Annotated in this window: 113 protein-coding genes, 3 tRNA genes and 1 other annotated feature (2 of these 117 cut by a window edge); of the genes, 80 read left to right on the top strand and 36 right to left on the bottom strand. The window is 54.6% G+C overall.

What is annotated here, in order from left to right; genetic code table 11:
* The 3 genes from N2M06_RS08445 to N2M06_RS08435 form a co-directional block, all read left to right on the top strand.
* Nucleotides 1-874 carry the 3' portion of a LysR family transcriptional regulator gene (locus N2M06_RS08445; protein WP_317075572.1) on the top strand. It extends 11 nt beyond the left edge of the window, so only the last 874 of its 885 coding nucleotides appear in the window; the start codon falls outside the window, past its left edge; the stop codon is at nt 872-874.
* Nucleotides 875-1,033: 159 nt separating this feature from the next.
* The gene (locus tag N2M06_RS08440; protein WP_346350530.1) at nt 1,034-2,008 is read left to right on the top strand and encodes a DUF1852 domain-containing protein; all 975 of its coding nucleotides are present in this window, start codon (nt 1,034-1,036) and stop codon (nt 2,006-2,008) included.
* A 59-nt stretch (nt 2,009-2,067) separates the two neighbouring features.
* Nucleotides 2,068-3,102, top strand: a complete 1,035-nt coding sequence (locus tag N2M06_RS08435; protein WP_346350529.1) for a methionine synthase — start codon at nt 2,068-2,070, stop codon at nt 3,100-3,102.
* A 17-nt stretch (nt 3,103-3,119) separates the two neighbouring features.
* Here the strand turns inward: N2M06_RS08435 and N2M06_RS08430 are convergent, their stop codons facing one another.
* Complete coding sequence (locus N2M06_RS08430; protein WP_346350528.1) at nt 3,120-3,803, bottom strand: heavy metal response regulator transcription factor; 684 nt, start codon at nt 3,801-3,803, stop codon at nt 3,120-3,122.
* A 183-nt stretch (nt 3,804-3,986) separates the two neighbouring features.
* On the opposite strand from N2M06_RS08430, the gene N2M06_RS08425 reads away from it, so the two are divergent.
* Genes N2M06_RS08425 through N2M06_RS08410 form a run of 4 tightly spaced genes read left to right on the top strand, consistent with a single transcriptional unit; the run spans nt 3,987 to nt 7,578 of the window.
* Nucleotides 3,987-5,777 (top strand): copper resistance system multicopper oxidase, encoded by a 1,791-nt coding sequence (locus N2M06_RS08425; RefSeq protein WP_346350527.1) that lies wholly within the window; start codon nt 3,987-3,989, stop codon nt 5,775-5,777.
* Complete coding sequence (locus N2M06_RS08420; RefSeq protein ID WP_346350526.1) at nt 5,774-6,607, top strand: copper resistance protein B; 834 nt, start codon at nt 5,774-5,776, stop codon at nt 6,605-6,607. The genes N2M06_RS08425 and N2M06_RS08420 overlap by 4 nt, the downstream gene beginning before the upstream one ends.
* 39 nt (nt 6,608-6,646) lie before the next feature.
* Entirely contained in the window at nt 6,647-7,138 is a 492-nt protein-coding gene (locus tag N2M06_RS08415) for a cupredoxin family protein (protein ID WP_317075576.1), read from the top strand.
* A gap of 26 nt (nt 7,139-7,164) precedes the next feature.
* Nucleotides 7,165-7,578, top strand: coding sequence for a cytochrome c (locus N2M06_RS08410; RefSeq protein WP_346350525.1), 414 nt, complete (start codon nt 7,165-7,167; stop codon nt 7,576-7,578).
* Here N2M06_RS08410 and N2M06_RS08405 read toward each other — a convergent pair.
* Nucleotides 7,575-8,972: a heavy metal sensor histidine kinase gene (locus N2M06_RS08405; protein WP_346350524.1), complete on the bottom strand. Its 1,398-nt coding sequence runs from the start codon at nt 8,970-8,972 to the stop codon at nt 7,575-7,577. The genes N2M06_RS08410 and N2M06_RS08405 overlap by 4 nt on opposite strands.
* A gap of 178 nt (nt 8,973-9,150) precedes the next feature.
* Here N2M06_RS08405 and N2M06_RS08400 point away from each other — a divergent pair, with 178 nt between their 5' ends.
* The 9 genes from N2M06_RS08400 to N2M06_RS08360 all read left to right on the top strand — a co-directional run bounded on the left by N2M06_RS08400 (nt 9,151) and on the right by N2M06_RS08360 (nt 24,045).
* On the top strand, nt 9,151-11,583 hold the full coding sequence (locus N2M06_RS08400; RefSeq protein ID WP_346350523.1) for a type I restriction-modification system subunit M: 2,433 nt from the start codon (nt 9,151-9,153) through the stop codon (nt 11,581-11,583).
* Nucleotides 11,580-12,632 carry a PDDEXK nuclease domain-containing protein gene (locus tag N2M06_RS08395; RefSeq protein WP_346350522.1) on the top strand — a complete coding sequence of 351 codons (1,053 nt, stop codon included), beginning with the start codon at nt 11,580-11,582 and terminating at the stop codon, nt 12,630-12,632. The genes N2M06_RS08400 and N2M06_RS08395 overlap by 4 nt, the downstream gene beginning before the upstream one ends.
* A complete protein-coding gene (locus N2M06_RS08390; RefSeq protein WP_346350521.1) occupies nt 12,625-14,004 on the top strand; it encodes a restriction endonuclease subunit S in 1,380 nt (459 codons plus the stop codon). Before N2M06_RS08395 ends, N2M06_RS08390 begins: the two co-directional genes overlap by 8 nt.
* Entirely contained in the window at nt 13,994-15,466 is a 1,473-nt protein-coding gene (locus tag N2M06_RS08385; RefSeq protein ID WP_346350520.1) for an RNA-binding domain-containing protein, read from the top strand. Before N2M06_RS08390 ends, N2M06_RS08385 begins: the two co-directional genes overlap by 11 nt.
* 222 nt (nt 15,467-15,688) lie before the next feature.
* Nucleotides 15,689-15,913: a hypothetical protein gene (locus tag N2M06_RS08380; protein ID WP_346350519.1), complete on the top strand. Its 225-nt coding sequence runs from the start codon at nt 15,689-15,691 to the stop codon at nt 15,911-15,913.
* Nucleotides 15,892-17,724: a DUF262 domain-containing protein gene (locus N2M06_RS08375; protein WP_346350518.1), complete on the top strand. Its 1,833-nt coding sequence runs from the start codon at nt 15,892-15,894 to the stop codon at nt 17,722-17,724. The genes N2M06_RS08380 and N2M06_RS08375 overlap by 22 nt, the downstream gene beginning before the upstream one ends.
* Complete coding sequence (locus tag N2M06_RS08370) at nt 17,721-20,228, top strand: DUF262 domain-containing protein (protein ID WP_346350517.1); 2,508 nt, start codon at nt 17,721-17,723, stop codon at nt 20,226-20,228. Before N2M06_RS08375 ends, N2M06_RS08370 begins: the two co-directional genes overlap by 4 nt.
* A gap of 2 nt (nt 20,229-20,230) precedes the next feature.
* Nucleotides 20,231-23,329, top strand: a complete 3,099-nt coding sequence (locus N2M06_RS08365; RefSeq protein WP_346350516.1) for an HsdR family type I site-specific deoxyribonuclease — start codon at nt 20,231-20,233, stop codon at nt 23,327-23,329.
* Nucleotides 23,329-24,045, top strand: a complete 717-nt coding sequence (locus N2M06_RS08360) for a SprT family zinc-dependent metalloprotease (RefSeq protein WP_346350515.1) — start codon at nt 23,329-23,331, stop codon at nt 24,043-24,045. Before N2M06_RS08365 ends, N2M06_RS08360 begins: the two co-directional genes overlap by 1 nt.
* A 68-nt stretch (nt 24,046-24,113) precedes the next feature.
* On the opposite strand, the gene tnpA is transcribed toward N2M06_RS08360, so the two are convergent.
* Nucleotides 24,114-24,542, bottom strand: a complete 429-nt coding sequence (gene tnpA / locus N2M06_RS08355) for an IS200/IS605 family transposase (RefSeq protein ID WP_317075584.1) — start codon at nt 24,540-24,542, stop codon at nt 24,114-24,116.
* Nucleotides 24,543-24,599: 57 nt separating this feature from the next.
* On the opposite strand from tnpA, the gene N2M06_RS08350 reads away from it, so the two are divergent.
* The 3 genes from N2M06_RS08350 to N2M06_RS08340 all read left to right on the top strand — a co-directional run bounded on the left by N2M06_RS08350 (nt 24,600) and on the right by N2M06_RS08340 (nt 26,657).
* The gene (locus N2M06_RS08350; RefSeq protein WP_317075585.1) at nt 24,600-24,941 is read left to right on the top strand and encodes a hypothetical protein; all 342 of its coding nucleotides are present in this window, start codon (nt 24,600-24,602) and stop codon (nt 24,939-24,941) included.
* Nucleotides 24,941-26,110 (top strand): RNA-guided endonuclease TnpB family protein, encoded by a 1,170-nt coding sequence (locus N2M06_RS08345; RefSeq protein WP_317075586.1) that lies wholly within the window; start codon nt 24,941-24,943, stop codon nt 26,108-26,110. Before N2M06_RS08350 ends, N2M06_RS08345 begins: the two co-directional genes overlap by 1 nt.
* Nucleotides 26,111-26,171: 61 nt before the next feature.
* Nucleotides 26,172-26,657 carry a low molecular weight protein-tyrosine-phosphatase gene (locus tag N2M06_RS08340; RefSeq protein WP_346350514.1) on the top strand — a complete coding sequence of 162 codons (486 nt, stop codon included), beginning with the start codon at nt 26,172-26,174 and terminating at the stop codon, nt 26,655-26,657.
* A 170-nt stretch (nt 26,658-26,827) separates the two neighbouring features.
* On the opposite strand, the gene rne is transcribed toward N2M06_RS08340, so the two are convergent.
* Nucleotides 26,828-29,767 carry a ribonuclease E gene (gene rne / locus N2M06_RS08335; protein WP_346350513.1) on the bottom strand — a complete coding sequence of 980 codons (2,940 nt, stop codon included), beginning with the start codon at nt 29,765-29,767 and terminating at the stop codon, nt 26,828-26,830.
* Nucleotides 29,768-30,104: 337 nt separating this feature from the next.
* Here rne and rluC point away from each other — a divergent pair, with 337 nt between their 5' ends.
* Both rluC and N2M06_RS08325 read left to right on the top strand, forming a co-directional pair.
* Entirely contained in the window at nt 30,105-31,055 is a 951-nt protein-coding gene (gene rluC, locus N2M06_RS08330; protein WP_346350512.1) for a 23S rRNA pseudouridine(955/2504/2580) synthase RluC, read from the top strand.
* Nucleotides 31,052-31,693 (top strand): HAD-IA family hydrolase, encoded by a 642-nt coding sequence (locus tag N2M06_RS08325; protein ID WP_019933742.1) that lies wholly within the window; start codon nt 31,052-31,054, stop codon nt 31,691-31,693. Before rluC ends, N2M06_RS08325 begins: the two co-directional genes overlap by 4 nt.
* A 73-nt stretch (nt 31,694-31,766) precedes the next feature.
* Here N2M06_RS08325 and N2M06_RS08320 read toward each other — a convergent pair whose 3' ends face one another.
* Nucleotides 31,767-32,345 carry a nucleoside triphosphate pyrophosphatase gene (locus tag N2M06_RS08320; protein WP_317075589.1) on the bottom strand — a complete coding sequence of 193 codons (579 nt, stop codon included), beginning with the start codon at nt 32,343-32,345 and terminating at the stop codon, nt 31,767-31,769.
* A 137-nt stretch (nt 32,346-32,482) separates the two neighbouring features.
* Here N2M06_RS08320 and yceD point away from each other — a divergent pair, with 137 nt between their 5' ends.
* From yceD to N2M06_RS08205, 23 genes are all read left to right on the top strand, one after another.
* Nucleotides 32,483-33,004, top strand: a complete 522-nt coding sequence (gene yceD, locus N2M06_RS08315; protein ID WP_019933740.1) for a 23S rRNA accumulation protein YceD — start codon at nt 32,483-32,485, stop codon at nt 33,002-33,004.
* 21 nt (nt 33,005-33,025) lie between these two features.
* On the top strand, nt 33,026-33,196 hold the full coding sequence (gene rpmF, locus N2M06_RS08310; RefSeq protein ID WP_019933739.1) for a 50S ribosomal protein L32: 171 nt from the start codon (nt 33,026-33,028) through the stop codon (nt 33,194-33,196).
* 11 nt (nt 33,197-33,207) lie between these two features.
* Nucleotides 33,208-34,218, top strand: a complete 1,011-nt coding sequence (plsX, locus tag N2M06_RS08305; RefSeq protein ID WP_346350511.1) for a phosphate acyltransferase PlsX — start codon at nt 33,208-33,210, stop codon at nt 34,216-34,218.
* Nucleotides 34,219-34,223: 5 nt separating this feature from the next.
* Nucleotides 34,224-35,183: a beta-ketoacyl-ACP synthase III gene (locus N2M06_RS08300; RefSeq protein WP_317075590.1), complete on the top strand. Its 960-nt coding sequence runs from the start codon at nt 34,224-34,226 to the stop codon at nt 35,181-35,183.
* An 11-nt stretch (nt 35,184-35,194) separates the two neighbouring features.
* Complete coding sequence (gene fabD / locus N2M06_RS08295; RefSeq protein ID WP_317075591.1) at nt 35,195-36,133, top strand: ACP S-malonyltransferase; 939 nt, start codon at nt 35,195-35,197, stop codon at nt 36,131-36,133.
* 100 nt (nt 36,134-36,233) lie between these two features.
* Nucleotides 36,234-36,968, top strand: a complete 735-nt coding sequence (gene fabG / locus N2M06_RS08290) for a 3-oxoacyl-ACP reductase FabG (protein ID WP_019933735.1) — start codon at nt 36,234-36,236, stop codon at nt 36,966-36,968.
* 158 nt (nt 36,969-37,126) lie between these two features.
* Nucleotides 37,127-37,363 (top strand): acyl carrier protein, encoded by a 237-nt coding sequence (acpP, locus tag N2M06_RS08285; RefSeq protein ID WP_014292450.1) that lies wholly within the window; start codon nt 37,127-37,129, stop codon nt 37,361-37,363.
* Between the two features lie 71 nt (nt 37,364-37,434).
* On the top strand, nt 37,435-38,676 hold the full coding sequence (gene fabF / locus N2M06_RS08280; protein WP_317075592.1) for a beta-ketoacyl-ACP synthase II: 1,242 nt from the start codon (nt 37,435-37,437) through the stop codon (nt 38,674-38,676).
* Between the two features lie 56 nt (nt 38,677-38,732).
* On the top strand, nt 38,733-39,521 hold the full coding sequence (gene pabC, locus N2M06_RS08275) for an aminodeoxychorismate lyase (protein WP_317075593.1): 789 nt from the start codon (nt 38,733-38,735) through the stop codon (nt 39,519-39,521).
* The gene (gene mltG, locus N2M06_RS08270; protein ID WP_019933732.1) at nt 39,505-40,509 is read left to right on the top strand and encodes an endolytic transglycosylase MltG; all 1,005 of its coding nucleotides are present in this window, start codon (nt 39,505-39,507) and stop codon (nt 40,507-40,509) included. The genes pabC and mltG overlap by 17 nt, the downstream gene beginning before the upstream one ends.
* A gap of 3 nt (nt 40,510-40,512) precedes the next feature.
* On the top strand, nt 40,513-41,136 hold the full coding sequence (tmk, locus tag N2M06_RS08265; protein WP_346350510.1) for a dTMP kinase: 624 nt from the start codon (nt 40,513-40,515) through the stop codon (nt 41,134-41,136).
* A complete protein-coding gene (gene holB / locus N2M06_RS08260) occupies nt 41,121-42,080 on the top strand; it encodes a DNA polymerase III subunit delta' (RefSeq protein WP_346350509.1) in 960 nt (319 codons plus the stop codon). Before tmk ends, holB begins: the two co-directional genes overlap by 16 nt.
* Before the next feature lie 25 nt (nt 42,081-42,105).
* Nucleotides 42,106-42,900 (top strand): TatD family hydrolase, encoded by a 795-nt coding sequence (locus tag N2M06_RS08255; RefSeq protein WP_346352166.1) that lies wholly within the window; start codon nt 42,106-42,108, stop codon nt 42,898-42,900.
* Between the two features lie 216 nt (nt 42,901-43,116).
* A complete protein-coding gene (locus N2M06_RS08250) occupies nt 43,117-43,263 on the top strand; it encodes a hypothetical protein (RefSeq protein WP_346350508.1) in 147 nt (48 codons plus the stop codon).
* Nucleotides 43,264-43,278: 15 nt separating this feature from the next.
* Nucleotides 43,279-43,539, top strand: a complete 261-nt coding sequence (locus tag N2M06_RS08245; RefSeq protein WP_346352165.1) for an NfeD family protein — start codon at nt 43,279-43,281, stop codon at nt 43,537-43,539.
* A gap of 32 nt (nt 43,540-43,571) precedes the next feature.
* Nucleotides 43,572-44,522, top strand: a complete 951-nt coding sequence (locus N2M06_RS08240) for an SPFH domain-containing protein (RefSeq protein ID WP_019933725.1) — start codon at nt 43,572-43,574, stop codon at nt 44,520-44,522.
* Nucleotides 44,523-44,797: 275 nt separating this feature from the next.
* Nucleotides 44,798-45,517, top strand: coding sequence for a GntR family transcriptional regulator (locus N2M06_RS08235; RefSeq protein WP_346350507.1), 720 nt, complete (start codon nt 44,798-44,800; stop codon nt 45,515-45,517).
* Nucleotides 45,514-46,392, top strand: a complete 879-nt coding sequence (gene prpB, locus N2M06_RS08230; RefSeq protein WP_346350506.1) for a methylisocitrate lyase — start codon at nt 45,514-45,516, stop codon at nt 46,390-46,392. The genes N2M06_RS08235 and prpB overlap by 4 nt, the downstream gene beginning before the upstream one ends.
* Nucleotides 46,393-46,439: 47 nt before the next feature.
* Nucleotides 46,440-47,594, top strand: a complete 1,155-nt coding sequence (gene prpC, locus N2M06_RS08225; RefSeq protein ID WP_346350505.1) for a 2-methylcitrate synthase — start codon at nt 46,440-46,442, stop codon at nt 47,592-47,594.
* Between the two features lie 8 nt (nt 47,595-47,602).
* Entirely contained in the window at nt 47,603-50,182 is a 2,580-nt protein-coding gene (gene acnD, locus N2M06_RS08220; RefSeq protein WP_346350504.1) for a Fe/S-dependent 2-methylisocitrate dehydratase AcnD, read from the top strand.
* Between the two features lie 12 nt (nt 50,183-50,194).
* Nucleotides 50,195-51,361, top strand: coding sequence for a 2-methylaconitate cis-trans isomerase PrpF (gene prpF, locus N2M06_RS08215; protein WP_346350503.1), 1,167 nt, complete (start codon nt 50,195-50,197; stop codon nt 51,359-51,361).
* A 52-nt stretch (nt 51,362-51,413) separates the two neighbouring features.
* Complete coding sequence (locus N2M06_RS08210) at nt 51,414-53,288, top strand: propionyl-CoA synthetase (protein ID WP_346350502.1); 1,875 nt, start codon at nt 51,414-51,416, stop codon at nt 53,286-53,288.
* Nucleotides 53,289-53,358: 70 nt separating this feature from the next.
* Nucleotides 53,359-54,465: a Fic family protein gene (locus N2M06_RS08205; RefSeq protein ID WP_346350501.1), complete on the top strand. Its 1,107-nt coding sequence runs from the start codon at nt 53,359-53,361 to the stop codon at nt 54,463-54,465.
* Between the two features lie 230 nt (nt 54,466-54,695).
* Here N2M06_RS08205 and N2M06_RS08200 read toward each other — a convergent pair whose 3' ends face one another.
* Nucleotides 54,696-55,673, bottom strand: a complete 978-nt coding sequence (locus N2M06_RS08200) for an integron integrase (RefSeq protein ID WP_346350500.1) — start codon at nt 55,671-55,673, stop codon at nt 54,696-54,698.
* Nucleotides 55,674-56,007: 334 nt separating this feature from the next.
* Here N2M06_RS08200 and N2M06_RS08195 point away from each other — a divergent pair, with 334 nt between their 5' ends.
* The 13 genes from N2M06_RS08195 to N2M06_RS08135 all read left to right on the top strand — a co-directional run bounded on the left by N2M06_RS08195 (nt 56,008) and on the right by N2M06_RS08135 (nt 64,991).
* Nucleotides 56,008-56,838, top strand: coding sequence for an abortive infection family protein (locus tag N2M06_RS08195; protein WP_346350499.1), 831 nt, complete (start codon nt 56,008-56,010; stop codon nt 56,836-56,838).
* Nucleotides 56,839-56,984: 146 nt separating this feature from the next.
* Complete coding sequence (locus tag N2M06_RS08190) at nt 56,985-57,851, top strand: PSE family carbenicillin-hydrolyzing class A beta-lactamase CARB-2 (protein ID WP_001931474.1); 867 nt, start codon at nt 56,985-56,987, stop codon at nt 57,849-57,851.
* Nucleotides 57,852-57,989: 138 nt separating this feature from the next.
* The gene (gene estX, locus N2M06_RS08185; protein WP_001456218.1) at nt 57,990-58,832 is read left to right on the top strand and encodes an alpha/beta fold putative hydrolase EstX; all 843 of its coding nucleotides are present in this window, start codon (nt 57,990-57,992) and stop codon (nt 58,830-58,832) included.
* A gap of 99 nt (nt 58,833-58,931) precedes the next feature.
* Nucleotides 58,932-59,405, top strand: coding sequence for a trimethoprim-resistant dihydrofolate reductase DfrA1 (dfrA1, locus tag N2M06_RS08180; RefSeq protein ID WP_000777554.1), 474 nt, complete (start codon nt 58,932-58,934; stop codon nt 59,403-59,405).
* 115 nt (nt 59,406-59,520) lie between these two features.
* Nucleotides 59,521-60,357, top strand: a complete 837-nt coding sequence (locus N2M06_RS08175; RefSeq protein ID WP_346350498.1) for a DUF2971 domain-containing protein — start codon at nt 59,521-59,523, stop codon at nt 60,355-60,357.
* 84 nt (nt 60,358-60,441) lie between these two features.
* Nucleotides 60,442-61,149 (top strand): hypothetical protein, encoded by a 708-nt coding sequence (locus tag N2M06_RS08170; protein ID WP_346350497.1) that lies wholly within the window; start codon nt 60,442-60,444, stop codon nt 61,147-61,149.
* Between the two features lie 397 nt (nt 61,150-61,546).
* Nucleotides 61,547-61,840: a transposase gene (locus tag N2M06_RS08165; protein ID WP_346350496.1), complete on the top strand. Its 294-nt coding sequence runs from the start codon at nt 61,547-61,549 to the stop codon at nt 61,838-61,840.
* A gap of 134 nt (nt 61,841-61,974) precedes the next feature.
* Nucleotides 61,975-62,145: an IS3 family transposase gene (locus N2M06_RS08160; RefSeq protein ID WP_346350495.1), complete on the top strand. Its 171-nt coding sequence runs from the start codon at nt 61,975-61,977 to the stop codon at nt 62,143-62,145.
* Nucleotides 62,115-62,306, top strand: coding sequence for a hypothetical protein (locus tag N2M06_RS08155; RefSeq protein ID WP_346350494.1), 192 nt, complete (start codon nt 62,115-62,117; stop codon nt 62,304-62,306). The genes N2M06_RS08160 and N2M06_RS08155 overlap by 31 nt, the downstream gene beginning before the upstream one ends.
* Before the next feature lie 191 nt (nt 62,307-62,497).
* Complete coding sequence (locus N2M06_RS08150; RefSeq protein WP_346350493.1) at nt 62,498-63,340, top strand: hypothetical protein; 843 nt, start codon at nt 62,498-62,500, stop codon at nt 63,338-63,340.
* 97 nt (nt 63,341-63,437) lie between these two features.
* Complete coding sequence (locus N2M06_RS08145) at nt 63,438-63,791, top strand: hypothetical protein (RefSeq protein WP_346350492.1); 354 nt, start codon at nt 63,438-63,440, stop codon at nt 63,789-63,791.
* 133 nt (nt 63,792-63,924) lie between these two features.
* Nucleotides 63,925-64,434, top strand: coding sequence for a transposase (locus N2M06_RS08140; protein WP_346350491.1), 510 nt, complete (start codon nt 63,925-63,927; stop codon nt 64,432-64,434).
* Nucleotides 64,435-64,520: 86 nt separating this feature from the next.
* Nucleotides 64,521-64,991, top strand: coding sequence for a helix-turn-helix domain-containing protein (locus tag N2M06_RS08135; protein ID WP_346350490.1), 471 nt, complete (start codon nt 64,521-64,523; stop codon nt 64,989-64,991).
* Between the two features lie 30 nt (nt 64,992-65,021).
* Here N2M06_RS08135 and N2M06_RS08130 read toward each other — a convergent pair whose 3' ends face one another.
* From N2M06_RS08130 to N2M06_RS08110, 5 genes are all read right to left on the bottom strand, one after another.
* Nucleotides 65,022-65,522 (bottom strand): GNAT family N-acetyltransferase, encoded by a 501-nt coding sequence (locus N2M06_RS08130; protein ID WP_346352164.1) that lies wholly within the window; start codon nt 65,520-65,522, stop codon nt 65,022-65,024.
* Nucleotides 65,519-65,791, bottom strand: coding sequence for a DUF1778 domain-containing protein (locus tag N2M06_RS08125; RefSeq protein ID WP_228212957.1), 273 nt, complete (start codon nt 65,789-65,791; stop codon nt 65,519-65,521). Before N2M06_RS08125 ends, N2M06_RS08130 begins: the two co-directional genes overlap by 4 nt.
* A gap of 363 nt (nt 65,792-66,154) precedes the next feature.
* Nucleotides 66,155-66,988 (bottom strand): hypothetical protein, encoded by an 834-nt coding sequence (locus N2M06_RS08120; protein WP_346350489.1) that lies wholly within the window; start codon nt 66,986-66,988, stop codon nt 66,155-66,157.
* A 27-nt stretch (nt 66,989-67,015) separates the two neighbouring features.
* Nucleotides 67,016-68,533, bottom strand: a complete 1,518-nt coding sequence (locus N2M06_RS08115) for a molybdopterin-dependent oxidoreductase (protein ID WP_346350488.1) — start codon at nt 68,531-68,533, stop codon at nt 67,016-67,018.
* Between the two features lie 13 nt (nt 68,534-68,546).
* On the bottom strand, nt 68,547-69,080 hold the full coding sequence (locus tag N2M06_RS08110) for a hypothetical protein (protein ID WP_346350487.1): 534 nt from the start codon (nt 69,078-69,080) through the stop codon (nt 68,547-68,549).
* A 91-nt stretch (nt 69,081-69,171) separates the two neighbouring features.
* Between N2M06_RS08110 and N2M06_RS08105 the strand changes: the two genes are divergently transcribed.
* Genes N2M06_RS08105 through N2M06_RS08095 form a run of 3 tightly spaced genes read left to right on the top strand, consistent with a single transcriptional unit; the run spans nt 69,172 to nt 71,908 of the window.
* Entirely contained in the window at nt 69,172-70,461 is a 1,290-nt protein-coding gene (locus tag N2M06_RS08105; RefSeq protein ID WP_346350486.1) for a DKNYY domain-containing protein, read from the top strand.
* A 56-nt stretch (nt 70,462-70,517) separates the two neighbouring features.
* Nucleotides 70,518-71,420, top strand: coding sequence for a M14 family metallocarboxypeptidase (locus N2M06_RS08100; protein ID WP_346350485.1), 903 nt, complete (start codon nt 70,518-70,520; stop codon nt 71,418-71,420).
* The gene (locus N2M06_RS08095) at nt 71,417-71,908 is read left to right on the top strand and encodes a GNAT family N-acetyltransferase (RefSeq protein WP_346350484.1); all 492 of its coding nucleotides are present in this window, start codon (nt 71,417-71,419) and stop codon (nt 71,906-71,908) included. Before N2M06_RS08100 ends, N2M06_RS08095 begins: the two co-directional genes overlap by 4 nt.
* A 352-nt stretch (nt 71,909-72,260) precedes the next feature.
* Here the strand turns inward: N2M06_RS08095 and hisIE are convergent, their stop codons facing one another.
* The 8 genes from hisIE to hisG are packed head-to-tail and all read right to left on the bottom strand — an operon-like array spanning nt 72,261 to nt 79,258.
* Nucleotides 72,261-72,869: a bifunctional phosphoribosyl-AMP cyclohydrolase/phosphoribosyl-ATP diphosphatase HisIE gene (gene hisIE / locus N2M06_RS08090; protein WP_346350483.1), complete on the bottom strand. Its 609-nt coding sequence runs from the start codon at nt 72,867-72,869 to the stop codon at nt 72,261-72,263.
* Nucleotides 72,862-73,635 carry an imidazole glycerol phosphate synthase subunit HisF gene (gene hisF, locus N2M06_RS08085; RefSeq protein WP_346350482.1) on the bottom strand — a complete coding sequence of 258 codons (774 nt, stop codon included), beginning with the start codon at nt 73,633-73,635 and terminating at the stop codon, nt 72,862-72,864. The genes hisIE and hisF overlap by 8 nt, the downstream gene beginning before the upstream one ends.
* Complete coding sequence (hisA, locus tag N2M06_RS08080; RefSeq protein WP_317074382.1) at nt 73,617-74,354, bottom strand: 1-(5-phosphoribosyl)-5-[(5-phosphoribosylamino)methylideneamino]imidazole-4-carboxamide isomerase; 738 nt, start codon at nt 74,352-74,354, stop codon at nt 73,617-73,619. The genes hisF and hisA overlap by 19 nt, the downstream gene beginning before the upstream one ends.
* A complete protein-coding gene (hisH, locus tag N2M06_RS08075) occupies nt 74,354-74,944 on the bottom strand; it encodes an imidazole glycerol phosphate synthase subunit HisH (protein WP_346350481.1) in 591 nt (196 codons plus the stop codon). Before hisH ends, hisA begins: the two co-directional genes overlap by 1 nt.
* Nucleotides 74,941-76,011: a bifunctional histidinol-phosphatase/imidazoleglycerol-phosphate dehydratase HisB gene (gene hisB / locus N2M06_RS08070; RefSeq protein WP_346350480.1), complete on the bottom strand. Its 1,071-nt coding sequence runs from the start codon at nt 76,009-76,011 to the stop codon at nt 74,941-74,943. The genes hisH and hisB overlap by 4 nt, the downstream gene beginning before the upstream one ends.
* The gene (gene hisC, locus N2M06_RS08065) at nt 76,012-77,070 is read right to left on the bottom strand and encodes a histidinol-phosphate transaminase (protein WP_346350479.1); all 1,059 of its coding nucleotides are present in this window, start codon (nt 77,068-77,070) and stop codon (nt 76,012-76,014) included.
* Nucleotides 77,067-78,359 carry a histidinol dehydrogenase gene (gene hisD, locus N2M06_RS08060; protein ID WP_346350478.1) on the bottom strand — a complete coding sequence of 431 codons (1,293 nt, stop codon included), beginning with the start codon at nt 78,357-78,359 and terminating at the stop codon, nt 77,067-77,069. The genes hisC and hisD overlap by 4 nt, the downstream gene beginning before the upstream one ends.
* 2 nt (nt 78,360-78,361) lie before the next feature.
* Complete coding sequence (gene hisG / locus N2M06_RS08055; protein ID WP_346352163.1) at nt 78,362-79,258, bottom strand: ATP phosphoribosyltransferase; 897 nt, start codon at nt 79,256-79,258, stop codon at nt 78,362-78,364.
* A 41-nt stretch (nt 79,259-79,299) separates the two neighbouring features.
* Nucleotides 79,300-79,422 (bottom strand) — a sequence feature (His leader region).
* Nucleotides 79,423-79,813: 391 nt separating this feature from the next.
* Between hisG and N2M06_RS08050 the strand changes: the two genes are divergently transcribed.
* From N2M06_RS08050 to N2M06_RS08040, 3 genes are read left to right on the top strand one after another with little or no spacing between them, the layout of a single operon-like run.
* Nucleotides 79,814-80,764, top strand: a complete 951-nt coding sequence (locus N2M06_RS08050) for an ABC transporter substrate-binding protein (RefSeq protein ID WP_346350477.1) — start codon at nt 79,814-79,816, stop codon at nt 80,762-80,764.
* Nucleotides 80,761-83,448, top strand: a complete 2,688-nt coding sequence (locus N2M06_RS08045) for a diguanylate cyclase (protein WP_346350476.1) — start codon at nt 80,761-80,763, stop codon at nt 83,446-83,448. Before N2M06_RS08050 ends, N2M06_RS08045 begins: the two co-directional genes overlap by 4 nt.
* Before the next feature lie 24 nt (nt 83,449-83,472).
* Nucleotides 83,473-84,204, top strand: a complete 732-nt coding sequence (locus N2M06_RS08040; protein WP_019933681.1) for a divalent cation transporter — start codon at nt 83,473-83,475, stop codon at nt 84,202-84,204.
* Here the strand turns inward: N2M06_RS08040 and N2M06_RS08035 are convergent.
* Entirely contained in the window at nt 84,201-86,018 is a 1,818-nt protein-coding gene (locus N2M06_RS08035) for a monovalent cation:proton antiporter-2 (CPA2) family protein (protein ID WP_317074371.1), read from the bottom strand. The two genes, N2M06_RS08040 and N2M06_RS08035, sit on opposite strands and share 4 nt — an antisense overlap.
* A 139-nt stretch (nt 86,019-86,157) precedes the next feature.
* Here N2M06_RS08035 and N2M06_RS08030 point away from each other — a divergent pair, with 139 nt between their 5' ends.
* The 4 genes from N2M06_RS08030 to rnd are packed head-to-tail and all read left to right on the top strand — an operon-like array spanning nt 86,158 to nt 90,035.
* Nucleotides 86,158-88,077, top strand: a complete 1,920-nt coding sequence (locus N2M06_RS08030; RefSeq protein ID WP_019933679.1) for an ATP-dependent DNA helicase — start codon at nt 86,158-86,160, stop codon at nt 88,075-88,077.
* A gap of 4 nt (nt 88,078-88,081) precedes the next feature.
* Nucleotides 88,082-88,759: a tRNA (adenosine(37)-N6)-threonylcarbamoyltransferase complex dimerization subunit type 1 TsaB gene (tsaB, locus tag N2M06_RS08025; RefSeq protein WP_346350475.1), complete on the top strand. Its 678-nt coding sequence runs from the start codon at nt 88,082-88,084 to the stop codon at nt 88,757-88,759.
* A gap of 9 nt (nt 88,760-88,768) precedes the next feature.
* Nucleotides 88,769-88,915: a hypothetical protein gene (locus N2M06_RS08020; RefSeq protein WP_019933677.1), complete on the top strand. Its 147-nt coding sequence runs from the start codon at nt 88,769-88,771 to the stop codon at nt 88,913-88,915.
* Nucleotides 88,916-88,940: 25 nt separating this feature from the next.
* Nucleotides 88,941-90,035, top strand: coding sequence for a ribonuclease D (gene rnd / locus N2M06_RS08015; protein ID WP_019933676.1), 1,095 nt, complete (start codon nt 88,941-88,943; stop codon nt 90,033-90,035).
* A 95-nt stretch (nt 90,036-90,130) separates the two neighbouring features.
* On the opposite strand, the gene minE is transcribed toward rnd, so the two are convergent.
* From minE to minC, 3 genes are read right to left on the bottom strand one after another with little or no spacing between them, the layout of a single operon-like run.
* Nucleotides 90,131-90,409 carry a cell division topological specificity factor MinE gene (minE, locus tag N2M06_RS08010; RefSeq protein WP_019933675.1) on the bottom strand — a complete coding sequence of 93 codons (279 nt, stop codon included), beginning with the start codon at nt 90,407-90,409 and terminating at the stop codon, nt 90,131-90,133.
* A 3-nt stretch (nt 90,410-90,412) separates the two neighbouring features.
* On the bottom strand, nt 90,413-91,225 hold the full coding sequence (minD, locus tag N2M06_RS08005) for a septum site-determining protein MinD (RefSeq protein WP_026344650.1): 813 nt from the start codon (nt 91,223-91,225) through the stop codon (nt 90,413-90,415).
* 28 nt (nt 91,226-91,253) lie between these two features.
* Nucleotides 91,254-91,934 carry a septum site-determining protein MinC gene (gene minC, locus N2M06_RS08000; protein ID WP_019933673.1) on the bottom strand — a complete coding sequence of 227 codons (681 nt, stop codon included), beginning with the start codon at nt 91,932-91,934 and terminating at the stop codon, nt 91,254-91,256.
* Nucleotides 91,935-92,039: 105 nt separating this feature from the next.
* Between minC and N2M06_RS07995 the strand changes: the two genes are divergently transcribed.
* From N2M06_RS07995 to N2M06_RS07985, 3 genes are read left to right on the top strand one after another with little or no spacing between them, the layout of a single operon-like run.
* Nucleotides 92,040-92,327, top strand: a complete 288-nt coding sequence (locus N2M06_RS07995) for a YcgL domain-containing protein (RefSeq protein WP_019933672.1) — start codon at nt 92,040-92,042, stop codon at nt 92,325-92,327.
* A 9-nt stretch (nt 92,328-92,336) separates the two neighbouring features.
* On the top strand, nt 92,337-92,999 hold the full coding sequence (locus N2M06_RS07990; protein ID WP_346350474.1) for a fumarylacetoacetate hydrolase family protein: 663 nt from the start codon (nt 92,337-92,339) through the stop codon (nt 92,997-92,999).
* Nucleotides 93,000-93,434, top strand: a complete 435-nt coding sequence (locus N2M06_RS07985) for a YcgN family cysteine cluster protein (RefSeq protein WP_019933670.1) — start codon at nt 93,000-93,002, stop codon at nt 93,432-93,434. It begins immediately after the preceding gene.
* A 45-nt stretch (nt 93,435-93,479) separates the two neighbouring features.
* On the opposite strand, the gene dsbB is transcribed toward N2M06_RS07985, so the two are convergent.
* The gene (gene dsbB / locus N2M06_RS07980) at nt 93,480-94,040 is read right to left on the bottom strand and encodes a disulfide bond formation protein DsbB (protein WP_317074369.1); all 561 of its coding nucleotides are present in this window, start codon (nt 94,038-94,040) and stop codon (nt 93,480-93,482) included.
* A 29-nt stretch (nt 94,041-94,069) separates the two neighbouring features.
* Here dsbB and fadR point away from each other — a divergent pair, with 29 nt between their 5' ends.
* Nucleotides 94,070-94,765: a fatty acid metabolism transcriptional regulator FadR gene (gene fadR, locus N2M06_RS07975; RefSeq protein WP_346350473.1), complete on the top strand. Its 696-nt coding sequence runs from the start codon at nt 94,070-94,072 to the stop codon at nt 94,763-94,765.
* Between the two features lie 31 nt (nt 94,766-94,796).
* On the opposite strand, the gene N2M06_RS07970 is transcribed toward fadR, so the two are convergent.
* From N2M06_RS07970 to N2M06_RS07960, 3 genes are read right to left on the bottom strand one after another with little or no spacing between them, the layout of a single operon-like run.
* Complete coding sequence (locus tag N2M06_RS07970; RefSeq protein WP_019933667.1) at nt 94,797-96,317, bottom strand: SpoVR family protein; 1,521 nt, start codon at nt 96,315-96,317, stop codon at nt 94,797-94,799.
* A gap of 8 nt (nt 96,318-96,325) precedes the next feature.
* Entirely contained in the window at nt 96,326-97,594 is a 1,269-nt protein-coding gene (locus N2M06_RS07965) for a YeaH/YhbH family protein (RefSeq protein ID WP_346350472.1), read from the bottom strand.
* A gap of 21 nt (nt 97,595-97,615) precedes the next feature.
* A complete protein-coding gene (locus N2M06_RS07960) occupies nt 97,616-99,538 on the bottom strand; it encodes a PrkA family serine protein kinase (RefSeq protein WP_346350471.1) in 1,923 nt (640 codons plus the stop codon).
* 618 nt (nt 99,539-100,156) lie between these two features.
* Between N2M06_RS07960 and N2M06_RS07955 the strand changes: the two genes are divergently transcribed.
* Nucleotides 100,157-100,747 carry an FMN-dependent NADH-azoreductase gene (locus tag N2M06_RS07955; protein WP_346350470.1) on the top strand — a complete coding sequence of 197 codons (591 nt, stop codon included), beginning with the start codon at nt 100,157-100,159 and terminating at the stop codon, nt 100,745-100,747.
* A 34-nt stretch (nt 100,748-100,781) separates the two neighbouring features.
* Here the strand turns inward: N2M06_RS07955 and N2M06_RS07950 are convergent, their stop codons facing one another.
* Nucleotides 100,782-102,104 carry an aspartate aminotransferase family protein gene (locus N2M06_RS07950; RefSeq protein WP_317074364.1) on the bottom strand — a complete coding sequence of 441 codons (1,323 nt, stop codon included), beginning with the start codon at nt 102,102-102,104 and terminating at the stop codon, nt 100,782-100,784.
* Between the two features lie 185 nt (nt 102,105-102,289).
* On the opposite strand from N2M06_RS07950, the gene N2M06_RS07945 reads away from it, so the two are divergent.
* Nucleotides 102,290-103,501, top strand: a complete 1,212-nt coding sequence (locus N2M06_RS07945; protein ID WP_346350469.1) for a PcfJ domain-containing protein — start codon at nt 102,290-102,292, stop codon at nt 103,499-103,501.
* A 54-nt stretch (nt 103,502-103,555) separates the two neighbouring features.
* Here the strand turns inward: N2M06_RS07945 and N2M06_RS07940 are convergent.
* From N2M06_RS07940 to N2M06_RS07920, 5 genes are all read right to left on the bottom strand, one after another.
* Nucleotides 103,556-103,632 (bottom strand) — tRNA-Val (locus tag N2M06_RS07940).
* Nucleotides 103,633-103,645: 13 nt separating this feature from the next.
* Nucleotides 103,646-103,722, bottom strand: a tRNA-Val gene (locus tag N2M06_RS07935).
* A 19-nt stretch (nt 103,723-103,741) separates the two neighbouring features.
* Nucleotides 103,742-103,818, bottom strand: a tRNA-Val gene (locus N2M06_RS07930).
* A 91-nt stretch (nt 103,819-103,909) separates the two neighbouring features.
* Nucleotides 103,910-104,932, bottom strand: coding sequence for a DUF3080 domain-containing protein (locus N2M06_RS07925; RefSeq protein ID WP_346350468.1), 1,023 nt, complete (start codon nt 104,930-104,932; stop codon nt 103,910-103,912).
* Nucleotides 104,877-106,265 (bottom strand): MATE family efflux transporter, encoded by a 1,389-nt coding sequence (locus N2M06_RS07920; RefSeq protein ID WP_346350467.1) that lies wholly within the window; start codon nt 106,263-106,265, stop codon nt 104,877-104,879. Before N2M06_RS07920 ends, N2M06_RS07925 begins: the two co-directional genes overlap by 56 nt.
* Nucleotides 106,266-106,426: 161 nt before the next feature.
* On the opposite strand from N2M06_RS07920, the gene N2M06_RS07915 reads away from it, so the two are divergent.
* On the top strand, nt 106,427-107,035 hold the full coding sequence (locus tag N2M06_RS07915; RefSeq protein ID WP_346352140.1) for a riboflavin synthase subunit alpha: 609 nt from the start codon (nt 106,427-106,429) through the stop codon (nt 107,033-107,035).
* Between the two features lie 72 nt (nt 107,036-107,107).
* Here N2M06_RS07915 and N2M06_RS07910 read toward each other — a convergent pair whose 3' ends face one another.
* Genes N2M06_RS07910 through N2M06_RS07900 form a run of 3 tightly spaced genes read right to left on the bottom strand, consistent with a single transcriptional unit; the run spans nt 107,108 to nt 108,943 of the window.
* On the bottom strand, nt 107,108-107,311 hold the full coding sequence (locus N2M06_RS07910) for a CPXCG motif-containing cysteine-rich protein (RefSeq protein ID WP_019933658.1): 204 nt from the start codon (nt 107,309-107,311) through the stop codon (nt 107,108-107,110).
* A gap of 16 nt (nt 107,312-107,327) precedes the next feature.
* Complete coding sequence (locus N2M06_RS07905) at nt 107,328-108,071, bottom strand: pteridine reductase (RefSeq protein ID WP_019933657.1); 744 nt, start codon at nt 108,069-108,071, stop codon at nt 107,328-107,330.
* The gene (locus tag N2M06_RS07900) at nt 108,068-108,943 is read right to left on the bottom strand and encodes a fructosamine kinase family protein (protein ID WP_019933656.1); all 876 of its coding nucleotides are present in this window, start codon (nt 108,941-108,943) and stop codon (nt 108,068-108,070) included. The genes N2M06_RS07905 and N2M06_RS07900 overlap by 4 nt, the downstream gene beginning before the upstream one ends.
* 87 nt (nt 108,944-109,030) lie before the next feature.
* Here N2M06_RS07900 and N2M06_RS07895 point away from each other — a divergent pair, with 87 nt between their 5' ends.
* The 6 genes from N2M06_RS07895 to pheS all read left to right on the top strand — a co-directional run.
* Nucleotides 109,031-109,474 (top strand): TerB family tellurite resistance protein, encoded by a 444-nt coding sequence (locus N2M06_RS07895; RefSeq protein ID WP_019933655.1) that lies wholly within the window; start codon nt 109,031-109,033, stop codon nt 109,472-109,474.
* 190 nt (nt 109,475-109,664) lie between these two features.
* Entirely contained in the window at nt 109,665-111,599 is a 1,935-nt protein-coding gene (gene thrS, locus N2M06_RS07890) for a threonine--tRNA ligase (protein ID WP_346352139.1), read from the top strand.
* Nucleotides 111,596-112,138 carry a translation initiation factor IF-3 gene (infC, locus tag N2M06_RS07885; RefSeq protein ID WP_083928683.1) on the top strand — a complete coding sequence of 181 codons (543 nt, stop codon included), beginning with the start codon at nt 111,596-111,598 and terminating at the stop codon, nt 112,136-112,138. The genes thrS and infC overlap by 4 nt, the downstream gene beginning before the upstream one ends.
* Nucleotides 112,139-112,210: 72 nt before the next feature.
* The gene (gene rpmI / locus N2M06_RS07880) at nt 112,211-112,408 is read left to right on the top strand and encodes a 50S ribosomal protein L35 (protein ID WP_014292509.1); all 198 of its coding nucleotides are present in this window, start codon (nt 112,211-112,213) and stop codon (nt 112,406-112,408) included.
* A 14-nt stretch (nt 112,409-112,422) separates the two neighbouring features.
* Nucleotides 112,423-112,779 carry a 50S ribosomal protein L20 gene (rplT, locus tag N2M06_RS07875; RefSeq protein WP_014292510.1) on the top strand — a complete coding sequence of 119 codons (357 nt, stop codon included), beginning with the start codon at nt 112,423-112,425 and terminating at the stop codon, nt 112,777-112,779.
* A gap of 153 nt (nt 112,780-112,932) precedes the next feature.
* A protein-coding gene (gene pheS, locus N2M06_RS07870) for a phenylalanine--tRNA ligase subunit alpha (RefSeq protein ID WP_317074357.1) crosses the window boundary here: on the top strand, nt 112,933-113,733 show its 5' portion. Its footprint extends 183 nt past the window's final position; only the first 801 of its 984 coding nucleotides appear in the window; it begins with the start codon at nt 112,933-112,935; its stop codon lies beyond the right edge, outside the window.

Genomic DNA, 113,733 nt, shown 5'->3' with positions numbered 1-113,733 from the left:
TTTTCACCTTGAAGTGCTGGCGGCCATTAAAGAGCAGGGCACCCTGACTCAGGCTGCTGAGTCGTTAAACTTGTCGCAGTCGGCCCTCAGTCACAGCATAAAAAAGCTGGAAGGCCAGCTAAAAACGCCGGTGTGGCAAAAAGAGGGCCGAAGCCTGCGCCTGACCAATGCCGGCGAGCAAATTTTAACGCTCGCCAACCGCGTGCTGCCCCAGTTCAAACACACAGAGCATTTGCTGCGGCAAATTGCCACCGGCGAGATGGGCTCGCTGCGCATTGGTATGGAGTGCCACCCTTGCTACCAGTGGCTGCTGAAAGTGATTGAACCCTATCTGGAAAAGTGGCCCAACGTCGATATTGACGTTAAACAGGAGTTTCAGTTTGGTGGCCTGGGTGCGCTGCACAGTTTTGAAATTGATATTCTGGTCACGCCCGATCCTCTCTACAAACCCAGCCTGAGCTTTATTCCCGTATTTGATTATGAGCACCGGCTGGTGGTGGCATCAAGCCACCCGCTTGCCGCACAGGCTGCGGTGTTGCCCGAGCAACTGGCCGGCGAAGTGCTGTTTACCTATCCGGTAGAGCCCGAGCGGCTGGATATTTTCAGCCAGTTTTTAAATCCGGCTAAATGTACGGTAAAAAGGCACAAAACCATAGAAACCACAGAAATCATGCTGCAGATGGTGGCAGCGGGCCGGGGCGTCAGCGCGCTGCCGGGCTGGCTGGTAGACGAGTTTGCCCAAAAAATGCCCATTAAAAGCCTGCGTTTTGGTGAGCAGGGCATTAACAAGCAGATTTTTCTGGGCGTGCGCAAGGGTGAGGAGCACATCAGCTATTTGAGTGACTTTATCACTCAGGCTCAGGGTATAGCCTGAGCAACTCATGCAATAATTTCATTTATTGATGAAATTAAATCATTTTTGTTCATGTAATTGAGTCTGTATAACTTAACTCATCGCTTAGCTCTGGATGTCTGGACATCCGGTGCTGCACACAGAATACAAACTTCATTGCGGGACAAAGGGATAAAAATCATGAGTAACGATTTCAAATTTTCGGTGAACAGCATCGCCTTCGACGAAAACTACCAACCTGCAGACAGCACTCGTGCTACCACCAACTTTGCCAATCTGGCCCGGGGAGAGAGCCGTCAGCAGAACCTGCGCAACGCCCTCACCATGATCAACAACCGGTTTAATGCCATGGCAAGCTGGGACAATCCCAACGCCAATCGTTACTCTGTTGAGCTGGAAATTATCTCGGTTGATCTCGACATCAACACCGATGCCGAACGCTTTCCGACCATAGAGATCCTGAAAACCTACATTGTTGACCACAAGACCAAGCAGCGCATTGAAGGCATAGTGGGCAATAACTTTTCTTCTTATGTGCGTGATTATGATTTCAGCGTGTTGCTGCTGGAGCACAACAAGGGCAAGGCCGGCTTCAGCGTGCCGGAAAACTTTGGCGATCTGCACGGCAAGCTGTTCAAAAGCTTTGTGCAGTCTGACGCCTACAAACAGAACTTTGCCAAGCTGCCGGTGATCTGCCTGAGTGTGTCAGACAACAAGACCTATCATCAGACTGAAAACCAGCACCCCATTCTGGGCGTGGAATATCTGCCTAACGAGTCGTCACTCACCGAGCAGTATTTCAAGAAGATGGGCCTTAAGGTGCGCTACTTTATGCCGCCCGGCAGCGTGGCTCCGCTGGCCTTTTTCTTCTTTGGCGATTTGCTCAATGACTACACCAATCTGGAGCTGATCAGCACCATCAGTACCATGGAGTCATTCCAGAAAATCTACCGGCCGGAAATTTACAATGCCAATGCCAGCGCCGGTAAGTGCTATAAACCGGATCTGCAAAACGTCGATCACTCCGTCACTCACATTGTGTATGACAGAGAAGAGCGCAGCCAGCTGGCCAAAAAACAGGGCAAATTCGCTGAAGACGTGTTTATCAAGCCTTATCAGGACATTCTGGAACAGTGGTCTGCCAACTACGCCTGATAATAAAACAAGGCCCTGATAAAAGGGCCTGATAATTAACGAGAACAGAAACGGAATTTATGATGACCCAGTTATTATTACCTACTTCTACCGCCGGCAGCCTGCCCAAACCGTCCTGGCTGGCCCAGCCCGAGACTCTCTGGTCACCCTGGAAGCTGGAAGGGCAGGAGCTGATCGACGGCAAGCAGGATGCGCTGCGGGTATCGCTGCAGGAGCAGCAAACCGCCGGCATCGACATTGTGAGCGACGGCGAGCAGACCCGTCAGCACTTTGTCACCACCTTTATTGAACACCTCGACGGGGTGGATTTTGAACAGCGCAGAACCGTTAAAATCCGTGATCGCTACGACGCCAGTGTGCCGTCTGTGGTGGGTGCCGTCAGCCGCCAGAAGCCGGTGTTTGTGGAAGATGCCAAATTTCTGCGCACCCAGACCGACAAGCCCATTAAATGGGCGCTGCCCGGCCCCATGACCATGATCGACACGCTGTATGATGGTCATTACCAAAGCCGGGAAAAACTGGCCTGGGAATTTGCCAAAATTCTCAACCAGGAAGCCAGAGAGCTGGAAGCGGCGGGCGTGGACATTATTCAGTTTGACGAGCCGGCCTTTAACGTCTTCTTTGATGAAGTGAATGACTGGGGCATTGCTGCCCTGGAGCGTGCCATTGAAGGTTTGAAGTGTGAGACCGCCGTGCACATCTGCTACGGCTACGGCATTAAAGCCAACACCGACTGGAAAAAGACCCTTGGATCCGAGTGGCGGCAATATGAAGAAGTGTTCCCGCGGCTGCAGCAGTCCAATATCGACATAGTGTCGCTGGAATGCCAGAACTCCCATGTGCCCATGGAGCTGATTGAACTTATTCGCGGCAAAAAGGTGATGGTAGGGGCCATTGATGTGGCCACCAATGCCATTGAAACGCCGGAACAAGTGGCCGACACCCTGCGCAAGGCCCTGCAGTTTGTAGATGCCGATAAGCTCTACCCCAGCACCAACTGTGGTATGGCCCCCCTGGCCCGCGAGGTTGCCAGAGGCAAGCTCAATGCCCTGAGCGCCGGTGCCGCCATCGTGCGCAAGGAGTTGCTGGGTTAATGATCAAAGAGGATGCATCAGCATCCTCTTTCTGTATCCAGGGTGTAGCCCATGCCCCGCACAGTATGAATAAGCCGTGGCTCAAAACCGTCGTCAATCTTGCTGCGCAACCGGCGTATGGATACATCAATCACGTTGGTGTCGCTGTCGAAGTTCATGTCCCACACCAGAGAGGCGATCAACGAGCGGGGCAGTACTTCCCCCCGACGGCGTACTAGCAGCTCCAGCAGCGCAAATTCCTTATTGGTAAGGTGAATGGACGTGCCAGCGCGGCTAACCTGGCGGCGCGGTAAGTCCAGCACCAAATCTGCCACCTGCAGCTTGTGTTCATCCTGACGGGGAGCGCCCCGGCGCAGCAGGCTGCGCACCCGGGCCAGCAGCTCGGCAAAGGCAAAGGGCTTAACCAGATAATCATCGGCACCCAGCTCAAGACCTCGCACTCTGTCTTCTATGCTGTCTTTGGCGGTCAGAAATAAAATGGGCATTTTCTGCCCCTGTTCGCGCAGCGCCGCCACAATACGCCAGCCGTCAAGGTCCGGCAGCATCACATCCACCACCAGCAGATCATAAGGCTCGGCGCTGGCCTGATGCAGGCCATCCAGGCCGTTACGCACCAGATCCACCACCATGCCAGCTTCACGCAGGCCTTTTTGCAGATAGTCTCCTGTGCTTTGCTCATCTTCGATGATCAGCAGTTTCATACCGTGCTCCGTGACAAAGGAATAGGATCATAATGGCGCACGCGCAGAGACGGCTCAAGCGCGCCGGCCCTGGCTGATGGCTTTGTCACCATAAGATGACAATTTTGTCATTTGCCTGTCATGTTGGCTTCAGGTGTGCCTCTCTATGCTGTGAGCATAACAAGCAGCAAAGAGAAACAGGCGATGACACAGCCAAACAATCTGCCCCGGCGGCGTTTTGTGCAGGGGCTGGCAGCAGGTGGCGTGGTGCTGGGGCTGGCACCCATGCTAGCCTCGGCCCGATCCCCCGTGCCTACCACCATAACGGGCCATGTACCCGAGCTGTCCGGAACCGAATTCGATCTGGTGATCGACGAAACCCCGGTCAATTTCACCGGCAAAACCCGCATGGCCACCACCATTAACGGCTCCATTCCGGGCCCCACCTTGCGCATGCGCGAGGGTGATACGGTGACCATTCGCGTCACCAACCGGCTCAAGGAGCCTACCTCCATTCACTGGCACGGCATCATTCTGCCTTTTGACATGGACGGTGTGCCCGGCATCAGCTTTGCCGGCATTGCGCCCGGTGAAACCTTCACCTATCGCTATACCCTGGAGCAAAGCGGCACTTACTGGTACCACTCGCACTCGGGCATGCAGGAGCTGACCGGCATGTATGGTGCCCTGATTGTAGAGCCGGCCGATGCCGACACCATCAAGGCCGAGCGGGAGCATGTGGTGCTGTTGTCGGACTGGACCGATGAAAACCCCATGCGGGTGTTTGGCAAGCTCAAAAACCAGGGGGATTACTACAACTTTAATCAGCCCACAGTGGTGGATTTTTTTCAGGACATGGCCAGAGGCGGGCTGAATGTCGCACTGGAAAAGCGGCAAATGTGGAATGAAATGCGCATGAGCCCAAGCGATCTGGCGGATCTGTCTTCCGAAACCCTGACCTACCTGATGAACGGTACCACACCGGCAGGCAACTGGGCCGGACTGTTTCAACCCGGTGAACGGGTACGGTTGCGCTTTATCAACGGGGCCGGCAATACCTTTTACGACGTGCGCATTCCCGGCCTGAAGCTGACCGTTGTGCAGGCCGATGGCCTGAATGTAACGCCGGTGGAAGTGGATGAATTCCGCTTTGGTCCCGGTGAAACCTACGATGTACTGGTGGAGCCCACCGCTGAGGCCTATACCCTGTTTGCTCAGGCCATGGACAGAACCGGTTATGCGCGAGGCACCCTGGCCACCCGCGAAGGGTTGAGTGCGGCGGTGCCGCCACTGGATGAACCTCAGTCCCTGACCATGACCGACATGATGGGCACCATGGACCACGGTGCAATGAACGGAATGGCGGGTATGGATCATTCAGCCATGGGCCAGGGTGCCATGCAAAACATGGCCGGTATGGATCATGGAGCCATGGATCACGGTGCCATGGCCGGCGCTTTGGCCGCGGCCAGCAAGGAAGTGCGTCATGCCCGCACCGAATATGGCCCCAGCGTGGATATGCGGGTGGACATGCCCCGCACCAATCTCGATGACCCCGGCGTGGGCTTGCGCAACAACGGCCGGCGGGTGCTCACGCTGGCAGATTTGCACACGCCCGGTGGCCCCATGGACTCACGCCCGCCGGAGCGGGAAATTGAGCTGCATCTCACCGGCAACATGGAGCGTTACACCTGGTCGTTCGACGGCGTCGAGTTTGGCGGCTCCACGCCCATTCACCTGAGTTATGGCGAACGGGTGCGCATTATTCTGCACAACGACACCATGATGACCCATCCCATGCACCTGCACGGCATGTGGAGCGAGCTGGAAAGCCCCGACGGCGAGTTTTTGTGCCGCCGCCACACCATACCGGTGCAGCCGGCTCAGCGTGTCAGCTTTCTGGTCACCGCCGATGCGCTTGGCCGCTGGGCCTGGCATTGTCATCTGATGTTTCATATGGATGCGGGCATGTTCCGCATGGTGGTGGTGTCATGAGTAAATTCACAACAATAGCGAGCGCGGTTCTGGGCGTGCTGGCGCTGCCGGCCATGGCGCAAATGGATCATGGCGATATGCAAATGCAGGGCGGCCAGCCGCCGGTCGATGCCCGGGACCCTCATGCCTACTCCGGAGGCTTCACCCTGGACGAGGGCCCCTACGCGCTGCCCGGACCCCGCCAGCTGAAACTAGCGGACGAGCACTGGTTCTACGGTGTGCTGGCCGACCGGCTGGAGAGGGTGGATAACGGCGATGAACAGATATTGGCTTACGAGGTGGAAGCCTGGGCCGGCCGGGACTACAACCGGGCGGTAATAAAAGCAGAAGGCGATATTGAACATGGCCGTTTAACGGAAGCCAGCACCGAGCTGTTATGGCGCCATGCCCTGACCGGGTTCTGGAACAGCGATCTGGGGGTACGTTACGACACAGGGCACGGCCCGGATCAGGGCTGGCTGGCCGCCGGTGTGTCGGGGCTGGCGCCTTACTGGCTGGAGCTGGACGCCACCGCCTACCTGGGCGACGACGGCCAGACCGCGCTCGCTCTGGAAGCCGAATATGAATTGTTGCTGACGCAACGATGGGTACTGCAACCGGCCATTGAACTCACCGCTTATGGCAGCAACGACGTTGAGCGCGGCCAAGGTCGAGGGCTGTCGGATCTGGTGGCCGGTGCCCGGTTGCGCTATGAGATAAGTCGGCAGTTTGCGCCCTATGTGGGCTGGGAATGGCAGACCGCTCTTGGGAAGCGCGCTGATCAACTCAGAGAAGAAGACGAGGCCACGCAGGAAAATCGCTGGGTAGCCGGGGTCAGGTTCTGGTTTTAAGCTGCCGACATTATTTTTTATTTATCAGGAGCAATACCCATGAAAACCACATTGTCCGTTTTAATGCTGGCGCTGTTGCCCGGTCTGGCGCTGGCTGCCGGTGAGCATGGCGGTCATCATGATGGCCACAATGCCGCCGCCATGCAGCAGAACATGCATGGCGTGGGCCGCCCCGGCCAGCCGGCCGAGGTGAGTCGTACCATAGCGGTAGAGATGAGCGATGACATGCGTTTCACCCCGGCCACCATTGAGGTGAAGGCGGGCGAAACCGTGCGCTTTTTTGTGAAAAATGCCGGCAAACTCAATCACGAGCTGGTGCTGGGCAACCTGGCCATGTTGAAGGAGCACGCCGAGATGATGCGTGAAATGCCCCATATGCAGCACGCCGAGCCCAATATGCTGAGTCTGAAGCCGAGGCAGCGAGGCGGCCTTATCTGGCATTTTGACCAGGCCGGCACCGTGGACTTTGCCTGTCTGGTTCCGGGACACATGGAAGCGGGCATGACAGGGCAAGTTAAGGTCATGCAATAACAGGCTGGAACAAAAGGAGGCAGGACATGAGCAAGTCATCTGATTCCGCTCGTTGGATGCTTTGGCTTGGCGGTGCCCTGGCCCTGCTGTTGCTTGCCATGATCGCCGGTCATTTTCTGATGGGTGGCAGCCAAATGTGGGGGGACATGCCTCACGACCGGGCATTTTCGGTACAGGGCAAGGCAGTCTACGGCGAGTATTGCGCCAGCTGTCACGGCGCCGATCTCAGGGGCACCCCCAAGGGACCGCCCTTTATTCACAGGGTGTACGAGCCGTCACACCATGGTGACGAGGCCTTTTACCGGGCCGCCGCCAACGGTGTGCGCGCTCATCACTGGCGCTTTGGCGATATGCCGCCGGTAGCGGGTGTCAGCCGTGACGAGGTGAGCGCCATTATTGACTATGTGCGCGAGCAGCAGCGCCGGCATGGCATCGACTAGGCCTTGGCAAAGGACTGTGCGGGGAAACTCATGGTAAAACAGGTTTCCCGCTCGTCGGAGTGTACCGTCAGGGTACCGCCATGGCCGGTCACAATGGCCTTGGCGATGGCCAGCCCAAGCCCGGTGCCTTCGGTGGCCGGCTGGCGGGCACTGTCTGCCCGGTAAAAACGATCGAACAATCGTGACCATTGGGCCGGCGGGATCGGCGCCCCGGGGTTGGCCACGGCCACCGTTATGCCTTTGGCGTTATCGGTGAGGGTAATGAGAACCGTACCCTGGGCCGGGGTGTAGCGAATGGCATTGCTCAGCAAATTGCTGACGGCTCGCTGCACCATGGCTCTGTCTCCCCACAGGTGAGCATGGCCCAGGCGCTGTAGCGCTACCTGTTGCTCACTGGCCAGCGGCTCAAAAAAATCCATCAGCTCATCCACCTCTTGCGCCAGATCCAGGTGCATGCACTGCATGGCCAGCTGGCCTTGATCGGATTTGGCCAGAAACAGCATTTCATTGATCATTCTGCTTAACCGCTCGGCTGCGTTCAGGTTGGCATAGAGGGCTTCCCGGTAATCGTCTGCGGTGCGGGTCTGGCTCAGGGCAACCTGAGTCTGCATCATCAGGCTGTTAACCGGGGTACGCAGTTCGTGAGCAATGTCGGAAGAAAAGTCGGTAAGCCGCCGAAAGGAGTCTTCCAGCCGGTCCAGCATGCTGTTAAAGGCCTTGATGGGTTCAAGCAGCTCTGTTGGGGCGTTCTGCTCCGGCAGGCGGTGATCAAGCTGGCTGGCGCTAATGCGGGTAGACACCCGGGCCAGGGAATGCAATGGCTTGAGCCCGGTGCGTGAGGCAAACCAGCCCAGCAGGATGGAGGTCAGTGCAATGCCACCGGTCAGCCAGAGCAGACCGGTTTTGATGTGTTCAATAAAGTGCTGGTGATAACGGGTATCCATGACCACACGGATCAGCACCGGCCCGGGCAGTGTGGTGCTTGCGAACCGCTCGGTCACGCTGCGGTACTGAACACCACTTTCTGTCCAGCTTTCAAGCAGGGGTAGGGTACTGACCGGCGGCATAGCCCGGTGCCAGCTTGCCTGCTGCCGAGTATCTACCAGCAGGGCACCGTCGGGCGTGGTAATTTGCACACTATGGGCGCTGTATCCCGACAGCGCAGTACGCAGCCGAGCTTGTGTTTGTGCCCAGCCGGCGTGACCATCCTGCCACTGACTGACCAGCAGGTTTTTAACCAGCACTATCTTGCCCTTGAGATCGTCTTCATCCTGACGAGCAAAATGCTGCTCCAGAGACTGCATCAGCACCAGGCTGACCAACCCCCAGATAGCCAGCATGGTCAGGCTGAACAAGATGCTCAGGCGGGAAGTCAGTGAAAGGTAATAACCCATAATGCGGCGTTTAGCGTCAATGAATAACCAGGTGCCTACTGTATCGCTTGAGCGTTTGTACTGCCAGTAAGGCTGGTTTCAGCATTCCCCCTTGGGCATACTGTTTGGCCACATCTTATTTTCATCGGCTTGCCTGCTTTTTAGCCATCGCGAGCCTGTTTTGTATTCAAGGATCTCCATGGCCATTAAAAAAACGGCGCTTTACTCCTCCCTTTGGGCCAGCTGCGATCAGCTGCGCGGCGGTATGGATGCGTCCCAGTACAAGGACTATGTGCTCACCCTGTTGTTCATGAAATACGTGTCCGACAAAGCCAAAGACAACCCTTATTCCATGATTGAAGTGCCGCCGGGTGCCAGCTTTGACGACATGGTGGCGCTGAAGGGCGACAAGGAAATCGGCGATAAGATCAACAAGATCATCAGCGCTCTGGCACAAGAGAACGATCTCAAGGGCGTGATTGATGTGGCCGACTTCAACGACGAAGACAAGCTCGGCAAGGGCAAGGACATGATTGACCGGCTGTCCAAGCTCATCGGCATTTTTGAAGGCATTGATCTCTCGGCCAACCGGGCGGAAGGCGACGACCTGCTGGGGGATGCCTACGAATACCTGATGCGCCACTTCGCCACCGAGTCCGGCAAGAGCAAGGGCCAGTTTTATACGCCGTCGGAGGTATCGCGCATTCTGGCCAAGGTGGTGGGCATTAATAAGAACACCTCTCAGGAAGCCACGGTATACGACCCCACCTGCGGCTCCGGCTCTTTGTTGCTTAAAGCCAGCGACGAAGCCCCCCGAGGCTTGTCCATCTATGGTCAGGAAATGGACAACGCCACCAGCGCACTGGCCCGCATGAACATGATCCTTCACGACAACGCCACCGCCAAGATCTGGAAGGGCAACACCCTGAGTGCGCCCCAGTGGAAGGAAGACAACGGCCAGCTTAAAACCTTTGACTTTGCCGTGGCCAACCCGCCGTTCTCCAACAAAAACTGGACCAGCGGCCTGAACCCGGCGGACGATGAATTTGGCCGCTTTGAATGGGGCACGCCCCCGGAGAAAAACGGCGACTACGCCTTTTTGCTGCATATTCTCAAAAGCCTTAACAGCAACGGCAAGGGCGCGGTCATTTTGCCTCACGGCGTGCTGTTTCGCGGCAACGCCGAGGCCCGCATTCGGGAAAACCTGATCAAACAGGGCTACATCAAGGGCATTATCGGCCTGCCTGCCAACCTGTTTTATGGCACCGGCATTCCCGCCTGCATTATCGTGCTCGACAAAGCCCATGCCCGCAGCCGGGCCAACGACGAAGCAGAGCAGGGCATTTTTATGGTGGATGCCAGCAAGGGTTTTATTAAAGACGGCAACAAAAACCGGCTGCGTAGCCAGGACATTCATAAAATTGTGGATGTGTTCACCAAGGGCATTGAGCTGCCGCGCTTCAGCCGCAACGTGCCCTTCAGTGAAATTGTGGCCAACGACTATAACCTGAACATTCCCCGCTACATTGACGCAAGCGATCCGGAAGACTTGCACGACTTGTCTGCTCACCTGCAAGGGGGCATTCCCAACCGGGATATCGATGCCCTTGCCGACTACTGGCGAGTATTCCCCAGCCTGCGTGCTACCCTGTTCGCGCCGGCGCGGGATGGCTACAGCCAGGCACTGGTGAGTGCGTCCGAGGTGAAAAGCACCATTTTGGCTCACGACGAATTTAAGCGCTTTGCCGAGCGCAGCCTGGAGCCCTTTACCCAATGGGCCGAGGACGCCAAGCTTTCAGAAATCGCCAAAGGCGACAGCCCCAAGGAGCTGATTTTTGAACTGTCGGAAGACCTGCTCAGCCGCTACGCCAACCTGCCGCTGCTCAGCAAATATGATGTGTATCAGCTGCTGATGGACTACTGGGCCGAGGAAATGCAGGACGATGTGTATGTGCTGGTGCAGGACGGCTGGCCCGCGGGCAGAGTGCTGCGCAAACTGGTGGCCGCCAAGGGCGAAAAACTGAAGGAAACCCCGGATCTCGTCATCAACAAGGTGAAGTACAAGGCCGAGCTTATTCCGCCTGCGCTGATCACCGCCCGTTACTTTAAGGATGAGCAGCAGCAACTTGATGCGCTGCAAGCGGATCTCGACACTGCCACTCAGGCGCTGGAAAGCTTTATTGAAGAGAACAGCAATGAAGACGGCCTGCTCAGCGATGCCCTCAACGACAAGGATAAGGTCACCAAGGCCAGCGTCACCGCCCGCCAGAAGCTCGTCACCGATGCGGAAGAAAAAGCCGCGCTCAAGCAGGCCAAAAAACTGTTCGACGCCGAGGCCAGTGCCAGAAAGGCACTGAAAGACGCCCAGGACACGCTTGACCAGGCGGTATTCGAGCAATACGGCAAGCTGGATGAGAACGCCATTAAAACCCTGATGGTGCAGGACAAATGGCTGGCCCATCTGCAAGGTGCCATTACCAGTGAAGTGGAACGGGTCACCCAGCAATTGGCCAACCGGGTCAAGCAGCTGGAAGAACGCTACAGCCAGCCGCTGCCCAAGCTGACCCAAGCAGTCGAAGACTTAAGCGAGAAAGTCGCCGGCCACCTCAAGGCCATGGGGCTAGCGCTATGAGTACACCGCGTCACAATACGCTAGCCAGTTTGGTGGAGTCCATTGCGCTCATCATAGAGCAAGCGCGCGGACAAGTGCGCCAAGCCGTGAATAGCGCCATGGTTAACAGCTACTGGCATATCGGGCAAATGATTGTTGAGCACGAACAGCAAGGTGCTGCTCGTGCTCAATACGGCAAGCAGCAATTACAGCAGTTATCGGCAGAGCTCACCGAGCGATTGGGTAAAGGCTTTGATGTCACCAACTTGCGTAATATGCGCGCCTTTTATCAGGCGTTTCCAATTCGGGAGACGGTGTCTCTCGAATTGAGCTGGTCGCATTACAACGCCTTATCGCGTATTGAAAATGAGTCGGCACGCCGGTGGTATCAACAAGAAGCTCAGAAGCAAGCCTGGAGCGTGCGCGCTTTGGAGCGACAAATCAGCAAGCTCTACTACGAGCGCTTACTGGCCAGCCAAGACAAGACGCTGGTTGAAAACGAAGCCGCTCAGCACACCCAGCCGTTAGCGGAGTCGGTAAAAGAGTATTTGCGCGATCCCTACATTTTAGACTTTCTTAATCTGCAAGATAAAAGCTACCAGGAAAGCGAGCTGGAGCAGGCCATTATCAGCAATCTGCAGCAGTTTTTGCTGGAGCTGGGCAAAGGGTTTGCCTTTGTGGAGCGCCAGCAGCGCATTCGTTTTGATGACGAAGACTTCTTTATTGACCTTGTGTTTTACAACTTCAAGCTCAAGTGCTTTCTGCTGGTGGATCTGAAGCTGGGCAAACTCCGGCATCAGGACATTGGCCAGATGGACACCTATGTGCGCCTGTATGACGAGCAACGCAAGGGCGACGACGACAACCCTACCATTGGCCTAGTGCTGTGCAGTGAAAAGAGTGAAGCTGTGGTGAAATATTCCGTGCTGGCAGACAAAAAGCAGCTGTTTGCCGCCAAATATCTGCCCTATTTGCCCAGTGAAGAAGAGCTGAAACGGGAGCTGGAGCGCGAACGGGCCCGGGCCATGGCGCAACTGTCGCAATCAGGTAAGCAGGAAGACAATGAATAATCAGGTAGCGCAAGTGAGCGAAAAAGCAATGGCCGCAGCGGAGCCAATGGTGCCGGCAGGCTATAAGCAGACTGAGGTAGGAGTGATCCCGGAGGATTGGGAAGTATCAGCTATTGCTGACAAGCATACTATTGCAACCGGTTCAACCCCTCCTACAGCTAATCCTAAGAATTATGGTGAGGACTTCTTATTTGTTAGCCCAGCAGATTTGAGTGATAAGAAGTATATATTAACGACAGAAAAAAAACTTTCTAAACAAGGGTTTGCTTTATCTAAAAAGTACCCGTCGGGGAGCACGTTATTTACTTGTATTGGTTCCACTATTGGAAAAACAGGCTTTGCAACAGAGGAGTTAACTTCTAATCAACAAATTAATGCGGTTTTCCCAAGTGAAGATAGTGATACTGAATTTACTTATTATGCGATCACGTATATTGCACCTAAAGTTAAGGCGTTAGCCGGTCAACAAGCTGTACCGTTGGTTAATAAGAGCGAATTTGGTGAAACGATATTTGGCTTTCCACGAGAGAGAAAAGAACAAACCGCCATCGCCAATGCGCTATCCGATGTCGATGCGCTGATCGGCAGCCTGGAAGCCCTGATCGTCAAAAAACAGGCTATTAAGACCGCCACCATGCAGCAACTGCTCACTGGTCGCACCCGCCTGCCACAGTTCGCCAATCGCCCCGATGGCAGCCCCAAAGGCTATAAAACCAGCGAGCTGGGGGAGATACCGGAGGATTGGGAATTCTGTACTCTTGATGATGTCCTCGATACATGTACAAGTGGAGGAACTCCCTATCGAGGGAATCCCTCTTTTTATAAGGGGGCGGTTCGTTGGATTACTAGCGGTGAATTAAATTACTGCAAGATAAATGACACTTATGAAAAAATTAGCGAAGATGCTGTAGTTAAATCAAACCTTAAAATTCATCCTGAAGGCACATTCCTTATGGCCATAACAGGATTAGAAGCTGCTGGAACAAGAGGTGCATGTGGCATCGTGGGAGCACCAGCAACTACAAACCAATCTTGCATGGCCCTATACCCTAATAGCAGGCTTGAATCTCAGTACTTGTATCATTGGTATGTATACAATGGTGATAGTCTTGCATTTAAATATTGCCAAGGTACTAAGCAGCTAAGTTACACTGCGGGATTAGTACGAAAAATCTCTATATTCTTACCCGTGAGCGCACAAGAACAAACCGCCATCGCCACCATCCTCTCCGATATGGACGAAGAAATTCAGGCGCTTGAAGCACGGCTGACCAAAACCCGCGATCTCAAGCAGGGCATGATGCAGCAACTGCTCACCGGTAAAATCCGGCTGATAAAGCCATTAGCGGGAGATGAGCACCATGCCGGTTGAGGTAACCCTGGAGCAGTTGCGTTCATTGCTGAAAGAGCTATGTGGACTGCCAGCGGAAACCGAGTGGGTGGAGTTCAAACACAATGCAGATGTGGAAAAGATTGGTGAGTATATTTCAGCGCTTGCCAACTCTGCTGCCCTGCTTGGAAAACAAACCGCGTATCTGGTTTATGGCGTGGATGATGACACTCATGAGGTTGTAGGCACCAGGTTCAAACCTTCCCAGCAGAAACATAAACAGCAAGAGCTGGAAAACTGGCTGTTACAGAAGCTGTCGCCGAAAATCCATTTCCGTTTCCATGAGTTTCTGGCAGGAGCGGAAGATGACAAGCCGGTGGTGATCCTGGAAATTCAGCCCGCCGCCCATCATCCGGTGCAGTTCGATGGCGTGGAGTACATCCGCAGTGGCTCTTACAAGAAAAAGCTGAAAGACTTTCCGGAGAAAGAGCGTGAGCTGTGGCGGGTGTTCGACAAGACTCCGTTCGAGCAGCAACTGGCGGCAAATAACATTTCAGCAGATAAAGTGCTGCAATTATTGGAATATCCGGCCTATTTCGATCTGACCGGCCTGCCATTGCCGGATAACCGGGCCGGCATTCTGGACGCACTGAAAGCGGATCGGCTGATTGAGCAAGCCGTGGGCGGCAACTGGCACATCACCAACCTGGGCGCGATTTTGTTTGCCCGCAAACTGCAGAGCTTTCAGCACCTGGGGCGCAAAGCGGTACGGCTGATTTTGTACAAGGGGAACAGCCGTATTGAAACCGTCAGGGAAATCGAAGGCAACAAAGGTTACGCCGTTGGTTTTGAGGGGCTGATCGATTATCTCAAAACCTTGCTCCCTTCCAACGAAGAGATCGGCAAGGCCTTTCGCAAAGAAGTGCCCATGTATCCCGAGCTGGCCATCCGTGAGCTGGTGGCGAATGCCATCATTCATCAGGATTTTTCCATTACCGGCACAGGACCCATGATTGAAGTGTTTGCTACCCGCATGGAAATCACCAACCCCGGCGTGCCGTTGGTGGCAACAGAACGCTTTCTGGACTCGCCACCCCGCAGTCGCAATGAAGCCCTCGCATCCTTCTTGCGGCGCGTGAATATCTGCGAGGAAAGGGGGACGGGCATTGACAAGGTGGTATTTCAGACCGAGTTATATCAGCTGCCAGCGCCGGTGTTTGAAGTCACCGAACAACACACCCGAAGCATATTGTTCAGCTACAAAACCTTTGCAGATATGGACAAGGAAGAGCGTATTCGCGCTTGCTACCTGCACTGCTGTTTGAAATATGTGAATCGGGAGCCCATGAATAATCCAAGTTTACGTGAGCGTTTCGACATTGAGCCGAAGAGCAAATCCATGGTGACTCGTGTGATCAATGATGCCCTGGAAGCCAAAGTGATACGGCTTTACGATCCGGATGTCGGCCCCAAAGCGCGCCGCTACATCCCATTTTGGGCCTGATTTGGTTGACTGGTTGTTGACTGAAAGCAGTAATATGGCTTCCAAAAGCATCATAATCACTATAAGTAATTGATTTTATTGGATTAATTTGGTTGACTGATGGTTGACTGGCTAAGGGCGTCAACAACAGGGCAGCTTACGCAAGGAGCAGCTCTTCACTGTATAAACAAACATAATCCTGGCGGCACAGCCAGCCGCGAGAGCGACAGGGAGCACGGATAAATGGAAACAGTAGGGCTGTGTGATACACAAAACCGGCAAGTCAGTTTTTTTCAGACCGCCATCCTGTCCAATATGGACGAAGAAACTCTGGCGCTTGAAGAGCGGCTGGCCAAAACCCGCGATCTCAAGCAGGACATGATGCAGCAACTGTTCATCGGTAAAATCTGGTTGTGCAGCCAGGGAAAAATAACTAAGGAGCAGGGATGTCTCAACACGCTGAGCTGACACTTAAACCTATTAACGATCTGCTGCAACTGTCTTTTTTCATTCCATCGTATCAACGCGGTTACCGCTGGTCGTCTCGGCAAGTGATTGAGCTGCTAGAGGATGTTTACGAGTTCTGCGACCGCAAACAGCCCAAAGAATATGATTTTTACTGTTTGCAACCTGTGGTGGTTAAGAAAAAAATCGTTCGGTCCATACAGAACGTGCCAGAGGAACAAATGTGGGAGCTGGTCGATGGCCAGCAACGGCTGACCACTATTTTGCTCATTTTGGGCTATTTTAATAGTCGCTTTGCCGAGGACTTCAGAAAACAGCTATATGCATTGGAGTATGAAACCCGACCGCAAAGTCGTGAGTATTTGCAGGATCTGGATGAGAGCAAGAAAGAGAAGAATGTCGACTTTCATTTTATCCATCAGGCGTTTACTACCATCCGTGAGTGGTTTAAAAACAAGATTCATCGTATTAATGATATTGAATCGGTGTTTCTGAATAAGGTGAAGGTTATCTGGTATCAAGTGCCAGAATCTGAGAATGTGATTGATGTGTTCACTCGCCTTAATATGGGGAAGATTCCTCTAGTTAATGCTGAACTGGTGAAAGCTCTTTTTTTGCGCTCGGCTAATTTTTCCACAAAAGGATCTTCGGCCACACACTTACAACAGCTATCGATCTCCCAAGAATGGGATGCCATCGAAAAGCGTTTGCAAGACGATGCTTTTTGGTATTTTGTCAGTAATCGGGCGCTGACTTCTAATCGTATTGAGTTTGTGTTGGCATTAGCTGCCAGAACTCTGAGTAGTGAAGGTATCCTTGAAAACGATAAGCTGAAAGTATTTTTGCAATTTAATAAGCGCCTGAGTAAAAGCCAGAGGGAAGATGCGGTCGATGTGGCTAAAGAGTGGCTAAGGGTAAAGCAATGCTTTATGACGTTGGAAGAGTGGTACAACGATAAGGCACTGTTTCATTTAATTGGCTATCTGGTTTCTCAGGGCGATGCTATCGCCACGCTATTTGAACTAAGCGAAAGCTGTGCCAGTAAACACGAATTTCGCCAGTGCTTGCTTGAACGGATCGCTCAGTTGACCTTTTCAACCAAGGTACTGGATAAGTTGTCTTATTCGGTGATTGAGGCCCAGCTGGCTGAGTTGACTTATAACGGCGATGCAGCACGAATTCGCCGGCTGCTATTGTTATTTAATATTGCAAGCCTTTTGGCTAATCCGGTAACCAATGCGCGCTTTCAGTTTGATAAATACAAGCAAGATAACTGGGATATTGAGCACATCCGTTCAGTAGCATCGGATATGCCCGCTGATAAAAATAAACAGAAAAATTGGCTGGAACAGGTGATCGCTTATATTTCCGAAGATCATATTCGGTACGCAGAAAATTATAATAAAGAAGATGACAGTATTGCGATTGCAATAAAAAATGATGCTGATACCTTGCTTAATGCTACAGGTTTTAATGATAACCAATTCGAGGGGCTGTACCAACGAGTGTTAGCTCTGTATGACCCATCAAGCGACGACGAGACCGATCATTCGATCGGTAATTTAACTCTGCTCGACAGTGCTACCAACCGTAGTTATCAGAATGCCGTTTTCCCAATTAAGCGGGCCACCATCATTGCACTGGATAAGAAAGCAACCTTTGTGCCGCTATGTACGAAAAATGTGTTTTTAAAATACTACAGTAAGCAGGTGGATAAGATGCTGTATTGGGAAGCCAGAGACAGTGATGATCATCAGCAAGCAATGGTAGAAAGTATTTACGGCTTATTTTGCGGCAAAGGAGTGCATGCATGAGCGGTGAAAGTCTGAGTTTTTTTAGTTTGTTTAACCGCGTTGATCGCATCGAGATTCCGATTTTACAACGTGACTATGCACAAGGCAGGCCGGAAGAGTCTGAGGTGCGGTCACTTTTCTTGCGCTCCCTGTACCAGTCCCTGATTCAAAGCAACAGCGAAGGTAAACAAACGCTGGATCTGGATTTTGTTTATGGCAATTATCAAAGCAGTAGCGTTAGCGAGGATGATGCAGGCGTTAGCAAGGCGTTTTCGGTGCTCGATGGTCAACAACGTCTGACCACACTGTTTTTACTGCACTGGTATCTGGCATTGGCCGATGGTCGTATTGAGGCGTTCCGACAGCAGTTTGTACTACCAGATGGCCAGTCTCGATTTACCTATAAAACTCGTCCCAGCAGTAACGAGTTTTTCAATGCTTTGGTGGTCAGCGAATTAACATTAGGTGATGCGCTCATCAGCGAAACCATCTGTGATTGTCAGTGGTTTTATCTTTCCTGGCAGCAGGACCCAACCGTACAGGCTTGTCTGTGTATGCTTGATGCTATTCAGGAGCATTTTGCAGGTCATGAAGCGGGTTTGTTTGAGCGTCTTGCCGATGAGTGTAATCCGTGTATTACTTTCCAGTTTTTGGATCTGCATTCCTTTGGTTTATCGGATGAACTGTATATTAAAATGAATGCGCGTGGTAAGCCGCTCACGTTTTTTGAAAACTTTAAAGCTAAACTGGAGCAACATATCATTGCGTTTGATCAGCCTTGGCCGAAATATCGTTTATCTTTTCGTGAAGAGTTGGTGACAGGTTATGAGTATTTTATTCATAAAATCGACACCGACTGGGCTGACTTGTTCTGGCCTTATCGTAACACAAGCTCAGCAGATGATGCTTTTGACGATGAGTTTATGCACTTTTTCCGCTTTCTGATTGTGGTGCAGGCACTGTTAGAACGCAAGGAACAACCTGATCAGCTTTCTCAACTAACACAGGCTTTATTTGGCTCAGCTGGACGATTGAAAGAACCTTCGCTGTCAAGTTATGAAGCGTTAGGTTGTTTCAGCCAGGCAATGATTGAGCGTTTCATCGATACGATTGACCTTATTTATGCAAATGGGTTAGATGACAATAAGATTAAACCCTATTTACATAGTGACAGTTATTACTCTGAGCAGGATGTTTTTAAGCGTATTATAAGCAATAACGCCAATTATGACGATAAACTTCGCTTCTTTGCCTTTTATAATTATCTAGAAAAATTAAAAGATATGAGTAAGAGCGAAAGCCTTGCAGAGCTTAATAACTGGATGCGGGTAATCTACAATCTTGTTGAAAACACCATAACGGACTCTCCGACTGACTTCTACAATAGATTATTCTCCATTCATGATCTAATTCAGCTTGATATGCCGACTCTCGAGGTGTTAAAAAAGGACTGTAAAGTAGCTGCTTTTTCCTCAGCGCAGGTGCTGGAAGAAAAAATAAAAGCGCACTTGATATTGAAGTCCAAGCGCTGGCAAAAATCCATTCTTGAAGCAGAACGTCACGCTTTCTTTAATGGGCAAATTGGTTGTATTTTAAACTTCTCGGGTATATTAGATTACTACCGAGAACAGAACGACTGTAATTGGAGCGATGTTCAGGATAACCAGTATTTTGATCAGTTTGCTCACTATTTTGAAGTGCTGGCTGCTGTGTTCAATAAAATTAGCCAAAGCTCAGCGGAAATAAATTATGCTTGGGAGCGAGCCGTGCTCAGCAAGGGGGTTTACTTTACCCAAGCATCACGTAACCGGTTCAACTTGCTGCATAGTCGTGATACTCGTAACAACATTCCGCGAGACCACAGTTGGCGTCGTAGGTTGCGTATTGGCAATTTATTTGATGAGGCAAAGCAGATTTTTGTAAAAGCGGTATTGGACGATCCACTTTTCATAAAAGATGACTTACAGACTTCGCTTGAGGCGATCTGTGAACATGTGCTTAAAACCGACTCTTCAGAAGAGGGAGCTTTAGAGCCTTGGCGAGCCGCATTGATCAGGTACCCAGAGCTTTTCGATTACTGCACTCAAGGTTTTATTGCTCATAACCCTGATGAAACTGTCCTGCTGAGCCAGTCACAACGAAATCATTACCATTGTGAACTATTTACTAAGGTTTTAGAGCTTGAACTTAAAAAGCATAGAAATCAATTGCAGCCTTTTTCCTTGCTTAACTTGGAATCAGTAAAATCTCGTGATTATGGGGCAGTAATTAAAATAACTGGGTATAAGCTTCATGAACAGCATTATCAAATGACGATTAAAAAATTAAATTTGAGTTTTTTAATTGGATTTAAAGCACAAGGGGTCAATGATTATCCAGCTGGACTTGTTAATGTGTTGAAATATCATGGCTTTAGCCGGCTTGAAGATAGTGGTAAAGATGATGCGTGGTATTGTGAACAACCAGATATAGAGAAAATCAAACAGCAAACCTTTTACTTCTGCACTGCTTTAGGGGAGCTTTAATTATGAGTAACGTCGGCCAGCTCGAGCGCGAGACTCAAAATCGGGTAGTGCGGTTTTTTCAGAATGAATTGGGTTATGACTACCTGGGCAACTGGCAGGACAGGGAAGGCAACCGCAATATTGAGGCCGATGTGCTGGAAGCCTGGCTGCAACAACGGGGCGTGAGCCCGGCGCTTATTAACCGGGCGCTGCGCCAGCTGGATGCAGCAGCGGCGCTGGGCGAGGGCAAGCAGCTCTATTACGCCAACAAGGAGGTGTACCGGCTGCTGCGTTATGGCGTGAAAGACAAGGAAAGCGCCGGTGAGCAAAAGCAGACGGTATGGCTGATTGACTGGCAAAACCCGCAGGCCAACCACTTTGCTATTGCTGAAGAAGTGTCCATTAAAGGCGAGAACAAGAAACGCCCGGACATAGTGCTGTATGTGAATGGCATTGCCCTGGGCGTGCTGGAGCTCAAGCGTTCCTCGGTGTCGGTGAGTGAGGGCATTCGCCAGAACTTGGATAACCAGAAAAAGGACTTTATCCGCAACTTCTTCACCACCATGCAACTGGTGATGGCCGGCAACGACACTCAGGGTTTGCGCTACGGCACCATAGAAACGCCGGAGCGCTACTACCTGGAATGGAAAGAAGACGCGCCTAACCCTTATGGCAACCCGCTGGACTGGCACCTGGCCCGGCTGTGCGAAAAGTCGCGCTTTCTGGAAATCATCCATAACTTTATCGTGTTTGATGCCGGGGTAAAAAAGACCTGCCGTCACAACCAGTTCTTTGGCATTCAGGCCGCCAAAACGCACATTGCCAACAAGGAGGGCGGCATCATCTGGCACACTCAGGGGTCGGGCAAAAGCCTGACCATGGTGTGGCTGGCCAAGTGGATTCGGGAAAACGTGAAAGACGCCCGCGTGCTGATCGTGACCGATCGCACCGAGCTGGACGAGCAGATAGAAAAGGTGTTCAGCGGTGTAGAGGAAGAAATCTACCGCACCAAAAGTGGTGCCGATCTGCTGACCACTCTGAACCAGTCCACGCCCTGGCTGTTGTGCTCACTGGTACACAAGTTTGGCCGCCAGCAAGGCGAAGAAGAGGGTGAAGCCGCCACCGAGGACTTCATCAAAGAGCTGAAAGCGGCACTGGCCAGCGACTTTAGTGCCAAGGGTGAGCTGTTCGTGTTTGTGGATGAGTGCCACCGCACTCAGTCGGGCAAGCTGCATGAGGCGATGAAGGTCATACTGCCCGAGGCCATGTTTATCGGTTTTACTGGCACGCCGCTGATGAAAAAGGACAAGAAAAAGTCGGTGGAAGTGTTTGGCCCCTTTATTCACACCTACAAGTTTGACGAAGCCGTGAGTGACGGCGTGGTGCTAGATCTGCGCTACGAGGCGCGGGATATCGATCAACAACTGACTTCGCCAAAACGGGTGGATGAGTGGTTTGATGTCAATACGCAGGGGCTTTCCAACCTGGCCAGAACCCAGCTCAAGCAAAAATGGGGAACAATGCAGAAAGTTCTCTCCAGCAAGTCGCGGCTGGAGAAAATAGTGGCGGATATCTGGCTGGATATGAAAAAGCGGCCTCGCCTGGCAGCCGGGCAAGGTAATGCCATGTTGGTGTGTGCCAGCGTATATCAGGCCTGCAAGGCTTACGAAATGTTCAGCCAGACAGATCTGGCGGGCAAGGTGGCTATTGTGACCAGTTATCAGCCAACGGCCGCCAGCATCAAGGGAGAAGAAAGCGGTGAAGGGTTGACCGAAAAGCTGTTCAAGTACGACATTTATCGCAAGATGCTGGCAGAACACTTCGGCACCACCGAGCAGGAGGCGATGAGCAAGGCCGAGCTGTTTGAAAAGCAGGTGAAAAAGCGCTTTATCGAAGAGCCAGGCCAAATGCGCCTGCTGATAGTGGTAGACAAGCTGCTTACCGGCTTTGATGCGCCGTCAGCCACTTATTTATATATCGACAAGCAAATGGCCGATCACAACCTGTTTCAGGCCATTTGCCGGGTAAATCGTCTGGATGGTGACGACAAAGAATATGGCTACATCATCGACTACAAGGACTTGTTCAAATCCCTGGACAAGGCCATTACCGATTACACTGCCGGTGCCTTTGACGGCTACGACAAGGAAGATGTGGCCGGCCTGCTGAAAGACCGGCTGGTGCAAGCCAGAGAAGACCTGGAAACCGCGCTGGAGATGGTGCGCGCCCTGTGCGAGCCGGTGCGCTCCCCCCGTGGCACCGCCGATTATTTGCATTACTTTTGTGGCGTGTCGGGGCAGAATCAGGACGAGCTGACCGAGAAGGAAGCCCTGCGTCTGACCCTTTACCAGAGCGTGGCTAAGTTGCTGCGTGCCTTTGCCAATATCGCCAATGAAATGCCCGCTGCCGGTTACGCACTGAGTGATATCGAGGAGATCCGTGCCGAAGTGGCTCACTATGAAAAAGTGCGCGACGAGGTCAAGCAAGGCAGTGGTGATGCCCTGGACATGAAACGGTTTGAGCCGGCCATGCGTTACTTGCTGGATATGTATATCCGCGCCGACGACAGCGAAGTATTAATGGACTTTGAAGAGCTGGGCCTGATCGAGCTGGTGGTGCAAAAGCAGGGGGACGATCTGATCAAGGCGCTGCCGGAAGGGCTGGCCAACAACCAGGATGCGATGGCAGAAGCGATAGAGAATAACGTGCGCAAGACCATAGTGGATGAGAACCCGGTTAACCCCAAATATTACGAGCGCATGTCGGTGCTGCTGGATGAGCTGATAGAGCAACGGCGGCAACAGGCGCTGTCTTATCAGGAATATCTGGAGCAAATCCGGGCGCTGGCCAGCAAGGTGACCAAGCCGGAGCAGAGTGGCAGCCACTATCCCAGTGCCATGGACACCCTGGCCAAACGCGCCCTGTACGACAACCTGGGCCGGGATGAAGTGTTGATTACCAAAATTGACAGCGCCATCCGCTTTACCAAGAAGGCGGACTGGGTGGGTGATCGTTTCAAGGAGCGGGAAATTGCCAACGCCGTACGTGAAGAAACCAGCGGTTATGATGTGGACATCAAGCAGGTGATGGAGCTGGCCAAGGCCCAGAAGGATTATCACTGATGCCAGTGATGCATATTGGCAGCCTGGCAGTGCAGCTGAACCGCAAGGCCATCAAGCACCTGCATATCAGCGTGTTACCACCCGATGGCCGGGTGAGGGTATCCGCACCCGAGAAAATGACTGACACTGCCGTTCGCATGGCGGTGATCAGCCGCATTCCCTGGATTAAAAAGCAGCAGCAGGGCTTTATTGATCAACCCCGCCAGTCGGAACGGGAAATGGTAAGTGGCGAATCCCACTATCTGTGGGGCAGACGTTACCGGCTGGAACTGACCGAGCGCACCGGTCGCCACGAAATCACTCGTCAGAGCAACAGCAAGCTGCACCTTTGGGTTAATCCCGGCACCAGGCGGGATAACAAGGCTCGGGTGATGGATAGCTTTTATCGTGCCGAAATGAAGCGCCACATCAGTGAGCTGCTGGACTATTGGACGCCAGTACTGGGTGTAGAAGCCGCCGCCTGGGGCGTAAAGAAGATGAAAACCAAGTGGGGCAGTTGCAGTATTCAGAGCAAACGCATCTGGCTTAACCTGGAGCTTGCCAAGAAGCCCCCGGAATGCCTGGAATACATACTGGTGCATGAACTTGTTCACCTGCTGGAGCGCCACCATAACGAGCGTTTTCGGCAATTTATGGATCGTTACCTGCCCGACTGGCAGGAGCGCAAAGCCCTGTTGAACAAAGGACCGCTCAGCCATGAGCGGTGGGAATATTGATTTTAGCAAAACCCGCGTAAACCCTCGCCCAATCGGGCGGGGATACAAGCGGGAACCGCGCAGCGGTTCTATTCTGGTGTAGCCTGACTCTGCACGTATTCTCTCAGTGTTTCGATAGCCGCCCCGCCGGCGCTACAGGCAAAGTAGGAGCGTGACCAGAGCGCTGAATTTTTGCTTTGCCGAGGTATGTGTGTATTGAGAATCCGTATCCGGCGTGATGACACCGACTTCAGGTTGTTCACCATAACACTGACCGCCAGCTTTGGAGGGTATGCGACTAGCAAGTGTACGTGGTCTGCTTCGCCATCTATTTCCAGCAATTCACACTCCAGTTTTTCGCAAGCAGACTCAAACGCTTCACGCAGTTGTCCAATCATGTAACCGTCAAACAGCTTACGGCGGTACTTGGTGGTAAACACCAGATGTACTATCAGCTTGGTCACGCTGTGACGTTTACGTAGATAGTCGGCAAGCGGTTTTCTATTCTGTACACTCACTTGAAATATGTCCTAATAGGCTTATAGTGCAGGTAGTTTAAGCATGAGGGGTGAAATATGCTATACCAGTTCAAGATCAATGGAGTCTCCAACTCAGGCAAGCCCAAGGTTGATTTCTATTGTGCGCACTGTGGTCTCATTGATCTTTATATGGATGGCTACCTGTATGCGGCCAAACTATCGACTAACCCTCGTGAAGATGTTGAAGCTGCTTGTAAAGAGTTTCTCGACCGTATCAACTGTGGTGACATCAACCTATTCACAAATCCAAACACAGCAGTCAAGCTAAAGCGTGAACTGTGTCTCTGCGATCCGAATGTGGTTGCCCTTGAGCACGTAAGAGGCGTTAAACGAGCACAGGCTATCTTGCGGGCAGGATTGGAGCAGTCAGGGCGATAATGCTAAAAGCCACAAAAGTACGTATTTACCCAACGCCTGAGCAAGCTGATTTTTTAAATCAGCAGTTTGGTGCTGTCCGTTTTACGTACAACAAGGCTTTGCACATCATCAGTGCTCAGTACAAGCGCCACGGCTTAAAGCTGAAGGCCAAGAAAGACCTCAAGCCGCTGCTTGCAGTGGCTAAGAAGTCTCGCAAATACCACTGGCTCAAGGCCTTTGACTCGATTGCGCTACAGCAAGCGTGTATCAACCTCGACAAAGCCTTCCAGAATTTCTTCGATCCGAAGCTCCCGGCGCGTTACCCGAAGTTCAAGCGCAAGCACGGCAAGCAGTCGAGTTACCACTGCATGAGCGTCAGTGCGGGTGAAAACTGGATCAAGATCCCCAAGCTGGGTCGAATCAAAGCGCGAGTACACCGCGAACTGACCGGAAAGCTCAAAAGCATCACTCTGTCACGCACCGTGACAGGGAAATACTACGCCGCGCTGTTGGTCGAAGATGGGATGGGAGTACCCGCCCTATTGCACACCGTTGATACCGTGCTGGGCGTTGATATGGGACTTACCCATCTTGCTATCGACTCGGAGGGGAATAAGACAGCGAATCCCCGTTTCCTGAAACGCGCTCAGTCGAACTTGCGACGCAAACAGAAAGCCCTATCGCGCTGCCAGAAGGGTAGCAAAGGTCGTGCGCAGGCACGGCTTAAACTGGCTAAGGCGTGCGAGCGCCTTGCGAATACCCGTGCTGATTTCCAGCACAACCTGTCCCGACAACTCATTGACGAAAATCAAGCGGTGATAGTCGAGACACTGAAAGTAAAAAACCTGCTGAGGAACCGGAAATTGGCGAAGCATATTGCTGATGCCAGCTGGTTCAGCTTGATCCAGAAGCTGGAGTACAAGGCCAAGGCACAAGGCAAGCATCTGGTCAAAATAGACCAGTGGTTCGCCAGCTCCAAGACCTGCTCCTGCTGTGGGCACAAGGTAGACACCCTACCATTGTCGGTGCGTAACTGGTCGTGTCCAAATTGTGCAATAGAGCTTGACCGCGACGTAAATGCCGCGATCAATATCCGCCAGCAGGGTATAATCAAACTACGGGCCGAAGGACTGTCGGTTCCTGCCAATGGAGGCTTGCGTAAATCCAGCCACGCGCCGGTTGCAGCCTAAGAAGTTGGAAGCCTCGTCCGTCAGGACGGGGAGCAGTCACAAAAACGTAAAGGAATGCAGCATGTTTGAACAACAGTTAAAAAATAACCAAAAATACAAAGTGCTTACAGTGTGCATGGGCAACATATGCCGTTCGCCCACTGCCGAGGCGGTGTTGCGTCATAAGGCGCAACAGGCGGGGGTAGAGCTGGAGATTGATTCGGCGGGGACCATTGGTTTTCACGCCGGTAACGGGCCGGATGCACGCGCCAGAGCAGCGGGTGAGGCGAGGGGCTACGACTTTTCCGGTATGCGTGCCCGTCAGGTGACGGTGGATGATTTTGCCCGTTTTGATCTGGTGCTGGCGGCCGACAAGGAAAACCTGCGGGACTTACAGAAACTATGTCCGCCGGCGCATGCTCACAAGGTGAAGCTGTTGCTGAGCTTTGCCGATGGCCCCGAGCAGGAGGTGCCGGATCCGTATTATGGTGGAGATCAAGGGTTTGAGCAGGTGCTGGATCTGGTGGAAGCCGCCTGTGATGGGGTGCTTAGGCAGATTAAGGGCTAGCATGTAGCTGGCAGAGCCTGTGCAACAGGCTTCAAGAAAGATTGCAGGTTTGTCTGTTATTGTTGGGATTCGCCATGCTCATCCCAATCTACAAATGACGGGGTGTCGCAGATAAGCCACGGAATATAAAAAGGCTCCCGAGGGAGCCTTTTTCTGTCAGCGCACTGTGATCAGGGTTTGGCCATGGGGGCCGAGGCCTGATTGGTAGCGTTGATGCTGCCGCCCTGGCGGCCACTGGTGGCGATGGGCTCGCGTACCAGAGGCGGGTAGTCGGGCTTCACATAAGGTGCTGCTTCCACTACCGGGGGTTTGGCCATGGGTGCCGAGGCCTTGCGGGCAGCCAGGTAACGACCCAGTGCCACAGGAGCCGGCTTTGCCTCTTTGGCAGGCTGCGCAGCAGCGGGCTCTTCTGGCGCTGCAGCTGCTTTAGGCTCGGCCTTGGTTTCCTGTTCAGCTGTTGGCGCTGCTTCAGGCTCGGCCTTGGTTTGCTGTACAGCTTCTGCCACTGGCTCTGCAGTAACTGCAGGCTCTGTCGGTGCTTCCTGTACCGCTTTGGGCTCTTCTGCTTTCACTTGTGGCTGAGCTTTTTCGTCCTGAGCTACCACTTCCTGAACTACATCCGGCTTGGCTTCTTCGGCTTGCGGCTCAGGCTGTTGCTGCTCGGGCTCGGTTTTAACCGGTTCTTGCACAGGCTGCTCTGCCTTAGCCGGCTCTTGAGCCGGTTTAGGCTCGGGTTGCACAGGAGCTGGCTGTTGCTCGGCCTGAGTGGCTTCAGAAGCTACCCATTTTTCTTCACCTTCGCGCTCAATCAGGGCAGCAATGGTTTCTTCCCGGCGGCGACGACGGCTGTCTTCATTGATGCGCTTGCGCTTGGGTGCACGCTTGTGCGGCTGAGGCTGCTCGCTGGCAGGTGCAGCGGTTTGCTCGGGCTCACGGGTTTTCTCGGGTGCGGGCTTGGCGTCCTGAGTGCGGCCCTCACTGTCGAGACGTACCTGTTTGCGCAGCTGACGGCGCTCGCGGCGCTCGGCCACGGCCTGTTCACGTGCCTGCTCCTGTTGTGCTTCCTGCTGCGGGGCAGGGGCCTGAGTTTGTTGCGGCACGTTCTGAGCCGTTTGCTGCTCCTGCTGACGGGCGGCGCGCTCGGGCTGCTGCTCACGACGGGGCTTGCGACGTTCACGGCGCGGACGCTCGGCCTTCGGTTGCTGCTCGGTGTTGTCCTGCGCGGCGGCGACGGCCGGCTTTTGGTTGCGCTCTTCATCACGCGGCTTGCGGTTACGGTTGTTGTTGCGACGATCTCCGCGCTGACGACGGTCCTGGCGCTCACCGTTACGCTGGTTGCGGTTGTTACTGCGCTCGTTGCGGTCGGCAGAAGTCTGCTCCTGTGTGGCAGAGGCTTGCGGCTGTTCGCTGCTCTTGAACCAGCCGGCAATGGTACTGAACAGCCGGCTCAGAAGGCCGGGCTGGCTGGGCTGAGACGGTTTTACTGCCGCCGGGCTGGTCGCTGCCGGAGCCGGAGCGGGGGCAGTAAAGCCCTGCAGGACCGGCTGCTCAATTTTTTTGGCGGCTTCATGCTGGCGCGGCTGATAGGCAGTTTGCTCTACCTCTGTTTTCAGTTCAAAGCTGGTGACGTCTTCCACATCGCTGCTGCGCACCCGGGTTACGTCGAAGTGCGGGGTTTCCAGCTGCTCGTTAGGAATGATGAAAATATCAACCTTGTAGCGGTTTTCCAGATTGGCAATGGATTTGCGCTTTTCGTTGAGCAGATAGGCGGCTACGTCCACCGGTACCTGACCGTGGATCTGGCCGGTATTGTCTTTCAGCGCTTCTTCCTCGATCAGGCGCAGAATGGCCAGGGCGAGGGATTCGTTGTCGCGAATGGTACCCTGACCCAGACAGCGGGGGCACACATGGGTGCTGGACTCGCCCAAAGACGGACGCAGGCGCTGACGAGACATTTCCAGCAGACCAAAGCGGGAAATACGACCCAGCTGAATGCGGGCACGGTCTTGCCGCACGGCGTCGCGCAGGCGGTTTTCCACTTCACGCTGGTGGCGCACTGGTGTCATGTCGATAAAGTCGATCACCACCAGGCCGCCCAGATCGCGCAGGCGCAGCTGACGGGCAATTTCCTCTGCCGCTTCCAGGTTGGTCTGCAGCGCGGTTTCTTCAATATCGCCGCCCTTGGTGGCCCGGGACGAGTTGATATCGATGGAGGTGAGCGCTTCGGTGGGGTCAATAACGATGCTGCCGCCGGACGGCAGGCGCACTTCCCGCTGAAACGCGGATTCAATCTGGCTCTCAATCTGGTAGTGGCTGAACATGGGCACGTCGCCCTCATACAGCTTCACCCGGTTGACAAAATCGGGGCGCACCAGCTGAATGTGTTGCTTGGCACGTTCAAATACCACGGGGTTATCGATAAGAATTTCACCGATATCCCGGCGCAGGTAGTCGCGAATGGCGCGCACAATGACATTGCTTTCCTGATGGATAAGGAAAGGAGCGGTACGGCTGTCGGCGGCTTCCTGAATGGAAGCCCAGTGGGCTTTCAGTACATTCAGATCCCATTCCAGCTCTTCACCGGATTTACCCACACCGGCGGTGCGCACAATCAGGCCCATGCCGTCGGGCAACTTGAGGCGGGAGAGGGCTTCTTTCAGTTCAGTGCGCTCGTCGCCCTCGATGCGGCGTGAGATACCACCGGCACGGGGGTTGTTGGGCATCAGTACCAGGTAGGAGCCGGCCAGGCTGATAAAGGTGGTAAGCGCAGCCCCTTTGTTGCCACGTTCTTCCTTATCAATCTGAACAATAACTTCCTGACCTTCCTTGACCACTTCCTTGATGTTGGGGCGACCCTGATAGGTGTAGCCTTCAGGGAAATAGTTGCGGGCAATTTCCTTGAGGGGCAAAAAGCCGTGGCGCTCGGCACCGTAGTCAACAAAGGCGGCTTCCAGGCTGGGTTCTACCCGCGTGATTTTGCCTTTGTAAATGTTGGCTTTTTTCTGCTCGTGGCCGGGGCTTTCAATATCGAGATCATACAGCCTTTGCCCGTCCACCAGGGCAACGCGCAACTCCTCTTCCTGGGTTGCGTTAATTAGCATTCTTTTCATTTAGTACTCTTTTTATATGTTTTTACTGTTTTTTACAGTGTTCAGATTCCCCGGAATACCCGTCAGGTTCCGACCGACACCGGCCTCGGGTCTTTTAGCGTAGTCGTTACAGCCTCCCGGCTGGCTACGCATGAGGCGCATTTTTCAGGTGTGTTTCACGTCAAAAGGGGAGAAAAGCCCAAAGGTCGCGAACCTGACGGTGTTTCCGGGGTTTTTGTGTGCGCTTCCCCAACCGGGAAAGCGCGAAAATCTTCTGCATTATCACACTTTACCCACAACCATAGCAAGGCACCTTTTTTGCAGCAAAAACACCGGCTTCGGTGGTAGAATCCCGCCCATGAAACAAGACCATCAAAGCGTGCGGCTGCTCACCATAGAGGCTGAGCATGAAGGGCAGCGCATCGACAATTTTTTACGGACTCAGCTAAAAGGCGTTCCCAAAAGCCTGATTTATCGAATTTTGCGCAAGGGCGAGGTAAGAGTTAATAAAAAGCGCATCAAACCGGAATACAAGCTGGTAGCCGGTGACATCATACGGGTGCCGCCGGTGCGGGTGGCAGAGCGGGAAGAGGTGCTGCCGTCGGCCAAACTCGACAGTGTGCAGGGGCTGGAAAACGCCATTGTCTACGAAGACGACGCCCTGCTGGTGCTGAACAAACCCTCGGGCATGGCGGTGCACGGTGGCAGTGGCCTTAGTTTTGGGGTGATTGAAGGGCTGCGTTCCCTGCGGCCGCAGGCGCGTTTTCTGGAGCTGGTGCACCGGCTGGACCGGGACACCTCGGGCATTTTGCTGGTGGCCAAAAAACGCAGCATGCTGCGCAGCCTGCACGAGCAGTTGCGGGAAAAAACCATGGACAAGCACTATCTGGCACTGGTGCGTGGCCAGTGGCAGGCGCATCAGAAGTCGGTGAAGGCACCATTGAAGAAAAACGAGCTGGCTTCCGGTGAGCGAGTGGTGCGGGTAGATCGCGACGGCAAGCCGTCGGAAACCCGTTTTCGCATTGTGCAGAAGTTTGACGGCGCCACTCTGGTGGAGTGCAGCCCGGTCACCGGCCGGACTCATCAGATACGGGTGCATACGTTGCATGCGGGCCATCCCATAGCAGGGGACGATAAATATGGCGATCGCCAGTTTGATGAAGCCATGCGCGGCCAGGGGCTGATCCGGCTGTTTTTACATGCCTGTCGCATTCGCTTTTATCATCCGGGCAGAGAAGAAACCATGACCCTGGAAGCACCGCTGGAGCCGGCGCTGAAAAAACTGCTGACGAGAATGGCAAAAAAATGAAGTATGAACTGGTGATCTTTGACTGGGACGGCACCCTGATGGACTCGGTGGCCCGCATAGTGTCGTCCATGCAGGCGGCGGCGCTGGACTGCAACCAGCCGGTGCCCACGCCTGAGGCGGTGCGCCATATTATCGGGCTCAGCCTGTATAAGGCGTTCCCCGTTTTGTTTGGTGAATTGACGGTCGCCGAAAGTGATGCGCTGCTGCATGCTTACCGCCGGCATTATCTTGAGCTAAACACCACGCCATCACCGCTGTTTGCCGGCGCGGACAAGGTGCTCACTGGTTTGCATCAGACCGGCTACCGGCTGGCAGTGGCCACCGGCAAGGCCCGGGAAGGGCTTGATCTGGTGCTGAAAGACTCAGGCCTGGGTCACCTTTTTCATGCGTTGCGCGGTGCCGATCAGGCGCGTTCCAAGCCGGATCCGCTGATGCTGGCACAAATTCTCGACGAGCTGCGGATGGCACCGGAGCAGGCGGTGATGGTAGGGGACTCCAGTTACGATCTTGCCATGGCCGAAGCCATTGGCATGGACCGCATTGGTGTCACTTACGGAGTGCATAACCGGGATCAGCTGGGCGTGCACAAGCCCGTGGCCCTGATTGATGACATTCGCCATCTGCCCGAGTGGGTTTAAAACAGTGAGGGGTTGTAGGTGAAGGGAGATGATTGTCCATTGTGGACTGTGCTCACTCCTCACTCCTCACGAATCAAGGCACCTCCACCCCAAATTCTGCCAGCAGGTCGATAAGGGCAATCAGTGGCAGGCCCACCAGGCTGTTGGGATCGCGGCCGTCCATGCGCTCGAACAGACTGATGCCAAGGCCCTCGCACTTAAAGGCACCGGCACAGTCCAGCGCCGGCTCTTTTTCCAGGTAGCGGTCAATCTGGCTCTCGGTCAGCCGGCGAAAGTGCACACGAAAGGGCTCCACCACCGAAGTCTGTCTGCCGGTGGCGCAGTCGTGCACGCACAGGCCGGTATAAAAGGTGACGGTTTTACCCGAGGCCGCCAGCAGCTGGCGGCGGGCATTGTCTGTGGTGCCGGGTTTGCCCAGCAGCTGATTGCCGTTTACGCACACCTGATCCGAGCCGATCACCAGGCCTTCTTTATAATACTCAGCCACAGCGGCGGCTTTTTGCTGAGCCAGCCGCAGTGCCAGCGCGTCGGCGCTTTCACCGTGCTGGGGTGTTTCATCAATATTCGGGCTGTGGCAGGAAAAAGGCAGGCCCAGCCGCTCCAGCAGAGCACGGCGATAAGAGGAAGAAGAGGCAAGAATAAGCGGTGGCATAACAAGTGATGATCACGTGAATATTAAGGTGCAGCCATTTTACCCGGAGCAACAGGCTGCGCACAAACCCCTGTTATGCGTAGGAAAGTCAATTTCTCTTTGACTCCACAGCAGACGCGCTATAATATGCGCGCCTTATGGAAAAGGTAAAGTTGCCCATCAAGGTTGACCCCGTTCGCTGCGCCAATAAACGCCTGGATTATCAGGGCGTGTTTGCCGCAGAGCTGATGCCCAGACTGGCGGAGTCTACCCAAGGTATCCATGGTGATATCGACGTTTCTCTCACCTTTGGCATTGATGCCCAGGGGTTGCGCATCATGTCCGGTAAAGCCGGCGTGCACGTTACCCTTCAGTGCCAGCGCTGCAATGAGATGTTCGACACCACCATAGAATCCGAGTTTACGTACACGCCTTTGCGTGAGAATGCCGAGGCGCCGGAGCTGCCGGAAGAGTACGAAACGTTTGAGGCCGATGAATTCGGAGAAATTAATCTGGCGCAGACCATTGAGGATGAACTCATCCTTGCCCTGCCGCTGGTACCCGCTCATGAAAATGAGCGTTGTGCCGAAGGCAAGTTTGATCTGAGCTATGGTGATATTCCCGAAGCCGAAGAGCGTTCGAACCCTTTCGCCATTCTGGAAGAGCTGAAACGAAAGTAACTGATTTAGGAGTTAGGTCAAATGGCCGTACAACAGAACCGTAAAACCCGTTCCAAGCGTGGTATGCGTCGTTCACACGATGCTCTGAGCACTGCCAGCCTGTCTGTAGACCAGACCACTGGCGAAACTCATCGTCGTCACCACGTGACCGCCGATGGTTTCTACCGTGGCCAGAAGGTAATCGCTAAGTAAGGATTATTCTCTTGCCGCAGCTGACCGTTGCGCTTGATATGATGGGGGGCGACTTTGGCCCTCCGGTTACAGTGCCTGCCGCCGCGCAGGCACTGTCGCTTCTACCCGACCTTCACCTGCATGTGTTCGGGTCCCGCGCGGCGCTACTTCCCTGGCTTGAACGATGTAACCTGACCGCTCATCAGCGGGTGCGGGTGCATTATTGTACCCAGCAGGTTACCAACGAGCACAAAGCGGGCTTTGCCCTGCGTCATCTGCCCGATTCCTCCATGTGCCAGGCACTGAATGCGCTGGCCAGCGGCCAGGCTCAGGCCTGTGTGAGCGGCGGCAATACAGGTGCACTCATGGCCATGGCCATTAACGTGGTGCAGACCCTGCCCGGTGTCGACCGGCCGGCACTGATCACCCGCCTGCCTCAGGCCGATGGCAGCCATGCGCTGTTGCTGGATGTGGGAGCTAATGTGTGCTGTGACACTGAGCAACTGGTGCAGTTTGCGCTGATGGGAGATGCGGTGGCGCGGCATGTGTTGTCGCAACAGAAGCCCCGTGTCATGCTGTTGAACGTGGGAGCCGAGTCCAACAAGGGTTATGAAGCGGTGCGCCAGGCTGCCCGCCGGCTGAAAGCACTGCCGGCACTGAATTATCAGGGCTATATCGAAGGCAACGACCTGTTTGCCGGCACCGCGGAAGTCATTGTGTGTGATGGCTTTGTTGGTAATGTGGCGCTCAAAACCAGTGAAGGAGTCGCCCGGCTGCTGCTGGGTGCGGGAAAAAAGCGCGGGTTCTGGTGGCGGTTGCTGGGCACCTGGCTCAAGCGCCGGCTTTCTCACCTGAACCCGGACCAGTATAATGGGGCCAGTCTGATAGGATTACGTTCCAGTGTGGTAAAAAGCCACGGGAGCGCAGGATCACCCGCCTTCTTGAATGCGATTTTGCAGGCTGTTGCCGAAACCGAGCATCAGTTGCCCGCCAAAATCGCGCATCTTTTTGATACTGCCCCTCAGGACAGTCACGCAAGATAACGCCTATGAACAGTAAAATTTTGGGAACCGGCAGCTACCTGCCTCAGGGTGTGCGTACCAACGCCGACCTGGAAAGAATGGTAGAAACCAGCGATCAGTGGATTGTTGAACGCACCGGCATTCGCGAGCGTCGCATTGCCGGTGCCGAAGAAACCGTGGCCACCATGTCTTATGGTGCCGCCCTGCGGGCACTGGATGCCGCCGGCATTGAAGCGCAGCAGCTCGACATGATAGTGCTGGCTACCACCAGTGCCGACAATGCCTTTCCGGCCGCCGCCTGCGAAGTGCAGGCCATGCTGAATGTGCCCGGCATTCCGGCCTTTGACATCGCCGCCGCCTGTGCCGGCTTCAGCTATGCCCTGAGCGTGGCAGATCAGTTTATTAAAAGTGGTACCGCCCGCCATGTGCTGGTGATTGGTGCCGATGCGCTGTCGCGCATGTGTGACCCCGAAGACAGATCCACTATTATTCTGTTTGGCGACGGTGCCGGTGCGGTTGTGCTGGGTGCCAGCGAAGAGCCGGGTATTCTGTCGACTCATTTGCATGCCGATGGTGCCTATGGTGAGCTGCTCAAGCTGCCACACCGCCAGCGCGGTGTATCGGGCACCGAAATGGATGCCTACATGCACATGAAGGGCAATGAAGTGTTCAAGGTGGCCGTGTCCCGCCTGAGCGATATTGTGGTGCAGACTCTGGAAGCCAACGGCATTGATAAGTCGGAGCTCGACTGGCTGGTACCTCATCAGGCCAACTACCGCATTATTAACGCCACCGCGCGCAAGCTGGGCATGTCGCTGGACAGCGTGATCCTGACCCTCGACAAGCACGGTAACACTTCAGCGGCCAGTGTGCCCATCGCGCTGGATGAAGGCGTGCGTGACGGTCGCATTCAGCGTGGCCATCTGGTGCTGCTGGAAGCCTTTGGCGGCGGTTTTGCCTGGGGCTCGGCCCTGGTTCGTTTTTAAGAGGAAATTTCATGTCTTTTGCCATTACCTTTCCCGGACAGGGATCCCAGACCGTTGGCATGCTGGCCGATGTGCTGGCCAATCACGAAATAGTGCAAACCACCTTTGCCGAGGCATCCGACGCTCTGGGCTATAATGTGGCGGATCTGGTACTGAACGGTCCGGCCGAAGAGCTGAATAAAACCTGGCGCACTCAGCCGGCGCTGCTCACCGCCTCGGTCGCGCTTTATCGTCTGTGGCAGCAGCAGGGCGGGGCACAGCCTGCGGTGATGGCCGGCCATAGCCTGGGCGAATATTCCGCCCTGGTGTGTGCCGGTGTGCTCAGCCTGGCCGACGGTGTGAAACTGGTAGAGCTGCGCGGCAAGCTGATGCAGGATGCCGTGCCCGAAGGCACCGGTGCCATGTCGGCCATTATCGGCCTGGATAATGACACTATTATTGCCAACTGCGAAAAAGCAGCAGAAGGCGAGGTGGTGTCGGCAGTAAACTTCAACTCACCGGGCCAGGTGGTGATTGCCGGTAACAAGGCCGCAGTAGAGCGTGCCAATGCGCTGATGAAAGAAAGTGGCGCCAAACGTGCGCTGCCGTTGCCGGTAAGTGTGCCGTCTCACTGCGCGCTGATGCAGCCTGCCGCCGACAAGCTGGCAGAAACCCTCAGCGGCATGAGTTTTAATGCGCCTGTGGTGCCCGTGATCAACAACGTGGATGTAACGCCCGAAACCGATCCGGCTGCCATTAAAGAGGCACTGGTGCGCCAGTTGTACAGCCCGGTACGCTGGACTGAAACCGTGGAAACCATGGCGGAGCAGGGTGTGACTCTGGCGCTGGAAGTGGGGCCGGGCAAGGTGCTCACCGGCCTTGCCAAACGCATCGACAAGCGGGTGGAAGGCGTGGCCGTGAACGACGACGCCAGCCTGGAAAAAGCCCTGACTGCCGTTAACGGTCTGTAATGCCAATCTGCCTGGTCGCTTTCTGTCGTCACTCTGGCGAAAGCCAGAGTCCGGAATGACCAGAATGCAATTGGTTTAAACCCCTGATAAAGGAGTGAATATGAGTTTTTCCGGTAAAGTAGTGCTGGTCACCGGTGCCAGCCGCGGCATTGGTCGTGCCACCGCCGAACTGTTCGCAGAACGCGGTGCCACCGTCATCGGCACTGCTACCAGCGACAAGGGTGCTGAGGCGATCAGCGCCTATCTGGGCGACAAGGGTACCGGTCTGGTACTGAACGTCACTGATCCGGCGTCACTGGAAGCCACGCTTGGCACCATCAAGGAGCGTTTTGGTGATATCGACGTACTGGTGAACAACGCCGGTATCACCCGCGATAATCTGATGATGCGCATGAAAGAAGACGAGTGGCAGGATATTCTCGACACCAACCTCACATCTGTGTTCCGTCTGTCCAAGGCGGTGCTGCGCACCATGATGAAAAAGCGCTACGGTCGTATTGTGACCATCGGCTCCGTGGTAGGCACCATGGGCAACGCCGGCCAGGCCAACTATGCGGCTGCCAAAGCCGGTCTGATTGGTTTCAGCAAGTCCCTGGGCCGTGAAGTGGCGTCCCGCGGCATTACCGTTAATGTGGTTTCTCCCGGTTTTATTGAAACAGACATGACGCGCGCATTGAATGACGAACAACGAGCCGGTATCTTGTCACAAGTTCCGGCTCAGCGCCTGGGCGACCCCAAAGAGATTGCATCCGCCGTGGCCTTTTTGGCGTCGGATGAAGCTGGTTACATTACCGGCGAAACGCTGCACGTTAACGGCGGCATGTACATGGTGTGATGAAAATCACCTCGGTTAGCATCTGTTTGGCGGAAAATGCGCCGTTTTAGGGGTAAATTCTGGTTAGACCAGCCCCAAACAGGCTTGCAAACGACGGTTATTTTTATACACTACCGCAACGACACGCACTTGCGTATTTCTAAAGGAAAATACTGGTCATGAGCAACATTGAAGAACGCGTAAAGAAAATCATCGTAGAACAACTGGGTGTTAAAGAAGAAGAAGTTAAATCTGAAGCTTCTTTCGTTGATGATCTGGGCGCGGATTCCCTGGATACCGTTGAACTGGTAATGGCTCTGGAAGAAGAGTTTGACACCGAGATTCCTGACGAGGAAGCGGAGAAGATCACCACCGTTCAGGCTGCGATCGACTACATCAACGCCAACCAGGAATAACAAACCTGTACCGGAGTGGCGCCCGCCACTTCGGTTATTTTCTTGTTTAACCCCCATTCGGAGGCGCTCCTGTGTCAAAACGCAGAGTCGTGGTGACTGGCCTCGGTATGCTCTCTCCTGTCGGAAATTCGGTCGATGCCAGCTGGCAGGCCCTGCTGGCAGGTCAAAGCGGCATTACCAATATCGATCATTTTGATACTACCGATTACACCACCAAGTTTGCCGGCCTGGTCAAGGATTTTGACCCGGAAGCGCATGGCATAGCCAAGAAAGAAGCCCGCAAAATGGATCTGTTTATTCAGTACGGTATAGCAGCAGGCTTGCAGGCCTTTGCTGATGCCGGACTGGAAATTACAGACGCCAACGCCGATCGCGTGGGTGTGTCCATCGGCTCGGGTATTGGTGGTCTGGGTCTGATTGAACAAAATCATACCAACCTGATGAAGAGCGGTCCGCGTAAGCTGAGTCCCTTCTTTGTGCCGTCCACCATTATCAATATGGTATCCGGCCATTTGTCGATCATGAAGGGCCTGCGCGGTCCCAATATTGCCGCCACCACCGCCTGTACCACTGGTACGCACAGCATTGGTCTGGCAGCCCGCATGATTGCTTACGGTGATGCCGATGCCATGCTGGCCGGCGGCACCGAAAAGGCCTCCACGCCCATGGGCATGGGTGGTTTTGCTGCGGCCCGTGCGCTCTCTACCCGCAACGACGAGCCGCAAAAGGCAAGCCGCCCCTGGGACAAGGACCGTGATGGCTTTGTGCTGGGCGACGGCGCCGGTGTGGTCATGCTGGAAGAGTATGAACACGCCAAGGCCCGTGGTGCCACCATTTATGCCGAGCTGGTTGGCTTTGGCATGAGCGGCGATGCACATCATATGACGGCTCCGCCCGATGACGGCAGCGGTGCTGCAGCGGCCATGGCCAATGCCCTGCGCGACGCCAATCTGGATCCGGCGCTGGTGGGTTACATCAATGCTCACGGCACCTCCACGCCGCTGGGTGATGTGGCCGAGCTGAAAGCGGTGAAAAAGGTATTTGGTGAGCAGGCCGGCAAACTGATGGTCAGCTCCACCAAATCAATGACCGGTCATCTGCTGGGTGCTGCCGGTGCCATTGAAGCCATTATTACCGTGCTGGCGCTGCGTGATCAGATTGCACCGCCCACCATCAATCTGGACAACCCGGATGATGAATGCGATCTGGATCTGGTACCGCACCAGGCGAAGAAGGGTGAGTTCGAGTATGCCCTGTCCAACTCTTTCGGGTTTGGCGGCACTAATGGCTCATTGATCTTCAAGCGCATATAATGGCCCTTCGGCCATAAACAGCCCGGCCATGTGCCGGGCTTTTTTATAACGGTATTATGCAGACCTTTATCAGCAGTTCAGACAACACCAGTCGTGGCTGGATGCTCGGCGACGGCCATTTCACCACCATGCACCAGCACCTGGGCCGGGTACGGCTCTGGCCATTGCACAAGGCCCGGCTGATTAAAGCCTGCCGCCGGCTGCACATGGCCGAGCCCGACTGGAGTGCCGTGGAAGCCGCCCTTGCGCGCCTGCCCGACGAAGGCGATCGTGTGGTGCGCCTGACCCTGTTGCGCGGCGCCGGCGGCCGGGGCTATGGTATTGCCGGCAGCACGGAAACCGTGGTTGCCTTGAACTGTTCGTCTTTTCCCGTGCATTATTTTGCCTGGCGCGAGCAGGGCATTGAGCTGGGCCTGTGTGAAGGCCGGCTTGGCAGCTCGCCGCTGTTGGCGGGACTGAAAACCAGCAACCGGCTGGAGCAGGTGTTGCTAAGGGCTGAGCTTGAAGACCGCGGGCTTGATGAAGGCGTGGTGCTGAACGATGCGGGCGTTATTATGGAGGCAGTGACCGCCAATCTGTTCTGGCGCAAGGATGATGCTGTGTTTACTCCGGCGCTTGCCACCAATGGCGTGCATGGCACTGTGCGTGCCTGGATAATAAATGAGCTGGGCGATCGGGTACAGACAGTGAATGCCCCCCTTGACGCCCTTTATGACGCGGATGAAATCTGGCTGACCAATGCCCTGATGGGGCTGGTGCCTGTGCATACCTTTGCCGGCCGGACACTGCAACAGCCGTTTTCCATGACAAGAGCACTGCAACGCAAATATGAGCAAATTGATTAACGCCGTGAAAGGCACTCTGCTGGCCGGTGTGCTGGCGGGAGCTGGCCTGGCCGGCTATGGCTACAGCCAGTGGCAGAAAATTGAACATCTGACCATCACACCGGGAGAGCATCCGTTGTTTGTGGTGCATAAAGGCGAGACCGCCCTGCAACTGGCCGGCCGGCTCAGTCCGGAGCTGCCGCTGCTGCATCGCCGGTTATGGCTGAAGTTTCATCCTGAGCTGGCGGCTGTGCGCCAGGGCACCTACAAGCTGGATGGCAACACCACGCTGCGTGAGGCCCTGAACACCTTTGTAGACGGCGATGTGTATCGGCTGAACGTGACGTTAGTGGAAGGGCTGCGCCTGTCCGACTGGCTGGGCAAGCTGGCCAGCGCTGAGTACATGGAGCATGAGCTTGAGGGCGTCAGCGAAGCCGAACTGGCCGAACGTCTGGGGGCCGGGCACAGCAAGCTGGAAGGGCTGTTTTTACCGGAAACCTATACCTACACACCCGGCGACAGTGACTATGATGTGCTGGAGCGTGCTTATGGCCATATGCAGACGTTTTTACAGGATGCCTGGGAAAACCGTGAGCCCGACCTGCCGGTAGACTCTCCCTACGAGGCGCTGATCCTGGCGTCCATTATTGAAAAGGAAACCGGCATTGCCGAAGAGCGGCCGCTGATCGCATCGGTATTTATTAACCGGTTGCGCCGGGGCATGCGACTGCAGACAGATCCCACCGTGATTTACGGCATGGGTGACGATTATGACGGCAATATTCGCAAACGCGATCTGCAGGCGCATACGCCCTACAACACCTATGTGATCGACGGTCTGCCGCCCACTCCCATTGCCATGCCCAGCCAGGAAGCCATTCAGGCCGTGCTGAATCCGGCCAAGAGCAAATATTATTATTTTGTGGCCAAGGGTGAGGGCCGGCATCATTTTTCCCGCACCTTGCGTGAGCATAACAACGCTGTGCGCCGCTACATTCTGAACAGGTAAGTGATGAGCCGTTTTATAGTAATTGAAGGGCTGGAAGGGGCCGGCAAAAGCACGGTGCAGCGCCATGTGGTGAGCTGGCTTGAAGCCAGAGGCCACAGGGTAATAACCACCCGCGAGCCCGGTGGTACCCCGCTGGCCGAAAAAATGCGCGCCCTGGTAAAAGAGGTGCATGAAGAGCCGCTCACCACGGAAGCCGAGCTGCTGCTGATGTATGCCGCCCGGGTGCAGCTGGTAAAAAACCGGATTCAGCCGGCCCTGGCCGACGGTATCTGGGTGGTGGGAGACAGGCATGACTGGTCTTCTCAGGCTTATCAGGGCGGCGGCCGGGGCATAGACACCGGCCTTATTACTCAAATCAAACAGGCGGTGCTGGGAGACTTTAAACCGGATCTCACTCTCTACCTTGATATTGATCCGGCGCAGGGGCTGGCCCGGGCCCGCCACCGAGGCGAGCTGGACCGCATAGAGCAGGAAAAAATCGACTTTTTTGAGCGCACCCGTGCCCGCTATCTCGAGCTGGCCCATGCCGATGCCAACTGTGACCTGATAGATGCCAGTGGCAATGAGCAGCAGGTAAAAGAACGGGTACTGGCCTGTCTGGAGCAACGTCTGTGTACCCCTGGCTGATCCCGGTATGGCAGCCGCTGCAACGGGCGGTGCGAGAGCAGCATTTGGGCCATGGCCTGCTGATCAAGGGCATGGCGGGGCTGGGCAAGCGCGAGCTGGCCGAAAAACTGGCTACCGCATTATTATGCCAACATACAAGTAATGCTCCTTGCGGCATCTGCCATGCCTGTGAACTCACCGCCGCCGGCAGTCATTCCGATCTGCATATAGTGGGCCGGGAAGGACGCAGCATCGGCATTGATGCCATTCGCGAGCTCAGCCGTATTATGAGTGAAAGCGCGCGACTGGGACATGGCAAGGTGGCCGTTATCGAGCGGGCCGAGCTGATGACCGAAGCCGCTGCCAATGCGCTGCTGAAAACGCTGGAAGAGCCGGCAGGCGAGGCCACACTGATTCTGGTATCGTCCCGGCCCGAGCGGTTGCTGCCGACGCTTATAAGTCGTTGTCAGCAGTGGCTGGTGCCACTGCCCGATACGCAAAGTGCGCTGGCCTGGCTGAATGAGCAGGGCGTGCAGGCCAGCCCCTCGGCTCTGAGTGTGAACCAGGGTTCGCCACTGCAGACCCTGGAATACCTGAGTGCCGGTACCGACGACAAACGCCTGAGTTTGCTGGCCGAGCTGGCCGGTCTGGGCAAGCAGCCGGGCCGGCTGCAAAAGGTGCAGGCGGGCCTGCAGGAACAGCCGGTGCACCTGGTATGGGTGCAGCTGTTGCTGCAGGATGCGCTGCAAACCGCCCTTGGCGTGCGGGCACCACTTAAACTTGCTGACTGCCGGCAGCACAGTGCGCTTATAGCGCAGCTGGGGCCCATGCAGCTGCATGAGCTGCACAGTGCGCTGCTGGAATTGCGCCGTTGTTTGCAGCCGGGGCAGGGCAGACCGGTCAATGCCGGCCTGCAGCTGAGCCAGTGGCTGCATCGTTTGCAGCAGACATTACTTCATTCCTGATTTACCGAAAACAACACCGGAGCTGATTTTGCTGGTTGATTCCCATTGCCATCTCGACAAACTCGATTACGGCAAAAAACACAAATCCATGGACGAAGCCATCGCCAAGGCCGCCAGCCGTGGCGTAAACCACATGCTGTGCATTGGTGTGGGGCTGAATTCCTTTCCCGATATGCTGAAAGCCGTTGAGCCTTACCCTCAGGTGTTTGCCTCCTGTGGCGTGCACCCGCTGCACCAGAACGATGAACAGAACAATCCGGAGCAGCTACGCGAGCTGGCCTCGCACCCTTCTGTGGTAGCCATTGGCGAAACCGGGCTGGATTATTTTTATGCGCCCGACACCGCCGAGCTGCAAAAGCGCTCTTTTGAGCAGCATGTGCAGGTGGCGGTGGAGCTGAACAAGCCGCTGATCATTCATACCCGCAGCGCTCAGGAAGACACCCTGGAAATTTTGCGCAAGGGCGGTGCCGACAAGGTAGGCGGTGTGCTGCACTGCTTTACCGAATCCCTGGAAATGGCCGAAGCCGCCATTGAGCTTGGCTTCTACATTTCCATTTCCGGCATAGTGACCTTTCGCAGTGCCGACGCCCTGCGCGAAGTGGTAAAAGCGCTGCCGCTGGAGCGCCTGCTGGTGGAGACCGACTCGCCCTGGCTGGCCCCGGTGCCGTTTCGCGGTGAAGAAAACGAACCCGCCTACACCCGCACCGTGGCGGAATATGTAGCCAAACTTAAAGGCGTGCCCTATGAAGAAGTAGCAAAGCAAACCACCGCCAACTTCTTTGAGCTGTTCAAACTGGCCCGCCCCGTAGGGGAGCGGTAAGCCGTAAGCTATCAGCCATAAGAGGTGCCGTCTGTAGTGCCAAGGTTGGGATTAGCCATGCGAATCCCAACAACCCGCAGTCGGCATCCTGTTGCAATTCGCTACGCTCACGTGGCTTTGCCATTCCCTACTCACCATTCCCCAGCCCCCGCTGGCTTCCGGCTTTCAGCTTACCTATAGTAAACATTGTTCCATTCGCATCTGAGGTGAAACTACGTGCTTGCCTGGCATTTGTGGCTGATTGCCGCGCTTATTCTGTTCCTGGCCGAGTTGCTTGGCACCGGCTTTTTTGCCGTTGCCATGGGGCTGGCCGCCTTGGTGGCCATGGCGGCGGCGCTGCTGAATGTGGGTGTAACGGGCTAGTGGTTTGCCTTTGCCCTGGCAGCCGCCGCACTGGCCCCTTTGCTGAAAAGGGCCTTTCGTCAGTATGCCCCCTCACAGCGTCGCAGCGGCCTGGCCGGCGAAAGCCGCCATCAAACCGGCAAACTGGTGCGCCATCATAACGGTGAGTTGCGGCTTAAACTTGAAGGTGACTTGTTTATGGTGCGCGCCGAGGCTGACGCCGAACTACAGGAAGGAGAAGAAGTGGAAATTCTCCGTTTCGACGGCATTACCGCTATTGTTAAATCACTCAAATAATTAAAAACATTGTTACCGCAAGGGAGTTTGTCATGGACATGATGTTGGTTATTGCTCTGGTATTTACCGTGCTGGTGCTGGCACTGGTGATCAAAGGCCTGATGATAGTGCAGCAATCGGAAGCCGTGGTTATTGAGCGGCTTGGGAGTTACCAGAAAACGCTCAGCCCCGGTATTAACTGGATTATTCCCTTTGTAGACAAGCCTCGCTCCATTAAGGTGCGCCGTTATCAGGCCATTGGCGGAGAAAATGTCGCCGTGGTGCAGGAAGAAACCCGCATTGACCGCCGCGAAACCGTGCTCGACTTTCCCGGCCAGTCGGTGATCACGGCCGACAACGTGAGCGTGACCGTAAACGGCGCCCTGTATTTTCAGGTGATTGACCCGGAGCGGGCCGTATACCAGACCGAGAACCTTATTCAGGCTATCGAAATTCTGGCCAAAACCTCTCTGCGCTCGGAAGTAGGCAAAATGGAGCTGGACAAGCTGTTTGAATCCCGCCAGGAAATTAACGACAAGCTGCAGGTGGTTATGGACGAAGCCGGCAACAAATGGGGCGTAAAAGTCACCCGGGTTGAAATTCAGGACATTCTCATTCCCGCCGAAGTGGAAGACGCCATGCGTAAGCAAATGGCCGCCGAGCGGGAACGCCGGGCACTTGTATTGCAGGCCAGCGGTGAGCGGGAAGCCGCCATTGCCCGAGCCGAAGGGGAGAAACGCTCCAATATTCTGGTAGCAGAAGGGGAGCGCGAAGCCGCCATTCTGATGGCCGACGGCCAGCGCCAGGCCATTGATCAGGTATTGGCCGCCGGCAGCGACCGGCTTGATCCGCAACTGGTTATCGGCTATCTGCTGGGGCTGGAATACCTCAAAACCCTGCCGGAAATCGGCAAAGACGGCGACCGCATCTTCCTGCCCTATGAAGCCAGCAGCGTACTCGGCGCCGTGGGCAGCATAGAGGCGCTGCTTAAAAACAAAATGTAATCCCCTGCAGGCCCCAATTTATTGGGGCAAACCCACGGGCTCAGCCATCATGTAGCACCTTTGCCCCGTTAAAACGGGGCCTACAGTAGGCCCGAATTTATTCGGGCAACTCAGTACCAGGTTGGACGAGTCCCAACATTCCTCCAGCTTCTCGCTTCCAGCACCCAGCTGTCTGTTAAGACCAAAGTCTAACCATAATTGTCGACACATCACCTTGCTGAACCCCATTTCAGGTGGTAATTTTGTTTCATATTCGTTAAATTGTTGACAGTTGAATGACAGAGCAAGCACTACTACCACAGAGCAGCGACTTATCCTTAACCGAGGCGCGGGAGCTGACCAAGTCGGCCAACCTCACCGAACAGCTGATTGATCTGATCGTGAAAGGGGAGTTTGAGGCCGGCAGTAAAATCTCCGAGCCCGAGCTGGCGCGCCGCTTTGGCGTGAGCCGGGGGCCGCTGCGCGAAGCCATGCTGCGGGTGGAATCCTTAGGCCTGATTGAACGGGTGCCCCATGTGGGCGCGCGGGTTATTGCACTGAGCCGGGCCAAGCTGATTGAGATTTATGCGGTGCGCGAGGCGCTGGAAGGCATGGCGGCGCGGCTGGCCTGCCAGCACATTACCGAGGCCGAGCTGATTGCCCTGGAGCAGCTGCTTAATACCCACAAGGCCCATATCGAAGAAGTGGAAGGGGTCTCCTATTTTCATCAGCAGGGCGACTTTGACTTTCACTACCGGCTGATCCTGGCCAGCCGCAACAGCACGCTGATCAGCCTGCTGTGCGACGAGCTGTATCACCTGCTGCGTATGTACCGGCATCAGTCTCAGCGCTCTCATTCCCGTCCGCAACAGGCCTTAAGCGAGCATTTTCACTTGCTGGCGGCCCTGCGGGAGCGGGACGGTGAGCTGGCCGAGCTGCTGATGCGCCGGCATATCATGCGCAGCCGGCTGTTAATTGAACAACAACTTGAAACCGAACAAGGAGCAAACCAATGAGTCCGGGAGCAAAATTTCGCGAGGCGGTCGCCAATAACCAGCCGCTGCAGGTGGTGGGCACCATCAATCCTTATTGCGCCATGATGGCGGAGCAGGTGGGCCATCAGGCCATTTATCTGTCCGGTGGCGGCATTGCCAATGCCTCTTACGGCCTGCCGGATCTGGGCATTACCACCCTGAACGACGTGCTGGAAGACGTGCGCCGCATTACCGCCGCCACCAAGCTGCCGCTGCTGGTAGACATAGACACCGGCTTTGGCGGGGCCTTTAACATTGCCCGCACCATTAAAGAGATGGAGCGCGCCGGCGCGGCTGCCGTGCATCTGGAAGATCAGGTGGCGCAAAAGCGCTGTGGCCACAGGCCCAACAAGGCCATTGTGAGCCAGAGCGAAATGGTAGACAGAGTAAAAGCAGCGGTGGATGCGCGCACCGATAGTGATTTTGTGATCATGGCGCGCACCGACGCTCTGGCGGTGGAAGGGATGGACGCGGCCATTGAGCGGGCACTGGCCTGTGTGGAGGCGGGGGCCGACATGATTTTCCCCGAGGCCATTAACACCCTGGAGCAATATCGCCAGTTTGCCGAGGCGGTAAAGGTCCCCATTCTGGCCAACATTACCGAGTTTGGCCAGACCCCGCTGTTCGGCAAAGACGAGCTGGCCGAGTGCGGCGTGGGCATGGTGCTCTATCCGCTGTCGGCGTTCCGCGCCATGAATCAGGCGGCGCTCAATGTGTATCAGCACCTGCTGAAAGACGGCCACCAGCGCAATGTGGTAGACAGCATGCAAACCCGGGAGCAGCTCTACCATTACCTGGGTTATCACGATTACGAGAACAAGCTGGACCAGCTGTTCAGCGAGCAAAAAGGCGACTGACGCTTACGCACACACCACCTCGACCAAAACATAACAAGGAGCCAGCCATGACCACCTTTGCTGAAAAATCCAAGGAAGAAAAACAACTGGGCGGCGCGGGCCTGCGTGGCCAGAGTGCCGGCAGCACGGCGCTGTGCACCGTGGGCAAAAGCGGTACCGGCCTCACTTACCGGGGCTACGACATTACCGACCTGGCACACCATGCCGAGTTTGAAGAAGTCGCGCATTTGCTGCTGAAAGGCAAGCTGCCTACTCAGACCGAGCTGAATACTTACAAGCAAAACCTGATGTCCCGCCGGGGCCTGCCGGAAGCCCTGTGCCGGGTGCTGGAAGAAATTCCTGCCCATGCGCACCCCATGGATGTAATGCGCACCGGCTGCTCTGTGCTGGGTAATCTGGATCAGGAGATGGACTTTGCCGAGCAGGAGGACAAAACCGATACCCTGCTGTCCATGCTGCCGGCCATTATCTGCTACTGGTATCGCTACAGTCACGATGGTGTGCGCATTGACACCACCTGCCCGGAGCAGGACAGCATAGGTGGCTATTTTCTGGAAATGCTGACCGGCAAGGCACCAAGCGAGCTGCATAAAAAGGTAATGCACTGCTCCCTGGTGCTCTATGCCGAACATGAGTTCAATGCGTCTACCTTTACCGCCCGGGTGTGCGCGTCCACCCTGTCGGATCTGCATTCCTGCATTACCGCGGCCATTGGCAGCCTGCGCGGCCCGCTGCACGGCGGTGCCAACGAAGCCGCCATGGAAATGATTGAGCGCTGGCAGACCCCGGATGAAGCCGAGGCGGGCATACTGCACATGCTGGCCAACAAAGAAAAGATCATGGGCTTTGGTCATGCCATATACCGCGAGTCGGATCCGCGCAATGCCCTTATCAAGGAGTGGGCCAAAAAACTCTCTGAAGACGTAGGCGACACTCACCTTTATGCGGTGTCCGAGCGGGTAGAGGCGGTGATGAAGCGGGAGAAAAACCTGTTCTGCAACGCCGACTTCTTTCATGCCTCTGCCTATCACTTTATGGGTATTCCCACCAAGCTGTTTACCCCCATCTTTGTGATGAGCCGGGTCACGGGCTGGGCCGCCCATGTGTTTGAGCAACGCGCCAACAACCGCATTATTCGCCCCAGCGCCGACTATATCGGCCCCGAGCCGCAAGCCTGGCTGCCCATCAGCGAGCGCAAGTGAGGAATGCCATGAATACCGACTTTCGCAAACCGCTGCCGGGCACTCAGCTTGACTACTTTGATGCACGGGCAGCGGTGAACGCCATTGCTCCCGGTGCCTATGAAGGCCTGCCCTATGTGTCTCGGGTGCTGGCGGAGCAACTGGTGCGCCGCTGCACACCGGCTCAGCTTACCAACAGCCTGAAACAACTGATTGAGCGCAAGCGCGACCACGACTTTCCCTGGTATCCGGCGCGGGTGGTGTGCCACGACATTCTCGGCCAGACCGCTTTGGTGGACCTGGCCGGCCTGCGGGACGCCATTGCCGCGCAAGGAGGCGATCCGGCCCGGGTTAACCCGGTGGTGCAAACCCAGCTGATTGTGGATCATTCCCTGGCGGTGGAGCATGCCGGTTTTGAGCCGGACGCCTTTGACAAAAACCGCGCCATTGAAGACAGACGCAACGAAGACCGTTTTCACTTTATTGAATGGTGCAAAACCGCCTTTGAGAACGTGAGCGTGATCCCTGCCGGCAACGGCATTATGCACCAGATCAACCTGGAGAAAATGTCGCCGGTGGTGCAGGTGCAAAATGGCGTGGCCTTTCCCGACACTTGTGTGGGCACCGACAGCCATACGCCCCATGTGGATGCGCTGGGCGTGATTGCCATTGGCGTGGGCGGGCTGGAAGCCGAAACTGTGATGCTGGGCCGGCCCTCCATGATGCGCCTGCCCGACATTGTCGGCGTAAAGCTTACCGGCACCCGCCAGCCCGGCATTACCGCCACCGACATAGTGCTGGCGCTCACCGAGTTTTTGCGCGAGCAACGGGTAGTGTCGGCCTGGCTGGAATTCTTTGGCGAAGGCACCAGGGATCTCACCATTGGCGACCGGGCTACCATTTCCAATATGACCCCGGAATACGGGGCCACTGCCGGCATGTTCTACATCGACGAGCAGACCATCAACTACCTCAAGCTCACCGGCCGCGACGACGAGCAGGTGAAGCTGGTAGAAGCCTACGCCCGCCATACCGGCCTGTGGGCCGACGACCTGCAAAACGCAGAGTATGAGCGGGTGCTGGAATTTGATATTGGCGCTGTGACACGCAATATGGCGGGGCCGTCCAGCCCGCACCGGCGGCTGCCCACCTCGGCCTTGGCCGAGCGCGGCATTGCCGGCCCCTGGCATGAAGAGCCGGGTAAACTGCCGGATGGTGCCATTATTATTGCTGCCATCACCTCCTGCACCAACACCAGCAACCCGCGCAACGTGGTGGCGGCGGGGCTGCTGGCCAAAAAAGCCAACGCGCTGGGGCTAACACGTAAGCCCTGGGTAAAAACCTCGTTCGCCCCCGGCTCCAAGGTGGCGCGGCTTTATATGGAAGAAGCGGGCCTGCTGCCGGAGCTGGAGCAACTGGGCTTTGGCATTGTGGGCTATGCCTGCACCACCTGTAACGGCATGAGCGGCGCGCTCGACCCCGATATTCAGCAAGAGATCATTGAACGCGACCTTTACACCACGGCCGTGCTCTCGGGTAACCGCAACTTCGACGGCCGCATTCATCCTTATGCCCGGCAGGCGTTTCTGGCCTCGCCGCCGCTGGTGGTGGCTTATGCGCTGGCGGGATCCATTCGCTTTGATATAGAGCGCGATGTGCTGGGCACCGATGCCAATGGCAAGCCTATTTACCTGAACGATCTCTGGCCCAGCGATGAAGAAATAGATGCGGTGGTGGCGGAGTATGTGAAGCCCGAGCAGTTCAACCGAGTGTACATTCAGATGTTCAAGCTGAATGACGCCGCGCAAAACACGCCGCCGCTTTACGACTGGCGGCCCAACAGCACCTATATTCGCCGTCCGCCCTATTGGGAAGGGGCGCTGGCCGGGAAATGCAGCCTTAGCGGCATGCGGCCGCTCGCCATTTTGGGTGACAACATCACCACCGACCATCTGTCGCCGTCCAATGCCATTCTGGCATCCAGCGCGGCGGGGGAATATCTGGCCAGCATGGGGGTGCCGGAGGAAGACTTTAACTCCTATGCCACCCACAGAGGCGATCACCTCACCGCTCAGCGGGCGACCCTGGCCAACCCCAAGCTGTTTAACGAAATGGTGCGGGAAAACGGCGAAGTGGTGCAAGGGTCGCTTACGCGAATAGAGCCGGACGGCAAAGTGACCCGCATGTGGGAAGCGATAGAAACCTACATGAACCGCAAGCAGCCGCTGATCATAGTAGCAGGGGCCGACTATGGTCAGGGATCGTCCCGGGACTGGGCTGCCAAGGGGGTGCGTCTGGCCGGGGTGGAAGCCATCGTGGCCGAAGGCTTTGAGCGCATTCACCGCACCAACCTGGTGGGCATGGGCGTGCTGCCGCTGGAGTTTATGCCCGGCACCAACCGCCACACGCTGGCGCTCGATGGCACTGAACTCTATGACGTGCAGGGCCACATTCAGCCCGGCGCTGAATTGACCCTGGTGATCACCCGCATCAGCGGCGAGCAGGAAAACGTGCCCGTACGCTGCCGGCTGGACACCGCCGACGAGCTGAGTGTTTACAGCGCCGGCGGCGTGCTGCAACGTTTCGCCCAGGACTTTCTGGCGGGTTAAAAGGAAGAAACCATGGCAAGCAACACCTTTGCACCCCAGCTGAAAATTCCCGCCACCTATATGCGTGGCGGCACCAGCAAGGGCGTGTTTTTTAATCTGACCGATCTGCCGCCGGCGGCGCAAGTGCCCGGCGAGGCCAGAGACAAGCTGCTGCTGCGGGTCATTGGCAGCCCGGACCCTTATGGCAAACACACCGACGGCATGGGCGGGGCTACCTCCAGCACCAGCAAAACCGTGATTGTGTCGAAAAGCCAACAGCCGGATCACGATGTGGATTACCTGTTCGGCCAGGTGTCCATTGACCAGCCCTTTGTGGACTGGAGCGGCAACTGCGGCAACCTCTCGGCGGCGGTGGGGCCTTTTGCCATTCATGCCGGCCTGGTGGAGCGGGTGCCGCAAAACGGCATGGCCACGGTGCGGGTATGGCAGGCCAACATAGGCAAAACCCTGCTGGTGCATGTGCCCATGCACAACGGCGAGGTGCAGGAAACCGGCGACTTTGCGCTGGACGGCGTCACCTTTCCCGCGGCGGAAATTGAGGTGGACTTTATGGCACCCGGTGAAGGGGCCATGTTTCCTACCGGCAATTTGGTCGACAAGCTGGACGTGCCCGGCATCGGCACGCTTGACGCCACCCTCATCAACGCCGGTATTCCCACCATTTTTATTAATGCGAACAGCGTTGGCTTTACCGGCACCGAGCTGCAGCCGGCCATTAACGACAATGCCGGTACGCTGGCCCTGTTTGAGCGTATTCGCGCAGCTGGCGCGGTGAAAATGGGGCTGATTAACTCACCGGAGCAGGCAGCAAGCCGCCAGCACACGCCCAAAGTAGCCTTTGTGTCGGGGCCGGCGGCCTATGTGGCGTCCAGCGGCAAAACCGTGCAGAAAACCGATATCGATGTGCTGGTGCGGGCGCTGTCCATGGGCAAGCTGCACCACGCCATGATGGGCACCGCCGCCGTGGCCATTGCCGCCGCCGCCTGTGTGCCCGGCACTCTGGTTAACCAGGCCGCCGGCGGCGGCGAGCGGGAGTCGGTTACCTTTGGTCATCCGTCCGGCATCCTCAGGGTGGGGGCCAGCGCTCAGCACACCGAGCAAGGCTGGATGGTAGAGAAAGTCACCATGAGTCGCAGTGCGCGCATTTTAATGGAAGGGGTAGTGCGCGTGCCGTTTTAGTCATCAATGCGCCCGCGGCGCTTAAGGAAAAGCAATGTCAGGAGCAAATAGCATGTTCACCTATCAGCAGGCATTTGATTTGGCGGCCAACTCGCCGGAAGTGTTCTGGAAACAGCAAGCCGAACAGCTGGACTGGTTTACCGTTCCGCAAGCCATATTAAGCCAGGACGAGCACGGCATAGAGCGCTGGTTTGCCGACGGCGAGCTGAACACCGCTCATCTGGCGCTGGATTATCATGTGGCGCAGGGCAGGGGCGATCAGACCGCGCTGATTTACGACTCGCCGGTGACCGGCCAAAAGGCCCGTTACACCTACCGCGTGCTGCGGGATCAGGTAGCCAAGGCCGCCGGCATGCTGGCCGCACTGGGGGTGCAAAAAGGCGACAGAGTCGTGATTTATATGCCCATGATCCCGGAAGCGGCTATTTCCATGCTGGCCTGTGCCCGGCTGGGGGCCATTCATTCGGTGGTGTTTGGCGGCTTTGCCCCTCACGAGCTGGCGGTGCGCATTGAAGACGCCGAGCCCAAAGTGCTGCTCACCGCCAGTTGCGGGGTGGAAGTGAACAAGGTGATCCCCTACAAGCCGCTGGTGGACAAGGCGGTGATGGACAGCCGCTGCAAGCCCGAGCATGTGGTGGTGGTGCAACGGCCGGAATGCCCGGCAGACCTGCCCCATGATCGCGACAAGGACTGGTCGGCCCTGATGCAAAAGGCCGAGCCACACCCCTGTGTGCCGGTAAAAGCCACGGATCCGCTCTACATTCTGTATACCTCGGGCACCACCGGCAAACCCAAGGGCGTGGTGCGCGACAACGGCGGCCATGCGGTGGCGCTGAACTACAGCATGAACACCATTTATAACGTAAAGCCCGGCGATGTATTCTGGGCCGCCTCCGATGTGGGCTGGGTGGTGGGTCATTCCTACATAGTGTATGCGCCGCTGATTTACGGCTGCACCACCATTATGTATGAAGGCAAACCGGTAAAAACCCCGGATCCCGGTGCCTTCTGGCGGGTGTGCGACGAATATGGCGTAAAAGTGCTGTTTTCGGCACCCACCGCCTTTCGCGCCATTAAAAAGGAAGACCCGAACGGCGAGCAGCTGGCCCATTACCCCATGGACAAACTCACCACCATTTTTATGGCCGGCGAACGGCTGGATCCGCCCACCCTCGACTGGGTGGAAACTCATACCAAGCGCCCGGTGGTGGATCACTGGTGGCAGACCGAAACCGGCTGGGCCATAGCCGCCAACCCGCTGGGGCTGGAGCGCTTTACCACCAAACCCGGCTCCGCCACCAAACCCACCCCGGGTTACAAAGTGACTGTGCTCAATGAGCTGGGCGAAGCGCAGCCCGCCGGCGAGCAGGGCTACATTGCCATTGAACGGCCGCTGCCGCCGGGCTGCCTGCCCACGGTGTGGCGCAATCACGACCGTTTTGAATCCGGCTATCTCGGCCAGTTCCCGGGTTTTTACGTATCCGGCGACGGCGGCTACATGGACGAAGATGGCTACCTGTTTGTAATGGGCCGTATGGACGATGTGATCAACGTGGCCGGCCATCGCTTGTCCACCGGCGAAATGGAAGAAATTGTAGGCAGCCATGAAGCGGTGGCCGAATGCGCCGTGATTGGTGTGCACGACGAGCTGAAAGGCCAGCTGCCCCTGGGGCTGGTGGTGCTGAAAGACGGCTACACATCGGATAATGGCAACATAGAGCAGGCGCTGCTGCAGCTGGTGCGCGACCAGGTAGGTGCCGTGGCCTGCTTTAAACAGGCCATTATCGTCGACCGGCTGCCCAAAACCCGCTCCGGCAAAATACTGCGCCGGGTGATCCGCCAGATAGCCGACGGCGAGCAATATGTGGTGCCGTCTACCATCGACGACCCCGGCTCGCTGGAAGAGCTGGCGCGAGTGCTGGAGTAACTTCCCTGTGAGCCGATTAATTGTCATAATCGGCTCATATTCTGATTCGATTAGGGTGGTTATTCGGCTCATGTACATCTGGCAGCACAAAGACTGGCCTCATTTTCATTGGGATGAAGCAAGGCTTAAACCCAGGCTTGATGAGATCCGCTGGCTGCAGGGGAGACTGTTGGGCCGCACTGAAGTCGCACCTGCGCAAACCGACTCGGCCGTGGAAATGGACGCGCTTATCCAGAATGCCATTCGCACCAGCGAAATTGAGGGAGAGCACCTGGATGTGGGATCGGTTCGCTCGTCGGTGGCCCGTCAGCTTGGGCTGGAGCAGGCCGGCGTTACCAGCAGACCCACTCCCGAGTCCGACTCTCTGGTAGCCCTGTTACTGGAAGCCACCCATCAGCCCGAACAACCATTTTCTTGTGAGCAGTTATGCCGCTGGCAGGCACAGCTGTTTCCTGTTCAGGGCATGTTTTCCCGTATTGTGATTGGTGAGCTGCGAGGGGAACATCCTATGCAGGTGATATCCGGCCGAATGGATAACCCTACCGTTCATTTTGAAGCGCCGCCCAGGCAGGGGCTGGAGCAGCAACTGAATGCCTTTATTGACTGGTTCAATCATCCGCCGGCACAACTTGATGCCATTCTCAGAGCCGGCATTGCTCACTTATGGCTGATCACCCTGCATCCGTTTGATGATGGCAACGGCCGGGTAACCAGAGCGGTTACCGACAGAGCGCTGGCCCAGGCCGAGGCCCGCTCCGTGCGCTTTTATTCCCTGAGTGCGGCCATTATGGCCCGGCGCACTGACTATTATGACCACCTTGAACAGACCCAGAAGGGCAGCCTGGAGATCACTCCTTGGCTGTCCTGGTTTCTGGACACGCTGCAAGAGGCACTGGAGCAGGCGCTGGCCCGGGTAGATCGGGTGCTGGAAAAGACTCGTTTCTGGCAGCGACATGCAAAAACGCCCCTGAGTGAACGGCAGATAAAGGTGCTTAACCGGCTGTTGGATAACGCCGGAGAAGAGTTTGAAAGCGGCATTAACACCCGCAAATATCAGGCGCTGGCCAAGGTGAGCAAGGCCACGGCCACCCGTGATCTGGCGGATTTGGTAGAAAAAGGATGTTTGCACAGCCTGCCGGGCGGCGGACGTAGCACTCGGTATGGGCTGGCGCTGTAGTAGGCAGGTAGGCCTGCTTTCAATGGAATAAGCCGATTAGCCGTTTTATTCGGCTCACGGAGCCTGAATGCCTGAAAATCAAACGATTTAGCTCACTTTCCTGAATAGTCTCAATTGAATTATTCTGCCAGTGCGTCAAAATAGGACGCAAATTTATAAAACTGCAATCAGGATGATCGCCTGCAAGGTCTGGCGGTAGCCTGCGTGGTGTTCAGCCAACATCGCATTGGTTACTGATTGTCCGCACCGGCAAGAAAGTCCAGAGGGCTGTGTGTGCCGGCAAAGTGCTGACCGATCACGTGAGTGTAAATCTGAGTAGTGCGCACATCGCTGTGGCCAAGCAGCTCCTGTACGGTTCTGATATCGCGGCCACTTTCAAGCAGATGCGTGGCAAATGAATGGCGAAAGGTATGGCAACTGATGCGCTTGTTGCAGATACCGGACTGACGAACCGCTGCTTTCAGCGCCCTGCGTGGCACTGAGTCATGCAGGTGATGACGGCAAACTTCTCCGGTTACCGGGTGTTTGCACAGGCTGACAGAGGGAAAAATAAACATCCAGGCGGGCTGGCGAAAAGCATTGGGATATTTTTTGCCAAGGGCGAAGGGCAGTGATGGGCCAACGCCTTTGAGGTTATCTTCCTGCTGAATAGACAAGGCGCTTTCTATCTGTTGGTGCAGCATGTTGTGCAGCCGCTGGCTCAGCATGGTTTTTCTGTCTTTGTTGCCTTTGCCGTTACGCACGGTGACCGAGCCGTCGTTAAAGCCAATGTCCTGTACTCTGAGCCGCAGGCATTCGGTGATTCTGAGGCCGCTGCCATACAGTAATGAAAAAATCAGCCGGTTGCGTTCATCCAGGTGTTTGAAGATTAACGCGACTTCAGCTTGAGTCAGCACAACGGGAAGTCGGCGATATTGAGTAGCATGGTGAAAATCCAGCTCGCCAAGCTCGATATTCAGCACCTTGTGATACATAAATGCCAGGGCATTAAGAGCAGTTTTCTGTGTATTGACGGCAACATGACAATCGGCGGCCAGCCAGGTAAGAAAGCTGCGAACCTCTGGTGCACCCATGTCCGCAGGGTGGCGCAGCTGATGAAAGCGAATGAACCGTTTGATCCAGTGCAGGTAGGTTTTTTCGGTGCGCAGGCTATAGCCACCCAAGCGAAGCTCCCGACGAATGCGATTCAAAAACGGACTGGCAGCCATGCTGTTACCCACTCACGCTAACTGTATGTATATACAGTATATTGCAAACTGTGAGCTTTGCATGCTCGTTATCAACAAAGTGTGCTCGTGTACAGCAACTACGAGCAGAAAAAGCAAGTAAATTGAAGAGCTTGCTTGATGATGATGTAGATAACGAGCAAAGCTGCGTAGATAGTGAGCATGCTCACTTTGATCATGGAGTAGTTGATCTAAAAAAGAGAAAATGATCGTATAATCAGGGTGTTATGAAATTTACCGAGAGCGGGTGTCTGAACATATATGAGCACGCTCACTATTATAATGTTAGCATTCAATGAGGGGTACGAGTAACTCTATGAGAAAGGAAATCCCTGCTCCAGTAATAGCAGTGCTGTCTGAGAACATGCCAGCCCTCGAAACTCACGCTAGCCTGGACAACTTGTTCGCATATGCTGAAGCCCCTGGCGATCCGCCAGATGGTTCGAAGCCCGTTAAAGTCCAAGCATGGCTTCGTCGAGTGAACAAAGAATCCGATCACCCCTTGGTCGTTCTTGGGCGACTTATCGAGTGCTACATGGAATTGCCTGACGTAGAAGAAACTGCGTCTTCTTGGTTCGGCGGCTCGAACGGAGATGTTAAAAAGGACTTCAAAGCTAAGCTGGAAGCCATTCTGTCTAGATGCAATCTCATTTACATCACCGGCGGAATTATATCCGATGGCAGCTCTGCTCCAAGTCGATCACTAGCCGAGCTAATTAAAGGTCGAGATATTCCTTCAATTGATGCTGAGTTTAATCGTGCGCTTGCGAATGTAAACTCTGAGCCGAGAGAGGCCGTCTCTGCTGCATGTAATATTCTTGAATCGATCTTCAAAACTTACATAGTTGATGAAAATCTTGCTATGCCACAGAAACAGGATCTTCAAAATGTATGGAAAGTTGTGCGTGCAGACTTGGGCTTTGATCCTGCTGCTTTGGAAGATGACGATCTCAAAAAAATTCTATCTGGCGTGTTGTCTGTGGTTGACGGGATCGGTGCTTTCAGGACTCATGCAAGCTCCGCTCATGGGCAAGGTCGTAAGATATACAACTTAAAGCCTCGGCATGCCAGGTTGGCAATCCATTCAGCTCATACCATCGCGCTTTTCGTACTGGAGACTTGGGATGAGAGAAAAGGTAGAGCGTAATGCTAACAATCGCAGGCACAGCGACGGCTTTTCCATTGCGGCTGCGCCCCATTACAAAGCCGCGCGTGCTGCGAGCGTTAGCCATATTATGGAGCCTCATGCTTTTATATAAAATGTGTGACAATCAAAATTATGGGGTTACTTACATGAAGTTTTTATTGGCATTTTCGCTTTTAATACCATCCGTGGTTTTTGCAAGTAGTTCAAAGTTTCAGCAAGTTGAACAAGACGTTAAGGCAATTGAAGTTTCTCTTTCTGCTCGTATAGGTGTTTCCGTTCTTGATACTCAAAATGGAGAATATTGGGATTACAATGGCAATCAGCGCTTCCCGTTAACAAGTACTTTTAAAACAATAGCTTGCGCTAAATTACTATATGATGCTGAGCAAGGAAAAGTTAATCCCAATAGTACAGTCGAGATTAAGAAAGCAGATCTTGTGACCTATTCCCCTGTAATAGAAAAGCAAGTAGGGCAGGCAATCACACTCGATGATGCGTGCTTCGCAACTATGACTACAAGTGATAATACTGCGGCAAATATCATCCTAAGTGCTGTAGGTGGCCCCAAAGGCGTTACTGATTTTTTAAGACAAATTGGGGACAAAGAGACTCGTCTAGACCGTATTGAGCCTGATTTAAATGAAGGTAAGCTCGGTGATTTGAGGGATACGACAACTCCTAAGGCAATAGCCAGTACTTTGAATAAATTTTTATTTGGTTCCGCGCTATCTGAAATGAACCAGAAAAAATTAGAGTCTTGGATGGTGAACAATCAAGTCACTGGTAATTTACTACGTTCAGTATTGCCGGCGGGATGGAACATTGCGGATCGCTCAGGTGCTGGCGGATTTGGTGCTCGGAGTATTACAGCAGTTGTGTGGAGTGAGCATCAAGCCCCAATTATTGTGAGCATCTATCTAGCTCAAACACAGGCTTCAATGGCAGAGCGAAATGATGCGATTGTTAAAATTGGTCATTCAATTTTTGACGTTTATACATCACAGTCGCGCTGATAAGGCTAACAAGGCCATCAAGTTGACGGCTTTTCCGTCGCTTGTTTTGTGGTTTAACGCTACGCTACCACAAAACAATCAACTCCAAAGCCGCAACTTATGGCGGCGTTGTACGTAAACCTCGAAGGCAATTTTAGTATGAAAGAAAAGGTAGTTGTTGATAAAGCGATTTCACTCTATACCGAATCATTCGGCGACCCGGCCCATGAACCCATTATCCTGATCATGGGGGCAATGTCGTCTGCGGTGTGGTGGCCTGATGAGTTTTGCTCCCAACTAGCCAAAATGGGTCGCTATGTGATCCGGTACGACCACCGTGATACCGGGAAATCAACAAGCTATGAGCCAGGTCAAGCTCCATATTCCGTTGAAGAATTAGCAGATGATGTGGTTCGCGTCATTGATGGTTATGGTCTGGAAGCTGCTCATTTAGTCGGCATGTCTTTGGGGGGATTTCTTTCCCAGCTTGTAGCTCTCAAGTATCCGAAACGTGTGAAGAGCTTGACGCTGATTGCTTCAGAACGGCTTGCAGATGCAGATCCTGATATGCCCGCTTTTGATCCTGCCATCATTGAGTATCACCAACGGGCGGAATCGCTGGATTGGTCTGATAGAGATGCTGTCGTCGCGTATCAGGTCGGAGCGTGGCGAATCAACTCAGGTACTGCGCATGCTTTTGACGCTGAGAAGATACAAAATATCGCTGAGTTAAATTTTGATCGCACTCCGAATATCCTGACAACATTCAACCACACTACTTTAGGTGGTGGCGAGAGATGGCTCGGGAGATTAAATGAGATAGCTGTACCAACTTTGATCATTCACGGCACGGAGGATCCTGTACTTCCTTATGTGCATGGGTTGGCACTGAAAGATGCGATTCGTGGTTCAAAAATGCTGACACTCGAAGGCACGGGACATGAGTTGCATCATGAAGACTGGCCGAGGATTATCCAGGCGATTAAGGGGCAAACGTCATAGCTATCGGTTGCACCGTACAACAAGTTGCTGCACCGTAAAAATTACTCGCTGCGCTCGCAATTTTCCGGTGAGCAAGGCGTTAACCTCTGAGGAAGAATTGTGAAACTATCACTAATGGTAGCTATATCGAAGAATGGAGTTATCGGGAATGGCCCTGATATTCCATGGAGTGCCAAAGGTGAACAGCTCCTGTTTAAAGCTATTACCTATAACCAATGGCTGTTGGTTGGACGCAAGACTTTTGAATCAATGGGAGCATTACCCAACCGAAAGTATGCGGTCGTAACACGTTCAAGTTTTACATCTGACAATGAGAACGTATTGATCTTTCCATCAATTAAAGATGCTTTAACCAACCTAAAGAAAATAACGGATCATGTCATTGTTTCAGGTGGTGGGGAGATATACAAAAGCCTGATCGATCAAGTAGATACACTACATATATCTACAATAGACATCGAGCCGGAAGGTGATGTTTACTTTCCTGAAATCCCCAGCAATTTTAGGCCAGTTTTTACCCAAGACTTCGCCTCTAACATAAATTATAGTTACCAAATCTGGCAAAAGGGTTAACAAGTGGCAGCAACGGATTCGCAAACCTGTCACGCCTTTTGTACCAAAAGCCGCGCCAGGTTTGCGATCCGCTGTGCCAGGCGTTACATTTCTCGGTGCCACATAGGGAGTCAGGGTGAAAACATATAAATACTTGGGGAATGTATCTGCGGAGTGTTTCCTCAAAGACCAAACAGTAAGGTTTTCTCAGCCCAAAGCATTTAATGATCCGTTCGAGTTACAGCCAGAATTTCATGTATTGGATGAGGAATTTATTGAGGGTGAGGAGCGGCCATGCCAGTTCGTAATACATGGACACCAATCGTCTTATGAGAAGTATCTTCTTACCAACCACACGGCAGAAACTCAATCACGAAAATTAGATGGGAAGAACATCTTCTCGCAACTAAATGAGAAGATTGGCATCTTGTGTCTTACACGAGCAGAAACACTTATGCCGGCGAACTTCCTGATGTGGGCGCACTATGCAGAGTCACACCAGGGCATAGTAATTGAGTTTAAGCCAGATAGTGAATTCATCAAGAATTCTAGTCCAGTTCACTATCTTCCTCGCAGGCCAATTATTGATGCGAAGCTTTTGTATGAAAATGAATATGTGGCTATCGAAGATCTGTATTTTAAATCTGATATTTGGTCCTACGAAAATGAAATCAGAATAACAAAGCCATTGTCTGAATGTAGAAACCTAAACATCAAAGATGCATTAGGAAATGAAATATACGTTTCCGAAATCCCACTCAATAGTATTAAATGCATCTATTTAGGTTGTAATTCGAGTGATAGCATTAAATCAGAAGCTATCAAGCTCCATCAATCATCAGGCATTAATGTCGTCTTCTTAAAAGTGCATGATGAAGAGTACAAGCTAATACCTTATACCAATCTTGGTGGTACTTGGTCAGACATTTACAAAACCAGCGAACAGCTACTGTTCGATAGAGAAAAAATGTAACAAGTGGCTGCTAGGGACTGCATTACGCTACGCTCCATGCAGCCCTAGAGCCAGGCGTTATGTGAATGTAGAAAGTGAGTGCTAATGATGAATAGAAAGCAATTCATTGAGTCTGTCGGAGCGACTTGTAAAAACTGGAATTGGAGCTGGTCTTTTGTAAATCATGAAGAAAAGTTCATTGTTTTCGGTTTGTGGGATGTTCATCAAGATGGCTTGATTTTGGACGAAGATTGGTCTGGGCCAGGAAAAGGTCAGTCTATCGAGCACATTAGACTTGTTTTAGAAAAAGGCTATCAATTAAAAGTATTTCCGATGGAGTACACTAGAACTGAAGAGGGGCGTGCGAAAATAAAAAGCTTTGAGCCAGTTCTTATAGACAAGAATTTGGTCAAAGGAAGTGGTCGTTGGTACGCAGTTAGTGATAATGGTTCAGAGAAAACTGCAATCGCAGAAGAAGTTTTAGCGCCTGAAACATACATTGAAGGGGCTACATCAGTAATATCGGTTAATGCCTACGAAAGAAACCCAAAAGCGCGTATGGCCTGCATTGAGCATTATGGGTTTAAGTGTTTCATTTGTGGCTTTGATTTTGAAAGGTTTTATGGCGCTATTGGGAAAAGGTATATACATGTCCATCATGAAGTCGCTTTATCTTCACTGAAGAAAGAGTATGTCGTTGACCCGGTAAATGACCTAAAGCCACTTTGTCCTAATTGTCATGCAATCATTCATAGAACTCATCCACCAATGGCAGTAGATGAACTAAAAAACATTCTCAGAGAAAAGTCATGAGCGTACAAGCACATAACAAAGCAAAGCAGTTCGCGGCTATCGCCGCCGGACTCGCTAACGCTCGCCGCTGTTTGCGGCGTTAGTGTGCTCTGCTTCTTTGGGGTTGTGGCTCTGTTGTAAATCGTGCCAGAATTGAAACATCTAGCATCAGGGATTGTGCTAAATCAGTAGGTTTCCCGTTCGTTCCTGGTGCCACTTAGCAATATCGTAAAAGTGGCCAAGTCCAAATTCCTATCTTGGTGTGCCACTAGACAGTAAGTGGTCACGTCGAATTTAGTTTTCTTTTCTTCGTGCCATAAGTGAAATTGGTATCGTCGCCTAGAAATCAGTGATCTGGCTATAGTTCCCCGGACACACAGACGCAGGTAAGATCACCTGCCCATAAAAGGTGTGTGTCATGAGTCAGAAGAAAGCCTATACAGCTGAGTTTAAAGAAGCCGCCGTCAAGCTGGCAGTAGAGTCTGAGCAATCAGTCAATCAGACCGCCAGGGAGCTGGGGGTTAACGTCAATACGTTACATACCTGGATCGCCAAGTATCACCGCCAGCAGAGCACTGAGGGCGATGGTAAAGTGGGAGAGCAGCATCTCTATGAAGAGTTGAAGCAGCTGCGCCGGGAGAACGCCCGACTCAAGGAAGAGCGAGAGCTGCTAAAAAAGGCGGCCGCCTTCTTCGCCAAAGAATCTCGCTAAGGTATACCTTTATCGACGCCAATCAGGGCAGGTTCAGCACTGCTCTGATGTGCCGCGTGTTTGAAGTGTCTCGTAGTGGTTATTATGAGTGGCGGTCCAGGCCGCCCAGCCCACGAAAACAGCAGGAGAAGGCGTTGAAGGCGAAAATCCGGGAGCACCACGAAGAAAGCCGGGCAACCTATGGAACGCGGCGTATTCAGAAGAAGCTGACGGGAGACGATGAAGCCGTCAGTCGCCATCGGATTGCCCGACTGATGAAAGAGGAAGGGCTGGCATGCAAATTATTGGCAAAGCAGCCTATCTGAAAGAATATCATCGGCACTTTCAGGCCAATACTGAGCGTGATCGAGCTGTGTTGTCATATTTCTTCCTCGGCAAGGAAATTGTCAAAGATGCTCGCTACCAGTTCAGTGAACAAGATCTTACCGAGGCCTATGATGAAATGAGAAAAAATTATGCGTGTTGAGTCCCAAAAATGTGGGGATCCCTCAGCATTAAACGGTGGGTGTATAGCAACATTTCAACAAGGTACATATTTTTAGTTATATTGCTTAACAAAACTCTGCTAGGGATAAACCTACGCTCCGTTTCGTTTTTTCACAGAATTCGGCGTTATTTTATATTGAGATTAATTTTAAAATAGAAGGAAGGTTTTAGATGAAAAAGTTTTATGCATTTTCTATCTTTAGTATATTGGTTGCTTCTGGCTGTGCAAGCAACCCTTCTGTCAACTCAGGTGCTGATGCAGAAGAATATGCAGCTAATATTTATGGTAAAGAGTATAACTTCATCACAAAAGATGTTGTGCTGATTCCAGAACTTGATGGAAGCCATGATGATGAATATGGCCTATATGGATTAAGGTTAGCCTTCAAACCATTTTCAGATCATTGTCAACAGGATGGTGGTCAACTGCGCGCGTTAGAAAAGAAAAGCTTCTCTGGTTATGATTTGCCTACTCAACTGCATTGTATTAAACAAGGAGAGTTGATCTGGGGGATTAAACAAGGTTACTCCAATAGCCATAAGTATTACGCAAAAACAACTAGTACACCTTGGTATTTTACTACATTGAAACCTGTTTATTACACAGTCGACAGAGATGTTGAAGTGAATGGCCAAAATAACTGGGTGGATGATGATAGTGTAATTTCTTACTGCGCTAAGCAAGCAGGTCTTACTGGTGCAATACTGGATGAAGCAAAAAAAGAAAATGTGCATTATAAAAAAACAAAAACATATTCACAGCTAGAGTTTATGGAAGAGTCTGAACCAGGATTTAGAGACACTTTAGTAAATTTTGCAGTGTTAAGCAAACAGCATATGTCAAGAGAAACACTGACTTCCTTTTTTATGCATGCTTGTGTTTATGATTATGAATCAAATTCTAATTTTGTTTCAATTATGGCACCAGAGGTAGGAATGGAATGTGATATTTTTGAAGGTGATCGAAGATGTATAGATAACGTGTTTGTGAAAGTTACGGGTAGAGCTAATTAGATATATCTATAATATATTATATTATATTTTGAGTTGTGTGTGCGCGACTTGAAGAAAAACAAAGCTTTACAAAGTGCTTTTTATTTATGAGGTGAATATGAAAATAAAATATGCCCTGTTTTCATTGTTAACTTTGTCAGCTATTAGTGAAGTGCAAGCGAAAGTTAATGAAATAGCGATGGTTGGCGCTGCATTAACATATCAAGAAAAATGTTCATCAGTAGACAACATGGCTTCTGAACATGTTCAGACCGCATTCACTACGGCACAAGATGTTGGACTAACTCAAGAATCAGTATCAACAAATTCAGAACATCTAGGATCGCTTAATTATGGATTAGGATTAGCTGAGGGTGTATTCATTACTTACGATAGTATATTGAAAAAGCCATTAGCATATTCATGTAAGCAACTTTATATTGGGTTAATTGGTGAGGTTTACGGTCCGTAAAAAGTAAAGCTAAGGAGCGCTCAGCCTGGTCATAAGGGACAGCGGCGAGCGCGCCATCCCCCTCTGTCAGACTAGTTGTCCAGTTGGCGATGTCGCCTGAATTTAACCAATCTGGGGCGGTATGGGAGCATTCATGCCACGTTATTCCAAAGAACGAAAAGCCGCTGTATTGAAGAAATTGTTGCCTCCACAGAGCAGAAGTGTGGTGTCGGTGGCCACAGAGGAAGGCATATCCGATGTGACCCTGTATAGTTGGCTGAAACAGTGTCGAGAACAAGGAATGCCCGTGCCAGGTCATCGTAATACCGGGGAGGACTGGTCCCCTGAGTCCAAGCTGGCGGTTGTCATCGAAACAGCCTCCATGTCTGAGGTCGAACTCAGTACTTACTGCCGCGAGAAAGGCCTGTACCCAGAGCAGGTTCATCGCTGGAAAGCAGCCTGTCTCCAAGGTGCTGGCATGCAAGATGAACATCAGAAAACGGTTCAGAAGCAGCAACGGGAAGACCGTAAAACAATCAAGAAACTGAAATCGGAAGTGCGCCGTAAAGACCGGGCTCTGGCTGAAACCACTGCACTGCTGGTGCTGTCAAAAAAGCTCGATGCCTTGTACGGCGAAGATCCGGACAACAGCGAGGACGACTGACGCCGCTGGAGGAACGTACAAGGCTGCTGGACTTATTTAATCAAGCCGTTGCCGCTGGTGCTGCCCGGTACAAGGTCGCTGAGTTAATGGACATCAGCGAGCGTACCTTGAAACGCTGGCAAGCCGCTGACGGTCAAGTGACAGCAGATAAACGGCCCGAGGCAGAGCGAGTTGCACAACCGCACAAACTGACCCAGGCCGAGGAGCTGGCGATTCTGAATGTTTGTAATCAACCACAGTACCGGAGCTTGCCCCCGTCGCAGATAGTGCCCTCACTGGCAGACAAAGGCATTTACCTGGCCTCGGAATCGTCGTTCTATCGTGTGCTAAAAAAGCATCAGCAGCAACATCATCGCGGCCGTACGAAACCGCGGCATAAGGGAATGGCTGCAACCCAATCATATGCTCAAGACGGCCACTATGATTTTTCCTGCTTTGTGCTTATTCTACTGGGCAAGAGCAAAGGCAAGGAGAGGCCGTGCCACACACGGCACAGGACACTTAACAAGTCAAAGCAGCAAGGACTCGTTTTCCGCTGCGCTCCAAACGAGCCGTAAATGCGGGCGTTAGCCGCAAAAGGCGATCCATCAATCGCCAATGCTAGCTCGTACATCTGCAATAGTTATAAATAGTTTGTTTTCAGCATCTTGAAATGCAGTGAAACCATATTTTTCGTAGAAGTATTCGGCACCGTCTTTAGCGTCAACTATAACGAGAGGAAAGGCTACAGTTTCACTGGCCATTAGCAATTTTTTAAGTGCATCAATAAGTAACCATTCACCATAGCCATTACCTTTGTATCGTTGGTCAACAGCAAGTCGGGCGATCAAGCCGCCAGAGCTGGCATTTTGATGTTTCTTCTGTAGTTTTGTTGGTAATGATGTTAAATCAATAGGTGTCATGGTTAGTGTGTAATAGCCAATGACATGTTCGGTACAGTTTGCATCTTCAAGTACAAAAGTACGGGTGTTGTCTTTCTTGGCCTGTTGACTTGCCATGATTTTCAAATAATTGTTTAGAGCATCAATACCACAATCAAAGCGATGACGGTCGTGTTTAACTTTGTCTAATTGTACCGTCTTCATTATTGCGTTTTGTCCTTGTAACGAGCAGCTGCCCGTTGCAGACGCGCATTAGGTTTTGCTGGTTCATCAAGAGCATCCATGAGCATCATGGCATCACGTTGACTGAGCTTAAGTGCTCGTTCACGTTCCATAATCTGTTTTGCTTTTTCAACAGCGGCACTAAGAACGAATGAGTTAATACTAGACATGCCGGCGATAGCAGTAGCTTGTGATAGTAATTCTTGAGTATCAATGTCTACACGGGCAGTGATACGTGGTAATGCAGCGGCCATACAAACCTCCATTGAGTGTCAAAGTGGCACATGAAGAGTATGGCATGGTTGTTTGAGATTGGCAATTGTTGTGTCATTTTGGCACGTGGCTAACAAGGCCATCAAGTTGACGCTAACGCGTCGGCTGATTGAAGCGTTGACCCTGTTTCAACAGGGTAGTTTCCGTATCAATGTGTCATGTCCAGTTAGCTGTACAGGTCATAACCTGGAAGCTATGTTGGACGATGTGGTGAACGATGCCGACACCACCATCATCACTCGCCGAGATTCAGAAGACTTGTTTACGCCGTAGATGATCAAGCCATCACTATTGTTTCGTGTCGTTACCACTACTGAAATTTGCTTCACGCACAAGAAGTTAACTTAAGGGTTGCGAATCCTATGTTTGCGGGAGAAGGTGCCACCCTCTGCTTTCTCCGCCTGTTTAAGGGCAGACTCAGCCACGGATGCAGGTGAGGCCAGGCCGAGTGCCTGCAAGGCGGTTTCTGCGTTTGCGGCCCGCGCTTCAAAGGCGTGCAACGCAGCCAGGGTTTTCTCATCCAGGCGTCCCTTAAGCTCAAAGTATTTCAGTCGCGGGTAGCGCCCTGCCAGCGCCACGCCCCAGTTAAGGGCGGGGTTCCACCATGAGTTGATTTCGCGGCCCTTGCCGGCTTGGTGCTGCGCTATTACGTCATCCAGTGCACCGTTCAGCAGCTTGAGGTCAAAGTCGGTGCCTGGTACAGGGCCATCGCCATAGGCGTCTACGCCGGTTTTTGAGGGGCCGGTGCGGGTGTCGCGATAGCGGGCGAGGGTCATCATGTCGCTTGCCAGCACGGGCTCGTTCACCGGCAGGCGAGCGGCATCAGGGTCGCCCATCAGCTGGCCCCAGGACATACGAATAAAGGTGTGCTGATCTTCCATGCCGGGATGGGTGCATCTCAGGCCAATGGCATAGGCTTCCAGATCTTCCTGCATAAACTGAAACCCGGTGTAGCGCGCCCAGCGCACCACAAGAAACTCATGGGGGGCGGCACCGGGTAGATGAAAATTCACCTCCTGCAGGTAGTCCAGCACTATTCGCACCTGTTCGTCCGACAGTTCCATATCCTGGTGCAGCGGGTACATACCGTCAAAGGTGTTGCGCACCGGTCTTTGCCGCGCGGCCATGCAGGCATCCAGCTCGGCTTGCGTGCGCAGGCGTGTTTTTTTCAGGGTCATAAAACTCTTTCCTTTATTCGCGAGCGGTCAGATCAGCTGGTTGCGGTCGAAAAAGTCGGTGTCTTCAAAGAAGCCACCGCGACCCTCAAGGATAATGTCGTAGCGGTTTACCACCTCAATCCGTTCCAGCCACTTGAGGCTGCGAAACCCGGTTGAGGTTTCCAGGCGAAGCCGCACCGGCGCGCCATTTTTGGCCGGGATCTCGCCTTCGTCGTTCAGCTCAAAGGCAATCAGCGTCTGAGGCATGCGCGCTTCAACCATGGGAGTGGACTCATAGTAGCTTCCCCCTTCATAGAGAACATCGTCGCGGCCCATGTTCTGAAAGCTGGTGTACACCACATCGGTGGCACCGGGCAGGGGCTTAACCAGGTCCAACAGATCAGCCATAGTAATGCCGCGCCAGCGCCCGATGGAGCTGAAGCCCTGCACACAGTGGTGCAGTGTGGTTTGTGAGTGGCCTGCGGCCAGCTCGTGCAGCTCTGCAATGGTCAGGGTCATGGGGCGTTCAACGTAACCGCCAATCTCAAGCACATAGTCGTCTTCATAGCCGTTGGCCATCAGCGCCAGGTACTCGGGAGTTTCGGGTGGCCGTCCGCTGCCACGAAAGTTTTGTGTGGCGTTCTTCAGCCCCACGTCTTTACCTGTGATATTGGAGCGGTCGTAGTGCATGCGCGCGGGCAGTTTATACAGCAGGTTGGACCATGGCCGCACAATCCGGTTATGCAATCTCTCAACGGCACGGCCGTCCGCCAGGGTCCAGCGGGTGGCCACCACATGCAGCGTAATAACGAGCGCAAGGCCAAAGGTGAAAATAGCGCCGCCCAGCACCGGGTTGTTGGAGTGGCCCAACACCATTTTGGAGGTTTCGTGCAGGTAGCCGTGAAGAAACACCAGCGGCAGGTGCACGGCAAAGAAGGCAACATAGCCGACCAGACACAAAAAATGCGTGCTGCGGATCACCTGGCGGCCACCGAGTAATCGGGTAATGCGCGAAAAGTGGTTGGCAATGGCCGGAGACTGAAAGGCACCGGTCAGAATGACCAAAGGCGTGAGTATCAGCACCACAAAACCGTAAGAGAGTTGCTGCAGCGCATTAAACACCATGCCATCGGCGGGGTGGGGCATGGTAAAGGCAAGATAGGCCAGCATATCGTGGCCTGCCTGAGTAAAGGTGTCCCAGCTGGTGGGCACATAGCGCCGCCACTGGCCGGTCACCAGCAGCAATATAAAGTAAATGAGCCAGCAGGTCACAAAGCCGGTCACTGTGATGAAATGCCAGTAACGGCCCAGACCCAGCTGGCGATGGCCGGGCAGCGATATACGCGGGGAGTAGTCACTGTCTTCGCCGCCTACTGTGTAGTACTTGTGCTTGGGCTCCTGCTGAACCGTAAATTTGGCCCAGGCGGTGCCGGGCACTGTGTGCTGGGAACGGTAAAGCTTGGGGTAGGTACCCAGAATTTCCAGGCCTGAGCGAACCAGAAACGAAATAAAGATGATGTTGAGAAAGTGCTCCACACGAAGCCACCACGGAAATCCGAGATCCATTGATACAGCCTTGTCAGTCTAAAAAGTGTTGGTTATCGGGAGCGGCAACGATCATGCCGTAGTGCAGTGCCCAGGAAAGCACCAGATAAGCGAGTGAAGCCAGCAGCGTCAGGTTCCAGATGGCGGCGGCAACCACACTGGCCCCGTTCCATACATAGGGCGCATTGCCAAGCAGGCCGCCAAGGTAGATAAGCAGTGAGGAGAGCGCAATGGGCAGGCCCCATTTCCAGATGCGGACAGAGGTGAGTAAACCAAGGGCAACGAACAGGGCAGCCGCCCCGCACACACTCCACAAGGTCTGGTTTGCGTATTGAAAGGGCTCATGGCCGGATAAGGCAACAGATGCGGAAGCACCGCCGATCACGGCAATAACGGCCACCAGCAGCAGGCGGGTGGTGCGCGGCAGATTGATGCGAATGTAGCGCAAAAACGGAGCGCGCTTGTTGCCCGGTGTTATGTGTTCAAGCACTGGCCGGGTTGCGTTTGGTGTGCCACGAAAGTCCACACCGGCACGCAGCGCGGGGGAGTTTTCGTCTTCCATTGCCATGCATTGCCTCCATCAAAAATTATTTATCACCAGTTGGTGTCAGTTGACGCTATGTTATCATGAGCGCCATTAAAATTCATGGGATGGAATAATGAAAGTGTTTATATGGATAGGGATCACACTGCTGCTATTGGTTATTGCCTATTTTCTGGTGGTGTTTGTTTTTTCATCATATGTGAGCAGTCCCGGTTCATATAATGCGGTGGCTTATAACAGCAAGCTGAGTAATCAGTATTATCAGCAGGACGGCAAGGTAATTTATGTGCTGGATGGCAACTTCTTTCAGGTGGGAGGCAAAGAGGTGGCAGCGGCCGATCCTGATAGCTTTACGGTAATAAACCAGCATTACGCAAAAGACCGCCATCATGTCTATTACAACGGCCAGCCTGTGGCAGAGGCGAGCCCCGCCGACCCGGCAAAAGTGATTGATGCAGATTATCTTGTCAGTAACAACAAGGTTTTTGGTTATGGTAAGCAGATTGAGGGCGCGGATGCAGACTCTTTCTCTTACCTTTATGGCGCTTACTCCATGGATAAAGATTATCTGTATCATTACATCGATACCAAAATTCCGCGCACTGCAGTGCCTGCTGCCATCTCCGGGGGGCACGATCGTTATATCAGGCATGGTGAACAGGTGCTGTATTTGGGTAAAGTGATCAGTGATGACGCCGACCATTTTGAGATCATTGATGATGAATACGCCAAAGATGCCGCCCATGTTTACGCCAACGGCGAGCTTGTTGCAGGCATGGTGCCCGAGGGCTTTACCGTGCTCTCTCCTTATTACAGAAAAGATAAACATCAGGCTTATTATTTTAATACGCCCATTTCTGGCAGTGATCCTGCCAGCTTCACCGTGATGAATGATGCCATTTCAAAAGATAAGTATCATGTTTATTATAATGGCAACCTGGTTGAAAACAGAACGCCATCGGAAGTGACTCGCTCTGAAGCCGATGAGTTGAAAAAACTATGGAAGTGGCGGGCCCTGCATTTGAATGCAACCACGGTGATATTGGTTCCTCATGACGATGTGTCTGATATTACCAATGATTATTATGTTTATAACAATGAGGTTTATTCCAGAAGTGAAAAGCTGGCTGGAATTAATCCTGAAGGTGTTATCGTTCTGGATGAGAATGACAAGGCCTTTGTGCGCATCGGTGATCAGGTTTTTTATTATAACACTGCCATTGCTGGTGCCGATGCCGAGACCTTTACTGTGCTCACGAATCGTTTTTCAAAAGATGTCAGCCATGTCTATTGGGGTGAGCACAGAGTAACAAATGCCAGGCCATCCACATTTGAATATAAAAATAATTTATATGCCGGTGAAAATGACGCGGGCGAGTATGTTTTAAAAATGGCGGAGTATTAAGGGGATGAGTGCCATTCTGATACAATGCTGCCGGCATAACAATTTGGAGAAACACCATGAGCACATATCCCATAGGTATCCCCGGCCAGCCCTGGGGCGAGGCGGAGCGCGCCGAATGGCTGGCGCTGCAGCGCCGCCAGCGTAGTTATAAAGAAGAAGTGCTTGCGGCCATTGAGCGCCTGGCTTCGCGTTTTGAGGTGCAGCAATATGGCGAGCTGACTGTTGGCGATGAGCGTTTTCCGCTGATGGCCATTCGTAACCAATGGCAGGAGGGTTTGCCGGTGGTGCTGGTAACCGGCGGTGTGCACGGTTATGAAACCAGCGGTGTGCACGGGGCACTGCAGTTTGTGGAGCAGCACGGCGAGCGTTATACCGGCCGGGTTAATTTGCTGGTGGCACCCTGCGTCAGCCCCTGGGCTTATGAGCGTATTCATCGCTGGAATGCTAACGCAGTAGATCCGAACCGTTCATTCAGGAAAAACAGCCCGGCAGTGGAGTCAGCGGCACTCATGCAACTGGTGGCACAGCTGCAGGAGCACGTATTGCTGCATATTGATCTGCACGAGACCACGGACACCGATGAAAGCGAGTTTCGCCCGGCGCTGGCGGCACGAGATGGCAAGCCCTATGAGCCTTGCGGCATTCCCGATGGCTTTTATCTGGTGGATGACAGCGAGAGCCCGCAGCCTGATTTTCAGCAGGCGGTGATCGCAGCGGTGGAAAAGGTCACTCACATTGCACCGGCGGATGACAAGGGGGAGATCATCGGCTCACCCGTGGTGGCCAGAGGGGTGATTGAATATCCGCTCACAAAACTTGGCCTGTGTGCCGGCATGACCAACGCCCGTTACAAAACCACCACGGAAGTCTACCCCGACAGCCCCCGCGCCACGCCCGAGCAGTGCAATGCTGCCCAGGTGGCGGCAGTGTGTGCGGCCATGGATTATGCGCTCTCATGATTAAGCCCATTACACGTTCGGAATTTGAATCCTTCTGGCCTGTGTTCTCCCGGGTGATTCAGGCGCAGGAAACCTATGCCTTTGCGCCGGACATGGCCCTGGAGCAGGCCTATGAGTTGTGGTGCGAGCTGCCGCTGAGAACCTTTGTGTATGTTGAGCAGGGTGAGGTGCTGGGCTCGTATTACATCAAGGCCAATGCCGCCGGGCCGGGCAGCCATGTGTGCAACTGCGGCTACATGGTGTCCGAGCAGGCCAGGGGCAAGGGCATTGCTCAAGCACTGTGCGAGCACTCCCGGCAGCAGGCGCTGGCCCTTGGCTTTAAGGCCATGCAGTTTAACAGCGTGGTTTCCACCAACGAGGTGGCGGTGCGGCTGTGGCAAAAGCTCGGCTTTGACATTGTTGGCCGGGTTCCCGGGGCATACCGGCATGCGCGGCTTGGGTATGTGGATACTTTTGTGATGTACAAATGGCTGGCCGATGAGGGTTGAAGCCTAAACTGTTGAAGGGGTGCTGCCGGTTATCGTATGAGCCTGATATTACGGGAATAAAGGGATTTTATTTTACATAAAATGGCGGGGTGAGAAGTTAAACCGATGTCTGATGTGTTGGGATTCGCTGTGCTCACCCACAAGTACGGGAAACTCGTTATCTGATAAGGAGGGCATAGTAATCCGCTCCAGCGTACCCTCTGCGCCATGGATGGCGCAGCGGAGCTTCCATGGATGGATTCACGGCGTGTCGCTGGAGTGGTTACGGTGCCCGACGATATGGCACGATTCTGCAGGCGGCTTGCGATGGTTCAGGCGGCGGATAAGCCGGGCGTGAAGCCCGGCCTTGGTGTTATTTGCTGTGGCGCTCTTTGAGCCTGGCCATGACGTCGGCCAGCTCCAGGCCTTCCTGCTGCAGCAGCACGGTGAGGTGGTAGAGCAGGTCGGCAGATTCATTCACCAGCTCGTCTTTGTCGTGCACGGTGGCGGCCAGCGCCGTTTCCACGCCTTCTTCACCCACCTTTTGCGCTATGCGCTTGGTGCCGCTGGCATACAGGCTGGCGGTGTAGCTGGAGGCCGGATCCGCCCCCTTGCGGCTGGCAATCACCTGCTCAAGCTCGGCGAAAAAGGTCAGTGCCGGAGCCTGTTGCTCGTTAAAGCAGGAGACGGTGCCCAGATGGCAGGTAGGACCCACCGGCTCGGCCATCACCAGCAGGGTGTCCTGGTCGCAGTCGGTACTGATGTCTTTCAGTTTGAGCACATGGCCCGAGCTTTCACCCTTGGTCCACAGTCGGTTCTTGGTGCGGCTGAAAAAGGTCACCTGACCGGTTTCCTGGGTTTTGGCGAGCGCATCCTGGTTCATATAGCCCAGCATTAATACCCGGCCGCTGTGGCTGTCCTGCACAATCACCGGCATCAGGCCGTCTACCTTGTTCCAGTCCAGCTTGTTGGCATCAATCACGGATCACCACTCCTTCCTGCTTGAGATACTGCTTGAGCTCACCCATGTTGATGATGCCCTTGTGAAACACCGAGGCGGCCAGCGCGCCGTCCACGTCGGCTTCCAGAAACGCATCACGAAAATGCACCATTTCGCCGGCACCGCCCGAGGCGATGAGCGGCACATCACAAATGGCGCGCACTTTCAGCAGCTGCTCAATGTCATAACCCTGGCGCACACCGTCCTGGTTCATCACGTTCAGCACAATTTCACCGGCACCGCGCTGCTGTACTTCCTGCACCCAGTCAAAGGTGCTCCAGCGGGTCACCTGAGTGCGGCTTTCGTCACCGGTAAACTGGTGCACCTGATACTGGCCGGTGGCCTCGTCATAGTAGGAGTCGATGCCCACTACGATGCACTGCACACCAAAGGTGTCGGCCAGTTGTGTGATAAGCTTCGGATTGCTGAGGGCAGGGGAATTGATGGAAATTTTATCGGCACCAAACTCCAGAATACGCGCCGCGTCTTCCACCGATTTAATGCCGCCGGCCACGCAGAAGGGAATGTCGATTACTTCCGCCACCCGGCTTACCCAGCTTTTGTCGACCACGCGGTCCTGGCTTGAAGCGGTAATATCATAAAACACCAGCTCATCGGCCCCTTCGGCGGCGTAACGCTCCGCCAGCGGGACGATATCGCCGATGATTTCGTGGTTGCGGAATTTCACACCTTTGACCACCTGGCCGTCTTTTACGTCCAGGCAGGGAATTATGCGTCTTGCCAGCATGCAATGGCCTCCTTGACGGTGAATTTGCCTTCCAGCAGCGAGCGGCCGAGGATCACGCCGGCCACGCCGGTACCCTTGAGGGCGTCTATGTCATCGATGTTGCCGATGCCGCCGGACGCCTGCCACAAAATGGTGGGATAGCGGGCGGCCAGCTCACGATAGAGCGCCACATTGGAGCCGGTGAGGGTGCCGTCTTTGGAGATGTCGGTGCACAGCACATGGCACAGGCCCGCGGGCAGATAGTGCTCTAGCAGGGCCTCTATGGTGATGCCGCTGTCTTCCTGCCAGCCGGCAATGGCGATTTTCTTCTCGCCGCTGGCGGTAATGTTAATGTCGAGCGCCAGCACAATGCGGTCGGGGCCATAGTGCTTGATCCAGCCGGCCACCATTTCCGGATTTTTCACCGCGGTGGAGCCAATCACCACCCGCTGGGCACCGATATCGAGCAGGTCTTTTACGTCCTGCTCGGTACGAATGCCGCCGCCAATCTGCACCGGCACTGGGGTGTTTTCAATCAGGCTTTTAATCACCTCCAGCTGGCGTTCGCTGCTGTTTTTGGCCCCATCCAGATCCACCAGGTGCAGCTGAGTGGCCCCTTCGGCCACGTACAGATCAAAGCGCTCCTGAGGCGAGGCGGTGTATTCGGTTTTTTGCGCATAGTCGCCCTGATACAGCCGCACTACTTTGCCGTTAATCAGGTCTATTGCAGGAATAATCATTACAGCTCCAGAAAGTTTTTCAGCAGTTGTGCGCCGGCGGCACCGGAGCGCTCCGGGTGAAATTGCACGCCAAAGAAGTTTTCCTGACCAATGGCGGCGCTGAAGGCCTGGCCGTGCTGACAGGTGGCCAGGGTGTATTCACCCACGGGTACCGCATAGGAGTGCACAAAATAAAAGAAGCTGCCTTCGGGAATGTCCTTGAACAGCGGGTGCTCCGGCATGGGGGTGATTTGGTTCCAGCCCATATGGGGCAGGCGGATGCCTTCACCCCCTTCCAGGTGCACACAATTGGCGTCCACCTTGCCCAGGCAGTCCACGTCGCCCTCATCGGAGTGGTTCACCAGCATCTGCATGCCAAGGCAGATACCCAGCACCGGCTGGTGCAGCTGATCTATCAACTCAATCAGGCCGCGCTCGTGCAGGTTTTTCATCGCCTCTTTGGCGGTGCCCACGCCGGGCAGCAGCAGCTTGTCGGCGGCCAGCACCACTTCAGGGTCGCGGCTGACGGTCACGTTGTAGCCCAGGCGCTCAATGGCGTAGCGCACGGAAGAGAGGTTGGCACAGCCGGTGTCGATAATGACTGTTTTCACAAAACCCCCTTGCTCGACGGCAGCTCATTACCTTCCACTTTCAGTGCCTGACGCAGGGCGCGGCCAAAGCTTTTGAACACGCTTTCCACCATGTGGTGGGTATTGTCACCGGTCACCTTGAGGTGAATATTGGCGGCAAGGCTGTCGCTTAAACTGCGGAAGAAGTGGGGCACCATTTCTACCGACAGATCGCCGGCTTTGGTCTGATGGAACTGACCGTCAAATTTCATATAGGGGCGACCGGACAAGTCCAGGGTCACCGCCGCTTCACATTCGTCCATGGGCAGCACAAAGCCAAAGCGGCCAATGCCGCGCTTGTTGCCCAGCGCCTTGCGCAGGGCCTCACCCAGGGCGAGGGCGGTGTCTTCCACCGTGTGGTGATCGTCTATGTGCAGATCGCCGTCCACTTTTACGTTCAGGCGAAAGCCGCCGTGAGTGGCAATCTGATCCAGCATATGGTCAAAAAAGTGCAGACCGGTATCAATTCGGCTGCCGCCGCTGTTATCCAGATCCACACTGACGCGAATGTCGGTTTCTTTGGTGGTGCGGGTCACTTCGGCGGTGCGGCCACGGCTGGTCAGCTGCTCTACAATCTGGCTCCAGCCGAGATTGTTATGGCCGTAGTGCAGGCCTTTAAGGCCCATGTTCTCCGCCAGCTGCATGTCGGTCTGACGATCGCCAATCACCCAGGAGTCGGTAAAGTCGATTTTGCCCTGCTGCAGATAGTCTTTTACCAGGCCTAAGCGCGGCTTGCGGCAGGCGCAGTCGTCGTGCTGAAAGTGGGGGCAGATCAACACATCATCAAAGCGCACACCCTGAGAAGTGAGGATCTGCATCATCAGATTGTGGGGGGCGTCAAAGTCTTCCTGAGGGAAGCTGTCGGTGCCCAAGCCGTCCTGGTTGGTGACCATCACCAGCCGGTAGCCGGCATTTTGCAGGGTCAGCAGGGCAGGAATGACGTTGGGCAGAAAGGCCAGCTTGTCGAGACGGTCCAGTTGTTTGTCGACCGGCGGCTCTTCCACCATGGTGCCATCACGGTCAATAAAAAGAATGCGTTCCTTAGACACTTATTGCTCCTTGTGCAGCACATCGAGTACTGCGTCCATTTCGGCACGGCTGCCGATGGTGATGCGAATGCAGTCGGCCAGACCCGGCCGGGTTGCAAAGTCGCGCAATATGATACCGGCCCGGCTCATGCGGGCAAATATTTCGCTGCCGGGTGTGAAGCGCACCAGCAAATAGTTGCCGTTGGGGGCGAATACTTCCTGCACCTGAGCGTGCTTTTGCAGCTGCTCCGCCAGCCCGGCCTTGAGCCGGTTAATGTCTTCCACCCGCTGGCGCATTAATAGCAGGCCTTGTTCGCTCAGTGCCTGAGCGGCAATTTGCGCCACCGGCTCGGCCACCGGGTAAGGGGCAATCACCTTCAGCAGCAGGCCGATCACTTCCGGGCTGGCAAGAGTAAAACCGCAGCGAATGCCCGCCAGACCAAAGGCCTTGGACAGGGTGCGGATGATCACCAAGTTGTTGTAGTCGTTGAGCAAGTCAACCTGGCTGTGCGCGGGGCAGAACTCAATGTAGGCCTCGTCCACCACCACCAGCGCCTTGTCCTGTGCGGCTTTCAGCAGCCGTACCAGACCGGCCTTGTCCACCAGATCGCCGGTGGGGTTATTAGGGGAGCACAGGAACACAATCTTGACCTCATCCAGGCGCGCAATAATGCCGTCAAAGTCCGGCTGGCGCGCCTGGGTGAGGGGCACATCCACCACCTGCACGCCATTGGTCTCGGCGCTGATGGCATACATGCCATAGGTGGGCGAGGTGATCAGAATGCGATCGCTACCTGGCTCACAAAAAGTGCGAATGAGCAGCTCAATGCCTTCGTCACCGCCGCGGCTGACCAGCACTCGCTCCGGGTTAACACCGGCATAGGCGGCATAGCGCTCAATCACCTGGGGCGGCTGGCACTCGGGGTAGCGGTTCAGGCGTTCACAGTTCAGGCTGAACTGGCCGCTGTCGGCAGCTTCGTTGGCGTTCAGCCAGATGTGGCCCTGGCCGCCAATGCGGCGGGCCGACTGATAGGGCGTCAGCTCCTGCACCTTGGTGCGGGCCAGTTGAGTCAGGCTCATGCGTGTTTCTCCAGTTTTGCCAGGCGCAGGGTCACGGCGTTTTTATGGGCATCCAGGGTTTCGGTGGCGGCGAGCAGCTCCACGGCCGGGCCAATGGCCCGCAGGCCTTGCGGGCTCAGCTCCTGCACCGTATAGCGGCGCTGATAGTCCGCCAGTCCCAGGCTGGAATAGGTACGGGCATAGCCATAGGTGGGCAGGGTGTGATTGGTGCCACTGGCGTAATCACCCACCGACTCCGGCGTCCAGGCACCCAGAAAGATGGAGCCGGCATTTTTAAGCCTGGGCAGCAGGGCGCGGGGGTTCTCGGTCTGCACAATCAGATGCTCGGGCGCATAGGCATTGGAGATGGCGGCCGCTTCATCCAGGGTGTTGCAGATAAAGGTTCGGCTTTCACTCAGGGCCTGACGGGCAATCTCGGCACGGGACAGCCCGGCCAGCTGGCGCTCCAGGGCTTCGTCTACCTTGCCGGCAAAATCCCGGCTCGGGGTCACCAGGATCACCTGAGAGTCGGGGCCGTGCTCGGCCTGTGACAGCAGGTCGGAGGCAATAAAGTCGGCATCGGCAAATTCATCGGCAATCACCAGCACCTCGGACGGGCCGGCGGGCATGTCGATGGCGGCACCGTCCACGTCGCCGGAGACCTGCTGTTTAGCCTCGGTCACCCAGGCGTTACCGGGGCCGAAAATCTTGTCCACCTTGGTCACGGTCTCGCTGCCATAGGCCATGGCGGCAATGGCCTGAGCGCCGCCAAGGGTATAAATGGCGTCCACGCCGCAGCGGGCCGCGGTGTACACAATGGCGTCATTGATAGGCGGTGGCGAGCACAGCACCACCCGCTCGCAGCCGGCCAGGCGCGCGGGAATGGCCAGCATCATCACAGTAGACACCAGGGGCGCGCTGCCACCAGGCACATACAGGCCCACCTTGGTAATGGGCTGATAGTGCAGCTCGCAGCGTACGCCCGGGGCCGTGTCCTGAATCACCGGCTCCGGCAGCTGGGCACTGTGAAAACGCTCAATATTGCCAATGGCCAGCTCAATGGCGGCTTTCAGCTCATCGCTGATACGGGTGCCGGCAGCGTCAATTTCGGCCTGCGTCAGCTCAAGGCAGTCGCGCTCGGCCTTGTCCAGAGTGCGGGTCAGCTCAAGCAGGGCGGCATCGCCGCCTTCGCGCACCTTGGTAATAATGCCGGCCACCTGAGCCTCACGGCCGCTTTGCTCAAGGGCCGGCCGGCGCAGGGCAGCGGCCTGCTCGGCCGTGCTCAGTTGATTCCAGTCCAGGGTTTTCATACTTACTCCATCATCTTCTCAATGGGCAGCACCAGAATGGAAGAGGCCCCCAGGCTCTTCAGACCTTCCATGGTTTCCCAGAACATGTCTTCGCTGCTCACCATGTGAATGGCCACCTGATTGGTGTCGCCGGCCAGCTGCATAATGGTGGGGCGCTCGGCACCGGGCAGCAGATCGATCACGGCTTCCAGCTTGTCTTTGGGAGCGTGCAGCATAATGTATTTGCTTTCCCGGGCCTGTTGCAGACCCTGAATACGTGGCAGCAGCTTGTCGATAATCTGCTGTTTGCCGGCAGACAGTTCGGCACCGCTTTGAATAAGCACCGCCTTGGAGCGGAAAATCACGTCCGCTTCCACCAGACCGTTGGCTTCCAGGGTGGCACCGGTCGACACCAGATCACAGATGGCATCGGCCACGCCGGCACGGGGGGCCACTTCTACCGAGCCGTTCAGCATCACGCTTTTGAATTTCACGCCCTGCTGGTCCATAAAGCGCTTCAGCAGCCAGGGGTAGGAGGTGGCAATACGTTTGCCTTCCAGGCTTTTGGGGCCCTGGTAGTCAAAGTCATCAGCCACTGCCAGTGACAGCCGGCAGCCGCCAAAGTCCAGGCGCTTGAGCTCGGTGTAGTCGGTCGGCTCACTGGTGGCCTTGCGCTCCATCAGGGTTTCTTCCAGCACGTTTTCACCCACCACACCCAGGTCCACCACGCCGTCCATCACCAGACCGGGAATGTCATCGTCGCGCACCAGCAGCAGATCGATGGGCATGTTTTCGGCGTGAGCAATCAGGCGCTGTTCACGAATGTTGAGTTTAACGCCACAGCCTTTCAGCAGCTTCTGGCATTCCTTGCTCAGGCGGCCGGATTTCTGAATGGCAATACGAAGACGGGTGTTATCCAAAGTCATAAGCTGTGTTCCTTGTTGGTGATGTGAGTCCTGAAAACGAAAAACCCCCGAAAGCCAAGCTTCCGGGGGTCATAAATTCTGTCCTGCTGGAAGCCGCCAAGCGCAAGGTCTTCCAGAAAATAATTCTGAAAGACTAGTGTGGATGATGATGGTGATGCTTGGCGATGTGCAGGGTGTTCATAAAATGCGTTGCTCGTTCAATTCGTTTAGTCGAAATTACCTTAACAAGTCGGCGGCGTTTTGCCAATAACCAATTACGAATTTTAAAAAAGGCTGTGACAGCAGCAGCTTAACTCTTATCAATTAACTATATGGCCAGAGCCACAGCTGACCGCTGATTATGTTTTAAGGTAAGCAACCCTTCGCGGTTTATGCTGAAAATGATCCGTTTGGCATATTTTTATCGGCTGCTGTATCTGTTCGGCCAGCCTTGCTTCCCCGATCCGGGTCGCAAAACTGAGCAGAGAGCCGTTTTTGCCTGAATGGAACTGTGTACAATTCACGGTTATACCGAAAAAACACAGGCAGTGGCCGGAGAGCACCAACGCAATGGAACGTCGTCAATTTCTGGCAGGGCTGGCAGGCCTTGCTTTGTTGCCTCTGGCCGGCTGCCGTTTTACCGGTCCGTTGCGGGTGGGCATTCATACCTGGATTGGCTACGAAACCTTATATCTGGCGCAAAATCTGCGCTGGCTGCCCGCTGGCGCAGAGCTGATTTCCGGTACCAGTGCCACCGACTCCCTGGCGGGGCTGCGCAACGGCGAGCTGGACGCTGCCTGCCTGACCCTGGATGAAGTGCTGGTGGCACGCAGCCTGGGGTTGCCCTTGCAAATTGCGCTGGTGTTCAATGTGTCGGCAGGGGCCGATATGCTGGTGGCCCGGCCGGGCATTCACAGCTTGCAACAACTTGAAGGAAAACGGCTGGGGGTGGAGTCGACCGCGCTGGGTGCATTAATGCTGAACCGGGTGCTGAATAAGGCCGGACTGCCGCGCGCGGCGGTACAGACGGTAGAGTTACCGCCGGCGGGGCAGCTGGCGGCCTGGCAACAGCACAAGGTAGACGCCATTATCACCTATGAGCCCACCGCCAGCCGGCTGCTGGAGCTGGGCGGAGTTAACCTGTTCAACAGCCGTGAACTGCCCGATACCATTTTTGATGTGCTGGCGGTACGCACCGACAGCCTGATGTTCAAGCCCGTAAAAGCGCTGATAGCCGCTCATTTTCATGCTCTGGAGCATATACGCAGCAATCGTCAGGACGCGCTTTATCGCATTGCCGCCCGCCAGCAGATTAGCCCCCAGCAGGTGAAACAGGCGCTGGCAGGGGTCATGCTGCCCGGGCTGGCTGCCAACCACCGTTATCTTGATCATGGTGCAAGCCGGCTGGCGCTGGCAGGGCAACAGTTGCACGAGATTATGCTCAATAACGGTTTGCTGGCACAGCCCGATGTGCAGGAGAAACTGCTCAGCTCCCGCTGGCTGCCCGAGGTGCTGGCATGAGGTGGTTACTGTTGTTGTGTGTGATGCTGGCGCTGCCGCTGCGTGCTGAGCAAGTGCTGACCATGGGAGTATTTGCCTACCGAGACAAGCCGGTAATGGAGCAAATGTATCAGCCGCTGGCAGCCTATTTAAGCGAACAGTTACCCGATGTCACCATCAGATTACTGGTGCTGACCCAGGATGAGATCGAGCAGGAGCTGGCCCGTAATAATCTGGATCTGGTGTTTACCAATCCCAGTCATTATTTATTGCTGCGCAGCCAGAATGCGCTGACCGGCGTGCTGGCCACCAAAATCAGCCGTGAACGGGGCACCGCTACCAGTGCGCTGGGGGGCGTCATTATTACCCGCAATGAACGCAGCGATATTCAGCATCTCGCTCATCTGCGCGGGCAAACCGTGGCCATTCCCGGCTACCGTTTTCTGGGCGGCTTTCAGACTCAGGCACTGGAGCTGCTGGAAGCGGATATGACGCTCAACGATATTGAGGTTGATGTGGCGGGCTCTCACGGCAGAGTGGTGGAGGCGGTATTAAACGCCACTGCAGATGCAGGCTTTGTGCGTACCGGCATACTGGAAGGGTTATCAAAAGACAAGCAAGCTCAGCTGAAAATCATCAACCGGCAGCATCTGCCCGGATTTCCTTTTTGGGTATCTACCCGTCTCTACCCGGAATGGCCCTTTCTGGCTCTGCCCAATGTTTCTCCTGTGCATATTCGCCGTATTGCCAGCGCTCTCATGGCACTGGATCATCAGCACCCGGCGGCTCAGGCGGCGGGCATTGAAGGCTTTGCACCCCCCGGCGATTATTTGCCGGTAGAGAATCTGGCCCGTCGTTTGCGCCAGCCGCCCTTTGACGTGGAAAGCCAGCCCAGCCTGGTGACCTTGTGGCGTTTTTATGGCCCCTGGCTGTTATTTGTGTGCATCTTGCTGTTGTTATTGTCATTGAGTTTGCTGGCACTGGGACGCAAGCACCTGCAGGTGCGCCAGAGCCGTAAAGATTATCGTGAGCAAAGCCGCAAGCTGGAAGAAGTGATCTGGGGTACCGGCATTGGTGTGTGGGAGTGGCAGGCCGGCAAGGATACCTTAAGCTGCAGCGAGCAATGTGCTTATCCGGCAGGATACCGCCGGGGCTGGTCCGGTCCTGTGAGTGCAGAGCGTCTGCGGGCCGTCTTTTATGCACCAGATCTGGCTGTGCTGAAGGAACGCATTCACGCCTTGCTGACGGACCACAGTGAACAGCTCGAGCTGGAGCTGCGCATGCGCCAGCGCAGGGGCGGCTATGCCTGGGTGCTGGTGAAAGGCCGGCTGGTCACAAACGGAGCGGGGGCCCGTGTGTCCGGCACACTGCAGGACATTACTCAGCGTCGCCGGCAGCAGGAGCTGATTATCAGCAATGAAGAGCGGCTGCGCACCATAGTGTCGTTTTTGCCCATGGGCATAGTGCTGACCGATCACCGCGGCCGGGTTGTGCACTGTAACAGCGGTGCCGAGCAGCTGCTGCACATGCGTCCGGGCCATATGCTGAATGCGGTGTATCAGCAGCGCGGCTGGCGGGTACAACGACCCGATGGCAGTGAAATGCCCAAAACCGAATTTGCCAGTTATCGTGCCATGCAGGAAAACCGGCCGGTGCATAATGTGATTATGGAGCTGCATACCGACAGTGGTGTGCGCTGGCTTAAAGTCAGTGCCACCCCACTGGGGCACGCCAACTACCGTCTGGTGGTGGCCTTTTATGATATTACCAGTGAGCGCCGGGCCGATCTGGATCTGCGGCTGGCGGCCAGCGTATTCAGTCATTCCCGGGAAGCCATTATGATCACCGACAAGCACGATAAGGTGCTGGATGTGAATCAGGCCTTTACCCGCATTACCGGTTATTCCTCCCGCGAGATGATTGGCCAGCCCGGCAGCATGCTGCATTCGGGCCGGCATGCCGAGTCGTTCTACCGTGATATCTGGCAGGCACTGGCCAGCCACGGATACTGGCAGGGGGAAGTATGGAGCCGGCGTAAAAGCGGTGAGCAGTATGCCCAGATGCTGAGCGTAAGCCGGGTACAGGATGACTGCGGGCGTTCCCGGCACTATGTGTTTATGTTTTCGGATATTACGCCGCTGCTGGATCAGCAGGAAAAGCTGGAGCGTATTGCTCATTACGATGCGCTGACCGGGCTGCCCAACCGCCTGCTGCTGGCAGACAGAATACAGCAGGCACTTGCCGGTTGCCGCCGCCAGGGCGGGGCTGTGGGCATTGTGTATCTGGACCTTGACGGATTTAAGGCTGTTAATGATACCCATGGCCACGATGCCGGTGATGAGCTGCTGAAAACGCTGGCCGCCCGCATGCAGCAAAGCCTGAGAGAAAATGACACCCTGGGCCGGCTGGGCGGTGATGAATTTGTTGCTGTGCTGGCAGGAATGAGCGGCCCGGATGACGGTAATGATGTGCTGGCGCGTCTGCTGCAGGCGGCCAGTGAGCCGGTTACCCTGAGCTGTGCCACCGTGCAGGTTTCCGCCAGTCTGGGCATGGCGGTGTACCCGCGGGACGGTGTGGATGCTGATCAGCTGATGCGCCGGGCTGATGTGGCCATGTATGCCGCCAAACAGGCGGGTAAAAACGGCTGGCAGCGCTTCGGCGAGCTGGAGCAACGTCAGCTGGAATATGAACTGAGTGACGTATAACCATTTATTAGCAAGGAGCACACTATGCTGGATATCATCATAATGGTACTGGTTACGCTGCTGGCGGGGCTGGCTATGCCCGCCGGTGCCATGCTGGCGCGGGTAGAACGCATTCATCCCGACTGGCTGGAAAGCGAGTTTCGTCATTCGGTGGTGGCTTTTGGCGGGGGGGCCCTGTTGTCGGCGGTGGCGCTGGTGCTGGTGCCGGAAGGCAGCTCGCGGCTGGAACTGAGCACGGCAGCCCTGTGCTTTGCCGGCGGTGGCCTGGCCTTTATGCTGCTGGATGTGCTGCTGGCGTATTTTAAAACCCGGGCCGGCCAGCTGGCGGCCATGTTGTCGGACTTTATTCCCGAGTCCATTGCGCTGGGGGCGGCTTTTGCTTACGGCAACAAAACCGGTGCCATGCTGCTGGCGGGACTGATGGCGCTGCAGAATCTGCCTGAAGGGTTTAATGCCTACCGGGAGCTGTCGGAAAGTGCCCGCCCGGGCAATGGCCGGGGCACGGCACTCAAGTCATTTGTGGTGATGTCGTTACTGGGACCGCTGGCGGCACTGGCGGGGCATTTCTGGTTTGCCGGCAATCCGCCCCTGGTGTCGGGCATCATGCTGTTTGCCGCCGGCGGTATTTTATATTCGGTCTTTCAGGACATTGCTCCCCAGGCCGTGCTGGAACGCCACTGGGCACCGCCCATGGGGGCAGTGCTGGGCTTTCTGTTAGGTATTATGGGTCATATGCTGACCGGCCACGGCGGTTAAGCGTCGGGCTGCTGCAGTACGCCGGGCCGGCTTTCCAGCCGGTCTGATTCAAACAGGTTTTCCAGCTCGGCCCTGGCCTGCCGGGCCGTTTGTATCAGCGCCGCCTCATCATCATAGACCTTATGCTGCTCCATCAGTACGGCTTCATCGTGCTGGCGAAACCGGCGCAGGCGGGCATCGGTCTGTTCGTCACTCAGGCCCAGCCCGAGCAGCACCTGCCGGCTCATTTCCAGACTGGAGTGAAAGGTTTCCCGCACCGGATGGGCACCCAGATCCCATAATTTATGCACATGCTGGCGATTGCGTGCCCGGGCGATAACCTTCATGTGCGGATAACGCCGGCGCACCTGCTCGGTGATTTGCAAGTTGGTTTCGGGGTCGTCGGTCGCCACAATAAAAAACTCGGCCTGCTCGGCACCGGCAGTGCGCAGCACGCCGGCGCGCAGCGGATCACCGTAATAGATGGGTATGTTGTCGATGCTGCGGGTAAAACTGATGGTGTCCACTTCGTTGTCAAAGGCCACAAAAGGCACCCGCTGAGCCCGCAGCATGCGCGCGACTATCTGGCCCATGCGACCCATGCCGACAATGACCGCCCGGGGGCCATGATCCTGCAGCTGATGATATTCCGGCGGTACCGAGCCGGGGGCGGGTGCCTGTTGCAGCCAGCGGGCACCTGCCATCAACAGCAAAGGAGTGAGTGCCATGGAGACGGTAATGGTAAGTACCAGCAGATCGTACAGGGCCGTGGTCAGCAGCTGATGCTGCAGTGCCAGTTTGAACAGAACAAAGGCAAACTCCCCGCCGGCGGCCAGCAGCAGCCCAAGCCGCAGCGCCTCCTGGGTATGAAGCCGGCCTACGGTGCGGCCAACCAGCGTCAGCAAGGGACTTTTCAGCGCCAGCAGCAGGGTGGCCAGCCCCAGTACCTGCCAGGGATGACTGAGCAACAGGCTTAAATCCGCGGTCATGCCCACCCCCATAAAGAACAGCCCCAGCAGCAGGCCTTCAAAGGGGGCAATCTGGGATTCGAGCTCGTGACGATATTCCGAGTCGGCCAGCAGCAGGCCCGCCAGAAAGGCTCCCAGTGCCATGGACACACCAGCCCATTCCATCAGCCAGGCAGTGCCCATTACCACCAGCAGGGCTGTGGCGGTAGACACTTCCTGCAGTCCGCTTTTGGCAACCATACGAAATACCGGACGCAGCAGATAGCGACCACCCACAAATACAATCCCAATGCTGACCACCACCTGCAGCAGGTGCCAGAGTCCGTTATTGTCCGTGCTTTGGGCTGTCCCCAGCACCGGCACCAGTGCAATCAGCGGAATGGCAGCAATATCCTGAAACAGCAAAATGGCAAAGGCCTGGCGGCCATGAGGGCTGTTCAGTGCCTTGCGCTCGGCCAGCAGCTGCAGGCCCATGGCGGTAGACGACAGCGCCAGACCAAAGCCCAGCACCAGTGCCGTGTTGGCGGGCAGGGAAAATACCAGCCAGGCACCCAGCGCCAGCACCACACCGGTTAACACAACCTGTGCCAGTCCTGCCCCGAACACGGCACGGCGCATCACCCACAGCCGCCGCGGCGACAATTCAAGACCAATTAAAAACATCAGCATGACCACCCCCAGTTCTGATAACTGAGCCACACTCTGTGGTGCACTGATAAGGCCGGTAACCGAGGGGCCAAGAAGCACGCCCCCCAGCAGGTAGCCAAGCACGGCTCCCAGCTTGAGGCGTTTGGCAAGAGGAACCATAACAACTGCGGTCAGCAAAAAAATAACGCTGGCCTGCAACAGGCTACCGTCGTCGGGCATGAAAGCTCCTGAGCAGAAAAGAAATGCAAAAAGGGGAAGTGAGTTCAGTTTCGCATGGCGTTCAATAAAACGGAATAGTGCCTGCCGCCCTGCAGCGGGTTTTGATATCATTCACTTTTTAGCGAGGAAATTTCAGCCCTTGGACTCCACCGACGCCCTTGCCCTGTTTGATCCCCAAGGCCCGCTGGCCAGCGCCATTGACGGGTTTCTTCCCCGTGCCGCTCAGGTAGACATGTCGGCAGCGGTTATCCGCGCCATGAACGACAAGGTGCCGCTGGTGGTAGAGGCGGGCACCGGCACCGGTAAAACCTTTGCCTATCTGGCACCGGCGCTGGCTGCCGGCAAAAAGGTGGTGGTGAGTACAGGCTCACGCAATCTGCAGGAGCAGCTCTATCACAGGGATCTGCCCACCCTGATCAAGGCGCTGAATTACGCCTATCCGGTGGCATTGCTCAAGGGCCGCTCCAATTATCTGTGCATTGAACGGCTGGGCCGGCTCAGCGACGCGGTGCCCAGTCTGTCGTCGGCGGCACTGGCGGATCTGCAAACGGTCAGGCGCTTTGCACCGCTGACCACCAGCGGCGATGTGGGGGATATTCCCGGCCTGTCTGAGCGCAGTGACATTCTCGGACTGATTACCAGCACCAACGACAACTGTGCCGGCCGTGACTGTGCCCACTATCAGGATTGCTATCTGGTCAAGGCCCGTAACAAGGCCATGGAAGCCCAGGTGGTGGTGGTGAATCATCATCTGTTTTTTGCGGATATGGCGGTGCGTGATACCGGCTTTGGGCAGCTTATACCCGACGCCGAGGTCTGTATTCTGGACGAGGCCCATCAGCTGCCTGATATTGCCGGCCAGTATTTTGGTAAAAGCCAGTCCAGCCGGCAGTTTGGTGATTTAGCCAAGGATATGCGTCTGGCCCAGAAAACCGAGGCCAAAGATATGGCTCAGCTGTCCAAGGCCGCCGATCAGCTGGAACGCTGTGCCCAGGACTTTCGGCTGGCCTTTGGTCTGGATACCGGCCGTGGCCAGCTGCGACAGGCACTGGCCCGGGCACCGGTGGCTCAGGCGCTGGCCAGACTGAATGAAAGCCTTGGCTTTACCCATGAAGTACTGAAGCTGGCGCTGGGGCGGGGAGAGCAGCTGGATCAGTGCTTTGAGCGTTTGATTGGTCTGCGTACAGAGCTGGATGCGCTGATCCGGGTAGAGGAAAATGGCCACTCCTTCTGGTATGACTGCAGCCGGCTGCATATTACCCTGCATAAAACTCCCTTGTCGGTGGCAGAGCGCTTTTCTGCCGAGCTTGCCCGGGAAAATACCAGCTGGATATTTACCTCGGCCACTCTGGCGGTCGGTGACAGCTTTGAGCACTTTTGTCATGATCTCGGCCTCAGCGAATGCCGTACCTTGCAATTGGACAGTCCTTTTGATTACCCTCGCCAGTCGCGGCTGTGCGTGCCGCGCTATTTGCCGGAAACCAGCGGTGCCGGCCGTGGCCACATGCTGGCCCAGACCCTGCTGGATACCCTGGAAAAGGTACCCGGAGGGACCTTTTTTCTGTGCACCAGCTATCAGGTGATGCGGGAAGTCGCCGAGGTGCTGCGGGCCCGGCTGGATCGTACCGTATTGATGCAGGGCGAAGACAACAAAGTGCGGCTGCTGGAGCAGTTCAGCCAGGACGGCCGTGCCGTGCTGGTGGCCACCGGCAGTTTCTGGGAAGGCATCGATGTGCGCGGCAAGGCACTGCAGTGCGTGGTGATTGATAAACTGCCCTTTGCGGCGCCTGATGACCCCTTGCTCAGCGCCCGGCTGGAAGACTGCCGTCGCCGGGGCGAAGACGGCTTTGCCCGAGTGCAGCTGCCCAGGGCCATTATCACCCTGAAACAAGGCGTGGGCCGGCTTATTCGTGATGTGAATGATAAGGGCGCGCTGGTGATTGCCGATGCCCGTCTGGTTAACCGTGGCTATGGGGCCGATTTTATTGCCAGTCTGCCGGCCATGCCGCGTACCCGCAGCCTGCCGGCACTGAATGAATTTTTAATGAATCTGGAGTAATGCCATGAGCCTGTTAATGGCCATCGACACCGCCACCGAAGCCTGCTCGGCCGCGCTGTGGTACGAGGGTGATATTTTATCCCGCTATGAGGTTGCCCCCCGGGGACACACAGAGCTGATTTTGCCGATGGTGCAGTCTTTGCTGGATGAAGCAGGAATCACCCTGAGCCGGCTCGACGGTCTGGCCTTTGGCCGGGGGCCCGGCTCTTTTACCGGTGTGCGCATTACCCTTGGGGTGGCTCAGGGGCTGGCTTTCGGAGCCGGATTGCCGCTGTTGGGTGTGTCCAACCTGCAGGCCCTGGCTCAGGGCGCACATCGTTATACCGGCTGTACCACGGCCTTGAGCGTCATTGATGCCCGCATGGGGGAAGTTTATGTGGGCGGGTTTACGCTGAAAGACGGAGTAATGAGTCCGACGCTGGCTGAAACCGTACAGCCCCCCGAGGCCGTTGCGATACCGCAGACCCGCTGGCAGCAGGCAGCCGGCAGCGGATTTGTTACCTATCCTGAACTGACAGCCCATGCACAGGGCCTGTGCGAAGCAGTGCCTTTTCCTGATGCCCGCGACATGCTGCCTCAGGCACGACAGGATCTGGCCGCCGGTCGTGTACAGACGGCCGCCGAAGCCCGGCCTGTGTATTTACGAGACAAGGTTACCTGGCAGAAACTGCCGGGTCGCTGAGGAGCAGGGGTGACCACTTTCTATTCGTTTGCCCGGGATGAGACACCCTTGCTGTTTCCCCAGCGGCCTTATCACCGCACCCGCCAGTGTGTGCAGCGACGCCGGCGTCAGCGCCAACGTTTGTTGCGCCAGTGGCACCGGCAACGCCGCCGCTGAGTTTTTTATTTGTTACAGAGCCTGCATGACTTATTTATATATTGACGATAACCAACAGCTTGCCGATTTTTGCCAGACCAGCGCCATTGTGCTGGCCATTGATACCGAATTTGTACGCACCCGCACTTATCATGCCCGCCCGGGGCTTTATCAGCTTAACGACGGGGAACGTACTGCCCTGATTGATCCGCTGGCGGTCACTGACTGTTCGCCGCTGTGGCGGTTGCTGCATAACCCGGAGCGTTTGTGCCTGCTGCACGCAGGCGGAGAAGATCTGGAGCTGTTCCAGCATCAGAGCGGTGCCTTGCCGGCCCGGGTGCACGACACTCAGCTGGCCGCAGCTTTTCTGGGCCTGGGGGCTCAGCTTGGTTTTGCGCCTCTGGTGGAGCAGTTGCTGGGCGTGAGCCTGGACAAGGCCCATGCCCGCACTGACTGGCTGGCCCGGCCTTTATCGGCGGAGCAGCTCAGCTATGCTGCCGATGATGTGATTTATTTATATCCGCTGTATGAAAAGTTGCATGCGCAGCTGGCAGAGAAAGGCTTTCTCGGCTGGTATGAACAGGAATGTGAAGCAGCAGTAAAACGCCGGGGGGAGAGTACGACGCCTGAGCTGGCTTATCTGGATATAAAAAACGCCTGGACGCTGGACCGGCAGGCCCTGGGTATTTTACAGCAACTGTGTGCCTGGCGGCTGAATGAAGCGCGCAAGCGGGATCTGGCAGTCAATTTTGTGGTACGAGAAGCCCACTTGTTCCGCGTGGCGGAGCGGGCACCGCAAAGTCTGACGGATCTGAACCGTCTGGGGCTGGATCCCATGGAGATAAAACGGCATGGCAAAACGCTGCTGGCGCTGGTGCAACAGGCACTGAGCATGCCGGAGTCCTGGCCTGCGCCGGTAAAACGGCTGGTGGACTTTCCCGACTACAAGGCGGAGCTCAAACGTATTCGAACTGTGATTGAGCAGGCCGGGGAGGCTGCTGATGTGCCTGCCGAGCTGATCGCATCAAAGCGGATTATTCATCAGTACCTGAGCTGGAAATGGCGGCTGCAAGAGAGTGACAGTACGCCCCCCGTGCTGCTGCAGGGATGGCGCGGCGAGCTGCTGTCAGGCAAGCTGTAATCTCGGGCGTTCGTCTCAACCTACGTCAGAATAGGTTGGGACGAGTCCCAACCTATTTTTCAGATTCCGGGTCAAGCCCGGAATATCGGTACACGTTACGAGTCGGCCTTGCTGTCATCATGCTCGGGGAACATGATGTTAAGCTCGAGCACAGACAGGTTATCTCCCTTCTGATCGAGCTGAACGGAAATCTGATCAAGTTCAATTTTCACGTATTTGCGGATCACTTCCAGAATGTCTTGCTTCATTTGAGGCAGATAATCAGGGGTATCACGCTGGCTGCGCTCGTGGGCCACAATGATCTGTAGTCGTTCTTTCGCCAGTTTGGCGCTGCTCTGGGTCTTTTTTGAACGGAAATAGTCCAGTAGAGACATGAATTAACTCCCAAAAAGTCGGCTGAAAAATCCTTTCTTTCCTTCTTCGAGGAATCGAAACTCCCGCTCTTCACCGAGCAGGCGGGCCACTGTGTCGGCATAGCAAAGACCGGCATCTGATTCGCTGTCGAGGATCACCGGCTCACCGGCGTTTGATGCCTTGAGCACAGCCTGAGACTCGGGGATCACACCCAGCAGCGGAATAGCCAGAATCTCCTGCACGTCTTCTACGCTCAGCATATCGCCCCGGTTTACCCGCTCGGGAGAATAACGGGTCAGCAGCAGGTGCTCCTTAATGGGCTCTTTACCTTGTTCGGCACGGCGGGATTTGGAAGACAGGATACCCAGAATGCGGTCAGAGTCACGAACCGAGGACACTTCCGGGTTGGTGGTGACGATGGCCTCATCGGCAAAGTAGAGTGCCATCAGGGCACCGCTTTCTATGCCGGCAGGCGAGTCACAGATAATATATTCAAAGCCCATGTCGCTCAGATCATTAATGATCTTTTCGACCCCTTCCCGGGTGAGGGCATCTTTATCGCGGGTTTGCGACGCCGGCAGAATATAAAGCTGCTCAACCCGCTTGTCGCGAATAAGGGCCTGATTAAGGTTGGCGTCGCCGTTAATGACGTTAACAAAGTCATAAACAACCCGGCGCTCACAACCCATAATAAGATCCAGGTTACGCAGACCGATATCAAAATCGATGACCACCGTTTTATGGCCCAGTTTGGCCAGGCCGGTACTGATAGCTGCGCTGGAGGTGGTTTTACCCACGCCTCCTTTACCAGAGGTGACGACGATAATCCGTGCCATAAAGTGTGTTCCTAAAAGTAGAAAAAAATCACAGCCTGTCGAGTTTCAGTTGTTCACCCGATAGCGAAATACTGACTGCCTGTTCCCAATGCTCGCCCTGCAGGCCATCACTGAGCTGATAGTGTCCGGCAACAGACACCAGCTCGGGCATTAATTGCTGGCAGTAAATGCGGGCATTATCGTTACCTTTGGCACCGGCCACGGCGCGCCCGCGCAGCGCGCCATAAACATGAATGCTGTCGTCGGCAATGACTTCAGCACCGTTACTGACAGCGCCCAGAATAACCAGTGAGCCACTTTGGGCATAAATTTGCTGGCCTGAGCGTACCGGGCCCCTGTGTACCCGGGTGCCGGGCTGGTTGAGCAGGGCAGCAGGAGGGGACGGCTCGGCAGCAGCAGGCACCTTGCCGGAGGTCATCACGGCAAGGCCGGCGGCTCTGGCCGCGGCCCGGCCTTCGTCAGTAAGAATGCCGCTGACACCCACAGGCACCAGAGCAAGCTCACGCACGGCGGCAGAAAGCGCGATAAAATCCGGTACTTCGGTTAACTTTTCAATATTGATAACCAGTGGTGCGGCGCGGAAAAACTCCGGTGCCTGCGCTATCTTTTCCTGCAGTTGCTGTTTTACCTGAGCAATGTCGGGCGAGTTGATATGCAACACCGACAGGGTAAAGCTGCTGCCTTTCAATTCAATGCCACGCTCCGCCATAAGCGGCTGTCCCCCAAGGAAGTTATCCTTTTTGTTATTGGTCGTGCAGATGGTATAGTTTGCCGTCCTAACTGGCAATAAACCCGACGGATTATAGCAATTTCCATGTTGTGTGCAGTGTATAAAAGCCCCAAAAAGGCAGAAACCTATTTGTTTGTTGAACGCCGCGACGATTTCTCGCGCGTTCCCGCCCCCCTGATGGATACCTTTGGCACGCCGCAACTGGCGATGATGTTTAATCTTGCCAGTAAAACCCGTCTCGGGATTTCAGATATCGACAAAGTTCGCGCTGCCCTGAAGACACAGGGTTATTTTCTGCAGCTGCCGCCACCGCCGGAAAACCTGCTGAAAGAACATCTGGCGCGGCAGGCCGCAGAAGGCAACGGGGAATAAGGACGCATTATGTACCAGCACATTGATCAGGAAGGCTTCGTTCTGCCTTATGCTACCGGCAAGGTAGTGTGCGTGGGACGCAGCTATCGTGAGCATGCCGAGGAGCTGAACAACGCGGTGCCCGATGCGCCTTTGTTGTTTATCAAGCCGGCCACCAGCCTGACTCCGATGAGCGAGCCGCTGGTTTTGCCGAAAAACCAGGGGCCGGTGCACCACGAAGCGGAAGTGGCTCTGCTGATTGGCCGTCGTCTGTGCAAGGCCGACGCTGAAACTGCCCTGAACGGGGTAGTGGGCGTTGGCCTTGCGCTGGATCTTACCCTGCGTTCGGTACAGGATGATCTGAAGGCCAAAGGCCAGCCCTGGGAGCGGGCAAAGGCCTTTGACGGCAGCTGCCCCATGGGGCCCTTTGTGGCACCCGACTTGCTGCCGCCACTGCAGCAGCTGGTATTTTCTCTGGAGGTGAACGGCGAGCCGCGGCAGACGGGTGATACCGCCTTGATGATGTGGACCATGGGGGAGCTGCTGGCCGATATCAGCCACAGTTTTACTCTGATGCCCGGCGATATTGTTCTGACCGGCACGCCCAAAGGAGTGGCTGAGCTCAACCCCGGAGATTCCCTCAGGTTAACCATGAATCAACAGTTTGCCGTTGAGGCGAAGGTAGCGAAATAAATGCAGGCGAATTTCTGGCAGACTAAAACCCTTGAGCAAATGACCGACGAGGAATGGGAAGCCTTGTGTGACGGTTGCGGTAAATGTTGTCTCAACAAATTGATTGATGACGAAACCGAGGAGCTGGTGCATACCAATGTCGCCTGCGAGCTGCTCAACACGCACAGCTGTGCCTGCAGTGACTATGTAAATCGCTTTGCCCGGGTGCCCGATTGCCTGAAGATCACCCGGGAGCAGCTGAGCGAATTTTACTGGCTGCCGTCTACCTGTGCTTACCGTGTGCTGGCAGAGGGCAAGGCACTGCCGTCCTGGCATCCGCTGCGCACCGGCTCCAAGAGTGCCATGCACAGAGCCGGTCAGTCTGTGCGGGGCAAGGTAGTCCCCGAGTCAAAGGCCGGAGACTGGGAAGATCATATTATTACCTGGGCCGGTTAGTCGTATTGAACAGCATACCGTCACTCCGGGCCTGGCCCGGAGTCCTTAACCCCTTGCTGCCGCCAGTCTTATCAGAATAAACAATCCCGCCAAGCCGGCCAGCACCGCAAAAATCCCCATCAGCCACTGGGGCATGGTCAGTCCCAGCCATTGCCAGTCGATGGAGGAGCAGTCACCGCTGGGATAAAATACCGCCGGCCACCAGGCATCCAGCTGAAACCAAACCGGAAACTCTGCTACCGTGGAACACTGATGAAAGGGGGACGGGTTGAGCTGATAATCCACATGCTCTTTTGCCAGTAAAAAACCTTCTACCGACGCGGCCAGCCAGCCGGTCAGTGCCAGTGCTCCGGGAACGCCGTTGCCCGATGCAAGCCAGCCCAGCGCACCGGCCAGGATCACGCCGGCCAGAGCGGCCCGCTGATAGACGCACATCACGCAAGGGGCGTAGCCCTGTACATACTGAAAAAACAACGCTGTTAATAACAGCGACAGGCTGCCCAGGGTGAGCAACGCCCAGGCGGTGCTGCTGCGTGAAAAGCGAAGCAGCCGCCCGCTTGTGACCGGCTGGTCCGCTCTGTTATTATTTTGCGCACTTTTTACCATTCACTAACCTTGCCTTATCAGAGGGTTTTATGATCATCAAGGCTCAAAGCCCTGCGGGATTTGCGGAAGAATATATCATAGAGTCCATCTGGAACAGTCAGTTTCCGCCGGGCTCCATTTTGCCGGCGGAGCGTGAGTTGTCGGAGCTGATTGGCGTGACCCGGACCACATTGCGGGAAGTGCTGCACCGGCTGGCGCGGGATGGCTGGCTGACCATTCGCCATGGAAAACCTACCCGGGTCAATAATGTGTGGGAGACATCGGGGCTGAATATTCTGGAAACCCTGGCAAGGCTTGATGCCGATAAAACGCCTGAGCTGATAGAGCATCTGCTGTCGGCCCGCACTCATATCAGCAGTATTTTTATTCGCAGCGCCATTCGTCAGCATCCACAGCAGGTATGCGAGGCTGTCGCCGGCCTGAGCCGGGTGACTGATAATGCAGAGTCTTTTGCTGCCTTTGACTATGAGTTGCATCGTCAGCTGGCGTTTGCGTCGGGCAACCCTATCTACGGACTGATCCTTAACGGCTTTAAAGGGCTTTATTGCCGCGTAGGTCGGGAATATTTCGCGGTGCCGCAAGCCCGTGCGCTGGCCACAGCGTATTATCGCACGCTGGCGGACTATGCGGAGCAGGGCATGGCCGATGCGGTGGTTGAGCTAATTCGGGAATATGGCCGCGCCTCAGGACTGTTATGGCAGCAGATCCGTGACTCAGACCATTAAGAAAAGATGCCGGAGCACGTCCGGCATGAGATCAGGCCTGTGCATTTTTGGCCGGGCAGCGGCCTAACAGGGTGCCGCTGCCATCGGCTTCCTCCTGCTCCAGCAAGACATCAAAGCCCCACAGACGGTGCACGTGTTTGATGACTTCATGGCAGGAGTCGGACAGCGGGATCCGGTTGTGCGGCACATGTCGCAGGGTTAAGGAACGGTCACCTTTTATCTCGACGTTATAGACCTGAATGTTGGGCTCCAGGTTGGACAGGTTATATTGGTTCGATAAAGTCTGACGTAATTGCCGGTAACCGGCTTCATCATGAATGGCAGAAATTTCGAGATAATTGCGGGTATCGTCGTCAGCCACTGCAAACAAATGCATATCGCGCATTACCTTGGGTGACAGGAACTGACTGATAAAGCTCTCGTCCTTGAAATTTTCCATGGCAAAGTGCAGCGTTTTTATCCAGTCTGAACCCGCTATATCCGGAAACCAGTGTTTGTCTTCTTCGGTGGGGTGTTCGCAGATGCGACGAATGTCCTGAAACATGGCAAAGCCCAGGGCATAGGGGTTGATGCCGGAATAGTATTTGCTGTTATAAGAAGGCTGAAACACCACATTGGTGTGGCTGTGCAGTATTTCCATCATAAAGCGATCCGTTACCAGACCTTCGTCATACATATGCTGACAAATGGTGTAGTGCCAGAAGGTCGCCCAGCCTTCGTTCATGACCTGGGTTTGCTTCTGCGGATAAAAATACTGACTGATCTTGCGTACTATGCGTACTACTTCCCGCTGCCAGGGCTCCAGCAGGGGGGCGTGTTTTTCAATAAAATACAACAGGTTTTCTTCCGGCTCCCTGGGGTAGCGGATCTTCTGCTGCTGCTTTTCGTCCTGCATGCGGGGCAGGGTGCGCCACAGCTCGTTGACCTGAGTCTGCAGGTAAGCCTCCCGTGCTTTCTGCCGGCGGCGTTCTTCCGCCAGTGACAGCTTTTGTGGCCGCTTGTAGCGGTCTACGCCATAGTTCATCAGGGCATGGCAGCTGTCGAGCAGGGCTTCTACTTCGGTGACACCGTATTTTTCTTCACATTCATTAATGTAGTGTTTGGCAAACAGCAGATAGTCAATAATGGACTCGGCATCGGTCCAGGTTTTAAACAGATAGTTATTCTTGAAGAAAGAGTTATGGCCATAACAGGCGTGGGCCATGACCAGCGCCTGCATGGGCATGGTGTTTTCTTCCATCAGATAGGCAATGCAGGGGTTGGAATTGATCACGATTTCATAAGCCAGCCCCATTTGACCGCGCTTGTAGTTCTGCTCGGTCTGAATAAACTTTTTGCCATAAGACCAGTGATGGTAACCAATGGGCATGCCGATACTGGAGTAGGCATCCATCATCTGCTCACCGGTAATAATTTCTATCTGATTAGGATAGGTAGTCAGGCCGTAGTGCTCGGCAATACGGATAATTTCCTTGTGATAGGCTTCGAGCAGCTCGAAGGTCCAGTCTGGGCCGTCGCTGAGCGGCCGGCCTTTTTTCAGTGCTTGGGCCATAAGTTACCTCACGCAACCTGTTTTCTGAACAGCTCCCGGAATACGGGGTAGATATCGTCTGCTGCACGAATATGCTCCATGGCAAAGGAAGAATACTCCCGGGCAATGGTTTCATATTCGTGCCACAGGCTCTGGTGGGCCCGGTTGGTGATCTCGATATAGGTGTAGTAACGCACCAGGGGCATGATGTCCTTTTGCAGTAGTTGCCGGCACAGGGGAGAGTCGTCTGCCCAGTTGTCCCCGTCGGACGCCTGCGCGGCATAGATATTCCACTGATCCGCCGGATAGCGCTCATTCATGACCTCTTTCATCAGCTGCAAGGCACTGGACACAATGGTGCCGCCGGTTTCCTGAGAGTAGAAAAATTCCTGCTCGTCCACTTCCTTGGCCTGGGTGTGGTGACGAATAAACACCACGTCCACATTTTTGTAGCTGCGGGTAAGAAACAGGTACAGCAGCAGGTAAAACCGCTTGGCCATGTCTTTGGTGGCCTGATCCATGGAGCCGGAGACGTCCATCAGGCAGAACATCACCGCCTGGGTAGAGGGCACCGGCCGTTTTACAAAGTTGTTGTAACGCAGGTCAAAGGTATCGATAAAGGGCACGGCGGCAATACGCCGCTTCAGCTCGGAAATTTCATCTTCCAGCTCCTGGATCCGGGCATAGTTTTCTGCCGGGCGCTTGCCAAGATCGGCCAGCTCCTGCTCCAGCTCTGCCACCGAGCGCTTCTTGCCCGCCTGCAGGGCAATACGCCGGGCCAGTGACTGACGCAACGAGCGCACCACGTTGATATTGGCGGGCACACCGTCGGCGGTGTAGCCGGCACGAAAGGTTTTCATTTCGCTGATTTTGTTGAGCTTGTTTTTTTCCAGGTTGGGCAGCTCCAGGCCGTCGAACAGCAAGTCGAGATATTCATCCTTGGAAATCTGGAATACGAAATCGTCTTCACCTTCCCCCCGATTACTGGCCTCGCCCTGACCGCTGCCACCACCACCGCCCCCGGAAGGGCGGTCTACCTTGTCTCCTTTAATAAACTGATCGTTACCGGGGTGCACCTGATCTCTGTGCCCCCCCTTGCCGTGATGAAAAAAGGGCTCGGAAATGTCCCGGGTTGGAATGGAGACACTCTCACCCTGATCGATGTCCTGAATGCTGCGTTTGAGCACCGCATCGGAAACCGCCTTTTTAAGTTGTTGTTTGTAGCGGCGGATAAAGCGCTGCCGGTTCACAGCGCTTTTGTTGCGGCCATTCAGTCGTCTGTCGATAAAATGCGCCATGGTTCCCCCAACTGATCACTATCAGCTTGATTTGCGTACCCGCAGGTACCACTCGGACAGCAACCGCACCTGCTTGCGGGTGTAGCCTTTTTCCATCATGCGATCCACAAAGTCGTCGTGCTTTTTCTGCTCGTCGGCACTGGTTTTCGCATTGAAGGAAATAACCGGCAACAGCTCTTCGGTATTGGAGAACATTTTCTTCTCGATAACGGTTCTGAGCTTCTCGTAGCTGGTCCAGTTGGGATTTTTACCGGCATTGTTGGCCCGGGCCCGCAGCACGAAGTTAACAATTTCGTTGCGGAAGTCTTTCGGGTTGCTGATGCCGGCCGGTTTTTCAATTTTCTCCAGTTCGGCGTTAAGGGCGGCCCGGTCAAACAGCTGACCGGTATCCGGATCCCGGTATTCCTGATCCTGAATCCAGAAGTCGGCGTAAGTGACATAACGGTCAAAGATATTCTGACCATACTCGGAGTAGGACTCGAGGTAGGCGGTCTGAATCTCCTTGCCGATAAACTCGACATATTTGGGGATCAGATAGCCCTTGATAAACTCCAGGTAGCGGTCGTGCACATCTTGTGGGAACTGCTCCCGTTCAATCTGCTGCTCGAGCACATAGAACAGATGCACCGGGTTGGCGGCCACTTCGGCGTGGTCAAAGTTGAATACCCGTGACAGTATCTTGAACGCAAAGCGGGTAGACAGACCATTCATGCCTTCGTCTACGCCGGCATAGTCACGGTATTCCTGATAGGACTTGGCCTTGGGATCCGTGTCTTTGAGGGTTTCACCGTCGTATACCCGCATCTTGGAATAGATGCTGGAGTTTTCTGGCTCCTTCAGCCGCGACAGCACGGTAAACTGCGCCAGGGTTTCGAGCGTGCCCGGGGCACACTTGGCGCTGGACAGCTCACTGTTGGTGAGCAGTTTCTGATAAATCTCCACCTCTTCGGTCACTCGCAGGCAGTAAGGCACCTTGACGATATAAACCCGGTCGAGAAAAGCCTCATTGTTCTTGTTGTGTTTAAAGTGCTGCCATTCCGATTCGTTGGAGTGAGCCAGAATGATGCCGTCAAAGGGCAGGGCAGAGAGTCCTTCAGTACCGTTATAGTTGCCCTCCTGAGTCGCGGTGAGCAGCGGGTGCAGCACCTTGATGGGGGCCTTGAACATTTCCACGAATTCCATCATACCCTGGTTGGCCTTACACAGCGCCCCTGAGTAGGAATAGGCATCGGCGTCGTCCTGGGCATAGTGCTCCAGCTTGCGAATGTCTACTTTGCCCACCAGTGAGGAAATATCCTGGTTGTTGTCGTCACCGGGTTCGGTTTTGGCCACGGCAATCTGGTCGAGAACCGAGGGGTACACCTTTTCTACCCTGAATTTGGTGATATCGCCGCCGAACTCATGCAGACGCTTGACTGCCCAGGGCGACATAATGGAGCGCAGATAGCGCCGCGGAATGCCATACTCCTGCTCCAGAATCGGGCCGTCTTCTGCCATATCGAACAGACAGAAGGGATGGTCATTGACCGGTGAGCCCTTGATGCGGTAGATGGGCACTTTTTGCATCAGTGCTTTGAGGCACTCAGCCAGGGACGACTTACCGCCCCCCACAGGGCCCAGCAGATAAAGAATTTGTTTCTTTTCTTCCAGCCCCTGAGCAGCGTGCTTGAGGTAGGAAACGATTTGCTCGATGCTTTCTTCCATGCCGTAAAAGTCGGCGAAAGCAGGATAACGGGCAATTACCCGGTTGGAAAACAGCCGGCTGTATCGTGGCACCTGAGCGGTGTCGATCATTTCCGGCTCGCCAATGGCCATCAGCAACCGCTCGGATGCGGAGGCATAACAGCTTTTATCTTCACGGCACAGGTCGAGAAATTCCTGCAGGCTGTATTCCTCTTCCTTGGCCTTTTCATAGCGCGATTGATAGTGCTCGAAAATACCCATGGTCATTCCCCCTGATTTACTTTCGGCTCACTTAAGATGACAGAGCCTTGCGCACACGAATTTCATTTCTCTGTAGATAAGGTTAGTCATGGTTTTGTTATTGCGCTCGTGTAAGACACGGAAAAAACTAACAATTGTTTAATTTTATGACGGTCGGCCGCGAGGGCGGCAAGTGAAGAGATTATCTGACTGGCAGGTTAACCATGACGTTAACGTAACGTTGTTTTTGAGATCGGCTTGTAGTGTGTTTTTTGTGGTTTTTACGTTGACTTCACATTTTGCTCCGGTTACATTGAACGAGCATCACGGTCTGACCATTTGCTGCCAAGCAATGAAAGCAACTTGTTAGGTGAGATGCGTAGCTCTGTTTAAGCACGTTTCCGTTTGTTTGACCCTCGCTTGCCGAGGGTTTTCTTTTATCTGTTGCTCGGTATTACCTTGACGTTAACGTAAGTCATGAGGTCTGGATGTTCGATTATTTTGAACATCTTGAACACCAAATTCTCGTTTCACTTCGCCTTTTGTTTGCTTAATCTTGTCTGCAATGACTCGGTTTTCCGCTGTTTATTCAGTATTTTCGATTTTATTTATACCCACTTTGCATCCAGGAGCGTTGTGATGAGCAAGACCCTTATTTTGAAATCCAGTATTTTGGGTGATTATTCTGCGTCAGGCATGTTGACCGACTATTTTGCTGCCCGGCTTGATGAGCCCGGTATCAAAATACGGGATCTGGCCGATGCACCATTACCCATGCTGGACGGTGACGGAGCCATGGCACTGCGCGGTGGTGAGCATCTGAATGAGCAGCAGCAAGCGCTGCTGGCGCTGTCTGACGAACTGGTGAATGAGCTGAAAGAGGCGGAACGTATTGTGATTGCCGCTCCCATGTATAACTTTCATGTACCGGTTCAGCTTAAAGCTTGGATTGATCTGGTGTGCCGGGCCGGTGTGACATTCCGTTATACTGACAAAGGTGCCCAGGGCCTGCTTGAGAACAAGACGGCGATTGTCATTACCACTCGTGGTGGCCTGCATAAAGACACAGCTCACGACATGATCACCCCCTACATGCGTACCATTCTTGGTTTTCTGGGTATTACAGAGGTGGAGTTTGTGTATGCTGAGGCCATGGGCATGGCTGAAGAGCTGCGCGAGCAACAGCTTGATGACGCCAAAAAGCAGCTGACCCGGCTTGCCAAGGGATAATATAAAAGAGGCTGCCGAAGCAGCCTCTTTTTTATCAGTCGAACTGCTGGCGAATGCAGCGCTCAAGAATACCAATGGTCTGATCCACGTGCTCTTTTTCCATGATCAACGGCGGAGACATGGCGATGGCATCACCCAGCGAACGCAGCATCAGCCCCTGTTGCCAGGCATTGGTCTGAACGCCCGGGCCTGTGCTGCCGGTCTTGCCTGCCGGCGCTTCAAATTCGACGGCGGCAATCAGTGAGTAGTTACGAATATCAATCACACCCGGCAGCCCCTTGAGGCTGTGCAGGCCCTGCTCGAAGTACTGGCTGATATCACCATTGGCCGCACCACGCTGATACAGTCCTTCCTGCTCATAGACATCCATGGTGGCCATGGCGGCAGCACAGGCCAGCGGATGAGCAGAATAGGTATAGCCATGGTAGAACTCAACGCCTGCGGCACTGCCTTCCATCACCGCATCATGAATATGGTCACCACACAGCACGGCACCCATGGGAGCGGCACCGTTGGTCAGGCCCTTGGCGGTGGTCATGATATCGGGCAGCACGTCAAAGGTCTGGCTGGCAAAGGCATTGCCGGTACGGCCAAAGCCGCAAATCACTTCATCAAAAATCAGTACGATGCCGTGCTGGTCACAGATCTCACGAATACGCTTAAGGTAGCCCACCGGCGGCGGCAATACGCCACCGGCACCGGTGATCGGCTCTATGATCACGGCGGCAATGCGGCTGGCATCGTGCAGGTGGATCAGTTTTTCCAGCTCGTTGGCCATTTCCACCCCGCCATGGAGCGGCAGGCCGCGGGAAAAGGCGTTGCGGGACAAGTCCTGAGTATGGGACAGATGATCCGTGGGCAGCCACTGGCCAAAGGCCTTGTAGTTACCGGTAATGCCACCCACTGAAATGCCACCAAAGTTCACACCGTGATAGCCGCGCTCACGGCCGATAAACAGCTGACGTCCGCGGTCGCCTCTGGCGTGATGATAGGCCAGCGCCATCTTGAGAGCAGTTTCTACTGACTCCGAACCTGAGTTGGTGTAGAACACCTTGTTCAGGTTGCCCGGGGCCAGGTCGGCCAGGCGCTCGGACAGCTCAAAGGCCAGCGGGTGCCCGAAGCCAAAGCAAGGAGCATAGTCCAGCTCACGGGCCTGACGGGCAATGGCTTCGGCAATATGCGGGTTGCCGTGGCCGGCGTTGCAGCACCACAGACCGGCGGTCATGTCGAGTACCTGACGGTTATCGTCCGTGGTCCAGTACATGCCCTTGGCACCGGTCAGCATACGCGGGCTGGCTTTAAAACCCTTGTTGGGGGTGAAGGGCATCCAGTGAGCATTCAGTGATTGTTGATTCATTGCAGCACTCTCTCAGACTCTTGTTATATGACGCTTATCGCTAAGTAACTGCCAGTGTGAATAAAATGTAATGAAGATAAAATGACAAGGTTTCAACGTTCAGTTTGGTCCGAGTCAACCCGGGCGACCTTTGGTGTCGCTTCAGGCTGGCAGCATGGCAAATCGTTTTCTTTTAAGGACGCAATATGTGGCTTGATCCTCAGCATATGGAAATGACTGCCAGCGGGCATTTTGAGATACGGCTGGAGCAGCCTTTTGCTATCCACTTTCGTTATTCCTGCTGGCGCAGCGGACTGGTATGTGAGCGCCGTGAGCAGGGGCGTTGGGTGACGGATGCGCATACCGACTATGGCATGGCGCTGCTGGATATTGCCCGGCTGGCCGGCGAACAGAGTGTGCCCGGCAGGTTTGCCGGACAAATTCCGGTGTTCGTTCGCCGGGCGGTACAGCCTTATTTTTATCAGCAAACCCGTTTATTGCAGTGGCTGGCGCGAGAGCCCGCCGCCGGCGAGCTATTTGCTCATTCTCCCCATCTGCTGTGGTTACTGGTGGCTCATAGTGAACTGGAAGGCTGGCCTGCCATCCAGGTCAGCGCGCTGCTGAGTGCGCCAAGAAGAAACGTAGTGCAGGCGCTGGGCGGTGAGGGCAGCAAGGCGCTGCTTAAATTGCTGGGGCGGGTGCAGCTGGTACGCGGCGACCTGAAAGAGTGCCGCTTGTTGCTGCAGCTGTGCCGGGAGCAGACGCCCATGATGTTGCGGGTGCTGGCGCAGCAACCAGCGCTGACCATTTATCATGTGTTGTTTGCTGTACGTTTTCCTGAGCTGCTGCAGAGCCGGTTTATGCTGTTAAACGAGGTGAGCAGATTTTCCAGCTGCGATGCACTGACGGCCAGACTGAAGAGTATATCGCGGATCTGGCAGGATGTGCTGAGGCTGGCGGAGGCATTGAATATTCCCGATGCCGGCCGGGCACTGAACCGCTGCGCTGATATGGATGCGCTCAACCGGCTGCATGATCGCTGGACCGACAGGCTGAACCGGCAACATTGTCTGGCAGCCCACGGCAGCATGTATTTTCCTGCGCCACCATTACCGGGTAATGAGCATATAATCCCGATTGAAACCCTCGAAGATCTGCAGGCAGAAGGCAGATTGATGCGCCACTGTGTAGCCAGCTATGTCAATCGTATAATGGCGGGGGAGTGTTATATTTACCGGATTATGCAGCCACAGCGGGCTACCTTTGAGCTGGGATATTCGCAGGGCCAGCTCACAGTGATGCAGGTACAGTTGCAGCGCAACCACAGGGCCAGTAATGAGACTCACCAGGCCATTCATGACTGGTTGCGCCGGGAGAATGATAAGCAGAGAAATTATGCCAACATACAAACGGGTTAATAAGAACTGACACCGCCAATAAAAAAAGCCTGCTCGTAAGCAGGCTTTTTTATCTGGTGCGTTCTAGTGGATTCGAACCACCGACCCCCACCATGTCAAGGTGGTGCTCTAACCAACTGAGCTAAGAACGCGTTTATATAAAACTGGTGCGTCCTAGTGGATTCGAACCACCGACCCCTACCATGTCAAGGTAGTGCTCTAACCAACTGAGCTAAGGACGCTAAATTTGTTTCAGTTATCTGGTGCGTTCTAGTGGATTCGAACCACCGACCCCCACCATGTCAAGGTGGTGCTCTAACCAACTGAGCTAAGAACGCAGACTGCCTTCAGGCGCTGCGTATACTAGCCAAGGGGGACAGAGGGGGCAAGCATTTTTTGTTCCATAACAACCGGATGGAGAACAAATGCTCAGCCCGGTGATAAATCACAGCGACGCAGAAAGGTTTGCCAGGCTTTGGCATGCTCCAGAGTGAGCTGACGATATTCAGTGTACAGGCGGCTGTTCAGGCCGCTGGCATACCAGGCACGATATTCAGCCATGGCGTCAGCCCGTTCGGGCGGTGGTTGCAGGCTTTGTTCAAGCAAGGGAGCCAGCCGCACAAAATGACGATCCAGCTCGGTCAGCTGGGCCTGAATATCCTTGATGTAATAGTGCTCCATGGCGTTACGCAGACGTTTGGCATCGTCCTGCCCGGCGGGGCCGCAATTAAATTGCTCAAGCCGGCCCAGAAAAACCAGGCTTTCGCTGAGATAGTGCCGGGCACTGTGCAGTGAGTAATACAGCTCCCCCAGATAGTCGTTGTTATAAAGACCGCTGAGCTGTTCGGTGAATTCTTCACTGCTTACCACAGTGGCCCGTGACTGCAGAGGGTTAAGGCCGGCAAACAGGGAGAAGGCATTGTAAGTGGCCTGAAAACCACTGTGATCCGCAGGCACCGGGCGGGCTCTGGGTGTCAGTGCGGCACGAATATCAGGCTCGGCTATCATCATGTTCCAGTAAAACCCGGGCAGCAGGGGAGCTTTTTGGGCTTTAAGTTCACTGAGCCAGTGAGTGAGACTGTCGTTGTTGCTTTGTGCAAGGCAGGTATTCAGGCCCTGTTGAAACTGCAGATGATACATAAATACAGGGCCGGCCTGCTGGCTTTTACCTACCGGACCGTTATGCTCGCTGACCAGGCCCAGCAGGCGGCACTCACCCAGTTTAAGGGTATCGAGCAGGCCTGCACTGATGCGGGGCTGCTGTACCTGCAGTTCACGCTGCCCCGGCAAGGACGGCAACGGGGCCGGAGCCCTGAGCTCGGGAGGAGCTGTATCCAGCACATTAGCCACCCGAGCCAGGTAGGTATCAAAAGAGAGTTTAAGTGTTTGCCGGTCGTTACAGCCCGTCAACCAAAGGCAAACCAGCACTGTCGCGATGATGAACCTGTTCATAAATTCTGCGTAACCGCCATATCAGTAAGAACGCCGCTATGGTCAAGCCTACCAGAAAACCAATCCAGAAGCCGTGCGGACCCATGGCAGGAACTATCCAGTCGGTCAGCCCCAGCACCATGCCCACGGGCAGACCGCAGCACCAGTATGAGAACAGCGTAATATAAAAAATGACTTTTGTGTCTTTATAACCGCGCAATGCCGCTGCGGTAATCACCTGCACCGAGTCGGAAATTTGATAAAGTGATGCCAGCAGCAACAGGCTGGCGGCCAGCTCCAGCACAAAGCTGTTATCAGTATAAATGCCGCTGATCTGATAACGGGCGAGGGCGGTGGCCAGACCGGTAAACACGGCCGCCAGTGCACCAAATCCAATACCGGTCAAGCTGGCAATTCTGGCCTGGTCAGCCTGATTTTCTCCCAGGCTGTGACCCACCCGTATGGTCAGTGCCATGCCAAGGCTGAGTGGCAGCATAAAAATAATGCTGGAGAAGTTGATGGCGACCTGATGACCGGCCACTACATCGGCTCCCAGCGGAGCCAGCAACAGCGCGACCACGGTAAACAGGGTGACTTCACAGAAAATGGCCATGGCAATAGGAAAACCCAGCCGGAAAATTCGTCCGATGCGAGCCATGTCGGGAGCCGTGATATTGGCAAACACTGCAAAATGGTTGAGTAAGGCAGAGCGTTTGGTGTAAACAATCATGGCCACCAGCATGGCCCAGAACACCAGTGCAGAGGCATAGCCACAACCCACACCTCCGAGCTGGGGAAAGCCCAGTTTGCCGTGGATCAATATGTAGTTGGCGGGGACGTTAATAGCCAGTCCGATAAAACCAATGACCATGGTAGGGCGTGTATGTGACAGGCCTTCACTGAAATTACGCAGCACCTGATAAAGTGCGTAGGCGGGCATGCCCCAGAGAATACCGTGCAGATAGCCGGTGGTTTTTTCTGCCAGCAATGGCTCCACATCCATCCAGTGCAGTATCATGGGGGAGAAATACAGTGCCAGCGAGGCAGGAACGATCACCATCAGGGTAAGCCAGAAGCCCTGATGCACAGCGCCGGCCACTTCATGGTGCCGGCGGGCTCCGTTAAGCTGAGAAATAATGGGAGTGAGTGCCATCACGACTCCCTGTACCAGCAAAATAATGGGCAGCCAGAAGCTGGTGGCCACGGCCACGGCGGCCATATCGGTGGCACTGATCTGGCCGGCCATGACGGTGTCAACAAAGCTCATGGTGGTTTGTGCTACCTGAGCCACCAGAATGGGACCACACAAACGCAGCAAATGGCGCGTTTCTGTGAAATATGCAGAGAATGACATGGTTTTCTCACCTGAAAGCCGCAATCGGCAAACGCCTGCCGAAGAGCGAAATGGGATAAAGCAGAGTTAGGACGGGGTTATATTGGCCCTGATGCCGGAAATATAACCGTTAACACTGTTTTTTCCCATTATTTTTCACTGTTTTGCTATGGATTAACGCGATGTTTACCGGAATTGTTCAGGGGCAGGGCACCCTGCTGAATATTATCAAAAAAGCGGACTTTCAAACTCACGTGCTGGCCATGCCGGATGAGCTGTTGCCCGGCCTGGAGCTGGGTGCCTCTGTGGCTCACAATGGTTGCTGTCTTACCGTCACTGCCATTGAAGAGGACAAGGTCAGCTTTGACCTGATGCAGGAAACCCTGAGAGTGACCAACCTGGGGGGATTAAATGCAGGTGACAAGGTGAACCTGGAGCGGGCGGCCCGTTTTGGCGATGATATTGGCGGCCATGCCATGTCGGGCCACATTATCGCCATGAGCGAGCTGCTGGAGCGCACTGAAACCGAGACCAACACCACACTGCGCTTTGCCGTACCCGAGGGGCTTGGGAAATATCTGTTTACCAAGGGCTATATCGGCATTGATGGGATCAGCCTGACATTGGGCGACGTCACCGGCAGTCATTTTCTGGTGCACCTTATTCCAGAAACGCTGGCCCGCACTAACCTGGCCCGGGTGCAGCCCGGCTATCGTGCCAATATTGAGATTGATCCGCAGACTCAGGCGATAGTGGACACGGTTGAGCGGGTACTGAGCAGCCGTGAATAACAGGCGAATGATACCGGGCAAGCCCGGTATTTTTAATTTGACAAAGTTATGCCAACATACAAATGAGGCTATTTAAAAATACTGCTCATCATCAGCATCAACACTGACTTCAACCTCATCACTGATCTCGTTTCGCACCACGCGTAAATGCATGGGATTGCAACAGGCCTGGCAATCTTCGTAATAATCCTGATCACCGGCGCTGGCATCTACCTCAATGCGGGTGTGATGACCGCAATGAGGGCAGACAATATTCCGTTCAAAATAATCACGCATAGAAATCTCCCGATAATCAGGCTTCCGGCAGGCTCTGGCAGGAGCGACCACCATCAATGGCAATAATCTGGCCGGTCAGGTAGGCCGGCCCCTGAAGTAAAAACCGGACTGTGTCAGCAATTTCAGACGGCGTGCCCAGCCGCCCCATGGGCACTGAATCCAGTACTCGCTGCTTTTGTTCATTATCAAGTTCATGTTCAGGCCAGAGAATAGGACCCGGTGCAATACCGTTAACCCGCACCTGCGGAGCCAGCTCGGCAGCCAGTGCCCGGGTCAGGGTGACCAGCGCGTTTTTGGCCATGCTGTAGGGCAGGTGGTCTTTCAGACCGTTGGCTGCGTGTATATCAAGCAAATTCACTATGCTGCCGCGCTCCTGCCTGAGTGACGGCAGCAGCGCCTGGCTCAGCAATAGTGGCGCTGCCGCATTGGTGGCAGAGAGTTCCAGCCAGTGAGCCGGAGTAATGTTGCCAAAACGAGTGGGATAAAAGGCAGAGGCATTGTTAATCAGTGCACTGACATGGCCGAAGCATCCCATGGCGCTGTCGGCCATGGCATTAATGGCATTCAAATCGGTCAGATCCTGCTGCAGCAGCTTTACGCTGCCCGCGCGGAGCCGGTTCAGCTCTTCTGCCAATACCCGGGCCTCATGCTCACTGTGATGGTAATGCACTATCAGGTTCATTCCTTGCCGGTGCAGCATTCGGCTGATGTCAGCACCAATGCGTCTGGCGGCACCGGTGATCAAGGCCACTTGGGTCATGATATCTCCTGGCTGGCAATAATATTGCTCAAACTCAGTTTGGCTTGCTTGATATAGGCTTCACCAAACAGGTTTATGTGATTAAGCAGGTGATAGAGATTATAAATTTCCCGCCGCTGCCAGTAACCATCATCACGAGGCCAGACGGCATCATAGCCCTGGTAAAAAGCCTGAGGAAACTGGCCGAACAGCTCTGTCATGGCGATATCTGCTTCTCTGTCACCAAAATAACTGGCAGGGTCAAAAATCACCCCCTGACGCTGATAAAATCCGAGGTTGCCACGCCATAAATCGCCATGCAACAGGCAGGCCTCGGGCTGATGTCCTGCCAGCCGGTTTTTGATGGCACCGGTTATCTCTTCAATATCACCAAAACGAATGCCTTGCTCTTCCAGAAGCTGCAGCTGCCAGCCAACACGTTGTTCGGCAAAAAAGGTCGCCCACTTTTTATGCCAGGCATTGGGCTGCACTGTGGTGCCGATAAAGTTGTCTTCGTCCCAGCCATACATGGACTGAGTACTGCCCTGATGCAAATGAGCCAGCTGCCGCCCCAGCATATGCCAGTCCTGATCCTGTGCCTGCCCCAGACGCAGATACTCCAGCACGATAAAACTGCTGTTAACCGTAGTCCCGCAGCAAACGGGGCGGGGCACTCTGAGTGTCTGCGTATTAAGCAGATGCTCAAGGGCAGTCCATTCGGCACGGAACATATCCAGCGCTGCACGGTCATTTAGTTTAACAAAGAATATATGCTGGCCATCGCTGACGCGGTAAGCCTGATTGATTTCACCGCCACCCAAAGGCGAGCGTTCACTCACATGAAACTCGGCATTAATGGCATCGCTTATCTGACTGGCAATGGCTGGCCACATAGACTGTTCACTCCGGTAACGCAGGTTTTGCCACCAGTATAGGCTAAAAGCGGTTGCCTTCAGTGACTTAACCGAAAAGGAAAAAGCATGATAGAACGCATCAAGCAATGGCTGAATTCTACCCCCGAACACGATACCCCCGCCTTGCAGGAAGAAGTGGCGGTAGCCGCCCTGTTAAGTGAGGTCATGCTGGCAGACGGCGTGGCCAGTGAGGCCGAACACCAGCGTCTGGAACAGTTGCTGGCAAGACTGTTTGGTCATGCCCCCCATGAAGTGCACCAGTGGCTGCAACAGGGCAGGGCGCACCAGGAAGAAGCGGTATCCTTGTATGAGTTTACGCAACATCTGAAAACCCTCGCCATTGAACGGCGGGAAGCCATTTTGTCCGCCCTGTGGCAAATGGCCATGACAGATGGTGTGCTGGATCCGCAGGAAGAAGGCATAGTCCGACAAGTGGCTGAATTACTCTATATTCCGCACAGCCGCTTTATTCAGCTGAAATTACGGGTAGAAAACGGGTCCGAAGATTAACCATGGTCCGTGGCGATGAAGTGTGATTTCTGATAGTCTTTGCGCTTCCCGACCTGTGCCGCGGTATCACACTCAAGCGTGCTAGGCTGGCCGAGTAACGCCAGATGGTCGGGGCTCTGTCGTGAATTATCATTCTTTTCATTACATACATGTGCGCTTTGGTAGGGTGCACCACTGTTAAGGACCTTTCATGCCGACAATTACTCTTCCCGATGGCAGTCAACGCCATTTCGACAATCCCGTTTCCATTATGGATGTGGCTCAGGATATAGGCCCGGGCCTGGCCAAGGCCTGCATTGCCGGCCGTATTAACGGCGAGCTGGCAGATGCTTGTGACCTCATCAGCCAGGATGCCAGCCTGTCCATTATCACCGCCAGGGATCAGGAAGGACTGGAAATTATCCGTCACTCCTGTGCTCACCTGCTGGGTCACGCCATCAAGCAGCTGTGGCCGCAAACCCGCATGGCCATTGGCCCTGTTATTGAAAACGGCTTCTATTATGATGTGGATCTTGAACATACCCTCACCGAGGAAGATATTCAGAAAATCGAGACCCGCATGCTGGAACTGGCCAAGACCGAATATGCGGTGATCAAGAAAAAGGTCAGCTGGCAGGAAGCGCGGGATACCTTTGCCCGTCGGCATGAGTCGTACAAAATTGAAATTCTGGATCAGAACGTGAGCCAGGATGACAAGCCGGGTCTGTATCATCACGAAGAATATATCGACATGTGTCGCGGCCCGCACGTGCCCAACATGCGTTTCTGCCAGCACTTTAAATTGCAGAAGGTCTCCGGTGCCTACTGGCGTGGCGACTCCAAAAACAAAATGCTGCAGCGCATTTACGGCACAGCCTGGGCCGACAAGAAAGCGCTCAAGTCCTATCTGGTGCAGCTGGAAGAAGCCGCCAAGCGGGATCACCGCAAAATTGGCAAGCAACTCGATCTTTACCACATGCAGGAAGAAGCGCCGGGCATGGTGTTCTGGCACAACGACGGCTGGACCATCTTCCGTGAGCTGGAAACCTTTGTGCGGGACAAGCTGCGCGAATATAAATATGAAGAGGTAAAAGGCCCCTTCATGATGGACAGAGTGCTGTGGGAAAAGTCCGGCCACTGGGATAAATATGCTGATCACATGTTTACCACCCATTCCGAGAGCCGGGACTATGCCATCAAGCCCATGAACTGCCCGGGTCATGTGCAGATCTTCAATCAGGGCCTCAAGTCCTACCGTGATCTGCCGCTGCGCATGGCTGAGTTCGGCTGTTGCCATCGCAACGAGCCGAGCGGCGCCCTGCACGGTCTGATGCGGGTACGGGGCTTTACTCAGGATGATGCCCACATCTTCTGTACCGAAGATCAAATTCAGAGCGAAGTGTCCGCCTGTATCCAGATGGTGTACGACACCTACGAGACCTTCGGCTTCACCAACATCGCGGTCAAGCTGTCCACCCGTCCGGAGCAGCGCATCGGCAGCGACGAGATCTGGGACAAGGCCGAGCTGGCCCTGGAGCAGGCGCTCAAGAACTACGGCATCGAATACGAGCTGCAGCCGGGCGAGGGGGCCTTTTATGGTCCCAAGATTGAATTCACCCTGCACGACTGCCTGAATCGTGCCTGGCAATGTGGTACGGTACAGCTTGATTTCGCGCTGCCGGGCCGTCTGGGTGCCAGTTATGTCGGTGAAGACAACGAGCGCCATGTGCCGGTAATGATCCACCGCGCTATTCTGGGGTCTATCGAGCGCTTTATCGGTATTCTTATTGAAGAGTATGCCGGTCTGTTCCCGACCTGGCTGGCTCCTACCCAGGCGGTGGTGCTGAATATTACCGACAATCAGACCGAGTATGCCTTGGATCTGGCTAACAAGTTGAATAATGTTGGCATTAGAGCCAAGGCGGACTTGAGAAATGAGAAAATTGGCTTTAAAATCCGCGAGCATACTCTTAAGCGGGTACCTTTCATGCTGGTATGCGGCGACAAAGAAGTCGACGCCGGCAAGGTAGCGGTTCGTACCCGAAAAGGTCAGGATCTGGGAACCTTTGATGTTGAGGAACTGATTGCTCTCATCAAGGAAGAGGTTCAGACCCGCGGAAAGAAAACAGTGGAGGATAGGTTATAAAAGGCGCCAAAAAAGGGGGCAAGCCCGCTCCCCGTAATCGACTGAATGAAGAAATCCGACTGAAAGAAGTTCGTCTGGTCGGCCTGGAAGGTGAAGCATTGGGGGTCGTGTCCATCAATGAGGCACTGAGCGCTGCCAGCGAGGCGGGCGTCGATCTGGTAGAAATCAGTCCCAATGCCGAACCCCCTGTTTGCCGTATCATGGACTACGGCAAGTTCCTTTACGAAAAAAGTAAAGCGACCAAGGAACAGAAGAAAAAACAGAAACAAATCCAGGTGAAGGAAGTTAAATTCCGTCCCGGTACTGATGAAGGCGACTATCAGGTAAAGCTACGCAACCTGATTCGCTTTTTGGAAGAAGGCAACAAAGCCAAAGTCACACTGCGATTCCGCGGTCGTGAAATGGCGCACCAGGAGCTGGGTTTTGATCTGCTTAACCGCATCAAGACCGAACTCGATGAACTCGCCGTGGTTGAGTCCTTTCCCAAGCTGGAAGGCCGCCAGGCAGTGATGGTGCTTGCCCCTAAAAAGAAACAGTAAGGTCTGCAAGTAGCCGGGCATTTCGTCCGGCTCACCTTGTCTGTTGTTGTTATTAACAATGCGGAGTATTTCATGCCTAAGATGAAATCCAACAAGGGCGCTGCCAAGCGCTTCAAGAAAACCGGCTCTGGTGGCTTTAAGCGCAAGCAGTCCCACCTGCGTCACATCCTCACCAAGAAAAGCACCAAGCGTAAGCGTCAGCTGCGCGGTAAGTGTCTGGTAGCGGCGTCTGACGTTGCCCAGATCAAATCCATGCTGCCCACCGCTTAAGAGGAGAGTGAACAATGCCAAGAGTTAAACGTGGTGTCACTGCACGCGCTCGTCACAAGAAAATTCTGAAGCAGGCCAAAGGTTATTACGGTGCCCGTTCACGCGTTTATCGCGTAGCGGTACAGGCAGTAACCAAAGCCGGTCAGTACGCCTATCGTGACCGTCGTCAGAAAAAACGTCAGTTCCGTCAGCTGTGGATTGCCCGTATCAACGCGGCTTCCCGTCAGAACGGTCTGTCTTACAGCCGCTTCATCAATGGTCTGAAAAAGGCCTCTGTTGAAATCGATCGCAAGATCCTGGCTGACATCGCCGTACACGACAAAACCACCTTCACTGCTTTGGTTGCCAAAGCAAAAGAAGCCCTGGCTTAAGTCGTTAAACGACCGTTTTCAAAGGAGGCTCCGGCCTCCTTTTTTGTTGCCTTTTCCCCGGCTCCGCGCTGGAAGAAAACAGGCATTTCCTTTATTATCAAGACCTTTCTAATATCAAGCGTCCGTGTATACGGGCAAGTCAACGAGGAATACATGGATCAGCTGGAAGACGTGATCGTCAAGGCGCAGGCGGAGATCCAGGCTGCCGCTACTGCCGCCGAACTGGATGAAATCCGGGTTCGCTATATGGGCAAGAAGGGCACCTTTACCGAGCAGTCCAAGGCGCTCGGCAAGCTGTCTGCCGAAGAGCGCCCTGCAGCAGGGCAGGCTATCAACCAGGCCAAACAGGCGGTTAACGACGCCCTTAACAGCAAGCGCGACGCACTGCAGCTGGCCGAGCTGAATGCCAAACTGGCCAGTGAAACCCTGGATATTACTCTGCCGGGCCGTCGTCAGGTGAGTGGTGGCCTGCATCCGGTCAGCCGTACCATCAAGCGCATAGAATCCTTTTTCGGTGAACTGGGTTTTCAGGTGGCCGAAGGTCCGGAAATTGAAGACGATTTCCATAACTTCGATGCCCTCAACATTCCGGCCCATCATCCGGCCCGGGCGGATCACGATACCTTCTATTTTAATCCCAAGCTGATGCTGCGCACCCAGACTTCCGGCGTGCAAATCCGCACCATGGAACAACAGCAGCCACCCATTCGTATTATTTCGCCGGGACGAGTCTATCGTAACGATTACGATCAGACCCACACCCCCATGTTCCATCAGGTAGAAGGTCTGCTGGTGGATGAAAACGTCAGCTTTACCCAGCTTAAGGGCGTACTGCACGACTTTCTGCACAACTTCTTTGAAGAAGATCTGCAAATTCGTTTTCGCCCCTCCTATTTCCCGTTCACCGAGCCCAGTGCCGAAGTGGATGTGATGGGCAAGAACGGTAAGTGGCTG

It is taken from the genome of Oceanimonas sp. AH20CE76 (genome assembly GCF_039654065.1).
GTDB classification, from domain to species: Bacteria; Pseudomonadota; Gammaproteobacteria; order Enterobacterales; family Aeromonadaceae; genus Oceanimonas; species Oceanimonas smirnovii.
Note: the sequence above shows the minus strand (reverse complement) of the source record. Positions and strands in the feature narration are given on the sequence as shown.

Coding starts and splice junctions, on each gene's coding strand:
- N2M06_RS07970 (WP_019933667.1), bottom strand. CDS start 96,317: ATGGCCCAAGCACTGAAAAAAGGCCGGCCGCTCAGCGACGGCCCAGAC.
- hisC (WP_346350479.1), bottom strand. CDS start 77,070: ATGAGCCTGACTCAACTGGCCCGCACCAAGGTGCAGGAGCTGACGCCC.
- hisD (WP_346350478.1), bottom strand. CDS start 78,359: ATGAAAACCCTGGACTGGAATCAACTGAGCACGGCCGAGCAGGCCGCT.
- N2M06_RS08105 (WP_346350486.1), top strand. CDS start 69,172: ATGAAAGTGTTTATATGGATAGGGATCACACTGCTGCTATTGGTTATT.
- prpC (WP_346350505.1), top strand. CDS start 46,440: ATGACCACCTTTGCTGAAAAATCCAAGGAAGAAAAACAACTGGGCGGC.
- N2M06_RS08095 (WP_346350484.1), top strand. CDS start 71,417: ATGATTAAGCCCATTACACGTTCGGAATTTGAATCCTTCTGGCCTGTG.
- N2M06_RS08045 (WP_346350476.1), top strand. CDS start 80,761: ATGAGGTGGTTACTGTTGTTGTGTGTGATGCTGGCGCTGCCGCTGCGT.
- prpF (WP_346350503.1), top strand. CDS start 50,195: ATGGCAAGCAACACCTTTGCACCCCAGCTGAAAATTCCCGCCACCTAT.
- dsbB (WP_317074369.1), bottom strand. CDS start 94,040: ATGGTAAAAAGTGCGCAAAATAATAACAGAGCGGACCAGCCGGTCACA.
- N2M06_RS08410 (WP_346350525.1), top strand. CDS start 7,165: ATGAGCAAGTCATCTGATTCCGCTCGTTGGATGCTTTGGCTTGGCGGT.
- thrS (WP_346352139.1), top strand. CDS start 109,665: ATGCCGACAATTACTCTTCCCGATGGCAGTCAACGCCATTTCGACAAT.
- minE (WP_019933675.1), bottom strand. CDS start 90,409: ATGTCTCTACTGGACTATTTCCGTTCAAAAAAGACCCAGAGCAGCGCC.
- N2M06_RS08425 (WP_346350527.1), top strand. CDS start 3,987: ATGACACAGCCAAACAATCTGCCCCGGCGGCGTTTTGTGCAGGGGCTG.
- acpP (WP_014292450.1), top strand. CDS start 37,127: ATGAGCAACATTGAAGAACGCGTAAAGAAAATCATCGTAGAACAACTG.
- N2M06_RS08195 (WP_346350499.1), top strand. CDS start 56,008: ATGAGAAAGGAAATCCCTGCTCCAGTAATAGCAGTGCTGTCTGAGAAC.
- N2M06_RS07995 (WP_019933672.1), top strand. CDS start 92,040: ATGTTGTGTGCAGTGTATAAAAGCCCCAAAAAGGCAGAAACCTATTTG.
- fadR (WP_346350473.1), top strand. CDS start 94,070: ATGATCATCAAGGCTCAAAGCCCTGCGGGATTTGCGGAAGAATATATC.
- minC (WP_019933673.1), bottom strand. CDS start 91,934: ATGGCGGAGCGTGGCATTGAATTGAAAGGCAGCAGCTTTACCCTGTCG.
- N2M06_RS08155 (WP_346350494.1), top strand. CDS start 62,115: ATGCAAATTATTGGCAAAGCAGCCTATCTGAAAGAATATCATCGGCAC.
- N2M06_RS08125 (WP_228212957.1), bottom strand. CDS start 65,791: ATGGCCGCTGCATTACCACGTATCACTGCCCGTGTAGACATTGATACT.
- N2M06_RS07910 (WP_019933658.1), bottom strand. CDS start 107,311: ATGCGTGATTATTTTGAACGGAATATTGTCTGCCCTCATTGCGGTCAT.
- N2M06_RS08430 (WP_346350528.1), bottom strand. CDS start 3,803: ATGAAACTGCTGATCATCGAAGATGAGCAAAGCACAGGAGACTATCTG.
- mltG (WP_019933732.1), top strand. CDS start 39,505: ATGAGCAAATTGATTAACGCCGTGAAAGGCACTCTGCTGGCCGGTGTG.
- N2M06_RS08040 (WP_019933681.1), top strand. CDS start 83,473: ATGCTGGATATCATCATAATGGTACTGGTTACGCTGCTGGCGGGGCTG.
- N2M06_RS08170 (WP_346350497.1), top strand. CDS start 60,442: ATGATGAATAGAAAGCAATTCATTGAGTCTGTCGGAGCGACTTGTAAA.
- N2M06_RS08390 (WP_346350521.1), top strand. CDS start 12,625: ATGAATAATCAGGTAGCGCAAGTGAGCGAAAAAGCAATGGCCGCAGCG.
- N2M06_RS08300 (WP_317075590.1), top strand. CDS start 34,224: ATGAACAGTAAAATTTTGGGAACCGGCAGCTACCTGCCTCAGGGTGTG.
- N2M06_RS08205 (WP_346350501.1), top strand. CDS start 53,359: ATGTACATCTGGCAGCACAAAGACTGGCCTCATTTTCATTGGGATGAA.
- rpmF (WP_019933739.1), top strand. CDS start 33,026: ATGGCCGTACAACAGAACCGTAAAACCCGTTCCAAGCGTGGTATGCGT.
- N2M06_RS08375 (WP_346350518.1), top strand. CDS start 15,892: ATGTCTCAACACGCTGAGCTGACACTTAAACCTATTAACGATCTGCTG.
- N2M06_RS07905 (WP_019933657.1), bottom strand. CDS start 108,071: ATGACCCAAGTGGCCTTGATCACCGGTGCCGCCAGACGCATTGGTGCT.
- N2M06_RS08150 (WP_346350493.1), top strand. CDS start 62,498: ATGAAAAAGTTTTATGCATTTTCTATCTTTAGTATATTGGTTGCTTCT.
- N2M06_RS08165 (WP_346350496.1), top strand. CDS start 61,547: ATGAGTCAGAAGAAAGCCTATACAGCTGAGTTTAAAGAAGCCGCCGTC.
- hisF (WP_346350482.1), bottom strand. CDS start 73,635: ATGCTGGCAAGACGCATAATTCCCTGCCTGGACGTAAAAGACGGCCAG.
- N2M06_RS08415 (WP_317075576.1), top strand. CDS start 6,647: ATGAAAACCACATTGTCCGTTTTAATGCTGGCGCTGTTGCCCGGTCTG.
- N2M06_RS08115 (WP_346350488.1), bottom strand. CDS start 68,533: ATGGATCTCGGATTTCCGTGGTGGCTTCGTGTGGAGCACTTTCTCAAC.
- N2M06_RS08140 (WP_346350491.1), top strand. CDS start 63,925: ATGCCACGTTATTCCAAAGAACGAAAAGCCGCTGTATTGAAGAAATTG.
- N2M06_RS07920 (WP_346350467.1), bottom strand. CDS start 106,265: ATGTCATTCTCTGCATATTTCACAGAAACGCGCCATTTGCTGCGTTTG.
- N2M06_RS08325 (WP_019933742.1), top strand. CDS start 31,052: ATGAAGTATGAACTGGTGATCTTTGACTGGGACGGCACCCTGATGGAC.
- N2M06_RS07965 (WP_346350472.1), bottom strand. CDS start 97,594: ATGGCGCATTTTATCGACAGACGACTGAATGGCCGCAACAAAAGCGCT.
- N2M06_RS08135 (WP_346350490.1), top strand. CDS start 64,521: ATGGACATCAGCGAGCGTACCTTGAAACGCTGGCAAGCCGCTGACGGT.
- N2M06_RS08435 (WP_346350529.1), top strand. CDS start 2,068: ATGATGACCCAGTTATTATTACCTACTTCTACCGCCGGCAGCCTGCCC.
- N2M06_RS07950 (WP_317074364.1), bottom strand. CDS start 102,104: ATGAATCAACAATCACTGAATGCTCACTGGATGCCCTTCACCCCCAAC.
- N2M06_RS08200 (WP_346350500.1), bottom strand. CDS start 55,673: ATGGCTGCCAGTCCGTTTTTGAATCGCATTCGTCGGGAGCTTCGCTTG.
- N2M06_RS08240 (WP_019933725.1), top strand. CDS start 43,572: ATGGACATGATGTTGGTTATTGCTCTGGTATTTACCGTGCTGGTGCTG.
- N2M06_RS08350 (WP_317075585.1), top strand. CDS start 24,600: ATGCTATACCAGTTCAAGATCAATGGAGTCTCCAACTCAGGCAAGCCC.
- N2M06_RS08365 (WP_346350516.1), top strand. CDS start 20,231: ATGAGTAACGTCGGCCAGCTCGAGCGCGAGACTCAAAATCGGGTAGTG.
- N2M06_RS08190 (WP_001931474.1), top strand. CDS start 56,985: ATGAAGTTTTTATTGGCATTTTCGCTTTTAATACCATCCGTGGTTTTT.
- N2M06_RS08145 (WP_346350492.1), top strand. CDS start 63,438: ATGAAAATAAAATATGCCCTGTTTTCATTGTTAACTTTGTCAGCTATT.
- N2M06_RS08405 (WP_346350524.1), bottom strand. CDS start 8,972: ATGGGTTATTACCTTTCACTGACTTCCCGCCTGAGCATCTTGTTCAGC.
- N2M06_RS07985 (WP_019933670.1), top strand. CDS start 93,000: ATGCAGGCGAATTTCTGGCAGACTAAAACCCTTGAGCAAATGACCGAC.
- rpmI (WP_014292509.1), top strand. CDS start 112,211: ATGCCTAAGATGAAATCCAACAAGGGCGCTGCCAAGCGCTTCAAGAAA.
- N2M06_RS08440 (WP_346350530.1), top strand. CDS start 1,034: ATGAGTAACGATTTCAAATTTTCGGTGAACAGCATCGCCTTCGACGAA.
- N2M06_RS08235 (WP_346350507.1), top strand. CDS start 44,798: ATGACAGAGCAAGCACTACTACCACAGAGCAGCGACTTATCCTTAACC.
- N2M06_RS08345 (WP_317075586.1), top strand. CDS start 24,941: ATGCTAAAAGCCACAAAAGTACGTATTTACCCAACGCCTGAGCAAGCT.
- N2M06_RS08120 (WP_346350489.1), bottom strand. CDS start 66,988: ATGACCCTGAAAAAAACACGCCTGCGCACGCAAGCCGAGCTGGATGCC.
- pabC (WP_317075593.1), top strand. CDS start 38,733: ATGCAGACCTTTATCAGCAGTTCAGACAACACCAGTCGTGGCTGGATG.
- N2M06_RS08360 (WP_346350515.1), top strand. CDS start 23,329: ATGCCAGTGATGCATATTGGCAGCCTGGCAGTGCAGCTGAACCGCAAG.
- estX (WP_001456218.1), top strand. CDS start 57,990: ATGAAAGAAAAGGTAGTTGTTGATAAAGCGATTTCACTCTATACCGAA.
- N2M06_RS07915 (WP_346352140.1), top strand. CDS start 106,427: ATGTTTACCGGAATTGTTCAGGGGCAGGGCACCCTGCTGAATATTATC.
- N2M06_RS07960 (WP_346350471.1), bottom strand. CDS start 99,538: ATGGGTATTTTCGAGCACTATCAATCGCGCTATGAAAAGGCCAAGGAA.
- N2M06_RS07900 (WP_019933656.1), bottom strand. CDS start 108,943: ATGTGGCCAGCCATTGCCAGTCAGATAAGCGATGCCATTAATGCCGAG.
- N2M06_RS08110 (WP_346350487.1), bottom strand. CDS start 69,080: ATGGCAATGGAAGACGAAAACTCCCCCGCGCTGCGTGCCGGTGTGGAC.
- fabD (WP_317075591.1), top strand. CDS start 35,195: ATGTCTTTTGCCATTACCTTTCCCGGACAGGGATCCCAGACCGTTGGC.
- N2M06_RS08210 (WP_346350502.1), top strand. CDS start 51,414: ATGTTCACCTATCAGCAGGCATTTGATTTGGCGGCCAACTCGCCGGAA.
- N2M06_RS08340 (WP_346350514.1), top strand. CDS start 26,172: ATGTTTGAACAACAGTTAAAAAATAACCAAAAATACAAAGTGCTTACA.
- rne (WP_346350513.1), bottom strand. CDS start 29,767: ATGAAAAGAATGCTAATTAACGCAACCCAGGAAGAGGAGTTGCGCGTT.
- N2M06_RS08380 (WP_346350519.1), top strand. CDS start 15,689: ATGGAAACAGTAGGGCTGTGTGATACACAAAACCGGCAAGTCAGTTTT.
- tsaB (WP_346350475.1), top strand. CDS start 88,082: ATGAGCCTGTTAATGGCCATCGACACCGCCACCGAAGCCTGCTCGGCC.
- fabG (WP_019933735.1), top strand. CDS start 36,234: ATGAGTTTTTCCGGTAAAGTAGTGCTGGTCACCGGTGCCAGCCGCGGC.
- hisA (WP_317074382.1), bottom strand. CDS start 74,354: ATGATTATTCCTGCAATAGACCTGATTAACGGCAAAGTAGTGCGGCTG.
- N2M06_RS08400 (WP_346350523.1), top strand. CDS start 9,151: ATGGCCATTAAAAAAACGGCGCTTTACTCCTCCCTTTGGGCCAGCTGC.
- N2M06_RS07945 (WP_346350469.1), top strand. CDS start 102,290: ATGTGGCTTGATCCTCAGCATATGGAAATGACTGCCAGCGGGCATTTT.
- rluC (WP_346350512.1), top strand. CDS start 30,105: ATGAAACAAGACCATCAAAGCGTGCGGCTGCTCACCATAGAGGCTGAG.
- N2M06_RS08385 (WP_346350520.1), top strand. CDS start 13,994: ATGCCGGTTGAGGTAACCCTGGAGCAGTTGCGTTCATTGCTGAAAGAG.
- prpB (WP_346350506.1), top strand. CDS start 45,514: ATGAGTCCGGGAGCAAAATTTCGCGAGGCGGTCGCCAATAACCAGCCG.
- minD (WP_026344650.1), bottom strand. CDS start 91,225: ATGGCACGGATTATCGTCGTCACCTCTGGTAAAGGAGGCGTGGGTAAA.
- N2M06_RS07955 (WP_346350470.1), top strand. CDS start 100,157: ATGAGCAAGACCCTTATTTTGAAATCCAGTATTTTGGGTGATTATTCT.
- N2M06_RS08100 (WP_346350485.1), top strand. CDS start 70,518: ATGAGCACATATCCCATAGGTATCCCCGGCCAGCCCTGGGGCGAGGCG.
- rnd (WP_019933676.1), top strand. CDS start 88,941: ATGACTTATTTATATATTGACGATAACCAACAGCTTGCCGATTTTTGC.
- N2M06_RS08420 (WP_346350526.1), top strand. CDS start 5,774: ATGAGTAAATTCACAACAATAGCGAGCGCGGTTCTGGGCGTGCTGGCG.
- N2M06_RS07990 (WP_346350474.1), top strand. CDS start 92,337: ATGTACCAGCACATTGATCAGGAAGGCTTCGTTCTGCCTTATGCTACC.
- N2M06_RS08320 (WP_317075589.1), bottom strand. CDS start 32,345: ATGCCACCGCTTATTCTTGCCTCTTCTTCCTCTTATCGCCGTGCTCTG.
- N2M06_RS08370 (WP_346350517.1), top strand. CDS start 17,721: ATGAGCGGTGAAAGTCTGAGTTTTTTTAGTTTGTTTAACCGCGTTGAT.
- N2M06_RS08395 (WP_346350522.1), top strand. CDS start 11,580: ATGAGTACACCGCGTCACAATACGCTAGCCAGTTTGGTGGAGTCCATT.
- N2M06_RS08035 (WP_317074371.1), bottom strand. CDS start 86,018: ATGCCCGACGACGGTAGCCTGTTGCAGGCCAGCGTTATTTTTTTGCTG.
- N2M06_RS07925 (WP_346350468.1), bottom strand. CDS start 104,932: ATGAACAGGTTCATCATCGCGACAGTGCTGGTTTGCCTTTGGTTGACG.
- tmk (WP_346350510.1), top strand. CDS start 40,513: ATGAGCCGTTTTATAGTAATTGAAGGGCTGGAAGGGGCCGGCAAAAGC.
- rplT (WP_014292510.1), top strand. CDS start 112,423: ATGCCAAGAGTTAAACGTGGTGTCACTGCACGCGCTCGTCACAAGAAA.
- N2M06_RS08050 (WP_346350477.1), top strand. CDS start 79,814: ATGGAACGTCGTCAATTTCTGGCAGGGCTGGCAGGCCTTGCTTTGTTG.
- acnD (WP_346350504.1), top strand. CDS start 47,603: ATGAATACCGACTTTCGCAAACCGCTGCCGGGCACTCAGCTTGACTAC.
- yceD (WP_019933740.1), top strand. CDS start 32,483: ATGGAAAAGGTAAAGTTGCCCATCAAGGTTGACCCCGTTCGCTGCGCC.
- N2M06_RS07895 (WP_019933655.1), top strand. CDS start 109,031: ATGATAGAACGCATCAAGCAATGGCTGAATTCTACCCCCGAACACGAT.